103 protein-coding genes, 2 tRNA genes, 2 rRNA genes, 1 other RNA gene and 2 pseudogenes (2 of these 110 cut by a window edge) are annotated in these 115,343 nt (G+C 55.5%); 60 read left to right on the top strand and 50 right to left on the bottom strand.

Annotated elements, in window-relative coordinates; all coding sequences use genetic code 11:
* The 4 genes from RMR16_RS13535 to RMR16_RS13550 all read left to right on the top strand — a co-directional run.
* A 23S ribosomal RNA gene (locus RMR16_RS13535) occupies positions 1 to 2,029 on the top strand (it extends 865 nt beyond the left edge of the window).
* A 259-nt stretch (positions 2,030 to 2,288) separates the two neighbouring features.
* Positions 2,289 to 2,403, top strand: a 5S ribosomal RNA gene (gene rrf, locus RMR16_RS13540).
* 305 nt (positions 2,404 to 2,708) lie between these two features.
* Positions 2,709 to 2,785 (top strand) — tRNA-Met (locus tag RMR16_RS13545).
* 73 nt (positions 2,786 to 2,858) lie between these two features.
* Complete coding sequence (locus RMR16_RS13550) at positions 2,859 to 3,302, top strand: hypothetical protein (RefSeq protein ID WP_320200373.1); 444 nt, start codon at positions 2,859 to 2,861, stop codon at positions 3,300 to 3,302.
* 29 nt (positions 3,303 to 3,331) lie between these two features.
* Here the strand turns inward: RMR16_RS13550 and RMR16_RS13555 are convergent, their stop codons facing one another.
* Positions 3,332 to 4,252 (bottom strand): hypothetical protein, encoded by a 921-nt coding sequence (locus RMR16_RS13555; RefSeq protein ID WP_320200372.1) that lies wholly within the window; start codon positions 4,250 to 4,252, stop codon positions 3,332 to 3,334.
* A gap of 621 nt (positions 4,253 to 4,873) precedes the next feature.
* The gene (locus tag RMR16_RS13560; RefSeq protein ID WP_320200371.1) at positions 4,874 to 5,209 is read right to left on the bottom strand and encodes a hypothetical protein; all 336 of its coding nucleotides are present in this window, start codon (positions 5,207 to 5,209) and stop codon (positions 4,874 to 4,876) included.
* An 849-nt stretch (positions 5,210 to 6,058) separates the two neighbouring features.
* Here RMR16_RS13560 and RMR16_RS13565 point away from each other — a divergent pair.
* From RMR16_RS13565 to RMR16_RS13655, 19 genes are all read left to right on the top strand, one after another.
* The gene (locus RMR16_RS13565; RefSeq protein WP_320200370.1) at positions 6,059 to 7,171 is read left to right on the top strand and encodes a hypothetical protein; all 1,113 of its coding nucleotides are present in this window, start codon (positions 6,059 to 6,061) and stop codon (positions 7,169 to 7,171) included.
* 350 nt (positions 7,172 to 7,521) lie between these two features.
* A complete protein-coding gene (locus tag RMR16_RS13570; protein ID WP_320200369.1) occupies positions 7,522 to 8,664 on the top strand; it encodes a hypothetical protein in 1,143 nt (380 codons plus the stop codon).
* Between the two features lie 141 nt (positions 8,665 to 8,805).
* Complete coding sequence (locus tag RMR16_RS13575) at positions 8,806 to 9,309, top strand: hypothetical protein (protein WP_320200368.1); 504 nt, start codon at positions 8,806 to 8,808, stop codon at positions 9,307 to 9,309.
* The gene (locus RMR16_RS13580; protein ID WP_320200367.1) at positions 9,302 to 10,690 is read left to right on the top strand and encodes a hypothetical protein; all 1,389 of its coding nucleotides are present in this window, start codon (positions 9,302 to 9,304) and stop codon (positions 10,688 to 10,690) included. The genes RMR16_RS13575 and RMR16_RS13580 overlap by 8 nt, the downstream gene beginning before the upstream one ends.
* A 16-nt stretch (positions 10,691 to 10,706) precedes the next feature.
* A complete protein-coding gene (locus tag RMR16_RS13585) occupies positions 10,707 to 11,237 on the top strand; it encodes an ATP-binding protein (RefSeq protein ID WP_320200366.1) in 531 nt (176 codons plus the stop codon).
* Positions 11,238 to 11,242: 5 nt separating this feature from the next.
* Positions 11,243 to 11,965, top strand: a complete 723-nt coding sequence (locus RMR16_RS13590) for an ATP-dependent Zn protease (RefSeq protein WP_320200365.1) — start codon at positions 11,243 to 11,245, stop codon at positions 11,963 to 11,965.
* Between the two features lie 179 nt (positions 11,966 to 12,144).
* Positions 12,145 to 14,109, top strand: coding sequence for an acyltransferase family protein (locus RMR16_RS13595; protein ID WP_320200364.1), 1,965 nt, complete (start codon positions 12,145 to 12,147; stop codon positions 14,107 to 14,109).
* A 234-nt stretch (positions 14,110 to 14,343) separates the two neighbouring features.
* The gene (locus RMR16_RS13600; protein ID WP_320200363.1) at positions 14,344 to 15,561 is read left to right on the top strand and encodes a hypothetical protein; all 1,218 of its coding nucleotides are present in this window, start codon (positions 14,344 to 14,346) and stop codon (positions 15,559 to 15,561) included.
* 42 nt (positions 15,562 to 15,603) lie between these two features.
* Positions 15,604 to 16,602 (top strand): UDP-N-acetylglucosamine 4,6-dehydratase (inverting), encoded by a 999-nt coding sequence (gene pseB / locus RMR16_RS13605; protein WP_320200362.1) that lies wholly within the window; start codon positions 15,604 to 15,606, stop codon positions 16,600 to 16,602.
* 2 nt (positions 16,603 to 16,604) lie between these two features.
* The gene (gene pseC, locus RMR16_RS13610; protein ID WP_320200361.1) at positions 16,605 to 17,765 is read left to right on the top strand and encodes a UDP-4-amino-4,6-dideoxy-N-acetyl-beta-L-altrosamine transaminase; all 1,161 of its coding nucleotides are present in this window, start codon (positions 16,605 to 16,607) and stop codon (positions 17,763 to 17,765) included.
* On the top strand, positions 17,762 to 18,469 hold the full coding sequence (pseF, locus tag RMR16_RS13615) for a pseudaminic acid cytidylyltransferase (protein ID WP_320200360.1): 708 nt from the start codon (positions 17,762 to 17,764) through the stop codon (positions 18,467 to 18,469). Before pseC ends, pseF begins: the two co-directional genes overlap by 4 nt.
* 4 nt (positions 18,470 to 18,473) lie before the next feature.
* Positions 18,474 to 19,109, top strand: a complete 636-nt coding sequence (locus tag RMR16_RS13620) for a pseudaminic acid biosynthesis-associated methylase (protein WP_320200359.1) — start codon at positions 18,474 to 18,476, stop codon at positions 19,107 to 19,109.
* Between the two features lie 8 nt (positions 19,110 to 19,117).
* Positions 19,118 to 20,269, top strand: coding sequence for an N-acetyl sugar amidotransferase (locus RMR16_RS13625; protein ID WP_320200358.1), 1,152 nt, complete (start codon positions 19,118 to 19,120; stop codon positions 20,267 to 20,269).
* Entirely contained in the window at positions 20,266 to 20,907 is a 642-nt protein-coding gene (gene hisH, locus RMR16_RS13630) for an imidazole glycerol phosphate synthase subunit HisH (RefSeq protein WP_320200357.1), read from the top strand. The genes RMR16_RS13625 and hisH overlap by 4 nt, the downstream gene beginning before the upstream one ends.
* Entirely contained in the window at positions 20,901 to 21,689 is a 789-nt protein-coding gene (gene hisF / locus RMR16_RS13635; protein ID WP_320200356.1) for an imidazole glycerol phosphate synthase subunit HisF, read from the top strand. The genes hisH and hisF overlap by 7 nt, the downstream gene beginning before the upstream one ends.
* A complete protein-coding gene (pseG, locus tag RMR16_RS13640; RefSeq protein ID WP_320200355.1) occupies positions 21,686 to 22,780 on the top strand; it encodes a UDP-2,4-diacetamido-2,4,6-trideoxy-beta-L-altropyranose hydrolase in 1,095 nt (364 codons plus the stop codon). The genes hisF and pseG overlap by 4 nt, the downstream gene beginning before the upstream one ends.
* A gap of 1 nt (position 22,781) precedes the next feature.
* Positions 22,782 to 23,312 carry a UDP-4-amino-4,6-dideoxy-N-acetyl-beta-L-altrosamine N-acetyltransferase gene (pseH, locus tag RMR16_RS13645; RefSeq protein WP_320200354.1) on the top strand — a complete coding sequence of 177 codons (531 nt, stop codon included), beginning with the start codon at positions 22,782 to 22,784 and terminating at the stop codon, positions 23,310 to 23,312.
* On the top strand, positions 23,309 to 24,379 hold the full coding sequence (pseI, locus tag RMR16_RS13650; protein WP_320200353.1) for a pseudaminic acid synthase: 1,071 nt from the start codon (positions 23,309 to 23,311) through the stop codon (positions 24,377 to 24,379). Before pseH ends, pseI begins: the two co-directional genes overlap by 4 nt.
* A 131-nt stretch (positions 24,380 to 24,510) precedes the next feature.
* Complete coding sequence (locus tag RMR16_RS13655) at positions 24,511 to 25,578, top strand: glycosyltransferase family 2 protein (RefSeq protein WP_320200352.1); 1,068 nt, start codon at positions 24,511 to 24,513, stop codon at positions 25,576 to 25,578.
* Between the two features lie 187 nt (positions 25,579 to 25,765).
* Here the strand turns inward: RMR16_RS13655 and RMR16_RS13660 are convergent, their stop codons facing one another.
* Genes RMR16_RS13660 through RMR16_RS13675 form a run of 4 tightly spaced genes read right to left on the bottom strand, consistent with a single transcriptional unit; the run spans position 25,766 to position 28,252 of the window.
* A complete protein-coding gene (locus RMR16_RS13660) occupies positions 25,766 to 27,007 on the bottom strand; it encodes a recombinase family protein (RefSeq protein WP_432354665.1) in 1,242 nt (413 codons plus the stop codon).
* Positions 27,008 to 27,031: 24 nt separating this feature from the next.
* Entirely contained in the window at positions 27,032 to 27,523 is a 492-nt protein-coding gene (locus tag RMR16_RS13665; RefSeq protein ID WP_320200351.1) for a recombinase family protein, read from the bottom strand.
* Positions 27,524 to 27,540: 17 nt separating this feature from the next.
* Positions 27,541 to 27,921, bottom strand: a complete 381-nt coding sequence (locus RMR16_RS13670; RefSeq protein ID WP_320200350.1) for a helix-turn-helix domain-containing protein — start codon at positions 27,919 to 27,921, stop codon at positions 27,541 to 27,543.
* The gene (locus RMR16_RS13675; protein ID WP_320200349.1) at positions 27,911 to 28,252 is read right to left on the bottom strand and encodes a type II toxin-antitoxin system HigB family toxin; all 342 of its coding nucleotides are present in this window, start codon (positions 28,250 to 28,252) and stop codon (positions 27,911 to 27,913) included. The genes RMR16_RS13670 and RMR16_RS13675 overlap by 11 nt, the downstream gene beginning before the upstream one ends.
* A gap of 274 nt (positions 28,253 to 28,526) precedes the next feature.
* Here RMR16_RS13675 and RMR16_RS13680 point away from each other — a divergent pair, with 274 nt between their 5' ends.
* Positions 28,527 to 29,060, top strand: coding sequence for a hypothetical protein (locus tag RMR16_RS13680; protein ID WP_320200348.1), 534 nt, complete (start codon positions 28,527 to 28,529; stop codon positions 29,058 to 29,060).
* Between the two features lie 36 nt (positions 29,061 to 29,096).
* Here RMR16_RS13680 and RMR16_RS13685 read toward each other — a convergent pair whose 3' ends face one another.
* Positions 29,097 to 30,620, bottom strand: a complete 1,524-nt coding sequence (locus RMR16_RS13685; RefSeq protein ID WP_320200347.1) for an MFS transporter — start codon at positions 30,618 to 30,620, stop codon at positions 29,097 to 29,099.
* A 99-nt stretch (positions 30,621 to 30,719) separates the two neighbouring features.
* Between RMR16_RS13685 and RMR16_RS13690 the strand changes: the two genes are divergently transcribed.
* On the top strand, positions 30,720 to 31,586 hold the full coding sequence (locus RMR16_RS13690; protein WP_320200346.1) for a LysR family transcriptional regulator: 867 nt from the start codon (positions 30,720 to 30,722) through the stop codon (positions 31,584 to 31,586).
* Between the two features lie 56 nt (positions 31,587 to 31,642).
* Here RMR16_RS13690 and RMR16_RS13695 read toward each other — a convergent pair whose 3' ends face one another.
* A complete protein-coding gene (locus RMR16_RS13695; RefSeq protein WP_320200345.1) occupies positions 31,643 to 32,548 on the bottom strand; it encodes a LysR family transcriptional regulator in 906 nt (301 codons plus the stop codon).
* 188 nt (positions 32,549 to 32,736) lie between these two features.
* On the opposite strand from RMR16_RS13695, the pseudogene RMR16_RS13700 reads away from it, so the two are divergent.
* Positions 32,737 to 33,717, top strand: a pseudogene (locus RMR16_RS13700) (aldo/keto reductase).
* Between the two features lie 577 nt (positions 33,718 to 34,294).
* On the opposite strand, the pseudogene RMR16_RS13705 reads toward RMR16_RS13700, so the two are convergent.
* The 5 genes and pseudogenes from RMR16_RS13705 to RMR16_RS13725 form a co-directional block, all read right to left on the bottom strand.
* Positions 34,295 to 34,534 (bottom strand): annotated as a pseudogene (locus RMR16_RS13705) (HRDC domain-containing protein); the annotation flags it as partial.
* Positions 34,535 to 34,880: 346 nt separating this feature from the next.
* On the bottom strand, positions 34,881 to 36,848 hold the full coding sequence (locus tag RMR16_RS13710) for a glycosyltransferase family 2 protein (RefSeq protein WP_320200344.1): 1,968 nt from the start codon (positions 36,846 to 36,848) through the stop codon (positions 34,881 to 34,883).
* Positions 36,817 to 38,037: a hypothetical protein gene (locus RMR16_RS13715; protein ID WP_320200343.1), complete on the bottom strand. Its 1,221-nt coding sequence runs from the start codon at positions 38,035 to 38,037 to the stop codon at positions 36,817 to 36,819. Before RMR16_RS13715 ends, RMR16_RS13710 begins: the two co-directional genes overlap by 32 nt.
* Before the next feature lie 292 nt (positions 38,038 to 38,329).
* Positions 38,330 to 39,823 (bottom strand): HlyD family efflux transporter periplasmic adaptor subunit, encoded by a 1,494-nt coding sequence (locus RMR16_RS13720; RefSeq protein ID WP_320200342.1) that lies wholly within the window; start codon positions 39,821 to 39,823, stop codon positions 38,330 to 38,332.
* A gap of 372 nt (positions 39,824 to 40,195) precedes the next feature.
* Positions 40,196 to 41,437, bottom strand: a complete 1,242-nt coding sequence (locus tag RMR16_RS13725) for an ROK family transcriptional regulator (protein ID WP_320200341.1) — start codon at positions 41,435 to 41,437, stop codon at positions 40,196 to 40,198.
* Between the two features lie 272 nt (positions 41,438 to 41,709).
* Here RMR16_RS13725 and RMR16_RS13730 point away from each other — a divergent pair, with 272 nt between their 5' ends.
* The 7 genes from RMR16_RS13730 (at position 41,710) to RMR16_RS13760 (ending at position 47,987) form a co-directional block, all read left to right on the top strand.
* Complete coding sequence (locus tag RMR16_RS13730) at positions 41,710 to 42,732, top strand: sugar ABC transporter substrate-binding protein (protein WP_320200340.1); 1,023 nt, start codon at positions 41,710 to 41,712, stop codon at positions 42,730 to 42,732.
* A 140-nt stretch (positions 42,733 to 42,872) separates the two neighbouring features.
* Positions 42,873 to 43,937 carry an ABC transporter permease gene (locus RMR16_RS13735; RefSeq protein ID WP_320200339.1) on the top strand — a complete coding sequence of 355 codons (1,065 nt, stop codon included), beginning with the start codon at positions 42,873 to 42,875 and terminating at the stop codon, positions 43,935 to 43,937.
* Positions 43,938 to 43,948: 11 nt separating this feature from the next.
* Positions 43,949 to 44,731, top strand: a complete 783-nt coding sequence (locus RMR16_RS13740; protein ID WP_320200338.1) for an ATP-binding cassette domain-containing protein — start codon at positions 43,949 to 43,951, stop codon at positions 44,729 to 44,731.
* Entirely contained in the window at positions 44,728 to 45,357 is a 630-nt protein-coding gene (locus RMR16_RS13745; RefSeq protein ID WP_320200337.1) for a nucleoside triphosphate hydrolase, read from the top strand. The genes RMR16_RS13740 and RMR16_RS13745 overlap by 4 nt, the downstream gene beginning before the upstream one ends.
* A gap of 144 nt (positions 45,358 to 45,501) precedes the next feature.
* A complete protein-coding gene (gene recF / locus RMR16_RS13750; RefSeq protein WP_320200336.1) occupies positions 45,502 to 46,626 on the top strand; it encodes a DNA replication/repair protein RecF in 1,125 nt (374 codons plus the stop codon).
* Between the two features lie 129 nt (positions 46,627 to 46,755).
* Entirely contained in the window at positions 46,756 to 47,511 is a 756-nt protein-coding gene (moeB, locus tag RMR16_RS13755) for a molybdopterin-synthase adenylyltransferase MoeB (RefSeq protein ID WP_320200335.1), read from the top strand.
* A gap of 2 nt (positions 47,512 to 47,513) precedes the next feature.
* A complete protein-coding gene (locus tag RMR16_RS13760; protein WP_320200334.1) occupies positions 47,514 to 47,987 on the top strand; it encodes a GNAT family N-acetyltransferase in 474 nt (157 codons plus the stop codon).
* A 7-nt stretch (positions 47,988 to 47,994) separates the two neighbouring features.
* On the opposite strand, the gene RMR16_RS13765 is transcribed toward RMR16_RS13760, so the two are convergent.
* Entirely contained in the window at positions 47,995 to 48,999 is a 1,005-nt protein-coding gene (locus tag RMR16_RS13765; protein ID WP_320200333.1) for a 2-hydroxyacid dehydrogenase, read from the bottom strand.
* 187 nt (positions 49,000 to 49,186) lie between these two features.
* On the opposite strand from RMR16_RS13765, the gene RMR16_RS13770 reads away from it, so the two are divergent.
* Positions 49,187 to 49,723: an SH3 domain-containing protein gene (locus RMR16_RS13770; protein WP_320200332.1), complete on the top strand. Its 537-nt coding sequence runs from the start codon at positions 49,187 to 49,189 to the stop codon at positions 49,721 to 49,723.
* Here the strand turns inward: RMR16_RS13770 and RMR16_RS13775 are convergent.
* Entirely contained in the window at positions 49,716 to 50,708 is a 993-nt protein-coding gene (locus RMR16_RS13775; RefSeq protein WP_320200331.1) for an adenosine kinase, read from the bottom strand. The two genes, RMR16_RS13770 and RMR16_RS13775, sit on opposite strands and share 8 nt — an antisense overlap.
* A 343-nt stretch (positions 50,709 to 51,051) precedes the next feature.
* Between RMR16_RS13775 and RMR16_RS13780 the strand changes: the two genes are divergently transcribed.
* Complete coding sequence (locus tag RMR16_RS13780) at positions 51,052 to 51,996, top strand: AEC family transporter (protein ID WP_320200330.1); 945 nt, start codon at positions 51,052 to 51,054, stop codon at positions 51,994 to 51,996.
* Here RMR16_RS13780 and RMR16_RS13785 read toward each other — a convergent pair whose 3' ends face one another.
* The 9 genes from RMR16_RS13785 to rimP all read right to left on the bottom strand — a co-directional run bounded on the left by RMR16_RS13785 (position 51,997) and on the right by rimP (position 63,306).
* Entirely contained in the window at positions 51,997 to 53,016 is a 1,020-nt protein-coding gene (locus tag RMR16_RS13785) for a class I SAM-dependent methyltransferase (RefSeq protein WP_320200329.1), read from the bottom strand. It abuts the gene before it with no gap.
* A 161-nt stretch (positions 53,017 to 53,177) separates the two neighbouring features.
* On the bottom strand, positions 53,178 to 55,319 hold the full coding sequence (gene pnp / locus RMR16_RS13790; RefSeq protein ID WP_320200328.1) for a polyribonucleotide nucleotidyltransferase: 2,142 nt from the start codon (positions 55,317 to 55,319) through the stop codon (positions 53,178 to 53,180).
* A gap of 311 nt (positions 55,320 to 55,630) precedes the next feature.
* A complete protein-coding gene (rpsO, locus tag RMR16_RS13795) occupies positions 55,631 to 55,900 on the bottom strand; it encodes a 30S ribosomal protein S15 (RefSeq protein ID WP_320200327.1) in 270 nt (89 codons plus the stop codon).
* A gap of 163 nt (positions 55,901 to 56,063) precedes the next feature.
* The gene (truB, locus tag RMR16_RS13800; RefSeq protein ID WP_320200326.1) at positions 56,064 to 57,011 is read right to left on the bottom strand and encodes a tRNA pseudouridine(55) synthase TruB; all 948 of its coding nucleotides are present in this window, start codon (positions 57,009 to 57,011) and stop codon (positions 56,064 to 56,066) included.
* A gap of 3 nt (positions 57,012 to 57,014) precedes the next feature.
* On the bottom strand, positions 57,015 to 57,431 hold the full coding sequence (gene rbfA, locus RMR16_RS13805; protein WP_320200325.1) for a 30S ribosome-binding factor RbfA: 417 nt from the start codon (positions 57,429 to 57,431) through the stop codon (positions 57,015 to 57,017).
* A gap of 72 nt (positions 57,432 to 57,503) precedes the next feature.
* A complete protein-coding gene (gene infB, locus RMR16_RS13810; RefSeq protein ID WP_320200324.1) occupies positions 57,504 to 60,251 on the bottom strand; it encodes a translation initiation factor IF-2 in 2,748 nt (915 codons plus the stop codon).
* Positions 60,252 to 60,353: 102 nt separating this feature from the next.
* The gene (locus tag RMR16_RS13815) at positions 60,354 to 61,046 is read right to left on the bottom strand and encodes an RNA-binding protein (RefSeq protein ID WP_320200323.1); all 693 of its coding nucleotides are present in this window, start codon (positions 61,044 to 61,046) and stop codon (positions 60,354 to 60,356) included.
* Positions 61,043 to 62,656, bottom strand: a complete 1,614-nt coding sequence (gene nusA / locus RMR16_RS13820; RefSeq protein ID WP_320200322.1) for a transcription termination factor NusA — start codon at positions 62,654 to 62,656, stop codon at positions 61,043 to 61,045. Before nusA ends, RMR16_RS13815 begins: the two co-directional genes overlap by 4 nt.
* 62 nt (positions 62,657 to 62,718) lie before the next feature.
* Positions 62,719 to 63,306: a ribosome maturation factor RimP gene (gene rimP / locus RMR16_RS13825; RefSeq protein WP_320200321.1), complete on the bottom strand. Its 588-nt coding sequence runs from the start codon at positions 63,304 to 63,306 to the stop codon at positions 62,719 to 62,721.
* A gap of 283 nt (positions 63,307 to 63,589) precedes the next feature.
* On the opposite strand from rimP, the gene RMR16_RS13830 reads away from it, so the two are divergent.
* The gene (locus RMR16_RS13830) at positions 63,590 to 65,218 is read left to right on the top strand and encodes an MFS transporter (protein ID WP_320200320.1); all 1,629 of its coding nucleotides are present in this window, start codon (positions 63,590 to 63,592) and stop codon (positions 65,216 to 65,218) included.
* A 43-nt stretch (positions 65,219 to 65,261) separates the two neighbouring features.
* On the opposite strand, the gene RMR16_RS13835 is transcribed toward RMR16_RS13830, so the two are convergent.
* The 4 genes from RMR16_RS13835 to RMR16_RS13850 form a co-directional block, all read right to left on the bottom strand.
* A complete protein-coding gene (locus tag RMR16_RS13835; protein WP_320200319.1) occupies positions 65,262 to 66,518 on the bottom strand; it encodes an ABC transporter permease in 1,257 nt (418 codons plus the stop codon).
* A 1-nt stretch (position 66,519) separates the two neighbouring features.
* Complete coding sequence (locus RMR16_RS13840; protein ID WP_320200318.1) at positions 66,520 to 67,200, bottom strand: ABC transporter ATP-binding protein; 681 nt, start codon at positions 67,198 to 67,200, stop codon at positions 66,520 to 66,522.
* Between the two features lie 2 nt (positions 67,201 to 67,202).
* Entirely contained in the window at positions 67,203 to 67,667 is a 465-nt protein-coding gene (locus RMR16_RS13845) for a hypothetical protein (RefSeq protein WP_320200317.1), read from the bottom strand.
* Positions 67,668 to 67,760: 93 nt separating this feature from the next.
* Positions 67,761 to 69,518 (bottom strand): alkaline phosphatase, encoded by a 1,758-nt coding sequence (locus RMR16_RS13850; protein WP_320200316.1) that lies wholly within the window; start codon positions 69,516 to 69,518, stop codon positions 67,761 to 67,763.
* A 354-nt stretch (positions 69,519 to 69,872) separates the two neighbouring features.
* On the opposite strand from RMR16_RS13850, the gene dnaK reads away from it, so the two are divergent.
* Together dnaK and dnaJ are read left to right on the top strand one after the other, a co-directional pair.
* The gene (dnaK, locus tag RMR16_RS13855) at positions 69,873 to 71,777 is read left to right on the top strand and encodes a molecular chaperone DnaK (RefSeq protein WP_320200315.1); all 1,905 of its coding nucleotides are present in this window, start codon (positions 69,873 to 69,875) and stop codon (positions 71,775 to 71,777) included.
* 86 nt (positions 71,778 to 71,863) lie between these two features.
* Positions 71,864 to 72,997, top strand: a complete 1,134-nt coding sequence (gene dnaJ / locus RMR16_RS13860) for a molecular chaperone DnaJ (RefSeq protein ID WP_320200314.1) — start codon at positions 71,864 to 71,866, stop codon at positions 72,995 to 72,997.
* A gap of 86 nt (positions 72,998 to 73,083) precedes the next feature.
* Here the strand turns inward: dnaJ and RMR16_RS13865 are convergent, their stop codons facing one another.
* From RMR16_RS13865 to polA, 11 genes are all read right to left on the bottom strand, one after another.
* Positions 73,084 to 73,638: a DUF924 family protein gene (locus RMR16_RS13865; protein ID WP_320200313.1), complete on the bottom strand. Its 555-nt coding sequence runs from the start codon at positions 73,636 to 73,638 to the stop codon at positions 73,084 to 73,086.
* Between the two features lie 9 nt (positions 73,639 to 73,647).
* Positions 73,648 to 73,860: a SlyX family protein gene (locus RMR16_RS13870; protein WP_320200312.1), complete on the bottom strand. Its 213-nt coding sequence runs from the start codon at positions 73,858 to 73,860 to the stop codon at positions 73,648 to 73,650.
* 109 nt (positions 73,861 to 73,969) lie between these two features.
* A complete protein-coding gene (locus tag RMR16_RS13875) occupies positions 73,970 to 75,475 on the bottom strand; it encodes a tripartite tricarboxylate transporter permease (protein ID WP_320200311.1) in 1,506 nt (501 codons plus the stop codon).
* A gap of 8 nt (positions 75,476 to 75,483) precedes the next feature.
* A complete protein-coding gene (locus RMR16_RS13880) occupies positions 75,484 to 75,945 on the bottom strand; it encodes a tripartite tricarboxylate transporter TctB family protein (RefSeq protein WP_320200310.1) in 462 nt (153 codons plus the stop codon).
* 163 nt (positions 75,946 to 76,108) lie between these two features.
* Positions 76,109 to 77,092, bottom strand: coding sequence for a tripartite tricarboxylate transporter substrate-binding protein (locus RMR16_RS13885; RefSeq protein ID WP_320200309.1), 984 nt, complete (start codon positions 77,090 to 77,092; stop codon positions 76,109 to 76,111).
* Between the two features lie 273 nt (positions 77,093 to 77,365).
* Positions 77,366 to 77,737, bottom strand: coding sequence for a tudor domain-containing protein (locus RMR16_RS13890; protein ID WP_320200308.1), 372 nt, complete (start codon positions 77,735 to 77,737; stop codon positions 77,366 to 77,368).
* Positions 77,738 to 77,936: 199 nt separating this feature from the next.
* The gene (locus RMR16_RS13895; protein WP_320200307.1) at positions 77,937 to 79,301 is read right to left on the bottom strand and encodes a sigma-54-dependent transcriptional regulator; all 1,365 of its coding nucleotides are present in this window, start codon (positions 79,299 to 79,301) and stop codon (positions 77,937 to 77,939) included.
* Positions 79,298 to 81,121: a sensor histidine kinase gene (locus RMR16_RS13900; protein ID WP_320200306.1), complete on the bottom strand. Its 1,824-nt coding sequence runs from the start codon at positions 81,119 to 81,121 to the stop codon at positions 79,298 to 79,300. Before RMR16_RS13900 ends, RMR16_RS13895 begins: the two co-directional genes overlap by 4 nt.
* Before the next feature lie 152 nt (positions 81,122 to 81,273).
* Positions 81,274 to 81,459, bottom strand: a complete 186-nt coding sequence (gene rpmF, locus RMR16_RS13905; RefSeq protein ID WP_003507205.1) for a 50S ribosomal protein L32 — start codon at positions 81,457 to 81,459, stop codon at positions 81,274 to 81,276.
* 193 nt (positions 81,460 to 81,652) lie between these two features.
* Positions 81,653 to 82,375 (bottom strand): DUF1868 domain-containing protein, encoded by a 723-nt coding sequence (locus RMR16_RS13910; RefSeq protein ID WP_320200305.1) that lies wholly within the window; start codon positions 82,373 to 82,375, stop codon positions 81,653 to 81,655.
* 73 nt (positions 82,376 to 82,448) lie between these two features.
* Entirely contained in the window at positions 82,449 to 85,439 is a 2,991-nt protein-coding gene (gene polA, locus RMR16_RS13915) for a DNA polymerase I (RefSeq protein WP_320200386.1), read from the bottom strand.
* 136 nt (positions 85,440 to 85,575) lie between these two features.
* On the opposite strand from polA, the gene RMR16_RS13920 reads away from it, so the two are divergent.
* The 3 genes from RMR16_RS13920 to RMR16_RS13930 all read left to right on the top strand — a co-directional run bounded on the left by RMR16_RS13920 (position 85,576) and on the right by RMR16_RS13930 (position 88,241).
* Positions 85,576 to 85,911: a hypothetical protein gene (locus tag RMR16_RS13920; RefSeq protein ID WP_320200304.1), complete on the top strand. Its 336-nt coding sequence runs from the start codon at positions 85,576 to 85,578 to the stop codon at positions 85,909 to 85,911.
* A 329-nt stretch (positions 85,912 to 86,240) separates the two neighbouring features.
* Positions 86,241 to 86,675, top strand: a complete 435-nt coding sequence (locus RMR16_RS13925; protein ID WP_320200303.1) for a MarR family winged helix-turn-helix transcriptional regulator — start codon at positions 86,241 to 86,243, stop codon at positions 86,673 to 86,675.
* A 174-nt stretch (positions 86,676 to 86,849) separates the two neighbouring features.
* Positions 86,850 to 88,241 (top strand): dipeptidase, encoded by a 1,392-nt coding sequence (locus RMR16_RS13930; RefSeq protein WP_320200302.1) that lies wholly within the window; start codon positions 86,850 to 86,852, stop codon positions 88,239 to 88,241.
* 485 nt (positions 88,242 to 88,726) lie between these two features.
* Here RMR16_RS13930 and RMR16_RS13935 read toward each other — a convergent pair whose 3' ends face one another.
* Positions 88,727 to 88,936, bottom strand: coding sequence for a cold-shock protein (locus RMR16_RS13935; RefSeq protein ID WP_103585394.1), 210 nt, complete (start codon positions 88,934 to 88,936; stop codon positions 88,727 to 88,729).
* A 524-nt stretch (positions 88,937 to 89,460) separates the two neighbouring features.
* Between RMR16_RS13935 and RMR16_RS13940 the strand changes: the two genes are divergently transcribed.
* Both RMR16_RS13940 and RMR16_RS13945 read left to right on the top strand, forming a co-directional pair.
* Positions 89,461 to 89,919 carry a YbaK/EbsC family protein gene (locus RMR16_RS13940; protein WP_320200301.1) on the top strand — a complete coding sequence of 153 codons (459 nt, stop codon included), beginning with the start codon at positions 89,461 to 89,463 and terminating at the stop codon, positions 89,917 to 89,919.
* 125 nt (positions 89,920 to 90,044) lie between these two features.
* Positions 90,045 to 92,363 (top strand): transglycosylase domain-containing protein, encoded by a 2,319-nt coding sequence (locus RMR16_RS13945; protein WP_320200300.1) that lies wholly within the window; start codon positions 90,045 to 90,047, stop codon positions 92,361 to 92,363.
* A 322-nt stretch (positions 92,364 to 92,685) separates the two neighbouring features.
* Here RMR16_RS13945 and RMR16_RS13950 read toward each other — a convergent pair whose 3' ends face one another.
* On the bottom strand, positions 92,686 to 93,258 hold the full coding sequence (locus RMR16_RS13950) for a c-type cytochrome (RefSeq protein ID WP_320200299.1): 573 nt from the start codon (positions 93,256 to 93,258) through the stop codon (positions 92,686 to 92,688).
* 149 nt (positions 93,259 to 93,407) lie between these two features.
* Here RMR16_RS13950 and RMR16_RS13955 point away from each other — a divergent pair, with 149 nt between their 5' ends.
* The gene (locus RMR16_RS13955) at positions 93,408 to 94,157 is read left to right on the top strand and encodes a 3-deoxy-manno-octulosonate cytidylyltransferase (protein ID WP_320200298.1); all 750 of its coding nucleotides are present in this window, start codon (positions 93,408 to 93,410) and stop codon (positions 94,155 to 94,157) included.
* Positions 94,158 to 94,188: 31 nt separating this feature from the next.
* Positions 94,189 to 95,049: a prephenate dehydratase gene (locus tag RMR16_RS13960; protein ID WP_320200297.1), complete on the top strand. Its 861-nt coding sequence runs from the start codon at positions 94,189 to 94,191 to the stop codon at positions 95,047 to 95,049.
* A gap of 132 nt (positions 95,050 to 95,181) precedes the next feature.
* On the opposite strand, the gene nudC is transcribed toward RMR16_RS13960, so the two are convergent.
* Together nudC and RMR16_RS13970 are read right to left on the bottom strand one after the other, a co-directional pair.
* Positions 95,182 to 96,150 (bottom strand): NAD(+) diphosphatase, encoded by a 969-nt coding sequence (gene nudC / locus RMR16_RS13965; RefSeq protein WP_320200296.1) that lies wholly within the window; start codon positions 96,148 to 96,150, stop codon positions 95,182 to 95,184.
* Positions 96,150 to 96,554 carry an HIT family protein gene (locus tag RMR16_RS13970; RefSeq protein ID WP_320200295.1) on the bottom strand — a complete coding sequence of 135 codons (405 nt, stop codon included), beginning with the start codon at positions 96,552 to 96,554 and terminating at the stop codon, positions 96,150 to 96,152. The genes nudC and RMR16_RS13970 overlap by 1 nt, the downstream gene beginning before the upstream one ends.
* 89 nt (positions 96,555 to 96,643) lie before the next feature.
* Between RMR16_RS13970 and ffs the strand changes: the two genes are divergently transcribed.
* The 3 genes from ffs to RMR16_RS13985 all read left to right on the top strand — a co-directional run bounded on the left by ffs (position 96,644) and on the right by RMR16_RS13985 (position 99,151).
* An RNA gene (gene ffs / locus RMR16_RS13975) (signal recognition particle sRNA small type) lies at positions 96,644 to 96,740 on the top strand.
* Between the two features lie 137 nt (positions 96,741 to 96,877).
* Positions 96,878 to 98,749: a DNA polymerase III subunit gamma/tau gene (locus RMR16_RS13980; protein WP_320200294.1), complete on the top strand. Its 1,872-nt coding sequence runs from the start codon at positions 96,878 to 96,880 to the stop codon at positions 98,747 to 98,749.
* Between the two features lie 78 nt (positions 98,750 to 98,827).
* Entirely contained in the window at positions 98,828 to 99,151 is a 324-nt protein-coding gene (locus RMR16_RS13985) for a YbaB/EbfC family nucleoid-associated protein (protein WP_320200293.1), read from the top strand.
* On the opposite strand, the gene RMR16_RS13990 is transcribed toward RMR16_RS13985, so the two are convergent.
* Entirely contained in the window at positions 99,148 to 99,762 is a 615-nt protein-coding gene (locus RMR16_RS13990) for an MOSC domain-containing protein (RefSeq protein ID WP_320200292.1), read from the bottom strand. The two genes, RMR16_RS13985 and RMR16_RS13990, sit on opposite strands and share 4 nt — an antisense overlap.
* A gap of 57 nt (positions 99,763 to 99,819) precedes the next feature.
* Here RMR16_RS13990 and recR point away from each other — a divergent pair, with 57 nt between their 5' ends.
* Positions 99,820 to 100,425 (top strand): recombination mediator RecR, encoded by a 606-nt coding sequence (gene recR, locus RMR16_RS13995; RefSeq protein ID WP_320200291.1) that lies wholly within the window; start codon positions 99,820 to 99,822, stop codon positions 100,423 to 100,425.
* A gap of 31 nt (positions 100,426 to 100,456) precedes the next feature.
* Complete coding sequence (locus RMR16_RS14000; protein WP_320200290.1) at positions 100,457 to 101,722, top strand: lytic murein transglycosylase; 1,266 nt, start codon at positions 100,457 to 100,459, stop codon at positions 101,720 to 101,722.
* Positions 101,723 to 101,897: 175 nt separating this feature from the next.
* Here RMR16_RS14000 and RMR16_RS14005 read toward each other — a convergent pair.
* Positions 101,898 to 101,987, bottom strand: a tRNA-Ser gene (locus tag RMR16_RS14005).
* Between the two features lie 216 nt (positions 101,988 to 102,203).
* On the opposite strand from RMR16_RS14005, the gene RMR16_RS14010 reads away from it, so the two are divergent.
* The 10 genes from RMR16_RS14010 (at position 102,204) to deoA (ending at position 111,539) form a co-directional block, all read left to right on the top strand.
* Positions 102,204 to 102,521 (top strand): hypothetical protein, encoded by a 318-nt coding sequence (locus tag RMR16_RS14010; protein ID WP_320200289.1) that lies wholly within the window; start codon positions 102,204 to 102,206, stop codon positions 102,519 to 102,521.
* Between the two features lie 69 nt (positions 102,522 to 102,590).
* The gene (gene msrA / locus RMR16_RS14015) at positions 102,591 to 103,241 is read left to right on the top strand and encodes a peptide-methionine (S)-S-oxide reductase MsrA (protein ID WP_320200288.1); all 651 of its coding nucleotides are present in this window, start codon (positions 102,591 to 102,593) and stop codon (positions 103,239 to 103,241) included.
* A gap of 313 nt (positions 103,242 to 103,554) precedes the next feature.
* Positions 103,555 to 104,547: a BMP family lipoprotein gene (locus RMR16_RS14020; protein ID WP_320200287.1), complete on the top strand. Its 993-nt coding sequence runs from the start codon at positions 103,555 to 103,557 to the stop codon at positions 104,545 to 104,547.
* Positions 104,548 to 104,629: 82 nt separating this feature from the next.
* Complete coding sequence (locus RMR16_RS14025) at positions 104,630 to 106,135, top strand: ABC transporter ATP-binding protein (RefSeq protein ID WP_413786011.1); 1,506 nt, start codon at positions 104,630 to 104,632, stop codon at positions 106,133 to 106,135.
* Positions 106,136 to 106,154: 19 nt separating this feature from the next.
* On the top strand, positions 106,155 to 107,258 hold the full coding sequence (locus tag RMR16_RS14030; protein WP_320200285.1) for an ABC transporter permease: 1,104 nt from the start codon (positions 106,155 to 106,157) through the stop codon (positions 107,256 to 107,258).
* Between the two features lie 5 nt (positions 107,259 to 107,263).
* Positions 107,264 to 108,235: an ABC transporter permease gene (locus tag RMR16_RS14035; RefSeq protein WP_320200284.1), complete on the top strand. Its 972-nt coding sequence runs from the start codon at positions 107,264 to 107,266 to the stop codon at positions 108,233 to 108,235.
* A gap of 3 nt (positions 108,236 to 108,238) precedes the next feature.
* Complete coding sequence (locus tag RMR16_RS14040; protein ID WP_320200283.1) at positions 108,239 to 108,643, top strand: cytidine deaminase; 405 nt, start codon at positions 108,239 to 108,241, stop codon at positions 108,641 to 108,643.
* A complete protein-coding gene (locus tag RMR16_RS14045; RefSeq protein WP_320200282.1) occupies positions 108,643 to 109,443 on the top strand; it encodes a purine-nucleoside phosphorylase in 801 nt (266 codons plus the stop codon). The genes RMR16_RS14040 and RMR16_RS14045 overlap by 1 nt, the downstream gene beginning before the upstream one ends.
* A 2-nt stretch (positions 109,444 to 109,445) precedes the next feature.
* Positions 109,446 to 110,219 (top strand): deoxyribose-phosphate aldolase, encoded by a 774-nt coding sequence (deoC, locus tag RMR16_RS14050; RefSeq protein ID WP_320200281.1) that lies wholly within the window; start codon positions 109,446 to 109,448, stop codon positions 110,217 to 110,219.
* Between the two features lie 6 nt (positions 110,220 to 110,225).
* Entirely contained in the window at positions 110,226 to 111,539 is a 1,314-nt protein-coding gene (deoA, locus tag RMR16_RS14055; protein ID WP_320200280.1) for a thymidine phosphorylase, read from the top strand.
* A 3-nt stretch (positions 111,540 to 111,542) separates the two neighbouring features.
* Here the strand turns inward: deoA and RMR16_RS14060 are convergent, their stop codons facing one another.
* The 5 genes from RMR16_RS14060 to RMR16_RS14080 form a co-directional block, all read right to left on the bottom strand.
* Positions 111,543 to 112,076: a retropepsin-like aspartic protease family protein gene (locus RMR16_RS14060; protein WP_320200279.1), complete on the bottom strand. Its 534-nt coding sequence runs from the start codon at positions 112,074 to 112,076 to the stop codon at positions 111,543 to 111,545.
* A gap of 163 nt (positions 112,077 to 112,239) precedes the next feature.
* The gene (gene upp / locus RMR16_RS14065; RefSeq protein WP_320200278.1) at positions 112,240 to 112,869 is read right to left on the bottom strand and encodes a uracil phosphoribosyltransferase; all 630 of its coding nucleotides are present in this window, start codon (positions 112,867 to 112,869) and stop codon (positions 112,240 to 112,242) included.
* Between the two features lie 79 nt (positions 112,870 to 112,948).
* A complete protein-coding gene (locus RMR16_RS14070; protein ID WP_320200277.1) occupies positions 112,949 to 113,950 on the bottom strand; it encodes an adenosine deaminase in 1,002 nt (333 codons plus the stop codon).
* Positions 113,947 to 115,167 (bottom strand): phosphopentomutase, encoded by a 1,221-nt coding sequence (locus RMR16_RS14075; protein ID WP_320200276.1) that lies wholly within the window; start codon positions 115,165 to 115,167, stop codon positions 113,947 to 113,949. The genes RMR16_RS14070 and RMR16_RS14075 overlap by 4 nt, the downstream gene beginning before the upstream one ends.
* 83 nt (positions 115,168 to 115,250) lie before the next feature.
* Positions 115,251 to 115,343: the 3' portion of an SURF1 family protein gene (locus RMR16_RS14080; RefSeq protein WP_320200275.1), read on the bottom strand. It continues 657 nt past the right edge of the window; only the last 93 of its 750 coding nucleotides appear in the window; its start codon lies beyond the right edge, outside the window; the stop codon is at positions 115,251 to 115,253.

The raw sequence follows: 115,343 nt of genomic DNA on the forward strand, positions 1-115,343 counted from the left end.
TCTGTTGCAATAGATTGGGATGACTTGTGGCTAGGGGTGAAAGGCCAATCAAACTCGGAAATAGCTGGTTCTCCGCGAAAACTATTTAGGTAGTGCGTCGATCGAATACCCTCGGGGGTAGAGCACTGGATGGGCTATGGGGACTCACCGTCTTACTGATCCTAACCAAACTCCGAATACCGAGGAGTACTAATCGGCAGACACACGGCGGGTGCTAACGTCCGTCGTGAAGAGGGCAACAACCCTGACCTCCAGCTAAGGTCCCCAAGTCATGGCTAAGTGGGAAAGGATGTGAGGATCCCAAAACAACCAGGATGTTGGCTTAGAAGCAGCCATCATTTAAAGAAAGCGTAACAGCTCACTGGTCTAAATAAGGGTCTTTGCGCCGAAAATGTAACGGGGCTAAAGCCATGCACCGAAGCTGAGGATAGTACAGTTATAGTGACTGTGCTGTGGTAGCGGAGCGTTCCGTAAGTCTGTGAAGGGGGACCCGTGAGGGCCCCTGGAGATATCGGAAGTGCGAATGTTGACATGAGTAACGATAAAGGGAGTGAGAGACTCCCTCGCCGAAAGACCAAGGGTTCCTGCTTAAAGTTAATCTGAGCAGGGTTAGCCGGCCCCTAAGACGAGGCGGACACGCGTAGTCGATGGGAACCACGTTAATATTCGTGGGCCTGGTGGTAGTGACGGATCTCGTGTGTTGTACATTCTTATTGGATTGAATGTGCGGCGAAGAGGTTCCAGGAAATAGCTCCACCGTATAGACCGTACCCGAAACCGACACAGGTGGTCAGGTAGAGTATACCAAGGCGCTTGAGAGAACTATGTTGAAGGAACTCGGCAAATTGCACGCGTAACTTCGGAAGAAGCGTGACCCTGTCGTACGCAAGTATGTCAGGGTGGCACAGACCAGGGGGTAGCGACTGTTTATCAAAAACACAGGGCTCTGCGAAGTAGCAATACGACGTATAGGGTCTGACGCCTGCCCGGTGCTGGAAGGTTAAAGGGAGGGGTGCAAGCTCTGAACTGAAGCCCCAGTAAACGGCGGCCGTAACTATAACGGTCCTAAGGTAGCGAAATTCCTTGTCGGGTAAGTTCCGACCTGCACGAATGGCGTAACGACTTCCCCGCTGTCTCCAACATAGACTCAGTGAAATTGAATTCCCCGTGAAGATGCGGGGTTCCTGCGGTCAGACGGAAAGACCCCGTGCACCTTTACTATAGCTTTACACTGGCATTCGCCAAGGCATGTGTAGGATAGGTGGTAGGCTTTGAAGCAGGGACGCCAGTTCTTGTGGAGCCATCCTTGAAATACCACCCTTATCTTCGTGGATGTCTAACCGCGGTCCGTTATCCGGATCCGGGACAGTGTATGGTGGGTAGTTTGACTGGGGCGGTCGCCTCCGAAAGAGTAACGGAGGCGCGCGATGGTTAGCTCAGACCGGTCGGAAATCGGTCGTCGAGTGCAATGGCATAAGCTAGCCTGACTGCGAGACTGACAAGTCGAGCAGAGACGAAAGTCGGTCATAGTGATCCGGTGGTCCCGTGTGGAAGGGCCATCGCTCAACGGATAAAAGGTACGCCGGGGATAACAGGCTGATGACCCCCAAGAGTCCATATCGACGGGGTTGTTTGGCACCTCGATGTCGACTCATCGCATCCTGGGGCTGGAGCAGGTCCCAAGGGTATGGCTGTTCGCCATTTAAAGCGGTACGTGAGTTGGGTTCAGAACGTCGTGAGACAGTTCGGTCCCTATCTGCCGTGGGTGTAGGAATATTGACAGGATCTGTCCCTAGTACGAGAGGACCGGGATGGACGTATCTCTGGTGGATCTGTTGTCCTGCCAAGGGCATAGCAGAGTAGCTATATACGGAATGGATAACCGCTGAAGGCATCTAAGCGGGAAACCAACCTGAAAACGAGTGTTCCCTATCAGAGCCGTGGAAGACGACCACGTTGATAGGACGGGTGTGGAAGCATGGCAACATGTGAAGCTTACCGTTACTAATAGCTCGATCGACTTCTTCGTTCCCATTGATTATGTTCATCTTCATCGAAGATGAAGATGAGACTTCTGTCCTCACGCGCCAAAGGCGCTGCGGACGGCGCGCCAAACGATTGGCGACGGACTATCGTCCTGTAGGACGCCCCGCTCACACTGCAGCAAGGGTGAAATACGGATAGGTCAAGTGAGACGTGTATTAAGACAAAAAAGAACCTCGTGTTCTCCAGCTTCTCGAAACAACAGTTTCCATGCCAAAACATGGACATATGTTGCGTTTTGCCGACCTGGTGGTTATTGCGGGGCGGCTGCACCCGTTCCCATTCCGAACACGGCCGTGAAACGCCCCAGCGCCAATGGTACTCCGTCTTAAGACGCGGGAGAGTAGGTCGCTGCCAGGTCTGCAAAACGCAACGTAAAACAACAAAAACATCTTCTCATCACATACCTCGGCCCAGCCGATACCAAGGGCCGCTATCAAGCGGCCTTTTGCTTTTGAAATGAAATGCAGTGCGTCCTTACTCGAGACAAATCGCTTCGCAATTTGCTCGGCAACAGGCATAAATCCTAAAGGATTTACGCAAACGGTATTTTGCCGTCGGCAAAAACCGGAAAAGACGACATTTTGCTAACGCAAAAGTCGGTAGAGGCGCAAACAAAAAGTGTTTGCTCTGGCGCGACAAGTTCTTCGAACTTGCGCTGGTAACGCGGGGTGGAGCAGCCCGGTAGCTCGTCAGGCTCATAACCTGAAGGCCGCAGGTTCAAATCCTGCCCCCGCAACCACTGAAACTTGTAAATTCGACCATTCCAGATATTTACGTTCAAGCTCCTCACCATACTGGTCGAGGAGCTTTTTGTGTTTGGCCTCCGTGTCGATCTCGCCAGACCCGATTCGCGCCATGAAATCGTTGCCTGCTGCGGCAAGGAACTGTTGCTCCATCAGATCGAGAACCTCCATGGATGCCATGATGGTGGCTGCATCGGAATAGGTCGCAGCCAGCTTCCAGCCTTGGCGCTCGACAAAGGACTTGCCGAGTTCGATCTGGGTCTCGATCGAGACCTCGTGCTGGCGGTCGGTGGAGTAGCGGGCATAAAACAGAACGTTCTTCGTCATGTGTTGAATTCCATCTTCAATATTGTGATTGTGGAGACTGGCCGATGTGGTCGGCCAGTCTGGTGCGGTCTGCTCGACCGTGAGGCGACGAATTGGGCACATGGTAGCCTGGCACGGGCTGCTTGGGACAGGGCGAGCCGCCAAGCCATCATGGCTCGGCGGCAGAGCAAAAGGTCGCGGCAATAATTGCCGCGACGACACCTGCTTGCTCGGAGCTATTCGCCCATCGCTTTGCGGTAGCTCGCGGCTTCGTCCGTGTCGCCACGAAGACGATGATCGGAATGTGGCCTCAAAATAGAGTCCTCGACACTGTCGCGGCTACCCAGCCAGTACCAGCCACTCCCGTCGTGACGAATGATGAAGACTTCGCTCGGCGTGATCTTGACGCGGACCGCTCCTGTCTCAGCCTTGATCGCCTCACGAAAAAGCTGATCCAGTTTGCCCCTTGGACTAGCCTTGCGCACCGGCTTTCTTGAAGCGATCGGCGAGGGTGCAATGCGAGTCGTCACGACGAAGACACGGTGCACTTTCTTGCGGCGGCCTTCTGCATCGTCGATATCAACAACGATGCCGCGGCTGGAGACGTCGCAGAAAACGCCACCGCTTACTGCGACGTAATAATTGCTGATCGAAAGCACGCAGGGATGATCGCGCTCTTTGCCGGTGCGAGCCTTCAAATAGGCCGCGAGCGTTGGCTGATCACGCAGCCAGCGCCACTCTCCGGTATACCCGAGCAGGTACAATGCCTTCTCGATCTCGCTATAAAGCACCCACTTGATCTGCGGAGTGTAGGAGAGATCAGGCCAGGATGCGCCAAAACGCACCTGACGAATGGCATCATTCACCTGGGATAGGGGTACGCCAGCAATCGAGGCGATGACATCTGGTCCGGAATACAAGCGGGACTTCGTGTCGTTGACAGCGTCGTGGAGATAGCGCTTCTTGACCAATCCTGCAGCAATTGCGGTATTCGTCGCCGCCGGTTTTACCGTGGCGATTGCGCTCTGAGCGGACTGCGAGTTGCTGAGGCGTGCAGCACTCGCCTTGTCCACGGGGAACACCAGAATGTTCTGGCGATCGTCTTTAGAACGGGCGAGCTTGCAGGTCTCTTCCTGCGAGGGAGGGGTATGCGACATGGTGGCTCCTTTCATGAGCAGATCTTCGTCGTCGTCGACGGAGATCTGCCCGAAGGGCACGATCGCGCATGCGGCCGGTGGAGATCCGAACAAAGGCGGCGCTGCACTCAATGTCACCTAACGGTAGGAGCACGAACTCAGCATGATGGTAATGGGTCATGGGCGCCTCCTTTCCGTTCGGGACTGGCCTGGGTTGAACACTTGCTGTTGCTTCCAAAGCATGTTCTACGACGCTCTGCAAGTGACTGTAATTGTTGACATTGATCACTCGTTTCGCGCTAACTCAGAGCAATTCCCAAAATGAGACACGGCTTCGCGTTGAGAACTTACGGATTGACGCCCATCGGCCACGAGAGGTAACGGGTTATCAACCATTAAGTTAAAGCGTCGCTGTGCTCTTAATGCAACAGAATCGACTTGAGGTGGAATACCGTATCTCGAAGGTGCGTCTCAGGTGAAAACCGACCAGCGTAAAATCCTCTGGAAATCCGATTCAGAATCGAACGGCGTTTTAAGAAGTAATGGGGGGAGATGCCGTAAAATGGGCAAACGCCGTTAGGCGTGGATTGCCATCGAATGATGGATGGCGGGGGGCGCAATCAGGAAAGGCAGGGATCCGCTTCACGTGTCCCGATCGGCATCGTCAGAATAGAGCAGGTGAACCTTGCGACGAAACGGCTGGCCGCCTTTGCTGTATTTGTGGACGAGTTCGTCGAGCACGACCTCGCTCTCGCGGGTGTCGAAACCCTGCTCGGCTAGCATGGAGACGATCCGGTCCTGAAACTCCTCCAGCACCTGAGACATCCCCTTGGCCGACATGTTGGAAATCATCCAGTAAAGCGCGACGCGCGCGATGTCGTCACGGCCTGGTCTCTTTGCCTTGCGATCCGCGTCACGCAACATCTGCTGCCGCTTGCGCTGTTCACTGTTACGCGCTTCCTCTGGCTTTCTTGGCATGATGTCTCTCTCCCCGACCGACATGCCACGCATGTCAGATGTCAGCATGACCTGCAACGCCGTTTGCGCTGGAATCGCAAATCCCGGTTTATGAATCGTTTTTACAGAGTTGTGAATCATCGATACGCAATTTGAGACGAGTTGCAGGCAAGTTGAAGCAAGTCGAGATGAGGTGTTGGAAGCAAACGCCGTTTGCAGAATCGCAGATTCATCCTACTGAATCAGAAATCCAGAACTGAGAATCGAATGAGCGCAATTTGCCTCGACGTGCGGGCAACCTGGATCGATGGATCGCGATCTGATCAGACTTGCGAGCTAGTGATGGAAATCACGCCGCATCGATGTTGTCTGCGGCGGGGCCACTGTTCAGCATTGCTCGGACCAAAGCCGTAAGATGACCTTCCAAGCGTTCGTCGCGAGTGGTCGTTTGCGTTTCTGGTACAAGATTGGGTGCTCCGAGGAGGTGTATTGGGGTGCCTCAAAAGAGAAGAGTACGTTACTTCAACGAGGCTGGCGGCTTCCGGACTATACGTAGGAGCGGCCTAAAATGCGCCGATGTTCGAATTTTTGAGGATTGCGCGCCAAATTTATGCTGGGTTTACGCAGGTTATGATAGATTAGAATCCTGAAATTATTTGAAATTGCAGCAAGGAAATAATTATATTGACTTAGATCGAAATATTACAAAAATAATTACTATGTCACTAACGTCATAATGATTGATTAAATTAATTATATACGTTGATGAGGAAATGCCTGCGTTTTGTTGTTTCCAATTTCTGCAGTAAAATATGTGTATCCGGTCATTTAGACTGATCGGATGCCCGCAGCAACAACTGGAGACATAAAATGACCTCAACTCAGGAAATCAAGACTGCCGCCGCTTCTTCTGCCGCTTTTTATGCGGATATGGACATCCCGACCGCCGTATATACAAAGCTGGAGGACACCGCGTCCCGCATCCATGAGCTTGGCCGCCGCACGACGGAACAGACCTTCGAACTTGGCGATCACCTGGCGCAAGTGGCCGCGATCCTGCCTGAGGGTACGTTCAACAGGTGGGTCGATATCCGCTGTAACCTGAAAGCCCGCAGCGCCCGCAATTACATGGCGGTGTTCCGCAACCTCGGGTTCTGCCGTGATGAACTGGTTGATCTTTCGGTTGGATCGACCGTGCTGTTCCACCTGTCATCAGCGACTGAGGATCGGATCGTCGAGGCGATCGCTTTCGCAAATGAGGCCGGCCGTCTAAAGGTTGCCGATGTGAAGACGATCATGGCCAGTACCAACGAGGACGAAGACGACGGGAAACGGAATGATCAGTTCTCGGTCGGCGGCTTGACCGGGCTGAAGGCTCTGATCGCGCTCAAGAGCCGCGAGGGTCTGAAAGTGTTCATCGACGATATCGTGGCAATCTGCCGGGCAATCGAAGAGGCCCTGTCGCAGAAACGCGTCATCAAAGAGGCGCTTGCCAAGGAGGTTCAGGACCTTTCCCGTGTTGCCCGGCTCGAACTGACGAACCTGGCGCTGTTTGTCGAGACGGAAACTGAGTTGCGTTGCAACGCACGCGCAATGACGTTCCCGAAGTCGAGCGAATGGGCGCGGGTCCATGACATCCTCTATAAACTGGGAGGTGTTGAGCAGTGGCCGAAGTCGGGCGGTATGCGGGACTGGTTGCAGCTTGAAGTCCTGCCGGTCTTGCTCTGGGTGGTCTCGAAGGAACGCAAACCAAAGTGGCCGCTGGAAAGACCAACGGCTGCAGTTGCGAGCGAACGGGCGGAGATCTCTTATCTTAGCGAGGGCGCTCCGGATGGGGTGGACGAGGGTGCCGAACCGACGGCGATCCTTGCGCAGATCAATATCGTGCCGCCACTCGCCCACGAGGTCGAACACGACCCAAGCGACGAGATCGATGTCAACCTATCAGAAGAAGTGGAACTGCCAACTGCCGTAATGGCATGAACTCCACCGGATGGCGGCTTGCGCCTTCCAGTCAACATTCGAGAGGGCCGCTTGTCGGCCCTTTCTTTTTGCCCGCATCTAGCGGCTGAATTGAGTTGGCGCGGCGACCGCGAAAATCCTCAAAGGCGGATTTGCAGATCGACGTGGCGAAGGCGCGATCGTCAATCGTGAGCCTGCTGTTAACCTTGTACCGGCTTTGTTCTTTTTTGTTGTTTTGGGACCTTGAACCCGAGCGCCGGTCCTGCCAGGTTTAAGGGCGTTCCAGATGACTGGGACAAAACGGCCCAAGCCGATGCTGCAAACATCGACAAGGGCCTGACCCTCATGCCTTCGCGAAAAGGAATCGGGCTATGACCACGTTTACATCCATCCCCTCGACCGGGGAAGTTCTTCGTTCGACCTCCCACATGAACGCCAACGGCAGCGTGCCTTCTCTGGCTCCGTCCACCGGGTCACGTCATCGCCCCCACGGCTACGGCCGGGACACGATCTCTACCATGCACGCCGTTCCCGAACCTGCCGCACTGCGCCGTCATCCGCACCTGGTTCGCTTTGCCGATGTCGCTGATGATCTCGATCTGCTGATTGATCGCGCCATCGCCGCAATCGCCGATGGCGAGCCTGTCGAGGACGAGATCCTTGGCCACTACGTTCACATCGCCTCGCTCGTTCGCGCCGTATCGTTCCGGGAGGGCAAGCTTCTGGAACAGGCCGTCGAGCGCCTGGCCAAGACCAATTCCAACATCACCGTTCTGACCCAGTCCCTGAAATTGCCTCTGGTAAAAGCCGCCATGGAAGCTGTGTCTGGAAACGACTGGTCGTCACTCGACGGCATCAAGCTTGATTGCGAGGCACCAGCCAAGGGAAGCTACACGCCGGACCTGATCATCGTGAACCGCATCCGGCACACCGCCTACATTCTTGACCTGAAGCGCTCGCTGGCCTCTTACGGCGACACCAGCCGTCTCGAAGAGTTGAAGATGAAGATGATGGCTTCCGCAATGGTTCTGCCCGACTGGCTCTACAAGCATCACAAGCGTCTGATGGTCGACACGGTTGAAGTGGCTATCGTTGATGGTGCCAGCCGCCCGAGCAACCATGCCAATGGGGTATGGGCTTTGTCAGAGATCGACGACCTGCTTGAAATCGACGGTGTCGCGGCCTGCATGGCACAGTTGCGTCTGCGTTTTGGTCGCAAAGTCCAGCAGCTTCTTGAGGCAGAGGCACGCAAGGCGATTGGTATCCGCGACCAGCCCGTGTCCCTCGTGCCAACCGGGATGGCCTCTTCGTATCCGGCCATCCGTTCTCGCATCGATCTCAGCGGTTCGAGTAGGTCCCATAGTGTGGTCTCGCAGGACGAGGATCGCGGTTCTGACGATGTTGGCCCCGATTCCATCGACCGGCTCAATTGCGGCCAGGATGATGATCACGAAGACGGATCGAAACCGACCTACATCCGGGTTGGCTTTGCTCGCCGTCCTGTGGCGCACTGATCCCCTGACATCGTCCGCCGCTTCCTGACGCTTGTCTTCGAGCAGCGGGCAAGGGCTGCCACGGCCTGGAGCCGTGAGTTCCTACCATTCCTTTATCTGTCACTGGCGCCGGACCGATTGCTGTCTGGCCAAGGAGCCGTCATGTCTTCCGACACTCATTCGGATGTGCCCGCGCGTGTGCGCTGCGAGCCAATCTCGTCCTCTCTCTCCTCGACCCTTAGTCGCCGTTACACCGTTGGTGCCATCCTCAATTCTTTCGAATCCGGTCGTGTCCAGATGCTTGCCGATGATCCGGCTCTGCTCATCGGACTGGCACTGTGCCATGTGAGACAGCAGGGCGGGATGGTTGGTACCCTTCCGGATACGATCATGAGCCGATTGCAGGAACATGCCGCGCACGGTGATCCGACCTGCTGCCTGGTGATGGACTGGCTCGTGCGACGCAACGGCGATGTTGCCGACCCGTACGCGCCGGATGCCACCCACACGCATTCTAGCGAGGTCCGGCTTGGCCGCCGCCTCATCAAGGAGCGTCGACAGGCAGGGCCGGGTAGCCTGCAACGCCGCAAGCCGTCGAGAGACGGGTCATTGGATACCGAAGCGGCAATTATTGCCGCACTGAGGGAGGGTGAATCCGATGAATAAGCTGTCACGTCTGTTCGTTCGTCGCCTTGAACGCATTGCCCGGCGTGAGGCTCGCCGCAATGCGCATATCAATGGATTGCTGGACGTAAAGATCGTTGAGATCGGCGGGCATGTGCTGCGTCGTTACGTACCGGCCTTTGATACCACGCGTTTCTCCGGTAATCCGGAAAGAGACCTTGCATGGCTGCGCCGGAATTTTGGCGGCTATCTCATGCCGCCTCCGCCCGCGTCCGACATTGTCGTCACCGAAACCAAGCCGCTGGCATCGATCCTGCCGTTTCTGCTACCACCAAAGCAGGCGGCCAGCTACCAGCCAGCGTTGGATATGGATCATGCACGCCGTGCCTATGCGGTCGGTCTCGTCGGACGTGCTGGCAGGCCACCGCTGGTCAGTAATATCGTTGCAGCCCTCGTCCTGTCACGTGCAATCGAAAACAGTCGCATGCCGTTTTCCAGGATTGCGCGTGCTGCCGTCATGACGGCCCCGGTCGTATCTCTGCAAGCACCTATCGCAGGCTTCGAACAGGCGATGCGGCGGCTGATCGAGACACAGGGCTTTATTCCCGGCGGTGCGCTTAACGGCATTGATGGCGAATATGTCTTCGATGACGGTGTTTTTGACGGAAGCGCGCAATCGTCCCGGATCTATGTTCAGTTCATGGGGCAGAGCGTCCATCGCCTGACGGCATCCGCATTGCAGCGGCGCCTGGTCAATGCGTTGACGCGAGATTATCCGGTCGTGGCGATTGCCGAACGTGCCGACCAAATCCCGTCCGACATCAACATTGCCGCCGACATCGATCTTACCTCCGGCTGGCTCGACTACCCCTTCATCAGCGCCATGATCGAAACGGTGCATGGTGCCAGTGGGCTTGAGGCACTGCAGCAGTGGGTGAAGGCATACGACGCGCATTATCTGACGATCGATGATGTCGTGCTCGCCTTCCGGCCGGGACGCAGCGCAGGTGAGGTGATTGCTGTCTTGGCCTCGCTGACAGAACGCAATCGCATTGCTGCCCGGGACGGCGATGACGACGATGATGAGACGTCTTCAGGGCATGAAAAGAAGGCGTCGAAGTCGAAGGACTCCACCGGTTCGGACAAGGCCAATGAAAACGGTGGCAAGTGGAAGCGTGACAAGCCGTCGGGTGCTGAGGTTATCCAGCCGCAGCCACGGGAGTCAGGCGAAGGCGATCGACCGGCGCTCGCTGTTGAGACGCCGTCCGGATACGGCAAGGCCAGTACCTGGGCATTGGATCTCAAGGCGGATCTGGTTGACTATCTGGCAGGCACGCTTGCGTGGTCTGATATGAGTGTAAAGTTGCTGCTGTCAGGGCCGCCCGGCACCGGCAAAACGACCTTTGCAAAAGGCGCTGTGTAATTCCCTGCAGGTCCCGTTGGTCGTCACGTCCGTTTCCACATGGCTGCAGGGCGGGCATCTCAATGATGTCATCGACAAGATGGCAAAGACCTTTGCCGAGGCCCGTGCATTAGCGCCGTCCATCCTGTTCATTGATGAGATCGACGGCATCGGCAAACGTCAACCAGCCGAACGGGAGTATGCTGGCTACTGGAATGCGGTCGTCAACAAGGCGTTGGAATTGCTGGATGGTGCTGTGAAAAGCGAGGGTCTGATCATCGTCGGTGCGACGAACCGGCCTGAACAGATCGACGATGCCATCAAGCGGTCTGGGCGGCTGGAAACGCACATTGAAATCCCGCGGCCTGACATTGCCACGCTTGCGGACATCTTTGCCCATCACCTCGGCAGCGATATGGAGGGTCTGACCGTCACGTCCAAAAATGACCCCGCCAACGTCGAAGCTCGACCAGATCGGAGTGTCGACGCCAACCACGTCGAGGGCGCGCGGGAAGATAGCCGGGACCGCGACGATGCAGATCCAAACCTGCCAACCGAGGGAGTTTGACCAATATGGAAACCAACACCAACAGCGCCAGCAATCCCATCCTGAAACGTCTGGCAACACGTGCCATGGGGCTGACGGGCGCTGACATCGAGCGCATCGTTCGCCAGGCACGCCTCAAAGCCCGACGTGAAAAGCGGGCTCTGCGGTTCGAGGATCTGGAGGCTGGTATCCGGATGGATCGCCCCGCCGTCCCATACGATTTACGCTGGCGTTTTGCCGTTCACGAGGCGGGCCACGCTATCGTTCATCATATTCTAAAGCTTGGACCGATCCATGGTATCAACATCGATACGGCAAACGGCGGTTACAGCCAGCTTGGCTTCACAGCTTCCGGCAGCGATACGCTCGGATATCTCGAGGATATGCTGGCCATGCTGATGGCTGGTCGGGCCGCCGAGCAGATCGTCGTCGGCAGGGTGTCGTCAGGGTCGGGCGGCAGTGATGACAGCGACTTTGCCCGCGCCACCAAGCTCGCTGTTGCCATGGAGCGGACGTTGGGTTTTGCCGCAGTTCATCCGCTTTTGTATCGCCACGACAAGGACCAGGGATGCGTTCTCGACGGGAATCCGGATCTTTCTGCGCGGGTTTATGCGCGGTTGGAGACGGCGCTGGCCAGGGCACAGGAAATCCTGCGGCAGAACAGTAGTGACCTCGATGCGCTTATTGGAGAGTTGTTCAAGATGCAATCGATCAGTGAGGAGGATGTAAGCAGAATTATCACGAAATAAGTAATTATGAATTTCCGATCTTGGCGTAGTAAAGGAGAATATACAATCCATACGATGTCAAAAAAGTTTACGAAGCAGCAATCTCCGTATAATGAGAAGCCCAGTTGTACGGTCGAACGTTGATTGACAGATTGAGTTCCCACGTAGCCGTCAAACTTGATAATATCCAGAGGTTGTAGATGGAATACAGGCGCGAGATTGACGGCTTACGTGCGCTTGCCGTTGTACCTGTCGTGCTGTTTCACGCGCACTTTACCTTTCTACCCGGAGGATTTGCCGGAGTAGACGTTTTCTTTGTAATCAGCGGCTTCTTAATTACCTCCATATTTTGTCGAGACCCGCGTTGGCCTAGCGTAGATCTAATATCTTTCTATGAACGGCGAATGCGGAGAGTGGCTCCAGCGCTATTGTTTATTATTGCTGCCATATTGCCGATCGCATGGCTTTGGATGCTTCCTCAAGAGTTGAATAATTTCGGAAAAAGCATCTACTCGGTTATCCTTTTTTTCTCAAACTTCCTGTTCTGGCAAGAGACTGGCTATTTTTCGCCCGCCAATGAGCTTAAACCACTACTTCATACTTGGTCATTAGCCTTAGAAGAACAATTTTATATTATATTCCCAATTTTGCTGTTGCTCACTCGTAGGTGGAAGAGGCCAAATCAGATTGGTTCCCTAATTTTTTTGAGTGTTCTAAGCCTTTTGTTGACGCAGATAGTGCCGCTATACGATCCTGTAGCCAATTTTTATCTCCTGCCTACACGTTTTTGGGAAATAGGCGCAGGATGCACGCTTGCACTTTTGCAACTTGATAGAAAACCATCCTGGCAATGCTTTGGCGGCCTTGCAGCAATATTAGGGCTCTGTTTAATAATTGGCTCCTACGTCTTCGTGACAGAGTCAGATTGGTACCCAGGCTGGCGAACCGTGCCAGTGGTTTTAGGAACATTGTTAATTTTGGCGTTCGCTGGCCCTCAGAACCTTGTGGGGCGTTTTCTCGGCATTCGTCCATTGGTATTCATGGGACTGATAAGCTACAGCTTTTACCTCTGGCACCAGCCGCTTTTTGCGTTATGGGGGCTGAGAGATTTTGACGGCATAACCAAGTCAGAATATGCGGCATTGATTGCGCTCGCATTCCTTTTGTCGATTGCAACCTATAGATTTATTGAGCGTCCGTTTCGCGATCGGCGATTCCTTACAACACGGTTTGCGATACCAATGCTTTTTGTTGTGGCCCTGTTTCTCGGCGCCATCGGTGGGGTCGGAGATTACACCAATGGTTTTGCCGCCATGAGACCTGATGTTGTCGCGGCCAATGCACGTGCACAGGGTCTTGGAAGTGGGTGCGAAGATCGTCTTATCGGAGAATGCACAACAGCGCCAAATCCCGAGATAGCTGTCTGGGGAGATTCGTTCGCTCGTCACCTTATCAATGGGATAATGGGGTCACATGATGGCGTCCGATTGGTTCAACTGACCAAAAGCAAGTGCGCGCCGTTTTTGGGAATGTCATGGGATCCTTCAGGCGAGTCGCAGTCGTGGGCGTCAGGCTGTCTGAAGCACAATGCAGAGATTATGTCTTACATCGCCAACAAACCATCTATTAGATTCGTAGTGATTTCCTCTCCTTTCATAAACTCCATCATTGCTCCACATGTCCTCAAGAGCGACGGAACGCGCGTGTCTGGCGGATATGATTTGATCCTACAGGAACTTACGAGGACTTTGGATCAGATCGCCTCAAATGGCGCCCAACCAGTCATTTTTGCACCTCCACCCAGAGATGGCAATGATCACGGCATCTGTGTCGCACGAACCGTCGCGATCGGTATCGCTGCCACTCCATGCAATATATGGTTGCATGACACTCTTGAATATGACCGACTGGTAACTCGGCTAATGCATGACATATCTGAGCTTTATCCTGTCGTGAGTTTACGTTCTTTTCTATGTGGTGGATCTTTCTGCTCTGTTGTGGATGCTGGTGTGCCCCTCTACGAAAATGATGGGCATTTATCTGAAAACGGTTCATTGCATCTTGGGAAGACCCTCAAATTCTACGATGCGATTAGCGTGGCAGGCACAACTGGTTGTTCCGAGGAAGCTGGTGACAGGCCGCATGGTATCTGCGAACTCAGGTAAAGTGGCGCAACGAAATCCTCTGCCTCCGCAGACCGTATTAAATCAGATTTTACTAATCTAAAGTCGTAGGACTAAATGATTTCGCTAATGGCACACTTTTAAAATTCTTCATTAATGCACGGGTTGAACGTACGGCTCGTTATTACGGCGCCGTATCGTTCGACTAAGCGAGTTGACTTCAATCCCAACAGAGCTTTTAACATCGGCGTAATTTGTCAAACCTCGCGAGCAACTATGGACTTTTCTAATTATCTGCCATTCGATCATGAATTCAAAAAAAAATTCGATTGGTTATATGACGAATACCCATACGCACTGATGCTTTTTGAGAAACAGCTCAGGAATGCAGAGGGAGGATACGAAGATCTCGCGAAGCAAAATGCACGTGGTGCCAGCAGACTAAGTCTCCGCAGAATGTTGCAAGTTTCATATGCTTTGTGGCGGATGCCGGTAAGCAACTCGCCGCAATACTACCTCAGCCTGGAACGCTTCGATTGTCTTCAAAGTGGACTGAAAGAGACAGCACACTTGTTGGGGTTGCAACTGCTGACAGACAACAAAAACCTCAACAAAGTTGCTACATTCGGTACCGCTTATCCAAGATTCATGCGGATCGTTCGCAAGCACGGTTTTATACATGCACTTGAAGACCGAAAACTCCTAGCAAAGCTTGAGCAACAATCACGAAAGAACTTTGAGAAGGTAAAATCATTTCTCATCAAGGCAAATGTGAGGTTGTTCATAGCCGATGGCGACACACTTCCTCACGCTAGATTCTACTGTCGCGCTGCTCGCGAGATTGGTGCGCCTTACATAGTTTTTTCTCATGGATACGTTCAAGATCGACAGTTGTTGAGCATCGCCCCGATCTACGCTGACTATCACATTACATGGACCGAACAGCAACGTAATGACCTAGCTTCTGCTATCGATTCCAGCGACGCTCGAAAGGTACTTTTTTTTGGATATCCGAAAGCTTATTTTCCATCTGAACCAGTCGAAAACCTTGCTCTGATCGCCTGGAACAGTCTTGTTGATTCCGACAGAGATGCCGAAATGTCCGCTATCACTTCGTTGGTAAAACGAGCTCGATCAGAAGGCTATGATATTCGCCTTCGCCTTCACCCTAAAGACAAAAAGGACAAATCACTGATGCGTCAGTGTCAGCAGCTTGATCTGCAAATATCCAAAAATGCATTGAATGTCGACATTCGCGATGCAGAACTCGTTTTGGGCTCGTATTCGAGTGTTATGATCGAAGCGGCAATGAGTGGCAAGAAAGTCTTACAGCTTGCCGAATGTTCAGAATATACGTTTGAAAACGTACCGCTCTTGCAAGCGAATGAAAGCATTCGTCAGGCTCTTAAACATACCGCGCAACATGCCCGGCCGCAGCTCTTCGACCACAAGAAATTCGAACAGTTCCTTCGAAGTGTTTTGACTTATCCTTGACCCCGTGTATACCACCGTGAATTCTGAAATTCAGGTCGTCTCATGCTTCAAGATTCAACAATACTCGTGACTGGTGGTACAGGCTCGTTTGGAAATAGCTTTGTTCCTATGACGCTTGCGAGGTATAATCCTCGTAAAATCATCATTTTTTCGCGAGACGAGATGAAGCAATGGGAGATGGCGAAGAAATTCGGCGGCGACGATAGGGTAAGGTTCTTTATCGGCGATGTAAGAGATAAAGATCGTCTCTATCGCGCGCTTGATGGTGTAGATTTTGTCGTACACGCTGCGGCTACAAAGATTGTGCCGACAGCAGAATACAACCCATTTGAATGCGTTAAAACAAATATTAATGGTGCAATGAATCTGATCGATGCTTGCATCGACAAAGGTGTAAAACGCGTTGTCGCGCTGTCAACGGACAAAGCAAGCAGTCCGATCAACCTGTATGGTGCGACAAAGTTAGCCTCCGATAAATTATTTGTCGCTGGTAATTCATACAGCGGGAGCCATGCGACCCGGTTCTCTGTCGTACGTTACGGAAACGTCATGGGCTCACGTGGCTCCGTCATCCCGTTCTTTCTCTCAATCAGGTCAAAGGGCGTCTTGCCAATTACAGACGATCGTATGACCCGTTTCATGATTTCGCTTGAAGAGGGCGTCAACCTCGTCTGGCATGCGTTCGAGGACATGGAGGGCGGCGAAATCTATATTAAGAAGATTCCGTCGATGAAGGTAACGGATCTTGCTCGAGTCCTCGCCCCTGAAGCCAGGCAAGACTTCATTGGCATTCGGCCAGGCGAGAAGCTTCACGAGCAGATGATAAGTGCTGAAGATTCCTACTACACATACGAATATGCCGACCACTTCAAGATCCTCCCGGCAATCTATGATTGGGCAGAGTCTGCGGAACGCATCAAGCAAGGTAAAAAGGTCGAGCCAGGGTTCGTCTATTCCAGCGACACCAATAGTGAGTGGATGACGGACGCAGATATGGCGAGGTGGCTTGAGGCGAATGAGGAAAAGATAGGGAGCTTCTGATTTTGATCCCCTATGGACGGCAAGACATCACAGAGGCCGATGTCAACGCGGTGATCGATGTTCTTCGCTCTGATTTCCTAACGCAGGGACCAATCGTTCCTCGCTTCGAAACAGTGGTATCCGGACATGTTGGCGCGAACTATGGCGTTGCTGTCAACAGTGCAACATCGGCACTGCACATCGCCTGCCTAGCGCTTGGTGTAGGGCCGGGAGATTGGGTCTGGACCAGCCCCATAACTTTCGTCGCGTCCTCCAACAGTGCACTATATTGCGGAGCAAAAGTCGATTTCGTAGATGTCGATCCAAGAACCTACAATCTCTGTGCCGATGCGCTTGAGGCAAAGCTGCGTATAGCTGAATCCGATGGACGGCTGCCAAAGGTCGTGATCGCAGTTCATTTATGTGGTCAGGCGTGCGACATGCGTTCCATCCACGCGCTGGCGCATAAGTATGGCTTCAAGATCATTGAGGATGCCTCACATGCTGTGGGTGCAAAATATCTCGGCGAATATGTTGGAAGCAGCAACTATAGCGACATCACGGTCTTCAGCTTTCACCCTGTCAAAATCGTAACGACAGCAGAAGGCGGTATGGCGGTAACCAATGACGCATCTCTCGCTGAAAGGATGAGCCTCTTTCGCAGTCACGGTGTCACGCGCGATCCGGACCTTATGACGAAAGAGACCGAAGGTGCTTGGTACTACCAGCAGATTGAGCTGGGCTACAATTACAGGATGACAGAAATTCAAGCCGCGCTAGGTATCAGCCAGATGACTCGCCTTGACGAGTATGTATCGGTGCGTCAAGCGCTAGCCAAGCGATATGACGATCTTCTGGATGAGCTACCTTTGATCCTACCTTGGCAGCACCCTGATACCTATTCAGCCTATCATATTTATCCGGTGCGCCTCAAGCTGGACCAGATTGCTCGCGGCCGACGACAAGTTTTCGACTTGTTGCGCGAGGCCGGTATCGGTGTCAATGTGCACTACATACCGGTTCACCTTCAGCCCTATTATATTCGAATGGGGTTCAAACCTGGCGACTTCCCGGAGGCAGAAAAATACTATGCCGAGGGGATTACTCTGCCTCTCTACCCTACGATGGGAACGCAGGGCCAGGATCAGGTGATCCAAAGCGTAACGCAGGCACTTAACCGATGAGGCTGGCTGTCATACCAGCGCGCGGCGGAAGCAAGCGCATTCCGCGAAAGAACATCAAGCCTTTCGCCGGAAAACCCATGATCGCATGGTCGATCGAGGGTGCACTCAAAAGTGGCTGCTTCGACAGGATCATCGTCTCGACCGATGACGCGGAAATTGCCGATTTTGCGCGTAGCGCGGGCGCGGAAACGCCCTTCATCAGACCCTCTTCTCTTTCAGATGATCATACCGGAACCGTTCCCGTCGTTGCTCATGCAATCGAATGGGCGATGGAAAGCGGTGTGTGCGTCGAGGAAATCTGCTGCATCTATGCCACCGCGCCGTTTATACAACCGAGCGATATCAGACAGGCGCTGGATCGTCTCTTAACGCACAGCAGCGACTACGTTTTTCCCGTCGTGAGCTACCCTGCTCCAGTGCAACGCGCGATAAAGATCGACTCTGATGGCAGAGCTGCGATGTTCAATCCGAAACTGTATGGTACGCGCTCGCAGGATCTCGAGGAGGCCTATTATGACGCAGGGCAATTCTATTGGGGTACCAGAGAGGCGTGGCTGAAGAGCCAGCCGATATTCTCTTCCGGGGCGATGCCGCTTGTGGTACCTCGTTATCGCGTTCAGGATATCGATACCGAAGAAGATTGGCGTTACGCGGAAATCATGTTCGACCTTTTAAGCAGTCTCGCACCACAGGATACGGAATAAGACCATGGCTCAGGACGCCAACGAAAAATATAAGACCGAGCAGGAAACGTTCTGGGCAGGAGAATTTGGCTCAGACTACATCGCCCGCAATCAAGGTGAAAAGCTCCTCGCCTCTAACCTCAACTTCTTTTCCAAGGCGCTCGCCTCAGCGCGCGGTGTCAAAAGCTGCATAGAGTTCGGCGCAAATATCGGGATGAACCTGAAGGCCCTGCGTCTCCTTAATCCAGATATCGACCTCCACGCCATCGAGATTAACAAGGACGCCGCAGCCGAGCTTCGGAGTTTTCTACCTGAGGACCAAGTACACCATACGTCGATCTTGGATTTTATGCCGCAGAAGGTGAGTGACCTTGCACTGATTAAAGGTGTTTTGATTCACCTCAACCCGGACATGCTGCCAGATGTCTATGATAAACTAGCGGCATCCACCAGCCGATACCTGCTGATTGCTGAATATTACAACCCATCTCCGGTTTCGATTCCTTATCGCGGCCATAGTGACAGGCTGTTCAAACGCGACTTTGCGGGCGAAATCATGGAGCGCAGACCGGAGTTCAGGTTGGTCGATTACGGCTTTGCCTATCGGCGAGACCCTAATTTCCCGCAAGACGATATTACTTGGTTCCTAATGGAAAAGTGAGGAATTACATGCTGACCTATTGCAAACGCTGTGTGATGCCTGACACCAAGCCAGACCTGCATCTGGACGCGGATGGCATATGCAATGCCTGCCGCAGCTACGAACGGCGCACAGAAGTAGACTGGGATACGCGCTATCAGGATTTGTTGAAGGTTCTTGAACGATACCGCCGCAACGATGCCAGTAACTGGGATTGCATCGTTCCTGTAAGTGGGGGCAAGGACAGCACTTATCAGGTTATCCGCATAAAGCAGCTCGGCCTTAATCCGCTTTGCGTGACATCTAGCACCTGCGATTTGAGCGAAATCGGGCGAAAAAATATCGAGAATCTCAAGCATCTTGGAGTCGACTGCGTTGAAGTGTCGCCTAATCCTCTGGTACGCGCGAAACTTAACCGTATCGGCCTTACGCAGGTCGGGGATATCTCTTGGCCGGAACATGTAGGCATTTTCACGATTCCTGTTCGCGCAGCCGTTCAGTATAATGTTCCGCTCATCATCTGGGGCGAAAACTCGCAGAACGAGTATGGCGGCCCCGCAGCCGACTCGGAAAACAATGTTCTGAGCCGCCGCTGGCTTGAGGAGTTCGGGGGCCTGCTGGGCCTGCGCGTGTCCGATATCCCAGGTATGGAAGACATCGAGGCTCGTCACCTCATAAACTATAGCTATCCGAGCGATGACGAACTCGCTCGTGTTGGAGTGACCGGCTTGTTCCTTGGTCATTACCTGCCATGGGATGGTTTGTCCAACGCGCTTATCGCTCAGGCAAACGGCTTCACAAGCTATCACAAAACGGTGGAGGGCTCCATGGTTAACTACGAGAATCTCGACAATCACCAAACCGGAATTCATGACTACTTCAAATACCTGAAATTTGGATTCGGCCGAGCGACCGACCTAGCCTGCCTCCATATCCGGCGCCATCGTCTGACGCGTCAGGACGGGATAGAAACGGTAAAACGCCTTGATGGCCAATTCCCTTGGGAATATCTCGGTAAGTCTCTCGAAGAAATTCTAGAGCCCCTCGCAATGACCACTGACGAATTCATAAAGGTTTGTGACAAGTTCACCAATCGCAAAATTTTTAAGCGTGATTCAAGTGGTGCGCTTCTCAAGGATCGATTAGGCAATCTGGTGAAACTGAATTATGACAACCCATGAACGTAGGCATCATAGACTATGGCGTAGGTAATCTGGGTTCTGTGATGCGGGCGCTTGAAGAGTTGCGTGTCACACCGAACCTGATCACTTCGCCTTCGGAGATAGATCACAACGACTGCCTCATTCTGCCTGGCGTGGGCAACTTCTCGGAATGCATGAAACGCTTGAGCGACGGTGGCTGGCCTGACGCGATTAAGGATAGTGTAGCCTATGGAAGGCCGCTTCTTGGTATCTGCCTTGGAATGCAGCTGCTTGCAAGTAGTGGCACTGAAGGCCCAATAGATGAGCCGTTGAGGAACACGCCGGGACTAGATCTTATCAAGGGCAGTGTTCAGCGGCTTGACAGACTTGGATGCAATTTCCGTGTTCCTCACATGGGTTGGAATTCGATTATCCATCACGGCGCGGCAAGTCCGCTTTTTGCATCCATCCCTGATGGTACGGATTTTTATTTCGTCCACAGCTATGCTTTCGTCACTGATAGCGACCAACACCTGCTCGCGACGACATCTTATGGAGTAGCGATGACCGCTGCCGTTGGAGAAGGGTGCGTCTGGGGCACACAGTTCCATCCGGAAAAGAGTTCCCGTGCTGGCCATCGCGTTCTAAAAAACTTCTTGGAGATCGTCGCGTGCTAAAGGTCAGGGTCATTCCAACGCTCCTGTGGAAGCAATTTGGACTTGTTAAAGGCATAGGTTTTGACAGCTGGCGCCGCGTCGGACCCGTGTTGCCTGCGATCAAGGTATATAATCAGCGTGAGGTGGACGAGTTAATTCTTGTCGACATCGCGGCGCAGCAGAGCGATGAAGCACCCGACTTCGAGTCAATAGAAGAATTTGGACAGGACTGTTTCGTCCCGTTCACTGTCGGCGGCGGCATTACGCGCATCGACTATGTCCAGCGGCTTCTGCGCGCTGGAGCCGACAAAGTTAGCATCAATACCGCTGCCTATACAACGCCCGAGCTCATTACCGAAATAGCGACACACCACGGTTCACAGTGCGTGGTCGCGAGTATCGACGTCCGCGCCGTTGGTAGTAAGTCTTGGAAATGTTTCAGTCATGCAGGTCATCAAGACACCGGACGAGATGCCGTTGAGTGGGCGCGCGAGCTCGAAGATCGGGGTGTGGGTGAAATCTTGATCACCTCGATCGAACGGGACGGTACTATGAGCGGCTATGACCTTGATCTCATTGAGGCAATTGTTCAGACGGTAAATGTTCCCGTAATCGCCTCTGGCGGCGCAGGAAATTATCAGCACATGGTTGATGCCGTGACGAAAGGAGGCGCTTCTGCTGTTGCTGCGGCAAGCATATTCCATTTCACAGAACAGACGCCTGCTGGTGCCAAGTCTGCCCTTGCTGCAGCTGGAGTACCAGTGCGCCAATCCCTCCACGCCCTGAACGGGCAAGCAGGATGAAGGTAGCAATCCGCGCTGATGCCTCTCTTGACATTGGAACCGGCCATATTATGCGGTGCCTTACGCTTGCCGATCACCTGACATCCGCTGGTGCCGAGGTCAGGTTTCTCTGTCGGGTAATGGAGGGAAACCTAATCGATTTTATCCAAAGACGTAACTATCTGGTGGAAACTCTGCCATCGCTTGCCACACGCCCGCCCGTTGACAACACTGCTGATCGTCCCGCCCATCACAGTTGGCTCGGAAAGAGCATGGAGGCTGACGCCAGCGACACCATTCACGCATTGGGAGCCGCTTCTCCTGACTGGTTGATCGTTGATCACTATGCGATTAACAATCGTTGGGAGACCAAACTACGTCCGCATTGCAAAAACATCATGGTGATCGACGACCTCGCAGATCGATCGCATAACTGTGACATCCTGCTAGATCAGAGCCTCGGGCGGATGACGGAAGACTATAGCAATTTGGTTCCTGTTGGTTGCCGGATTGCAGCGGGTGCAGGCTATGCGCTTCTGCGTAGTGAATTTGCCTCGCTCCGCGATGAAAGCCTTGTCCGCCGCAGAAGCAGCGAAGTTAAAAACATCTTGATCACGATGGGGGGGATAGACAAGGATAATGTGACCAGCCGGGTCATGGATGCCTTGCGACACTGCAAGCTGAGTAGTGATACCAGGATATCTGTCGTAATGGGCGGTCAATCACCTTGGCTTTCTCTCGTACGTGAAAAAGCAACCACTCTTGATTGGCCAACTGAAGTGATCGTCGATACACAGGACATGGCACGCTTGATGAGTGAAAGCGACGTTGCGATCGGCGCTGCGGGCTCTACATCGTGGGAAAGGTGTTGTCTGGGGCTGCCGTCGATCATAATGGTGCTGGCTGAAAACCAGGCGCTCATCGCACGCAGCCTTGATGAGATCGGCGCTGCCCTGATGGTGTCCGACATGACTGTCTTGAATCGATTGCTTCCGTCAGCACTGGATCCGTTAATCGAAAGAGAGTTCCTGCGCTCTGCTATGAGTGAAGCTGCCGCTGCGATTGTTGATGGCTACGGCGCCTCCCGAGTCCTGGATTTCTTGGAGCTATAAGATGTCCATTATGTCTACTGGCTTTGTTCGCAAAATGGTTCCAGAAGATCTTGAGCGTGTGCTAAGCTGGCGAAATAGCGAGCATGTTCGCCAGTTCATGTATACGAAGCACGAAATAAGTCTTGAAGAGCACCGAGCATGGTTCGAGCGCAAAAACCTTGATAGAAACTGGACTCTTCTGATTTTCGAGGACGCAAGCGGGCCATGTGGTTACGTCAGCTTCCGTAACAGTGATACTACGAGCACCGCCGAATGGGGCTTCTATATAGCACCTTACGCAGTAAAAGGCACAGGGAGCCGTCTCGGTATCGCGGCACTCACTCACGCATTTGAGGCGCTTAATTTCGCAACGGTTAGAGGAGAAGCACTTGCAAGCAACGAAAACTCTATCCGGTTTCACGAAAAGATGGGTTTTAGACGGCAAGACGTGTTAAGCGGCGGGCGTTTCGTTGGCGGTAATTATCATGACATCGTATGTTTTGGCATAACAGCTCCCGAATGGCAGGCAGCAAAAGTGAGACTCGCGAAATGAATTCTGAAGCCTTCATAAACATTGCCGGTCGGCGCATTGCGCATAATACGCCTCCATATGTGATCGCCGAACTCTCCGCGAACCACAATGGCAACCTGCAGACTGCTCTAAACATAGTCGAGCAAGCAAAGATTGCCGGTGCGGATGCTATCAAGCTGCAGACATATACCGCCGACACAATAACTCTGAAGTCGGAAGCTGAGGAATTCCAGATTCGTGGTGGTTTGTGGGATGGGAAAAGTCTTTATCAACTCTATGAAGAAGCGCATATGCCATGGGATTGGCACAAGCCGCTTTTCGAGCGTGCACATGAACTTGACATCACGATTTTCAGTTCGCCTTTTGACAATACAGCAGTCGATCTTCTCGAAGATTTAAATGCGCCTGCCTACAAAATCGCTTCTTTCGAAGCGGTGGATCTCGCCTTGATCAAATACGCAGCCGGTACCGGAAAACCCATGATCATATCGACCGGCATGGCCGATGGTGAGGAGATAGAGGAGGCAATCGCCGCTGCCAAAGATGGTGGGTGCAAGCAGATTGCTATCCTGCATTGCGTCAGCGGTTACCCTGCTCCATCTAAGGACTACAATCTTGCTACCATCACGGACAAGATTCGCCGGTATGGACTGGTTACCGGACTTTCCGACCACACACTAAACAATACAACCGCAATTGCGAGCGTGGCGCTTGGCGCCCGAATTATCGAAAAACATTTTACACTCGACCGGAATGGCGGTGGGCCAGATGATAGTTTTTCGCTGGAACCGAAGGACATGAAGGACCTCTGCGACAGTGCTAGGACTGCGTGGGAGGCGATAGGGAGTGTCGATTACGGCCGTAAGTCAAGCGAGCAAGATAATGTAAAGTTCAGGCGGTCGCTTTATTTTGTGAAAAACATGAGAGCGGGTGAGGTCGTGACTGCGACTGCTATCCGCAGCGTGCGCCCGGGCTTCGGTATGGCTCCAAAGTTTTTGGACGATATCTTAGGCTCTGTTTTGCTCAAAGATGCCGAAGAAATGACGCCTGTAACTAGCGCTCACATATGGTCGACAAAAGGCCGATGAATTGTTCGAGGATTTCGACGGCGAATAGTAATGTGCACGCCAAGAAACCATGTAATATTGATAGTATGACGACTTTTTCTAAAGTACTTCAGACTAGGCATGTAAAATCTTAAAATCGTCTGGAACATTCAATGAAGTACCCATTTCCGCTTGATTTCACTTTTCCAAAACGTGGACTTTTGAACAAAGCATTGACCTTATGGGAAGATATTCGCATAGGGCGCCGAGAGCGAAAAGATAGACGGGAAGTCGACCTAAAGCCGCTCAAAACGGAGAGGCTCCTCAGTAAGGATGATCTCCCTCTTGTCTTTATTGCGAGAAACGAGCTGGCGATTTTGCCGGCATTTCTAAATCACTATCGCTTCCTCGGCGTGACAAGGTTCATCTGTGTCGATGATCAATCCACCGACGGGACGACAGAGTACCTGACAGGAGAATCTGACGTCGACGTTTGGACGTCGAGCGTTAGATTCGCAGATGCCCGTCGAGGGCGACTATGGCGTGAGCAGCTGTTTAATATTTACGGAGTTGATCGTTGGTACATCAACGTGGATGCCGATGAACTACTCGTTTACGACAGGTGTGCAGCTCATGATTTAAAGGATCTTACCAGGCTACTAGAGCGATCCGGGATTTCTCGGATGCCTGCACCAATGATCGACTGCTATTGCGATGATGCAGCAAAGCAAGAGGAAACTGACGATCGTTTGAGGCCTTGGAAAACGGCAAAATTTTTTGATACTGACGGCTACGAGGTGAGTTTGAACAAACGCGGAATCAGTGTTTTAGGTGGACCGAGGGCCCGCGCCTTTGGCGACTGTCCTCAACTCATGAAGTACCCTGTGATATATTGGGACGTTAGTTGTCGTTTCGGAAGTAGTATTCATAGTCCTCTTCCCTTTAGTCGAAATTTTTCTTCTGTCTGGGGTGTTCTTTTACACTTTAAGTTTTACATCAACTACCGCGATAAAATTCAGGAGGCAGCGTCCGGCAAGCAACACTACAACGCCTCGAAGCACTACGAGGTAATGGCTGAGCTCATCGAAAAGACCGGCCAACTGAATCTTTTGTATGATCGGTCGGCTGAGTTTCTAGCTCCTGGTCAGCTCGTTGATTTGGGATTCATGCCCAACATCGTGTACGATGTTGAGGAGACGAGTATGAGGTCCGTCAGGCTTTGGAACAATCTTCCTCAATAAAAACGGAGAAGTTTTTCGGTGCACGCTGTGTCAAATGAATGGCTAAATGACTTGCCGCTTGGCACCTAAACGGTTTTTCTCATGACTCCTTCAAAGGACCGCCGCGAAATTCGCAGAGGGACAATGTACGGCGCAGTCATCGGTTCGATAACTCTAAAGTAGCATAATTTTACAAGTTTCCATGCCATCAGGCCCCCGCAACCAAATAATTCCACAATAAACGACCAACAAAAAAGCCCCTCCTGGGGCTTTTGGCGTTCGTGGCCTTCAATCGACGTAACTCTTCCCATAAGCTCTTCCAAGGCCGCCACTCATTGGGCAGCGCCAGCCTCCTCTTGCCATATCCAACAGCACCTTGGCGCTCTATCCAGCTCAGGATCGTCCCAAATTCTCCGTACAAGAGCGCGTCAATCTCGCCTCGTTGCGGGCCCGGACGTAGCACGATCTTCTCAATTAAGGTTCGTAGAACCTCCGCCGCCTCGTTCCGCTCCTCGGGGCAATTGAGCGCTTCCGCCAGTCGGGCGACCTTGCCGGAATAGATTGCCGAGGCTCTCGGCAATAAGTCTGGGACATCCTCCGGCACATCGGAAACGAGGCTAATCAGTTCGGCCTTGCGCGCCTCCAGCTTCTCCATTCTGTCCTTTAGCTTCTGAGGTGGCACGCCTGCAAGAATAGCATCGACTGCTTTGCCCAACTCCCTGTCGGTTTTCTCGAGTTCCGCGTTCCACGCGTCGCGGCCGGATCTGCGCTCGCGATTAAGCCGATTGATTTCTGTTGCATAGGCATGCATCGCCTCGGCTGCGATCTCCGGTGCCATCATCCGGTTCTTGAGACCAGCGAGCACACGCCGCTCCAACTCTTCGCGCGGTATCGTCCGGGTATTGGTGCAGGTACCGTTGCTGATATGGTTCGAGCATGCAAAGCGATCGGCCCCACGCAGGGAGTAGGGGCCACCGCAGCTACCGCAAAAGATCAAACCCGACAGCAATGACTTAGGCCGCCGTACTCCGTTTAAGCGGTTGCCTTGATGATGCGCTCGAACTGCTTCCGTAACATTCGCATATGTGTTGGAAAGGATAGATTGGCGCTGCTTTACCGCCTGCCACAGAACGTCATCGATAATACGCTGATCTGGCACCTCCGTGACGACCCACTCGGATTCCGGGTTCATCCGCGAGACACGTTTGCCGGTAGATGGGTCTTTGATATAGCGCTGACGGTTCCAGATCAGCCGACCGATATAAAGCTCGTTGTTGATCAGCCCGGTTCCACGCTTCACATGACTGCGGATAGTCGTGTCGTTCCAGAGCTTGCCTTCAGGGCCAACGATCCCCTCACTATTCAACGCGCTGGCGATGGCACGCGGCCCGGTTCCAGCTGCAAAATCGCGAAAAATGCGCCGGATAATTGCGGCTTCGCGCGTATCGATCTCACGGTCACCGCGAACTGGGTCTCAGCTGCCATCCAGCTTCTTTATGACCTTGTATCCATAGCAAAGACCACCGCCCGATTTGCCGCTCTCGACACGGCCGCGTAAGCCGCGATGCGTCTTGGCAGCGAGGTCCTTGAGGAAGAGCGCGTTCATCGTGCCCTTGAGCCCGATATGCAGTTCGGAGATCTCGCCCTCGGCCAGCGTCACGATCGGTACACCGGCGAATTTCAGATGCTTGAACAGAGTGGCAATGTCGGCTTGGTCACGGCTGATACGGTCCAGAGCCTCTGCGAGCACGATGTCGAATTGCCCGGTCTGCGCGTCTTGAAGGAGCATCTGAATGCCAGGCCGCAGGATCGTGCTCGAACCGGAGATGCCTGCATCCTTGTAGGTGGCGACGATCTGCCACTGTTCACGCTTTGCCTCTTCGCGGCAAATGCGAAGCTGATCCTCGATCGAGGCGTCACGCTGGTTGTCGGAAGAATAGCGGGCATAGAGGGCAACACGGGTCATCGGACAGTTCCTTCCGCTCAGGCCGCCTTTTCGTGAAGAGAAGGGCGGATGAGGACATCTGCAGAGATGCCAAGTTTTGCATGGAGATTACGGATCATCTCAATCGACAGGCCACGCTTGCGGTTGAGAATCTCCGAGGTACGATTGCGTGTCCCAAAGATCGGTTCCAGATCCTTGCGGGTCAGGCCCTGCTGCTCCATCCGAAACTTGATCGCCTCGATCGGATCGGGAGGGTCCATCGGATGGTGCTTTGCCTCATAGACTTCAAGAAGCGTTGCCAGAACATCAAGCCGGTCGCTTTCTGGCGTGCCGGTCTTGGCGCCCCACAGACGTTCAACTTCGCTAAGCGCTGCGTCGTAATCTGCTTCTGTGCGAATAGGCTTAAGGTCAGTTACCATGCTTCACCTCCGTGACGTCGATCCTATCATACGCCCTGTGAGTGCCAATCCATTTTATCCAGACGATGCTTTTCTCAAAGTCGACTGCCACCACCAGACGGTAGTCATTCCCCTTGATATTAAAGACGATCTGTTCAGCACTGACGATGCTCGCTGTGGCGTAAAGCTTCTTTATATCTGCGGAACTTGCCCAGATCGCCTTGCCGACTTCATCGAACCAGGCGTCTAACGCCGCCTTCACAGCCGGTTGATCCTTTTGGCCCGCTAGGCTGTCGACAAATTCTCGCAAAGTACGGCGAGCAATAATCCTCATAAAGATACCTTTTATCACGATCCCTTTATGGGATCAACGGCGACATGAAAATATCCCGAGAGAGAGAAAATCTCCATCGGGATAATCAGAATGACAGATATTCAACTATCACCATAGTTTCTATTTGGAAGGCGTCACAGGCCCCTTGCGTTCGCGTGCGAGCTTGCGATCGCAGTCTTCGCGAGCCATCTGCCTCCCGATCAGTTGGGCTAGATGCACAACGGCATCGTTTGTAACAGCCAACCGGTCGACCTCCGATCTCCCTTTGTCGGAGGGAGGGTACATTGCGATCATGATCCTGCCCCGCTTTGTCGGAGTGCTTGTTATTCTGCGCCCGGCGGCCGATGGCTTTTCCCTTGTCGCGCTTCTTGCCGCCATCTACTATGCCCTCGCGGCAGTCATAACCCGAAGCAAATGCGCTTGCGAAAATCCCCTGAGCGTCGCCATGTGGCTGAACTTGTGCCTCGTTGTCACGGGCGCATTCGGTATCGTGGGTGCCACTTTTTTGTCGAGTGCCGAAAATCCGGCATTTCCATTCCTGCAAAGCCTATGGGTGGTGATGAGCGGCTGGACGATGGCCATCATCGTGCTGCTGGGGATATTGCTGGTCGCTGAAAGCATCTGGGTCGCAAAAGCCTATCAGATCGCGCCGGCGGCGATCATCGGCACGTTCGACTACAGCTATCTAGTATTCGCGGTATTCTTGGGTTTCGTGTTTTTCTCGGATGTGCCCGATATGCTGACAGTGCTGGGGATCGGTTTGATCCTGGCGGCTGGTTGGCTGGTCGTGCGGGGCGGTTCAAAAAGCGAGGTTCGATCTTCGTAGGTATTTCACAGCCCGGAAAACCTTGGACGAACCTGATCACGATTGATCTCTCGGCTCTCGGGTTACTGCGTCGTCGGTTTCAGGATCGCCGCCGAGTGCACCCGGACGAGCTTCAAACAGTGACTGCCGAGGACACCCTCGAACGTCCGCAGACTTATCTTGCCTATTACAGCAGCATTCTGCAGGCCGATGCAGACACCGTTCTCGCGTTAGACAGAAGAACGAGAGCGCAGCGCCGAAAAGCAGCAGAGCCACAGCGACGATGAGCGAGAGATGCATGCCGTGCATGAACGCGGCGGGCGCCGTGTCTCGTACGAAATAGCCGCACATCGCCACACCGAGCATGCCGCCCACTTGCCGTGCCGTGTTGAGAACACCCGACGCGATACCGGCCCGGGATGGATGGACCGAGGACAGTGTCACGTTTGTGATCGTCGGCACGATCAGCGCGATGCCGCCCGCCGCCATCAACATCGGTACGACGAGTTGCCAATAGGAACCGCTGACACTGACCGGCAGAAGCAGAAGATATCCGGTCGCAGCCAGAAGAAGGCCGAACACCATCAGAGGGCGCGCGCCAACGTAACTGATCAACCGGCTTGCGATGATATTCGCGACCATCAGAACAACGGTCATCGGCAGGAAGGCCATGCCGGTTTCCTGCGGTGACAGATGTTGCTCCGACTGGAAGAATAGGCTGAATACGAAGATGAGGCCATAATAGGCGAAGTTGACGATGACGCCAGTGACCGAGGCGATCGAGAAATTCGGACTGAAGAACAATGACAGCGGCAGCATCGGTGCACGGCTGCGCGTCTCGATCAGGAGGAAGCCGATTGCGGAAACGACGGTTAGGAGAAGAACGACGAGAACCTGTGGATGGGTCCAGCCGAGATGTGCCGCGTCTGTCAGCGCCGTTGCCAGCGATGCCAGCGCAACGATGGCGGTTGCCTGTCCAGGCAGATCAAGCGAGCGGCCCTCGTTCCTGGGACTCGTCGCGGAATAGCGCAGGATCAGCATCAGGCCGATCAGTCCGATCGGAATGTTGATCAGAAAAACGCTGCGCCAGCCCAAATGCGTCACCAGAAAGCCACCGACGACTGGGCCGGCCGCCAGCGCGATGCCGCCCGCCGCTCCCCACCATCCGACCGCGCGGTTGCGCTGCTCCTTGTCGGGAAAAGCTTGGGCGAGCAGCGACAACGAGTTCGGAACCAGCAGTGCGGCGCCGACGCCTTGCGCGAGCCGCGCTGCCACCAGCGTCGCCAACGTCGGAGCAAGCCCGCAGCCAAGCGATGCCAGCGTAAATAGGGTGAAGCCGGTGATGAAGACGGCGCGTGCGCCAAAGCGATCGCCCAACGCTCCGGCCATAAGCAGCAGGGCCGCGAAGATAAGCGTATAAGCGTTGACCACCCATTGGAGACCGGCGATGTCGGTGGAGAAGCTGGTGCGCAAGGCATCGAGTGCGACGTTGACGACACTGACGTCGATGAGAACGACCACGAAGCTAAGCGCCGCGGCGGCAAGTGTAATGCGTGGGTGTAGTGGGGAAGAGGCAGACATCGAGACAACCTTATGACGATAATTTGCCTCGAAACTACGCTAATGATATCTATGCGGTTATTCGGTATTTACGCTAGTGAACCTTGAGAAATTGCACAGATGGCCGATTGGGAGAACCTTCGTTATTTCCTGGCAGTCGGGCGTAGCGGCACACTTTCCGGTGCAGCGCGTGCCTTGAAAGTTGACCACGCCACGGTGAGCCGACGGCTGGCGACGCTCGAAGCCGAACTCGATGTGGCGCTGGTCGACCGCCTGCCACGATCCTGTCGCTTGACGTCGATTGGCAGCCAAGTCTTCGATCAAGCCGTCCGGATGGAAAGTGCAGCGGACGGTGTTGCCCGGATCGCCCGGGCCGCGCATAAGCCGCTTGTGGGCAAGGTCACGCTTAGCGCTCCGCCGGTGCTGGCGGCGCATCTGCTGGCGCAGCATCTCGCGCACTTCCGGGCCCACTATTCGGAGATCCGTCTTTCTCTCGCTGCGCAGGCGCAGCAGGTTTCGCTCAGCCGCAGGGAGGCCGATGTTGCTCTCCGGCTGGTGCGCCCCGAGGAGACCGGCAGTTTCGCGCGAAAACTCGGGGTCATGCCATTCGGTCTCTACGCGCGCCGCGACTATCTGCACCGTAACCAGCCTGATCGATGGCAGTTTATCGCGTTCGATGAAAGCTTTGTAGATATGCCGCAGCAGAAATGGCTGCTCGGCATTGCCGGCGCACGGCCGATCGCATGCGAGTTGAACGACATCAGCGGGCATCTCATTGCCGCACGTGCAGGCGCTGGCGTCGCCGGGCTGCCCTGCTTCTTGGGAGACGCCGACCCGGACCTCATACGGATCGGAGAGTATGTTCCATCCTTCTCCCGGGACATCTGGCTTGTCGTCCACCGCGATTTGCGCAAGACGCCATCCGTCCGCGCCGTGATGGATTTCGTGACCGCGCTCATCACTGAGCATGACGGCTTCGCTGCTTAACTTCAGCGCACTCGCCGAAACGCAGTGGTTGATTGGCGCGCATTCAAATCGGGCGCTTAAAAGTGGTACGGTCGCGCTGTTCCCAGAAAATCGATAAAGGCGCGTAGCGGCCGGATCATTTGCCTCCGGCTTGGATAATAGAGGTAGAAACCCGGAAACGGCGGCGACCAGTCAGCGAGCAGATGTACCAGCCGTCCTGCCGCGACATGTTCGTCTACCTGGTGCTCGAACAGATAGGCGATGCCGGCGCCGTCGAGTGCGGCGCGCAGCCCAAGCTCTGGCTCGTCTGTCACGAGCGGGCCTTCGACGGCGATGTCGAGCTTTTGCGCGCCGCGCTCGAACTCCCAGCGGTAGAGGCCGCCGCTGGTCGGCCAGCGGTAATTGAGGCAGCGATGGCCGCGCAGATCGCTTGGCGTTTCCGGCGTTCCTGCGCGAGCGATATAGGCGGGAGCGGCGACGACCATCATCCGCACGTCGCCGCCCACGCGGACGGCGATCATGTCCTTGTCGAGCCTTTCGCCAAGACGCACGCCGGCATCGAAGCCGCCCGTGACGATATCGACCAATCGCTCGTCCAGTGTGATGTCGAGGACGATATCTGGATAGGCCATAGCGAAGGGGCCGATCATCGGCGCCAGATGGTGCATCGCGGCGACGCGCGTGGCGTTAATCCGCAAACGCCCTGCCGGCGCGTTGCGCTGGTCGGTCACTTCTGCAACGGCGGCATCCAGATCGGCGATCGCTGGTATCATCCGCGCCAGCAATCGTGCGCCTGCCTCACTCAGCCCGACGCTACGGGTGGTCCGGTTGAGGAGGCGGACACCCAGCCGCTCTTCCAGATTGCGGATGGTCTGGCTGAGCGCGGAAGCGGACATGCCCAGTTGGGCTGCCGCACTTCGGAAACTTCCGTGTTCTGCAACGCTTGCAAAGGCGCGAAGCTCGGCGAAATCGCTGCCTCTCATGGTCTGATTATGCCTCGTTTTCCAAACAGCATATGTAGATTATAGAGCATTCTGTTCTTTATCGGAAGCGGGCATCATCCGGGCAAAGCAAGCTGGAGATGACGCCCATGCCCCAAATCCTCACCCTCGACACCTATCGCCTGCTCGGCCGATCCGGCCTGCGGGTCTCGCCGCTGGCGCTCGGCACCATGACTTTTGGCACGGACTGGGGATGGGGCGCGGACGAGAGTGAAGCGCGCAGCATCTTCGACACCTACGTCGATCATGGCGGCAATTTCGTCGACACAGCCAACTGCTACACGGACGGCGTGGCGGAGCGGTTTCTCGGTGCCTTCGCGCAAGGTCGCCGCGACCGGCTGGTAATCGCCACCAAATACACCGTGCCGACGCGAAAGGACGACGCCAATTCCGGCGGCAACCATCGCAAGAGCCTCGTCCGCTCGGTCGAAGAAAGCTTGACCCGGCTGAAAACCGATTACATTGATCTGCTCTACCTCCACGCCTGGGATTTTACGACACCCGTCGAGGAGGTGCTGCGGGCGATGGACGATCTCGTTCGCGCCGGCAAGCTGCTCTATGTCGGCATCTCGGATACGCCGGCCTGACAGGTCTCGCGCATGCAGGCGATCGCCGATCTGCGCGGTTGGTCGCCACTGATCGCGCTTCAGATCGAATACAGCCTGATTGAGCGCACGGTGGAGCGCGATCTGATCCCCATGGCGAAAGAAATGGACCTTGGTGTCATCCCGTGGTCGCCACTGGCGAGCGGCGTACTCTCAGGCAAATACACGCGCGATGACTTGAACCTCGGCGCGTCCGGCGACAGCGGTACCCGCCGCGACTTTGCGATTGCCAACGGCGTGTTGACCGAGGGCAATCTCGCCATTGCCGATGTCGTGCGCGAGGTCGCCACCGAGATCAATAAAACCCCGTCGCAGGTGGCGCTGGCCTGGACTTTGCTGGAACCGGGGGTGACGGCACCGATCGTCGGCGCCCGCACGGTGGCGCAGTTTGAGGACAATCTCGGCGCTCTGGACGTGGTGCTGAGCGAGGGCCAGCGCGCACGCCTGAATGCTGTCAGCGCCGTCGATCTTGGCTTTCCGCATGAATTTTTGGCGCGGGCAACCACACGTAAGGTGATGTTCGGCGACTTGATCCTTGCTAGGTAGGGCCGATAAAAGCAGCCATTCTGACCGCTGTGAGATACGGCGATCGGCGGCATTTACGTAGCCACCGCGCCATAAGGGATAATAGGCGGGGCTTTGGGCCGGGAAGGTTCGAACTGGATCACGTCGAGAGCCTAAGCCGTTGGCCTAGGGATAGGCGGTTCTACCAATCGTAGGAATCGCTGGTTGCGAGCCCCCCTCAACCATTGTTTAATTATCTTCTCAGACGGCTACCTGGATTGAATGTCGATATCGGTGGCTGTGAGCCCCCGCAACCAAACAATTCCACAATAAACGACCAACAAAAAAGCCCCTCCTGGGGCTTTTGGCGTTCGTGGCCTTCAATCGACGTAACTCTTCCCATAAGATCTTCCAAGGCCGCCACTCATTGGGCAGCGCCAGCCTCCTCTTGCCACATGCAAACGTCAAGACCCCAGCAAGAGCCAAAGAGCAAAACGATCATCAGGGCAGAGACAGCGGCAACAGCACCGATACGGGTGACCAGCGAAGACGTCTATAAGGCTCTCCCACTGAAGTCGGCCGCACCAACCCAGTCCTGCCCTTACCTTACCGTGGTTGGTCAATTATTCGATAGAGACTCAGCAATCACCTCAAGGAATGCAGGGCCGTAGCGATCCAGTTTGGCTTCGCCCACGCCAGGCACTCTTGCCATCTCCGCGCGGGAGGTTGGTTTTGCGGTGGCGAGTTCGATCAAGGTTTTGTCGTGGAAAATCACGTAGGGTGGGAGGTTCTGGGTGCGGGCTATTTCCATGCGCCGTTCGCATAACGCCTGAAACAACGTTGCGTCGCTGTCTGGCAGAGCGCCCAATGCCTGGCGGCGGTTTTCCGGGCGACGCTTGCGCCGCTGACAATCGGCGAAGTAACACGAGCCTCCCGTAGTACCGAAGCTTGTTGGTCGGGAAAATAAATCGGGTGGTCTATCAATCGGTGACGGTCGGGGGATGGCGTCTGAACATTGGGTGTCGATTGATCACAAGCCAAACGCTTTCATGACGTATCAATCGGCGCGGAATGTTGGCTCTGACGCGCATTCGATGACTTTGAGAGGTCTAAAGCATGTTTCGTGAAAAAGGGTTCACGCAACATGCTTTAGTTTCGAGTCACTGATGGTCCAGTCCCTACGATTTACGCCAAGGGCATGGCAGTCAAAAACTCTGGCGAGCGAATGCGCGCCGCAATAGTGACTGTATGGATGTGGTGAGCTTACCCATATGGGCAATATGGCCGGGTGATTTTCTAAAGAGAGTTCGCAATATCCAGCGTTTTTGTTCGATGTCGGGATTGATAGCGTAGTCTCCGGATCCGGTTGCCATAAGCCGCAACCATCCGAGACCGGGAAGCAAAACCTCATCAAAAACAACTGGAACCGACATGGTGGTTGAAAGCTCCATCTTTTCTGTCGAAAGAGCACTAATGCAAACGGGCATGGTGTCGCCATCACATCTTGCCGTTGTCGTGACGGATGTTGTGATGAGTTCCTCCTGCCCGAAACGCGGAAGCTCGACGCATACAATCAGACTGATAAAAGAAATAACCATAGCCACGGCCGACCAGATCAGGTTCAGGATATCAGCGGGTGAGAGTTCGGTCGGTGTATCCGCACCAAATACCACTGACAGTATCGATGTTGCGGACAGAATGGAAATTGCACCGAAAAATATGGCTGTCGGTCTATGCACGCGAATTCGTGATCGATCGCCGCCCTTTTCTGTGACCTTGAATGGCTTTCCGAAGGGCGCGCGCGCAGCCTGTATCAACGTCACTGTGACGGGCAAAGCAGTCAGTGCGTGGGTTACTTCTGTGAATATCGGCAAAGTGCGCCCCTCTGATATCCATGCCGAATAGATCCAGAAGATGAAAAGTGATGAAATTCCGTATTTCATAAAAATGAGTTCATCGGCCTGAAGTGCGGGAATATCGAAAAACCAGTAGATGGAAGGTGCCAGCAACAGGCAGAGAATGAACGGCTTGCTGAGCCAGTTCAGCAGACCGTGCAGGTAGTGCAAGCGCTGGCGTAACGAAAAACGCCCCTTCCAAAGCGGCCCGGTTTTCAGAAGTCCAATCTGAATCGTACCAAGGCACCAGCGTGTACGCTGCGTGATATATTCGGGAATACCTTCCGCAGAAAGGCCAACGCTGAGTTTCTCGTTGAGCCAGCGGGTGACATATCCTTTTTCCAGCAACCTGTATGTCAGCAACATATCTTCGGACAAGGCATCATGCGGGAACCCGCCTAGCTCATTCACATATTGGCGGCGCACGACGAAACTCGTGCCCACACAAAAAGCACAATCGACGGCGTCTTTGGCAGGTTGGAACGTATCGAAAAAGACACGCTGGTCATCCACGAAGCTTCGGCTGATGCCCAGATTGTGTTGCATGGGATCGGAGTTGAAATAAAATTGCGGAGTCTGGACCAGACCGATTTTCGGATCCCGGAACATCCCTGCCACGCGCATGAGGAAATCTTCCTGTGGAGCGAAGTCCGCATCCAGAACCATGATCAGGTCTGATGGGCTGTTCGAAGCATTCGTTGCCCTTAGGGCATTGTCGAGATTGCCGGCCTTTGCGTGTTTATTATCCGGCCTGGTCAAATATTCCACGCCAACTGCCTGGCAATGAGCGCGCACCTCCTGGCGGCGTGTGTCATCACAAACAATCACATTGAAATTCGGATAGTCCATTGCCTTGGCACAAAACATCGATTTTTCGAGAATGTGAAGTGGTTCGTTGTACGTGCAGATAAAAACGGTGACGGAAGGGAATCGATTGTCTTTGACCATCGCCTCTCTCGCACTGTCAGCCTCGACGCTGCGGTCAGTTTTTCTCAAAAGGATGACAATCGACGCAAGCGCGTAGACAACGGAGATGGTTTCGAAAGTGAAATATATATATTGCCAGATCGACTCGAAGGTCGGCTCAATCGGCGACAACGTATCCACTGCGCGCCACACCAGATAGAGGGCCAGTGAAATAAAGACCACGGCGCTGAACAAAAACCTTTCGACAATATTGGCCGGATCGGAGAGCTTCGAAAAAGCGAGAAATCCAAGCGCTACGCCTATATTGAAAAGGAGAACCTCAGGAACATTGTTTTCTATCCCGAACAGCATGATGTCCTCTTTGATCCGTAAAAGGGTTGAAGTTCGTAAGCGCAAGAACAGTCCAGGCTGTTGCCCCCAGATGCGGCCAGCGATAATAATTGAAGTCGCCTCCGCTGCCGTCAGCCCCCACTGTCAGCTTGGTGGAGATATGCGGCTTGTCGGTCGCCAGAATAAATCCCGTCGATGCGTCCTTATTGACGAGCGCGGTGTTCAGAAGAGTTTGCGCGCGCTCACCATCATCGAATATCTTGAACACCAGAGCGGCTTGCGCAGTGCCCTCCATCCAGACCCCATCACGATCGTCATTGAAGTCAAATCCGCCATCAATGGCATTTGTGGAATCGATGATTGCCCGAATATTGCTCCATCGTGTCGGAAGCGCATCCGCTTCAAACGCCAGAAACGGCCACAATTGCGCATCGAGATAGACGCCCGCATTGCTGTTTGGCTTGTCGTCAGGTGTCGTGCCGATCAGATAACCCTTCCCATCCCTATACATTGAACCGACAAAAACGCTGCTGCTGCAATACAACCTCGGCCATTGTGGGTTACTGTCCAGCTTGGTGAGCCATTTGGCGACAGCAGCCGTATCGATATTATGCTCAGTGGATTTCCAGGGGATACGCTGGGCATTCGGCTCAAACCCGGAAAAACCGCCCGTGATACCTGTTGCCGTATCAAATTGTGATATCCAAAGTCCCAACGACCGGGCAGACGCCAAATAGCGTTCTTCATTGGTAACGTCATAAATTTGCAGAAGGGCGAGCGCGGCCCACGCTACGTTGCCGACAGCAGTGCTTGCCTGATATTCATCCTCTTGCCAGCTATTGCTGCTCTTGTTCCACCAGCCGGGAAGTTTCGGTGGCGTAGACATTTCGCCAGCCAGATAGGCATTTCTCAAGCGGCCATCCTTGTAAAAACGGTCGGAATTTTGCGCAACGACCAGCGCATCGCCTATACGTTTGGCAGCGCCAACATCTCCGCATGCAAGAAAGGCCATACTTGCCAAAGCATTGTCGTAAACGAAAGCGACATTCTTCAATGCAAAAGACGCATCAGAGTCTGAGGCAGCGGGATAGCTTGGTATCAAGCCCCCCGCGGCGACCTGATATTTCGTCATGGACTCGCAAAGCTTTTTGGCAGCCTTCGCGGCTTGACTATCAGCGTAGGCTGGCAATTCTGTAGCTATACAGGTCATGAACGACGCCAGTACGAACAACCATTTCATTGGTCCGTTCTTTCGAGATTCGTGTTTCTAACAACATAGAGAAACGTGCGATAACCTCCCCAATGCCGAATTGGATCACTACTCATCGAACGATGATTTACCTGCCTCTCATCGCCACACCGCGCGTATTCCGTAACAATAAGTCAAGCGGAACGCCGGCCCGTGCACATGGCAAACTGCTCGAATTTTTTATGTAAATTGGCGTGGCAGTTGGGGGACCAATCGCTTGCCTCTTGAGGCAAGCGATTGGTTTTTTTCAAACTCAACCGTCTTGAGATTTTGTCGGTGGTTTGATCCGTGGCGGCATGCTCTCGAGTTCACGAGCCTCCGCGCGGAACAGAGACGAAACGGCAATATAGCCTTGGCTTGCCGTTTCCTGGGCGTATTCTCCTGCCAAAGATGCAGCATCCTTTGTACGCATCAGCGCACTCACTGCAATTTCCGTAGCGGTTTTCTGCCACACCGGAAAACTCTCAGCGACGTATTGGCCCGTTGCGTAAAGTTTATTTGCTCCCTGGGCAAAAGTAGCTTCCGCCTGAGCAGCCCATTGCCTGTCCAGAGAAACGGTAACCCAGCTTCCCACCGAGCAAAATTTCGCCATGTCCTGACTGTTTTTGCGAATGGCATCATCTGGCGTTACATAAGCGTAGAGTTCGCGGCGCTCCGTGGGCGGGAAAGGCACTGCGAAATCGAGATCGACACGCTCGGTTGTTCTTGGCACGAGTTTGCTGACAACCGCGTTGAATGGTGTTGGCTCATTGCCAATAGAAACCTGAACCTTGGATCCTACAGACAATGATTGCGCTTCCCGTTCGGAGAAGATGGCGACGACAAAAGCATTCTGACAGTTGATCGCTTCTGCAACGGTGTCACCCGGGTTTATCTGTTTTCCCACATGCGCAACCGTTCGGTATAATCGAGCCGAAGGGTCTGAAAAAATCTCCGCCTTATTTAAGCGCGCTACTCGGGCTTCTTCAGCGGAAAGAAGTGTAGAAAGCTCCGTCTGGCGCGTTACTAGGGATGCAAGCTGCAATTCTATCTGCGAATAGTCGGACTTTCTCGTCCTGATCTCGCGTTCGATACTTGCGAGGGACTCGTTTTCGGTGCCGACATAAATGCCGTCATTGAGATTGTTGAGAATCTCTTTCAAACGCATACCATTGATCGCCGCCGCTTGTTTCGAGGTTTCTTCTTCCTCGAGCCGGTTTTCCACCTCAGCCCGGCTTCCTGCAACCGCCCCCTTGTCCAGAAGCCTTAATTGACGGTTGAGGTCGATCTTTCTGCTTTCCGCTTTCAAACTCGCGGTCCGTATCGAGATATCCGCACTTTGAAGTGCGTTTTCGGAAAGAACGATTGCGGCTCGTCTTTGCCGTTCCAAATCGGATTGCAGGTCGACGATACGCTTGAAATAGTCCGCAAGAATAGATCTCTTAAGATCGACTTCATTGCGTAACGATGCCATTTGCATTTGCAAACCGATCAATGTTGATCGATCAACTCGATCATTTTCGATCGTTGCAGCAAATGGAACCGTACTGTCTGAACTGATGCTAGAATATTTCGTTACAATCCCACCAATGGGGGATGTAATTGCTGTAACCGGTGAGTTTATGACCGCCCTGCTTGATGAATATGTAAAGAGAGGCGGAGCTACAGAAGACATAAATACGGCGGAAACGACTCCGAGAACGCCGTATGATCCAATTTTAACAGAAGATAGTACTGCTTTGTCGCGATTATTTTCCTGCGGAACCATAACATGTATCCTTTTTAGATTACATTTATTGGCTCCTCCCACGTCTTTTTCTTAATGATTGCTTAACTATTATTTATTGTCAATAAGAGTTAAATGTCAGATTTTTTATCTTTTTATAATTGCAATAATTATTTATCACTAATTATAAATTGTAATATATCGCCCCATTGCCGACTTTAAATCCGGAAATAAGTTGTTCTTTTGTGACGATACCAATTTCCGGTAGGTTGTCAGGACTCCGTGAACTGTCCGTTTTTTCGGCGGATCGAAAGTCCATTTGCCGATATCGGCAGTCGTTTCAATCGATCAGATTGTTACAAACGGCGATCGTTTGATGTCCATTCACATGGTGGTACGGAAAAAAACTTTCGGTCAACCCGGCCCTGCTGTCTCCTTAAAAAGCACATTTTGATCCAAAAGATATCTTGAGAAAAGCGGCAGGCTAGCCCCGCCGATGGCGCGGGCTTGACTGCCGACTGCGCCTTCCACGATTTCCGGGACGACGACGCCTTGAAGGTCGTGGAGGTCGAGTGCTTTGCGGGTTGCCATGGTTATTCGAGTGCGCACCCAGGCAGGGAAGCCACCATCGATGATGACCGAGGCGAAGTCGATGATGGAGGCTGCGGCGACGACCGCCTGCGCGAGTGCTGCTGCTGTGTTTTGTATCCAGCGCTCCAGCGGTTCGCCGAAATCGAACCATTCATCCGGTGAGAACCAGAGCGGTTTGGGGTCGATATTGCTTTCACGCAACATGTCTTCCAGAACGAAAATTGACGCGATCTTGAGGAGCTGGACCGTGGAGCCGTCCCGTCCCTGAACGGGTAAGGGGCCGATTGCCCCTGCCGCGCCGGTGCGCCCGGAAAATAGCGCAGAGTTCAGCACGACGCCGCCGCCGATGAACGAGCCGATGAAAACATAGAGAAAATCCGGATAGTTTTGTCCTGCACCGAAAACGAGTTCTGCGCCGCAGGCGCTGGTGGCATCGTTCTGGAGGAAGACCGGATAATTGACTTTTGCCGCGATCGCTGCCCGCAAATCGACGCCGCGCCAGCGGTCCATTTCTTTTTGTGGTGCGCCCACTTCTCGCGCCCAGCTCCAAAGCTCGAAAGGCGCTGCCACACCGATACCTGCGATTCGTGGCCGCTGGTGTTCGGGCAGCTGTGATTCGAGTTCTGCTATGCCGTCGATGACGAAAGGCAATATCCATTCGGGCATGGGGTAGGGGTAGGTGTTGCGTAGCTTCAGCCTGATCCGGCCAACAAAATCCATCAGCACGAGATCGACACTGCGCCGTCCGATTTTTACGCCGAACGAAAAAACCGCGTCGGGATTGAGCCGCATGGGCGTGGAGGGCTGCCCCACCTTGCCACGCAAAGGTTCACCACGAATAAGCAGGCCATCGCTCTCCAGCGAGCGCATGATGACGGATACAGTCTGCGCTGAAAGGCCGCTTCGGCGGGCAATTTCTGCTTTCGACAGGCCACTGTGACGCCGTACGAGAGACAGCACAAGGCGCTCATTGTAAGCACGGACGCGAACCTGGTTGGCCCCGCCTCCACTCAAATCCGGTATGGTCGCTAGCGCGTGCTGCAACGGCTCCGCTGAGCGTGTCATTTGTATTATCCTCCCCGGCCAGCTCCGTCATATGCAGCCTGGCCCCGTCTGCCACAAGGGCTTTTTTGAAGAAAACGGCTACCTCCCACCGTGTTCCTGCGCCTGTTGCAGAAGCGTCAGGATGCCACATCGAATTAATAATTCAATTGGATTTATTTATTGACAGAGGGGTCGCTTTGATGTTTCCATCTGCGCCGGTGGCACCCGATCTTGGAGGAGAGGGGCCGCAGGGTCGCTTCGAGGAAGCACCTCGTCATCATTGGGAGGACTACATGAAAAGCACCGTTTCCGTGTTTCTTGGCGCGCTTGCGCTTGGCGTTTCTTTTGCATCCGTGGCTTCTGCCGCCAATACGTCGGTATGCCTCATCACTAAAACTGATACGAACCCCTTCTTCGTCAAGATGAAGGAAGGTGCCACGGCCAAGGCCAAGGAACTGGGTGTGACGCTGAAGTCTTACGCAGGTAAGGTGGATGGCGATTCCGAGAGCCAGGTTGCCGCCATCGAATCCTGCATTGCAGACGGCGCGAAGGGTATTCTGATCACCGCATCGGACACCAAGGGCATCGTTCCAACCGTCAAGAAAGCACGCGATGCGGGGGTTCTGGTAATTGCGCTGGATACGCCTCTCGACCCGATTGCATCTGCTGACGCGACATTCGCAACTGATAACCTGCTTGCTGGCAAGTTGATTGGCCAGTGGGCGAAGGGTACGCTGGGCGATAAGGTCAAGGACGCCAAGGTCGGTTTCCTTGATTTGACGCCTGACCAGCCAACGGTTGACGTTTTGCGCGACCAAGGCTTCATGATCGGTTTCGGCATCGATCCAAAAGATCCAAACAAGATTGGCGATGAAGTCGATCCGCGTATCGTTGGGCACGATGTGACGAACGGTAATGAAGAAGGTGGCCGCAAGGCGATGGAAAACCTTCTCCAGAAAGACCCAAGCATCAACGTCATTCACACCATCAATGAACCGGCAGCCGTGGGTGCTTATCAGGCGCTGAAGGCTGTTGGCATGGAAAAGAACGTCCTGATCGTATCCGTCGATGGCGGTTGCCCGGGTGTGAAATCCGTGCAGGAAGGCGTGATCGGCGCGACCTCGCAGCAATATCCTTTGATGATGGCAGCGCTTGGCGTGGAAGCGATCAAGAAGTTTGCTGACACCGGCGAAAAGCCAAAGCCAACGGAAGGCAAGTCCTTCTTCGATACTGGCGTGTCGCTTGTAACCGACAAGCCGGTTTCGGGCACACCATCCATCAGCGTCAAAGAAGGCTTGGCAAAGTGCTGGGGTTAATCCCGGTTTTTAATTGATCAGAACTGGCCGGAACGATGTCCCGGCCAGTATTACTCATAAAAATTTGATATATTATTATCCGGCTAAAGATCGGGCAGCATTGGTACTATTTGCCATAGCTGGCGGGCGGAGGAGATAACATGAGCGGAATACAGGAATTCGAGCAGGTGCTCGACGGCAGCGACAAGAATGTCGCGTCGTTCGATAACCAGAAGATTTCAATCTTGAAGCGTGGGCAGCATTTTCTGCATTCCACACCTGCGGCTGTGCCGTTGATCGTACTGATATTGTCTGTAGCCATATTCGGCCTTACTATCGGCGGGCGCTTCTTTTCCTCCTACACGCTGACGCTGATTTTACAGCAGATTGCTGTGGTCGGTATTCTCGGTTCAGCGCAGACGCTGATCATTCTCACTGCGGGTATCGATCTTTCGATTGGCGTGGTCATGGTGATTTCATCTGTCGTCATGGGTAATGTGGCCGTGACCTATGGCCTGCCAACCGGCATCGCGATTCTCGCGGGCTTCGTGGTTGGCGGACTTTGCGGACTGTTCAACGGCTTTCTGGTTGCCGTCGTCAAGCTGCCGCCTTTCATTGTGACGCTGGGTTCCTGGAACATCGTCATGGCGACGAATTTCATCTATTCCGCCAATGAGACGATCCGCGATACGGATGTGGCGCAAAACGCACCCCTGCTGCATTTGTTTGCCACCAACTTCCGCATCGGTTCGGCTATTCTGACGCTTGGCGTTGTTGCCATGGTCGTTCTTGTCGGCATTCTTTGGTATGTGCTGAACCATACGGCATGGGGAAGGCATGTTTATGCGGTGGGCGATGATCCCGAAGCGGCAAAGCTCTCCGGCATTCAGACGCGCAAGGTTCTCCTGAGTGTTTATACGGTTGCTGGCCTGATTGCGGCATTTGCGGCATGGGTCGCCATCGGTCGTAACGGTTCCATTTCCCCTTCCGCTGCGGTGACGGACTATAATCTACAAGCCATTACGGCGACGGTTATTGGCGGCATCTCGCTGTTTGGCGGTCGCGGCTCCATTCTCGGCACGCTGTTCGGCGCAATGCTGGTGGGTGTCGTTTCGATGGGCCTGAACATGCTGGGTGCAGACCCACAATGGAAAGTCATGTTGACAGGCTGGCTGATCATCGCCGCCGTCGCGATTGATCAGTGGATCAGAAAGGCAGGCGTCTGATGGCAACGGACATGAACAGACAACCAATTCTCTCTGCCCATGGCATCGTAAAACGTTATGGCCGCGTGACTGCTCTGGATAATGCGGATTTCGATTTGTATCCGGGTGAAATTCTGGCGGTTATTGGCGATAACGGTGCTGGCAAATCGTCGCTGATCAAGGCGCTGTCCGGAGCAATCCGTCCCGATGAGGGCGAGATCAGGCTGGAGGGCAAGGTGGTGAATTTCAAGACACCGCTTGAAGCACGCGATGCCGGCATTGAGACCGTGTATCAAAACCTTGCATTGTCACCCGCTCTGTCGATCACCGACAACATGTTCCTTGGCCGTGAACTCAGGAAGCCTGGTTTTCTGGGGACGGTTCTGCGCAAGCTCGACCATTCGGCCATGGACAAGTTCGCGCGCTCCAAGCTGTCTGAACTGGGATTGATGACCATTCAGAACATCAACCAATCGGTTGAAACACTGTCTGGCGGTCAGAGGCAGGGTGTTGCTGTTGCGAGAGCGGCAGCCTTTGGGTCCAAGGTTGTTATTCTTGATGAGCCGACGGCAGCGCTTGGCGTCAAGGAAAGCAGGCGTGTGCTGGAGCTTATTCTGGATGTACGCTCCCGTGGTCTTCCTATCGTGCTCATTTCGCACAATATGCCGCATGTGTTTGAAGTCGCGGATCGCATCCACATTCACAGGCTTGGAAAGCGTCTGTGCGTCATCAATCCGAAGGAATACACCATGTCGGATGCCGTCGCCTTCATGACGGGCGCCAAGGAGCCTCCCAAGGAGACACTCGCTGCATGACGATAACACTCGGCGCGCTGACAGACACGATCTTGCAGCGCGCAGCCGAACGTTCCCGTTTTATTGTCGCCATTGCTGGTCCCCCGGGGGCCGGCAAATCTACGTTGTCCGATGCGCTTCGCGATGCGTTGATTGAGCGCGGCGAGACGGCCGAAATCCTTCCGATGGATGGGTTTCACATGGACAATGGCATCTTGCAGCAGCGCGGATTGCTGGCGCGCAAGGGCGCACCTGAAACCTTCGACGTGCGTGGCTTTCTCGATATCGTCACGGCGGTCCGCAAAGCCGATCAGGAGGTTCTGGTGCCGGTGTTCGACCGTTCGCGAGAACTGGCCATCGCTTCGGCGCGCGCTATCGTGCCCGAAACGCGGTTTATTCTCGCGGAAGGCAATTATCTGCTGCTGAACGAGGCGCCTTGGACACGGCTGGAAACCAGTTTCGATTTTTCCGTTTTTGTTGGTCCGACTGTTGAGGTTCTGGAGCAACGACTGCGTGACCGCTGGATCGGGTACGGGCTTGATGAGGCCGGGATTAGCGCCAAACTTTATGAGAACGACTTGCCAAACGGCAAGCGTGTGGTGGAGAACTTGCGGGACGCGGATATCAAGATTGATATTTGGGAATAATCGCCATCTACCTCCACCCTCATTCCTGTGACAAGTACATGAATAAGGAAGGTAACGGCGGATAATCGTCACTTTTTCTGAAAATCCATTCCGGTTTTTCACCTCATGCTGTAGGTCGTAAGCCATGACGATTCTGGATGCGGCATGACGGCCAAGGTTTTCCTCTCACGACTGAAACTGACCGAGTTTCGCAACTACGCGGAAGCCTCGCTACGTTTCGATGAGCGGCATGTGGTGCTGACGGGCGATAATGGTTCTGGTAAAACCAATCTGCTGGAAGCAATATCGTTTTTGTCGCCCGGTCGTGGTTTACGGCGCACCACTTTGTCTGAGGTCACGCGGGTGGGGGCGGAAAACGCTGGTTTTTCTATTTTCGCAGACGTCACCGGCATGGATGGCGAGGTGGCTATAGGCACCGGCCTTGAGGGCGAAGGCGAGACGCTGTCGCGCCGCTTGCGGCTGAACGGCACGCCGGTTAAATCTGTCGACGAGTTGACGGACCATTTGCGGGTTCTGTGGCTGACGCCCGCCATGGACGGTCTTTTTACCGGCTCCTCGTCGGATCGCCGCCGGTTTTTGGATCGGCTGGTGCTGTCGCTCGACCCCACCCATGGACGAAGAGCCAGCGATTTCGAAAAGGCCATGCGTGGGCGCAATCGTCTTTTGTCGGATGGGCGTTTTGATCCGGTCTGGCTGGAAGGCATTGAAAAACAAATGGCTGAACTGGGCATTTCCATGGCCGTTGCGCGCCATGAAATGCTGGGCTTGCTGAAAGCGCTCATCGATAGCCGCAGCAACGACGCCAATTTCCCGACGGCTTCACTGACCCTTTCAGGCTTTATGGATGGCGAGTTTCATCGTCCCGCTGTTGATCTGGAAGATGAATACTTGGCTGTTTTGAAGGATAATCGCTACCGCGATGCTGCCGCTGGCCGCACGCTGGAGGGGCCGCATCGTGCCGACCTGTTCGTGCGCCATGCAGAAAAGAACATGGATGCGGGCCGTTGTTCCACGGGCGAACAAAAGGCATTGCTGGTTGGTCTTGTGCTGGCCCATGCGCAGCTCACCGCCAATATGACCGGCCATGCGCCGGTGCTGTTGCTGGATGAAATCGCCGCGCATCTGGATGAAGGCCGTCGCGCCGCTTTGTTCGACATCATCCACGCGCTTGGCGGCCAGAGCTTCATGACCGGCACGGATGCTTCGATGTTCTCCGGTTTGGGAGACAGGGCGCAGTTTTTCAATGTTTCCCATGGCAGCATCGGGTGATAGTGCTTAAATCTTCGAAATAGAGCATTTCCGGAAAAAATGCGAAGCGGTTTTGCTAAAACAAATAGATAGAGCGTTTGTGCGTTTCGGAGAAAGGCGGAAATGCTCTAGATCATCGGAGATGCGACTTTGGACCCTTTGAGTTCCGAGGAAATCGAACGTTACAAACGCCATATCCTGCTACCGGAAATCGGCGGCGTGGGGCAGCAGCGTTTGAAAGCCGCCAAGGTGCTGGTTATCGGCGCGGGCGGCTTGGGCGCGCCGGTGCTGTATTATCTTGCGGCTGCGGGCGTCGGCACGCTGGGCATTATCGATGATGATGTGGTTTCGCTGTCCAATCTCCAGCGGCAGGTCATTCACGATACCGGCACCATCGGCGAACAGAAAACCGAGAGCGCCCGCCGCTCCATCGCGCGGCTGAACCCACATGTGCGGACCATGCATTTCGAGGAACGTTTTTCGCTTGTCTGGGCGCATGATTATCTGAAATCATTTGATCTGGTCATCGATGGCTCCGACAATTTCGACACGCGTTATGCGGCGGCCGATGCGGCGGAAACGGCCCAGGTACCTTTGGTAACGGGTGCGGTGGGTCGTTTTGATGGTTCCGTCACAGTTTTGAAGCCTTACGAGACTGGCTCGGACGGAAATTTATTACCCGGCTACCGGGACTTATTCCCTGCTCCGCCGCCGCCGGGCGTTGTGCCGTCCTGCGCGGAAACTGGTATCGTTGGTGCGCTGACCGGGGTGATCGGCACCATCATGGCGATGGAAGTCATCAAGCTGATCACGCAGACAGGTGAGCCACTGATCGGACGGCTGTTGCTCTATGATGCACTCGCATCCCGTTTCGACACCGTTCGCTATAAGCGGCGTCAGGGGTAATCATGATCGAGATTGCGAGAATCGACAAAGGCTTCAAGCGTTTTGATGAATTGCTTGCGCTGATCCTGTCGTCATTTGCCTATATGGACGGTGTTATCGACCCGCCATCCTCCGCGCACCGGCTGACGGTGGAAAATCTGGGGCAGAAGACGCAGGACGAAATTGCGTTCGTGGCTTTGGATGGTGGCAACCTGTTGGGCTGCATTTTCTGCAAGCCGGAAGCAGCAAGTCTTTATGTCGGCAAACTCGCCGTGTCGCCCGCTGCGCAAGGCAAGGGCGTCGGGCATTCCTTGTTGAAAAAAGCGGAAGAGATTGCCCATGGTCTGGGGCTTCCTGCGTTGCGGCTGGAAACGCGAATCGAGCTTGTCGGCAATCATCAACGCTTTTCGGCTTGGGGTTTCGCCAAAACAGCGGAAAACGCACACGCCGGATATACGCGCACGACCTCTATCGAAATGACCAAGCCTCTGGCCTGAAAAGACCTTAGCTACGTCCCGGCAACACCCGGTTCGGCGGGCGATGGCCGTCGAAAAAGGCGCGGATGTTGATGATGACCTTATCGCCCATGTCGATACGGCCTTCGATCGTCGCTGAGCTCATATGTGGTAGAAGCACCACCTTGCCCTCTTTGGCGAGCTTGATCAGCTTGGGGTTCACCACAGGCTCGTTTTCAAACACGTCCAGACCCGCACCTGCGATTTTACCATTCTGCAAGCAACGGATCAGCGCCGCTTCATCAATGATATCGCCGCGCGCCGTGTTGACGATGTAGCTCGTGGGCTGCATCAGCGCCAAGTGGCGGGCGGAAATCAGGTGGTAGGTGGCGGGAGTAGACGGGCAGTTGACCGAGACGATGTCCACACGCGCCAGCATCTGGTCGAGACTATCCCAATAGGTCGCTTCAAGCTCGGCTTCCGTGGCCGGATTGACCCGCTTGCGGTTGTGATAATGGATAGACAAACCAAACGCCTTGGCGCGGCGGGCAACAGCCGTGCCGATGCGGCCCATGCCGACAATGCCGATGCGCTTGCCCGACAGGCGGCGTCCCAGCATCCATGTGGGCGACCATCCGCGCCATTCCTCTGAACCATTGGCGAGCACGCGGGTGCCTTCTACCAACCGGCGTGGAACGGCCAGAACCAGCGCCATGGTCATGTCGGCACTGTCTTCGGTCAAGACGTTAGGCGTGTTGGTCACCGTTATGCCTTTGCGGGCCGCTGCATCCACATCGATATGGTCGATGCCGTTGGAAAATCCGGCAATCAATTTTAGCTGCGGGCCTGCCTGCTCAATCATCGAAGCGGTGATTCGGTCCGTCACGGTCGGCACCAGAACGTCCACTTTTTGCATGGCGGCAATCAATTCTGATGCGGTGCGCGGCGCATCTTCAATGTTCAATTCTGCGTCGAACAACTCGCGCATGCGGGTTTCGACCAGATCCGGCAATTTGCGTGTCAAATAGACGGTTGGTCTCTTCTTATTCGTCATTGTCAGCAGGCACCTTGTTCAGAGGTCGTTAACCAGAAAGAGCGATAATTTCCTTCTATCCAAGGGCGTTTCTACCAGACCCATCGCCGAAGACAAACGAAACTCGCATGTCGCTGTCGTGGGCCTTGAGAAATGATATGTCCGATTATTATTCTCTATTGCTAAAAAGCAAGGAAACGGAACCGGCATGCGTAGCATTGTTTCGATTGTCTGCATTGCATTGTCGCTGGGTTTTCTCGACGCCGCAAGCGCCCCGGTCATGGCACAGGGTGCCGCCAAGGGCGCGAGCGGCCTGCCGCTGCCCCGCTTCGTCAGCCTCAAGTCACGGCGCGTCAACATGCGCATCGGGCCGAGCACCGATTACGCGGTCTCGTGGATGTATATGAAGTCCGGAATGCCAGTTGAGATCATTCAGGAATATGAAAACTGGCGGCGCATTCGCGATGCGGATGGCACCGAAGGCTGGGTCAACCAGGCGCTTCTGTCCGGTGAAAGAACCGCCGTTGCCGCACCATGGATGCGCGGCAAAGGCAAGGATGTCTACGTTAACCTGCGCCGCGACGCGCAGTCGAGCGCTGCCGTTCTCGCCAAGCTGGAGCCTGGTGTCCAGATCAGGATTGGTGAATGCAATGGCGACTGGTGCAAGGCCCAAGCCGATCAGGTGACCGGCTGGGTATCTCAAGGTGAAATCTGGGGTGCTTACCCCGGCGAGGCTTTTAAATAAGCCCGTGCTTTGCAGCAAGCGACTTCAGTGATGACATGGGGCGCGGGCCGATCTGTTGGATAACCGCTGCTGCTGCAAGGCAGCCGAGCTTGCCGCTATCTTCCAGCGAACGGCCCTGCGTGTAACCGTAGAGGAAACCTGACGCAAAGAGATCACCAGCGCCGGTCGTGTCCACCACGTCGTGAACCGGATAGGCATCGACCTTCACGCGCTCATCACCACGCACGATGATTGCGCCTTCTTCGCTCATGGTCACGGCTGCAATCTTGCAGTCTGCCGCGATCTTGGTCAGCGCCAGCTCGAAATCGTCCGTTTCGTACAGCGAAAGCGCTTCCTGCTTGTTGGCGAAAACGATATCGACCGTGCCTGTTCGCATCAGGTCCAGAAACTCGTCGCGGTAACGACCGACGCAGAAACTGTCGGACAACGTCATGGAGACTTCGCGACCATTTTCATGGGCGATACGAGCGCAGTCGCGGATCGCATCCTTGGCGCGTGGCGGATCCCACAAATAACCTTCGAAGTAAGTGACTTGTGATTGCGCGACGACCTCAGGCTCCACATCTTCCGGGCCAAGATCAACGCAGGCACCGAGATAGGTGTTCATCGAGCGTTCGCCGTCTTCGGTGACGAAAATCATTGAACGAGCGGTTGGCGGGAAGGTACCTTCCGGCTTGGTTTCAAAGTGAACGCCCTGAGCGCGAATATCGTGCTGGAAGATTTCGCCGAGCTGGTCTTGCGCCACCTTGCCGAAGTAAGCTGCGCGTCCGCCGAAATTAGCAATGCCCGCTGCCGTGTTGCCCGCACTGCCGCCGGATGCTTCCAAGGCTGGACCCATCAGCGAGTAGAGCAGTTCTGCACGCTCCGCATCGATCAGGTTCATCGCGCCTTTGGTGATCGCGTTATCGTTGAGAAACGTGTCATCGCAACGGGAGATGATGTCCACAATGGCGTTGCCAACGGTCAGTACGTCGAATTTTGTCATGAGCCTCTTGTCCGAACCGCATCGACGGATGCGTTATCCGGGATTTGGTCTTAAAGATTTCTGGCAACATGAAAAGCCAAAACCTCGGACATAGTGCGTTGCATGGCAAAATTTCACCTGTCATGCGCGTGTCATAAGGCAAGGTTATAAAATCCGCATCGCTTTCGCCACGGATGTACTGGCGCAGCGAGCGGGATGAAGGCGGGGGTGACCCCGCTTTTTTCTTTTGTGCTTTTCGCCACAACCGCAGGATTTGCAGGTCCAGAACCAAATTCGTTTGTTCGCCCGAACTATATGCGTTAGACCGAAAGCACTCCTGCAAGGCCCGCGAAAGTCTCCCCTAATGTATGCTGTCGCCGTTAATGTCGCGCCGATCTTCCTTCTTATCCTGATTGGCTGGCTCACTGTTAAGGCCAAGCTTTTCAAAGCCGAAGCGGGCGATGTGTTGAGCGACTTCGTATTCAAGATCGCCGTGCCGACCTTGATTTTCCGCACGCTGATCGCAGCCGATTTCCATGGCGCATCGCCGTTTAAGCTCTGGCTGACTTATTTTACCGGTGTGGCTATTGCGTGGGCGGCGGGTCAATTGGTGACGCGGCATGTCTTCAAGCAGGATTTGCGGGTTGGCGTTATCGCAGGCATTTCGTCTGCCTTTGCCAACAACATCTTCATCGGTCTGCCGCTTGTCGGTCGTTCCGTCGGCAGTGACGGTATCGTGGCGATTTCCATTCTGCTGGTGGTGCATCTGCCAATCATGATGATTACCGGCACGATATTGATGGAGAATGCGGCGCACAAAGTCACGGGTGGAGAAAAGCGCAGTGCGCTTGCCGTGTTGAAGCAGGTTGGCCGCAATCTGATAACGAACCCGCTGGTGATCGCCCTCATTTTCGGGCTTGCCTTCAACATGTCCAGCTTGCCAATGCCAGTGGTGCTGACAACGGTGATCGATCAGATTGCGAGCATGGCGGGTCCGGCTGCGCTGATTTCGCTGGGCATGGCGCTGACCAAATATCCCATTCGTGGCAATCTGCGCATCGCCGTGACCATGACGGCGTTTAAACTGATACTCATGCCCGCCTGCGTCTGGCTGACGGCACATGCCCTGGGGCTCAGCCCGGCATGGACCGCCGCACTGGTTCTTACATCCTGCGTGCCGACTGGCATCAATTCTTGGCTGTTGGCCAACCGTTTCGGCATAGGCCACAGCATTGCAGCCTCCACGATCAGCATATCCACTTTGTTTGGCGTGCTGACCGTGTCGTTCTGGGCATGGCTGTTAAGTTGACTATTTCTGCGCGCTCAAAACCTTGAAGCGTGAATTGCGGCAGAGTTCTTCGCTCTTGCGGAAATCGCTTGAGAGAATCGTTTCATAGGGCAGGCCGCGATTGGCGACCATCAGCAACTTGCCGCCGCTGCGCAACGCCGTTGCAGCCGTCTTGATCATCGCCTGACCGAGCGCCGGTTCCGTCGCCTGCCCATTGGAGTGGAAAGGCGGGTTCATAATGATGAGGTCGTATTTTTCTTTCGGTGGCTCGGCGGCCAGATCCTGCCAGAAGAAACGCGCCGTCAGTCGCGGGCAGTTTTCCAGCATATTGGTCTTGGCATATTCCAGCGCATTCCAATCCGCTTCGAACAGATCGATACGTGCAGTGCGCGCGGATTTTGCAGCCAGCATGACCGAGAGATACCCCCAGCCCGCGCCGAAATCAGCGGCATTACCATCAAAATCTGTCGGCAGACGCGACACCAGAAGTTCAGAACCACCATCGATACGGTCGTGCGAGAACATACCGGGCAGGGCGGTGAAGCGACCGTCAATGGTAACAGCGCCCTGTGTGAGCTTGGCAACGGCAGCCGAAACATCCTCCGGCTTTCTGAACCAAAGAGCAACGCCGTGATATTTCGGTGTGGAGTCGGCGGCGATGCCGAGCTTGCCCAGCGTGTTGCGCAGGGTGACGATGCCGTCTTCCTTGGAGCCAGCAGCAACAATCAGGCCGCCAGCCTTGACGCGCTTCAGCGCTTCGGCCAGACGGTTTTCGTTTTCACCGCGGTGCTTGCCGCACAAGATAAGCGCTGCGTCGTAATCCTCGCCGGACAGGTCCGGTGTTACTTCGGTGCCCTGCGCCAGCAAGGCCCGGTAAAGCGGGCGGAAGCTCTGTACGCCGACGATATGTGCCTCAAAATCTTCCAGCCTCGGCGCACCAGCCTCCGCGCCGAGAAACAATACACGTTCTCCCTGCTTCGGTGCCTCCAACATCTGGGCAGCGAAAGGGTGAAACAGGGTTTTGACGGCGTCACGGCTCATGGGGGCGGTCCTTAAGGCATGTTGCGCAAAAGTGTAGAGCGGTTTTGCGATAACAACATGCGTGTAACAAAAGAGCTAAGCGCCATGCGCTTTAGCGGGTCAAATAGAAAAAAGGCGCGGGTAAAAATCCCGCGCCTCAATATCGGTTAGCTCAAACCGCCTTACTCGGCAGCTTCGCCTTCGTTCTTCTTCTCGGCAACGACTTCCTTGCCGGTTGTCTGGTCGACAACCTTCATGGACAGGCGAACCTTGCCGCGTTCATCGAAGCCCATCAGCTTGACCCAAACCTTGTCGCCTTCCTTGACGACGTCGGAGGTCTTGGCAACGCGGTCGGACGCTAGCTGCGAGATGTGAACGAGGCCGTCACGTGCGCCAAAGAAGTTGACGAATGCGCCGAAGTCAGCGGTCTTCACAACCGTACCTTCGTAGATCAGACCAACTTCAGGCTCTGCAACGATGGAGTGAATCCATTTGCGGGCCGCTTCGATTTCCTTGCCGGAAGAAGAGGCGATCTTAACGGTGCCATCGTCTTCGATGTTGATCTTGGCGCCAGTCTTTTCAACGATTTCGCGGATGACCTTGCCACCGGAACCGATGACTTCACGAATCTTGTCGACCGGAATGTTCATCACTTCGATGCGTGGTGCGAACTCGCCGAGCTGCGAACGACCTTCGGTGATGGCGTTGGCCATTTCGCCGAGAATGTGCGTACGACCGCCCTTTGCCTGCTCAAGAGCGACCTTCATGATCTCTTCGGTGATACCGGCGATCTTGATGTCCATCTGAAGCGAGGTGATGCCGTCTGCTGTACCGGCAACCTTGAAGTCCATGTCGCCGAGGTGATCTTCATCACCAAGGATGTCGGACAGAACGGCAAAGCGTTCGCCTTCGAGGATCAGGCCCATGGCAATACCGGCCACTGGCTTGGCAAGCGGTACGCCTGCGTCCATCAGTGCGAGCGATGTGCCGCAAACGGTTGCCATCGAAGACGAGCCGTTGGACTCGGTGATTTCGGAAACAACGCGAAGCGTGTACGGGAACTGCTCAACGGTTGGCAGCATTGGGCGAATGGCGCGCCATGCCAGCTTGCCGTGACCGATTTCGCGGCGGCCCGGGGAGCCCATGCGGCCTGTTTCACCAACCGAGTAGGGAGGGAAGTTGTAGTGCAGCAGGAAGCGTTCTTTGTACATGCCTGTGAGGCTGTCCACGTACTGCTCGTCTTCGCCGGTGCCGAGTGTGGCAACAACGATGGCCTGAGTTTCGCCGCGTGTGAACAGGGCAGAACCGTGTGTGCGTGGCAGAAGGCCGACTTCCGAAACGATCGGACGGACGGTGGACAGGTCACGACCGTCGATGCGGCTCTTGGTGTCCAGAATGTTCCAGCGAACGATCTTCGCCTGGAGGTGCTTGAAGACGGCGCCGATCACTTCGTTCGTGTACTTAGGTTCGGCACCTTCTGGGAAGAAGTGAGCCTTGACCTTGGCCTTGGCAACATCAACGGCTGCATAACGGGCAGCTTTTTCAGTGATCTTGTAAGCAGCGCGCAGTTCGGTTTCGGCAACGCCGAGCATTTCTGCTTCGAGAGCGGAGAAATCTTCCGGTTCGAATTCGCGTGGTTCCTTGGCAGCAACTTCAGCCAGCTTGATGATGGCGTCGATTACTGGCTGGAAGCCGCGATGACCGAACATCACAGCGCCGAGCATGATCTCTTCGTTGAGTTCCTTGGCTTCGGATTCAACCATCAGGACGGCGTCCTGCGTACCGGCAACAACGAGGTCGAGAACCGATTCGTCCATCTCGTCGAGATGCGGGTTCAGAACGTATTCGCCGTTGATGTAGCCAACGCGCGCGCCGCCGACTGGGCCCATGAAAGGAACACCGGACAGGGTCAGTGCGGCAGAAGCGGCAACCATCGACAATACGTCTGGATCATTTTCCAGATCGTGCTGGATAACGGTGACGACAACCTGTGTGTCGTTCTTATAGCCTTCAGGAAACAGCGGGCGGATTGGACGGTCGATCAGGCGGGAAACCAGAGTTTCCTTCTCGGAAGGACGGCCTTCGCGCTTGAAATAGCCACCGGGGATTTTGCCCGCAGCATAGGTCTTTTCCTGGTAGTTGACGGTCAGCGGAAAGAAGTCCTGACCTGGCTTTGGAGACTTGGCGGAAACGACGGTCGCAAGAACGACAGTCTCGCCGTAGGTCGCAATAACCGCACCATCGGCCTGACGGGCAACTTTGCCTGTCTCAAGTCTTAAAGGGCGGCCTGCCCATTCGATTTCGACGGAATGTTGATTGAACATATCTTGTCCTCAAATGTAGCCGCGGTTCTCACATCGAAGGAAAACACGCGGGCTCAACACGTCACGGGCAAGACAGCGGGAGGCTTTTCAAACACATTTCAGGTGAAATGCGGCAACGCGGGTAGCGCTGCAAAAGCATCTGGCAATCCTGCCCCATGACAGGTCATCGGTTTATTTCAGACGGCACCGGCCCATCCGGCCCATCTTTCATTTCGCGGCGTCTTCAAAGACTGCCGATATCAGCGTTCCAGCCAAAAGCCGGATGAAAAAACCGGCGGGATTTTCTTGTCGAAACCCGCCGGTGAAGTTTTTTAGCGGCGTACGCCAAGGCTGGTGATCAGCTTTGTGTAGCGTGCCTCATCCTTCTTCTTGACATAGTCAAGAAGCGAACGGCGGCTGGAAACCATGGTCAGAAGGCCACGACGAGAGTGGTTGTCCTTCTTGTGGCCCTTGAAGTGTTCGGTCAGATTGTTGATCCGCTCGGTCAGAATGGCAACCTGGACTTCCGGCGAACCGGTATCGCCTTCAACGATTGCGTATTCCTTGATGAGGGCGGCTTTGCGCTCTGCAGTAATCGACATCGTGCGATCCTTTCTATTTTAAGGAAAAATGGGACGCCAAGCGCCGGGATGTCGTCCAGCACTGGCCATTCAATAGCGCAGGCAATGCCCTAGCTGGCGCTGCCTATAAACCAATTGGCCTATAAAAGAAAGAGGCGATTACCACCGCCTCTTTTCGCATGATTTAGCCGAAAACCCGCTTCGGGCGGAATTCGCCTTCACCGATTTCGCCAATGGCAATCAATTTGCCGCGCGCCGTGGCGTAAGCTTCGCTTTCCTGCGTCGGCGCATCGCGTCCGCGCAGCAGGATTGCATTGCCCATTTTCAGGCGCTGTGCCTGGTCATCATTGATGGCGAGGTGCGGCAGGGATGACAGGGCTTCCGACGTGTCGATCAGATAGGCATCCAAAGCTGCCAGTCTCTCGTCCCGGTCTTCGATGGCTTCGAATTCAACCAGCTTTTCGAGCGGCACCATGGCACCTTCCGAAAAGGGAGCGACCATGGAACGGCGGAGCTGCGAAATAAAGCCGTAGCAGCCGAGATCCTGACCCAGATCGCGGGCCAGCGCCCGGACATAGGTGCCCTTGCCACACTCGACTTCGAAATGCGCTGTATTCGCATCCGGGCAGGCCAGCAGCGTGATGCGGTGGATCTCCACCTCACGCGCTGGAATTTCAACGACTTCGCCGCTGCGGGCGAGATCGTAAGCGCGTTCACCGGCAATCTTGATGGCCGAAAACTGCGGGGGAATCTGCTGAATGGTGCCGGTGTAGTTTGGCAGAAGATCACGGATAGCCTGTTCGTCCGGACGGTCGGTGGAGGTGTTGAGAACCTCACCTTCCATATCGTCGGTCGTCCGCTCTTCGCCCCAGGTGACGGTGAATTCATAGACCTTGCGGCCATCCATCACGTAGGGCACAGTTTTGGTCGCATCGCCAAGCGCAATCGGCAACATGCCGGATGCTAGAGGATCAAGCGTACCAGCGTGACCGGCCTTCTGAGCGTTGAACAGCCATTTTATCTTGGATACGGCCTCTGTGGAGCCGAAATCGAAGGGCTTGTCGAGAATGAGCCAGCCGGAAATCGGGCGACCCTTCGGTTTACGATGTTGCTGCTTGCGTGGTTTGGACATGCTTCAATTCTGTTCGTCGTCTTTTTCATTGGAAGATGCGAGATCGCGCTGCACTTCGGGTGAGCGAAGGAGGGCGTCGATCTTCTTGTAATTGTCAAAGCTCGTGTCGTCGCGGAAACGCAGCTCCGGCACGTACTTCAACTGCCGCAAGTTCGGGCCGAGACGGCCGCGAAGAAATTTGGCGTGACGGTTCAGTGCCGTAATCGTGTCGGTGTGGTCGGCAACGCCAATCGGCGTCACATAGGCGGTGGCGATCTTGAGATCGGTGGACATGCGAACTTCCGAAATGGAAATCACCGTCTTTTCAATCAGATCGTCCTGGACTTCTCCACGCTGTAGAATCTGGGTGATTGCAGCGCGCACCTGCTCACCAACGCGCAGCATGCGTTGCGAGGGCGCGGATGATGTTGCTTTTGCCATTTTATCTTTGCCTCAAACGGAACGAGCGCTGGTAAGCCAGCGCTCGCCTCAAGTCTGCAATAGAGACGCTTCTTAGAGCGTTCTCGTGATGTGCTCTACGCGGAAGCACTCGATCGTATCGCCTGCGCGGATATCTTCGTAGTTTTCGAACGCCATACCACACTCCTGACCGACCGGCACTTCGCCGACTTCGTCCTTGAAGCGCTTGAGCGTCTTGAGCTTGCCTTCGTGGATAACGACGTTGTCGCGCACCAGACGAACACCTGCACCACGTTCCACCTTGCCTTCGACGACACGGCAACCGGCGACCTTGCCGACTTTCGTGATGTTGAAGACTTCCAGAATTTCGGCGTTGCCGAGGAACGTCTCGCGACGCTCTGGAGACAGAAGGCCAGACATCGCTGCTTTCACGTCATCAACCAGATCGTAGATGATGTTGTAGTAGCGAATTTCGATACCGGCGCGTTCGGATGCTGTACGTGCCTGAGCGTTGGCGCGTACGTTGAAACCGATGATCGCAGCGTTGGACGCCTCGGCAAGCGAGATATCCGATTCCGTGATTGCACCTGCGCCCGAGTGTATGATGCGTGCACGAACTTCGTCTGTTCCAAGCTTGTCCAGCGATGCGATGATCGCTTCGACAGAACCCTGCACGTCACCCTTGATGAGCAGCGGGAAGTCCTTGCGGCCAGTGGCCTGCAACTGCGTCATCATCTGTTCCAGCGAACCGCGCTGGCCAGTTTGACGGGCAACAGCCTTGTCGCGGGTCAGACGCTGACGGTACTCGGAGATTTCACGAGCACGGCTTTCGTTTTCGACGACCGCGAAGCGATCACCGGCAGATGGTGTACCGGAAAGACCGAGAACCTCGACCGGCGTGGCCGGACCAGCTTCCTTGACATGCTCACCCTTGTCGTTGACGAGTGCGCGCACACGGCCCCACTGGTCGCCTGCAACGATGATCTGGCCCGGACGCAACACGCCCTTCTGAACCAGAATGGTTGCCACGGAACCACGACCACGATCGAGCTGGGCTTCGATAACCGTACCTTCCGCAGTGCGGTTGAGGTTTGCCTTCAGATCGAGAATTTCGGCCTGAAGCAGAACGGCTTCCAGAAGCTTGTCGAGGTTGAGCTTGTTCTTGGCGGATACTTCCACGTCCAGAACTTCACCACCCAGAGATTCCACGAAGACTTCGTGCTGAAGAAGCTGCTGACGCACCTTATCAGCGTTCGCCTCGTGCTTGTCGATCTTGTTGATCGCCACGATGATCGGCACATTGGCCGCCTTGGCGTGGTTGATCGATTCAATCGTCTGCGGCATCACGCTGTCATCAGCTGCAACCACCAGAATGGCGATGTCGGTTGCCTGTGCACCACGAGCACGCATGGCCGTAAAGGCGGCGTGGCCGGGAGTGTCGATGAAGGTGATCTTGTGACCGTTCTTCTCAACCTGATAAGCGCCGATATGCTGGGTGATGCCACCGGCTTCACCGGATACAACACTGGTCTGACGGATAGCGTCGAGCAACGATGTCTTACCATGGTCAACGTGACCCATGATGGTAACGACTGGAGGACGCGAAACCAGTTCGCCGCCATCGTCGTCGGACAGGTTGAAGATGCCTTCTTCAATGTCGGATTCGGAGACGCGCTTAACGGTATGGCCGAATTCGCCAGCGATCAGTTCAGCCAGATCGGCGTCGATGACGTCGCCCGGCTTCATCATCTGGCCTTCCTTCATCAGATACTTAATCACATCGACGGCCCGTTCGGACATACGCTGCGACAGTTCCTGAATGGTGATGGTCTCAGGCAGAATAACTTCGCGCATGACCTTTTCGCGCACTTCCTGCATCTGGCCACGACGGAATTTCTCCTGACGGCGGCGCATGGCAGAAAGCGAACGGCCACGGGCCTGGTTGCCATCTTCTTCCAGATTGGACGTCACGGTCAGCTTGCCACGACGACGCTCTTCTTCCGTCTTCAGACGGGCAGCAGGCTTGGCAGGGGCAGGGGCTGTGATCTTGCCGCGAACCGGTACACCGCCGCGACGGGCACCGCGATCATCACTCTCTTCTTCACCACCGGGGCGACGGCCGCGTGGGCCTGCGCTATCGATGGGTGCTGGAGCAGCAGGTGCGGTGCGTGTTGTCTGTGGACGCGCATCCGTGCGACCTGTGTTGACAGGCGCTATGGTTGCAGCGGGAGCAGCAACAGGTGCTTCAACGACCGGTGCCGGAGCGGGTGCATTTTTCGCAGCAAGAGCTTCTTCGGCAGCACGACGTGCAGCCTCTTCCTTCTCGGCTACGGCGCGTGCTTCGTCTTCGATCTTGCGGCGGGCTTCATCTTCGGCGCGCTGCTTGGCTTCGATGATGTCGCGAGCCTGAGCTTCTGCGAGCGCTCTGCGGCGTGCATCCATTTCACCAGCAGACAGGTCGTGCAAGACGTTGCCGCGTGGGCGGTCCGGCTGACGCTGAGGCTGCGAAGACTGTGCAGGGCGATCGCGGTCGCGATCACGATTACCGGACTGGTAAGGGCGCTGCGACTGTGGCTGCTGCGGACGCTGCTGTGCTGCCGGTGCGGCAGCCGGTGCTGCTGGGCGGGCTGGCTGCGGTGCGGCGGCCGTCACCGTTGGCGTAATGGGTTTCTCGTCTTCTGGACGCAATGGGCGGCGTTTGCGTGTCTCTACGACAACCGCGTTGGTGCGACCACGACCCATATCCTGACGCACAGTTCCCTGAGACGCTCCACTCGGCTTCAGAGTGAGGGTCTTCTTGGGTTGTGCGTTGATTGTCTTGTCGTCGTTGTTATCGGTCATTCCGTTCCCGTTCCTTCGGACGAGAGCCGGATGACATTCATCAGGCCCTGTCTTTAAATAGCTGCATCCGAACGCGGCGGCGGATAGTGTCCGATGACCGCGTCATTGTTCCGTCCGGGCAGCGTCTAATTCCGCCTGAGGTTTATCGCCATTGCGATACCGCTCGAGCATCTTTGCGCGCTTCACTACACCTTCACCCGCCTGTCCTGCAAGCGCGCAGGCATGGATAAAAGCATTCTGGCCCATCAGTTCGTCCAATTCCTGCTCACTGAACAGGTGAAAGGACGGTATTTCAGTCTCGGCGCCTGAGCCGAGGGTCCAGGCTTTGCGGGCCTGGTTTATCTTTCGAACACCGTCTGGCGCCGCATCCGTGGCGTGGAACACCGCTAGCGAGTTCCCGGAACGAACGGCCGCATCGACCTTCGTTGCCCCGGAGATGAACTGGCCTGCTTTGCGCGCCATGTTCATCATCCCAGCCAGTTGCTGCGCCATCAGCCGGTCCATCATATCCAGAAGGTCCGGTCCGGCTTTCACATCCGTCTTCAAGGCGCGCGCGAAAAGTTTCTTCGCAATGGCCTTTTCGATCAGGGCGCGCTCGGCTGTTACCCAGCAACCGCGCCCTGGCAATTGGCGTTTCAGGTCCGGAACAACGCTGTTGTCCGGGCCTGCGACGAAGCGGATCAGCTCATCTGGCGATCCGCTCTGTCGTGTCACAATGCACATACGTCCATTGACGTTGCCTTCGTCCTCGCCGTCTTCGGCCAAGTCTTCCGGCTCATGCGCCTGCGAAATCATTCCTGAACAGCGGTATCCGCCTCCTCAGTCGTTGCTTCTGCTTCCTGCTGTGCAGCGAGATCTTCTGCCGTGATCCAGCCAGCCAGAAGGCGGGCCTGAACGATCATGTTTTCAGCTTCAACGCGCGAGATATCGAGCTTGGAGAACAGACCTTCGAACTTCTTCGTCTCGCCGTCCTTGCGTTCGCTCCAGCCGATCAGATCGTCGGCGGCGCAACCTGCAAAGTCCTCAATGGTTTTGACGCCATCTTCGCCCAGCGCAACCAACATCTGTGTGGTCAGGCCTTCGATCTGGCGAAGCTCGTCGGTCACGCCGAGTTCCTTGCGCTTGGCGTCCATCTCGGCTTCCTTGCGCTCGAGATGTTCGCGGGCGCGGGTCTGGATTTCAACAGCGGTGTCTTCATCGAAACCGTCGATAGAGGCAATTTCGCTGAGCTCCACATAGGCCAGTTCCTCGACCTGCGCGAAACCTTCCGAAGCCAGAACCTGACCAACCATTTCGTCCACATCCAGCGCTTCCATGAAGATGCCGGTGCGTTCGTTGAATTCCTTCTGGCGGCGCTCGGACTCTTCCTGCTCCGTCATGATGTCGATGTCCCAGCCGGTCAACTGCGATGCGAGACGAACGTTCTGACCGCGACGACCGATGGCGAGCGACAGCTGCTCATCAGGAACCACGACTTCGATGCGTTCTGCTTCTTCGTCGAGAACGACCTTGGATACTTCAGCAGGCTGAAGCGCGTTGACGATGAAGGAAGCCGTATCCTGGCTCCAGGGAATGATGTCGATCTTTTCACCCTGAAGCTCTGCGACAACGGCCTGAACGCGCGAACCGCGCATACCGACGCAGGCGCCGACCGGATCGATCGACGAGTCATTGGAGATCACGGCGATCTTGGCGCGGGAACCCGGATCACGGGCAACCGACTTGATCTGGATGATGCCGTCGTAGATTTCCGGCACTTCCATGGTGAAAAGCTTGACCATGAACTGTGGGTGCGTACGCGACAGGAAAATCTGCGGGCCGCGCTGTTCGCGGCGCACGTCATAAACGAAGGCACGAACGCGGTCGCCGTAACGCAGGTTTTCGCGGGGAATCATCTCGTCACGACGGATGATGCCTTCGCCACGGCCGAGATCGACGATCACGTTGCCATATTCGACGCGCTTGACGGTGCCGTTGATGATTTCGCCGATGCGATCCTTGAACTCGTCATACTGACGGTCACGTTCTGCTTCGCGAACCTTCTGGACGATAACCTGTTTGGCAGACTGGGCGGCGATGCGGCCAAAATCCATCGGTGGCAAAGGATCGGCAATGTAATCGCCAATCTTTGCATCGACGTTGCGGTCGCGTGCCAGTTCCAGCGGGATCTGCGTGCCGTAATCCTCGGCCTTTTCGACAACTTCCAGAAGACGCTGAAGGCGAATTTCGCCGGTCTTGGAGTTGATGTCGGCGCGAATGTTGGTTTCCGAACCGTAACGCGAACGGGCGGCTTTCTGAATAGCATCGGCCATTGCAGCAAGAACGATTTCGCGGTCGATGACCTTTTCGCGCGCAACAGCATCGGCGATCTGTAGAAGCTCAAGCCGGTTAGCACTTACTGCCATTTTTATGTCTCCGTAATTCGCATGATTGCGGGATATGCCCAACTCAAGGGCTTACGTTGAAATTAGTCTTCGTCAGCTTCTTCGTTCTGGTTGGCAGCAGCTGCGGCCTTGGCCTGCTTGTCCGCCTTCAGTGCGTCACGAATAAGATCGTCGGTCAAAACCAGCTTGGCGTCCGAAAGCGTGTTGAACGGGATCGTCACCACAGGCTCTTCGCCATAAGCAATCTGATCACGCTCCAACTGGAAACCGTCTGCATCCATGCCGGCAATCTTGCCGCGAAAACGCTTGCGGTTATCCACCAGGATCGATGTCTCGATCTTGACGATGTGGCCCTGCCAGCGGGCAAAATCTGTTTTACGCACCATCGGACGGTCGATGCCGGGCGACGATACTTCCAAATGATACGCTTTCTCGACGGGATCTTCCACATCAAGAACCGGTGAAATGGCCAGCGAGATCGCTTCACAATCCTGAACGGTCATTGTGCCGTCTTCGCGTTCGGCCATGACCTGTAGGGTCGAACCGTTCTGGCTCGAGAGCCTGACGCGGACGAGCAAAAAGCCCATACCGGTTATAACCGGCTCGATGATCTCTGCGATCCGCTGGTCTACACCCGTTTCGGTTATCAGTCTTGGTTCGGCTTCTGCCATTCTGGCCTTCCGGTCTTTCATCTTCACCAGACTTTATAATCCGGTTTTTGGGGCGCCTAACGAAAAAGAGCGGAGCCTTGCGGCCCCACTCTTCATCGGACGATCAAGAATTTGAACGGTCCTATAGACCCTTATGTCCGATATTGCAAGGATAAGGCGGGTGAGCTGCGAAATTGGCTTTCGTCACAATTTTACCGTGACGGGGCTTGAAAGAGTGGCATCCACTCAATCGACGTCTATAGTGTCGATTGGATGATCAGCAATTGCATCAGTTGGACTGCCTGTGCCCGATAGAAAATCTCCCCTCGCGCCGCTGCGCCACCAAACGTACCGAACAATCTGGTTTGCAAGTATCGCATCGAATTTTGGCGGTCTTATTCAAGCGGTGGGTGCAGCATGGATGATGACGGCACTTTCGTCATCCGAAAATATGATCGCACTGGTGCAGGCATCGACATCTTTGCCCATCATGCTGTTTTCCCTCGTTTCCGGTGCGCTGGCCGACAGTCTTGACCGCCGCCGGATCATGATCGTAGCGCAGCTTCTCATGCTGACCGCTTCGGTCTGTCTGACGGTCTTTGCGTGGTTCGACCTGCTAACCCCTTGGCTGCTTTTGTTCTTTACCTTCATGATCGGCTGCGGCACGGCGCTTGCCAATCCGTCCTGGCAGGCATCGGTGGGAGAGATGGTGCCGCGTGAAGATCTACCCGCAGCCGTGACGCTCAACAGTGTCGGCTTCAACATTACCCGCAGCGTCGGCCCTGCCATCGGCGGTGTGATCGTGGCGTTGGCGGGTGCTGCGGCGGCTTTTCTGGTCAACGCACTCAGCTACTTCACGCTGATCTACGCGCTGGTGAAATGGCAGCCGCCAAAAAACACATCCACACTGCCGCGTGAACAGCTTTTCGCCGCCATTTCCGCCGGTATGCGTTATGTCGCCATGTCACCGAATATCGGCAAGGTTCTGGTGCGCGGTTTTCTGTTTGGCCTTTCTGCCAGTGCCATTCTTGCCCTTATGCCGCTTGTTGCGCGTGATCTGGTGCAGGGTGGCCCGCTGACCTATGGCATCATGCTTGGCGCGTTCGGCGTCGGTGCGATTGGTGGCGCGCTGATCAGTGCACGTTTGCGTGAAACATTGAGCAGCGAATGGATCGTACGCGTCGCATTCCTTGGTTTTGCCTTCAGCGCGGCTGTGACGGCCATCAGCACCAGCGCTATTCTCACTGCACTTGTTCTGACGGTTTCCGGCGCAAGCTGGGTGCTGGCGTTGTCGCTGTTCAACACCATCGTTCAGTTGTCCACGCCGCGCTGGGTGGTGGGTCGGGCGCTGTCGCTTTACCAGACATTGACCTTCGGCGGCATTGCCATGGGCAGTTGGCTTTGGGGTTCGCTGGCCGAAAATTATGGCCTGTCCTATTCGCTGCTCTGCTCGTGCGTGTTGATGCTGCTGGGTGTTCTGGTGGGCTTCAAGTTGACCATGCCTGCCTTCGCATCACTCAACCTTGATCCGCTCAATCGGTTCGTCGAGCCCAACCTGCGCCTTGATGTCAAACCCCGTAGCGGCCCGATTGCCATTCTGATCGATTACGAAATCGATGATTCCGATCTGCCGGAGTTTATGGCGATCATGGTGGAGCGGCGGCGCATTCGACTGCGCGACGGCGCACAGAACTGGACGCTGATGCGCGATCTGGAAAACCCGGATGTCTGGACGGAAATCTATCATGTTCCGACGTGGGTGGAATATGTGCGCCACAACCACCGGCGCACCCATGCGGATGCGGAAAGCTGGGACAGCATTCTGGCGCTGCATCGCGGAGCCACACGCCCCCGCGTTCACCGTATGATTGAACGCCAGGCGATCCCTCCGCAGGATGATATTTTCCACAAGGCCCATATAGATCCGCATTGATGCCAAACGAGGCCAGTCCGGTGTTGCGCGATTCGGTGATTGCTTATCCGCGCAGCGCCTCGGCGGGTGATTGGCGGTAGGCGAGCCATGCGGGCAAAATCGCAAGACCGGCAGCCACGGCAAGCAGCAACGCAGCTTGCGTTAAATCGGCTTTGGCAAATTCAACCGGCATGACGACGCCGCTTTTTGCGACGAGCATTGCGGTGATGATTTTTGCCGCTGCAAATCCGATTGCAAAACCAAGCGCGATACCCGTGGCAAACAGCGCGAATAACTCCGTCCAGACAATCAACGAAATGGACGAGCGCGGAGCGCCGAATGCGCGCAAAGCGCCAATCTGTTTTCGCCTTTGCACAATGTGGGTCAGCGTTACGAGAATAAGGGATGCCGCGACCAGCCCCTGAGCGCCGATGGCGACAACAGACAGAACCTCACGCGCATCTCCCAACGTGGCATAGAGCTTGGTCAGGACTTCTCCCGGAAACACAGCAAGGGTATTTCCCTGACGGTATTGTTGGCGCAGCTTGTAGGCATCCGCAATGGTTTTCGGTTTCACCAGAATGGCGGGGACGCCCGGCGTCTCAGACGTAAATGTCTCATTCAGTGCCGCCTCATCACCCTCAACATGATCATGGGCATGGCCTTCATGATGTTCACCATCCGCTTCATGGGCGTGATCCTCTGCACCTTCGTAATGATCCATGCCGTGAATGTGCCAGACGGAACTGATCGGCACCAGAATGGCACGATCCCACGGTGTGCCCGTGGGCTTTAGCCGGCCTTGAACGTGATAAACGATCTCGGTGTGGGTATGGCCACCCTCTTCCGCAGTGCCGTGCATAGGCTTGATCTTTGCCCCGACACGCAAGTCGACGGCAGAGCCGATGACGGCGCCCTCTCCATCGGCAAAACCTTGGCCCTCCAGAAAGCCACCGGATGTATTGTCGATCAGAGAGGTGGTTGTTCCGACAATTGGGTAGCCAGCAAACGAATCCCCAAAGCCGACAGGGCCTGCCCACGCGACGCGGGGGTCGCTCGTCAGAGACGCCAATGTGTCGCCGCTGACGAGCGGTAGGGGTGCCGCTTGCAGGAAGACTGACGACAGGACGAGTTGCGTTTCGCTGCCCGCTGCACCGACGACGAGATCGAACTTATCGGCAGCGCGGGCCGTGCCCAGTCGAAGCGCCCGTTCCTGCAATGTCACAGTAACGCCAAGGGCCGTTGCAAAGGCAACCAACAGCACGACAACCAGCGATCCGGCCCAAAGGCGTTGCAGATCGGATAAAATAAAACGTATCATATCAGAGGTTCCCGGCGGTGTCGGTCAGGATACGGCCATTGGAGAGTTCAATACGGCGCTCGAGACGTTGCGCCAGAAGCCTGTCGTGCGTGATGACGATTAGTGTCGTGCCCTCTGCTTGCGCAAGATCGACCAGCAGTCGACCGATGGCCTCTCCATTGTCTGGATCAAGGCTTGCGGTGGGCTCATCGGCGACGATGACACCGGGCTTTCTCAGCAATGCGCGAGCAATCGCCACACGCTGCATCTCGCCGCGTGACATAGTATCGATTTTCTGATCCGGTCGACCCAAGCCAGTTTTTTCAAGCAGAGATGCCGCACGCTTTGCATATACGTTGGACATGGCGCGGCTCAGACGAACCGGCAGCAGGACGTTTTCAATGGCGGAGAGGCCCGGCAGCAGATGAAACTCCTGCATGACCAGCCCGACATTCTCGCCGCGCCAGCGATCTCGTCGGGTTTCGGTTAACCCGGAAATCTCTTGATCGCTCCAAGTCACATGCCCCTGACGGACACGTTCTAGACCGGTGATGATATTGACGAAGGTGCTTTTGCCTGAGCCGGATGCGCCGGTAATCGCCATGGTTTCCCCGGCGGAAACCTTCAACTCATTGATCCGCAAGACAGGCGTTGCCAGGCCGGCAAAAGAAACGGTCAGATCGGATATAGTCAAAGACAGCATGTTCAAGACACCGAATATTGTGCATCTCTGATACGCACGAGACTAACAAAACCTGTCTCCGGGTCTGTCCATGAGCCGTGTTCGAGAGTTCCCGTTACATCGATCGTGGTGCTTGGCTGCACGAAGGTCTGTTTTTCGGAGAGATATACGACGACGATATTGTCCGGCCAGTCGGAATCCGACGAACAAAACGGGCAGAGCGCCATTGGGATTTCCGTCAGCACGAAAAAGGAAGCTTCAGCCTTCAAGGGTGGAGCCATGAAGCCTTTCATACGGATTTCCTTGCCAGCCAGCGCCTTCAGTTTTTCGGAAAACTCCAGCCCCAGAACGCCGATCTTGCCGTACATTTCATCAAAGGTCAGCGGCGATGGAGCGGCAGATGCCCGGTCCGCGCCTAGCGTGAATGCCGACAGGGCGGCCAGTTTCAAAGACTGTCTGCGTGAAAGCAGAAATGGAGGGTGCACCATGACGATCTCCGATTTCGATCTATCCGCGTTAATCTAAACGAAGACGATCCGGCCCACATCATGCGAGCCGGATCGTTTGTTGTTCAAGCGCTATTATTGCGTCTGCTTTGTACTCAGTGCAAAGGCATCGGCCAGCACGCGGTAAACGTCGCTCTGTTCCATATAGCCCTTGAAGCCTTCCGAGCCGGGGCCGGTGGACTGTAGAACGATATCGTCAACAGCGTGAACGCCGCTATCGCCATCCTTGGGAATGTTGCCCTGCACGAAAACCGCACCGGGAACGTTCTTATAGGCTTCGTTGGCGATATATTCCTTCTTCTCGTTCTGGATTGCCGGAACGAAAGGACCATCCAGCTTTGGACGGAATGTTTCGTAATGGTCTGGACCATTATTGGAATTGAGGAACAGGCGGCGGCTGACGTCGACCCGGTCAGGATAACCATCGCCATCCTTGTCTTCATAGTTCGGGAAGCCGGCTTCGGCATAGGTGCCGACCTTGGAGCGCATTTCATCACCGGGCTTTTCGTCATCGACTGTGCCGATGATGGAAACGCCATGCGTGTGGTCGCCGGTGACGACGATCAGCGTGTCCGGGTTCTTCGCAGCGAACTCGCGTGCAACGCCGATGGCCTTATCGAATTCGATGGTTTCGACAACGGCGCGATCCCAGTCCAGCGGGTGAGACATCTTGTCGATATTGGCCGCTTCGACCATCAGGAAGAAGCCGTCCTGATTTTTCGACAGTTCGCCCAGGGCAGCCTTGGTCATATCGACCAGACCGGGCTGATTTGGAAACTTGTCGACTGTGCCTTTCTTGAGAAAGTTGCGGTCGAGAAGCGTGTCCATATTGCCGGTGTGGAACAGGCCGAGAAGCTTTCCGGTGTTTGAACCTTCTGCCTTTTCAAGCTCGCTCTTGTCGGTGGCGAGAGTGTAGCCAGCGTCCTTGAACAGCTTGATGTAGTCCTTGTCGTCCTTGCGCTTGGAACCGGGTGTGTCTTTGCCAAGGAAATAGGCCGAACCACCGCCCAGAACGACGTCTGGCTTGACATCCAGCAGCATGCCCGTGATTTCGGCCTTGTCGCCGCGCTTGCGGGTATGGGAGACAACGGCGGCAGGTGTGGCGTCCTGCAACTCCGATGTGGTGACGATGCCGATGGACTTTTTCGTCTGGCGACGCAGGGCTTCTGCCAGCGTTTCGACCTTAGGGTCGTCAAGGCTTGCAGGCGTGCGGTCGCCATAAACGCCAAGAGCGTTAACGGCTGTCTTGTGGCCGGTCATGTAAGCAGACATGGTGTTGGCGCTATCGGTCGCGACGGCTTCCGTGGAAGACGTGCCGATGAAGGCCATGCGGTCCATTTCGTCCATGTTCAGGCGGCCGTTCGCCTTGCCTTCGGTCATACCCTTGGACATGATGCGGGCAGCGGTGCGGTGAGCAACCGAGAGACCATCACCCAAAAGGAAGATGACGTTCTTGGCCTTTGGCGCTTCGCCCGTGCCATAAACTGTCCATGTGACCTTTTTGGTTTCAGAACCAGCAGAAACCTCAACCTGATAATCGCCAGCCTTGGCAATTGTCAGACCGCGCAATAGGACTGCGGAACCGAGGACCTTGTCCTCTTTGCCCTTTTCTTCAGAAACGAATGTGACGTCGGCACCGAAAACGGTTTTGTAATCCTCGCCATTGACGGTGATCTTGAGGTCTTCAGGCTTTACGACGTTTTTGAACTCGACCTTGAAATCAAACGGCGAGCCGTTAAGAATGGTCGCGCGATCAAGAGGATAGACGGTTGCGGCCTGTGCGGCGCCGGCCAGAACCGTGGTGGCAATGAATGCGGCGAGAAGTTTGCGCATGATAACCTCTATAGAGTGATGTTTTATGAAAAGGCTTCCCGCCTATAGGCATCGCGCATGACAGAGACATGACGGTTGGCGCGAATCTTTCGAAGCCGCGCAACCCGGTTGTTTCACATTCTTGCAGCATCCAAGGCGGTTGTGACCCCTTATGTGTTTTGTTCAGAGCTGCATTTCTTGATTTTTGCTGCGGTGGACGCATCTATCTGCCTTGCAGCGGGAAAAATCGCTCCTTATATACGCCCCAGAACAGCGTTGAAGAATGCTGCACAAACATGAAGACCATCCAAGTCAAGGAGTCGTCAGTGGAATGCCTCACGGGGTTCCGACAACTCGCTTCAAGGAGAGAAGAGAATGGCAAAAGTAATCGGCATCGACCTTGGCACGACCAATTCCTGCGTCGCAGTGATGGACGGCAAGGACATTAGAGTTATTGAAAACGCAGAAGGTGCGCGCACGACCCCTTCCATGGTCGCATTCAGCGATGATGGCGAGCGTCTGGTCGGTCAGCCTGCAAAGCGTCAGGCCGTCACCAACCCAACCAACACATTGTTTGCCGTCAAGCGCCTTATCGGTCGCCGTTACGAAGACCCGACTGTCGAAAAGGACAAGGGCCTCGTTCCGTTCGAGATCGTCAAGGGCGACAATGGCGATGCATGGGTACAGGCGCAGGGCAAGGGTTATTCCCCATCGCAAATCTCTGCGATGATCCTTCAGAAGATGAAGGAAACCGCTGAATCCTACCTCGGCGAAAAGGTTGAGAAGGCCGTCATCACGGTTCCTGCCTACTTCAACGATGCCCAGCGTCAGGCCACCAAGGATGCTGGCCGCATCGCTGGTCTGGAAGTTCTGCGCATCATCAACGAGCCAACGGCTGCGGCCTTGGCTTATGGCCTCGACAAGAAGGAAGGCAAGACGATTGCCGTGTACGACTTGGGCGGCGGTACCTTCGATATTTCCGTTCTGGAAATCGGCGATGGCGTTTTCGAAGTGAAGTCTACCAATGGTGATACATTCCTTGGCGGTGAAGACTTCGATATGCGTCTGGTCGAGTACCTGGCCGGTGAATTCAAGAAGGATCAGGGCATCGACCTGAAGGGCGACAAGCTAGCTTTGCAGCGCCTCAAGGAAGCTGCCGAAAAGGCAAAGATCGAACTGTCGTCTTCGCAGCAGACCGAAATCAACCTGCCATTCATCACGGCAGATGCCACCGGTCCTAAGCACCTGACACTGAAGCTGACCCGCGCCAAGTTCGAAAGCCTGGTTGACGATCTCGTTCAGCGTACCGTTGCACCGTGCAAGGCAGCGCTCAAGGATGCTGGTCTGACCGCGGCTGAAATCGAAGAAGTCGTTCTCGTCGGCGGCATGAGCCGCATGCCGAAGGTTCAGGAAATCGTCAAGCAACTGTTCGGCAAAGAGCCGCATAAGGGTGTGAACCCGGATGAAGTTGTTGCCATGGGTGCTGCCATTCAGGCTGGCGTTCTTCAGGGCGACGTCAAGGACGTTCTGCTTCTCGACGTGACGCCTTTGTCGCTCGGCATCGAAACACTGGGTGGCGTCTTCACACGTCTGATCGACCGTAACACGACGATCCCAACTAAGAAGAGCCAGACCTTCTCGACCGCTGAAGACAGCCAGTCTGCTGTGACTATCCGCGTTTCGCAGGGTGAGCGCGAAATGGCTGCCGATAACAAGTCGCTTGGCCAGTTCGACCTCGTTGGCCTGCCACCAGCACCACGCGGCGTTCCGCAGATCGAAGTCACATTCGATATCGACGCCAACGGCATCGTGCAGGTTTCCGCCAAGGACAAGGGAACAGGCAAGGAACAGCAGATCCGCATTCAGGCATCTGGTGGTCTTTCCGACGCCGACATCGACAAGATGGTGAAGGACGCCGAGGCCAATGCCGAAGCCGACAAGAAGCGTCGCGCCGGTGTAGAAGCCAAGAACCAGGCCGAAAGCCTCATCCACTCCACCGAGAAGTCGGTGAAGGAGTATGGTGACAAGGTTTCCGAAACGGACCGCAAGTCCATCGAAGATGCCATTGCAGCGCTGAAAACCTCTGTTGAAGCGTCTGAACCCGATGCGGATGACATTCAGGCCAAGACCCAGACCCTCATGGAAGTGTCCATGAAGCTGGGTCAGGCCATCTACGAAGCCCAGCAGGCTGAAGGCGGCGAAGGTGCTGCTCCAGGCGGCAAGGACGATATCGTTGATGCGGACTATGAAGAAATCAAGGATGACAAGAAGTCCGCATAAGTGCGGCGCTTGAACTCCAATTGATGCTTGACTGAAATCCGGCTGCCTCGTGCAGCCGGAAATCCATTTCCGGGGCTTGTTATTTAATGGCGAAAGCAGACTTTTACGAAACCCTTGGCGTTGGCAAAACTGCCGACGAAAAAGAGCTGAAAAGCGCCTTCCGCAAACTCGCGATGAAGTATCATCCGGACAAGAATCCCGGTGATGCAGAATCTGAAAAGAAGTTCAAGGAAATCAACGAAGCCTACGAAACGTTGAAAGACGCGCAGAAACGTGCGGCCTATGACCGTTTCGGTCACGCAGCCTTCGAACAAGGCGGCATGGGCAACGCGGGCGGCGGCTTTGGCGGCGGCGCGAGCGGTGGTTTCTCCGATATTTTCGAAGATATTTTTGGCGAAATGATGGGTGGTGGACGTGCGCGTCGCTCCAGCGGCGGACGCGAGCGCGGTGCCGACCTTCGCTACAACATGGAAATTTCGCTGGAAGAGGCGTTCAGCGGCAAGACGGCGCAAATCCGTGTGCCAACCTCCATCACCTGCGATGTCTGCACCGGTTCCGGCGCAAAGCCCGGCACGCAGCCGAAAACCTGTGGAACCTGTCAGGGTTCGGGCCGTGTTCGCGCAGCGCAGGGTTTCTTCTCGGTAGAACGCACCTGCCCGACCTGTCACGGTCGCGGCCAGACGATCACCGATCCCTGCACCAAGTGTAATGGTCAGGGCCGGGTGACGGAAGAGCGTTCGCTCTCGGTCAATATCCCAGCCGGTATCGAAGATGGCACACGTATTCGTCTGCAAGGCGAAGGCGAAGCTGGTATGCGGGGCGGTCCTTCGGGCGACCTCTACATCTTCCTCTCCGTGCGGCCACATGAGTTTTTCCAACGCGACGGTGCCGATCTCTACTGCGCTGTGCCGATCTCCATGACCACGGCAGCACTTGGCGGCACATTCGATGTGACGACGCTGGACGGAACGAAATCCCGTGTGACGGTGCCGGAAGGCACGCAGGCTGGCAAGCAGTTTCGTCTGAAAGCCAAGGGAATGCCGGTTTTGCGTTCTGCACAGACGGGTGATCTCTACATCCAGATTCAGATCGAAACGCCGCAGAAGCTGACAAAACGGCAGCGCGAATTGCTGCAAGAGTTCGAGCAGCTTTCCTCGAAGGAAAACAATCCGGAATCCACCGGCTTCTTTGCCCGGATGAAAGAGTTTTTCGACGGCTGATCTTGGTTTACGCACAAAACAAAGGCCGCAGTTTCGATCAAAACTGCGGCCTTTGTTTTTTGAAGAGATTTTCCGTTTCTGGTTATTTATCCAGCAAACCCGCCTTCTTCCAGAAACTCACGTTCCTGTGGCGTCGTGGTACGCAGCAGAATATCGTTGCGATGCGGGAAACGACCGAAGCGCTTGATGATGTCCAGATGCTCTATGGCAAAGGGCAGATAACGTTCGCCCAGCGGTTCACAAAGCTTGCAGCACAGTTCCTGATCTTCCAGTTCTTCCGAATGCATGTAGGGAAGATAGAAGAAAACTCGAAGCTCTGGATCAATTGTCAGATCATGACCGCGCCGGATGGCTTCTTCCGCATAGTGACGCGCAAGCGGGTCTGTTGCGTACATATGCGCCGTTCCGCGAAAGCAGTTTCTCGGGAACTGATCCAGCAACAGCAGCAGTGAAAGACTATCTTCCGCCGTGTCGAGCCACTCTTCAAGCTCACGTCTTGCCGCGGAAAAATGCGCCTCGCGAAAGCGGTCATGAAAGGTCGCATCGAAATGTGCATCTTTTTCGAACCACTTTTCCGGCCCGGCCTGTTTCCAGAACGTTAAAACATCGGCAGCGGATACGAAGAGCAGGGCAACACTCATCGCAGTTCCTCAATAATGGGGCGGCTTGGTGATGGCGGGTGCCTCAAGCGATTGCTCTTCGAGGTTCAAAAATCGGTCTGTGAGCCGGTCCAGCTTCGCGCGGGTCTGCTCCACCACTTTCCACTGCTCGGTCAGTTGGTCGGAAAGCTCTTCGATGGTCTTTGCCTGATGCGCCACTGTTTCTTCCAGAGCGATGATGCGGGCTTCGCTATTGTCTGACACGGGCACCTCCTTGTTTTGTGCTCCTGCTTTGGCAGCTTTGCGCCCGGCAAACAAGACAAAGGCCGGACATGATGCCCAGCCTCTGGAATTTTCGCCTATAATTCAAATATCAATCTTCTTCCTGGAAGACCTCCTCGCGCTTTTTCTTGACGCTTGGCAGGAAGACGACAACCAGAACCAGCAGCGCGATGATGAGCAATGTGGCGCTGATTGGTCGCGTGAAGAAGGTTGTCGCATCACCGCGCGACAGGATCATCGCACGGCGCAAATTTTCTTCCAGCAGAGGACCAAGGACGAAACCGAGCAGAAGAGGTGCCGGTTCGCAGCGCAGCTTGACGAGCGCATATCCGATGAGCCCGAAGAAGGCGACGGCATAGAGATCGTAGACGTTGGAGTTCACGCTGTAGACCCCGATGGCGCAGAAGGCCATAATGATGGGGAACAGCACGTAGTAGGGAATGGTCAGCAGCTTTACCCACAACCCGATCAGCGGCAGGTTGAGAATGACCAGCATCAGATTGCCGATCCACATCGAAGCGATGATGCCCCAGAACAGTGCTGGCTGTTCCGTCGCAACATTCGGACCCGGAACGATACCCTGAATAATCATCGCGCCTATCATCAGCGCCATGACCGGATTGGCCGGAATGCCGAGTGTGAGTAGCGGAATGAACGAGGTCTGCGCACCGGCATTGTTGGCCGATTCTGGACCCGCGACACCGGCAATCGCGCCGTGGCCGAACTCTTCCGGGTTTTTCGAAACACGCTTTTCGACAGTGTAGGATGCGAACGCCGCAAGAATGGCACCACCACCCGGCAGAATGCCCAGTGCCGAGCCGATAGCCGTGCCGCGCAACACGGGGCCAACCATCTTCTTGAAGTCTTCCTTGCTGGGAAGAAGGCCGCTGACCTTGGCCATCAGGACCGAGCGGGTCTTTTCGTTTTCAAGATTACGCAGAATTTCGGCAATACCGAAGACACCGACGGCAACGGCCACGAAGTTCAAACCATCCGCATATTCGCGAATGCCCAGCGTGAAGCGTGGTGTGCCGCTATAGATATCCGTGCCGACCAGCCCAAGCAGCAGGCCGAGAACAACCATGGCCAAAGCTTTGATAATTGAGCCGTGCGCAAGGGCGATCGACGACACGAGGCCGACCACCATCAACGAGAAATATTCGGCAGCACCAAATTGCAGCGCGATTGCTGTCAGCGGAGGCGCAAAGATCGCGACGAGGAAGGTCGAGACTGTGCCAGCAAAGAAAGAGCCGATGGCAGCAACGGAGAGCGCAACGCCGGCCTTGCCCTTGCGCGCCATCTGGTAACCATCGATGGCCGTTACGGCGGATGAGGATTCACCCGGCATGTTGATTAGAATGGCCGTGGTGGAACCACCATATTGCGCGCCGTAATAAATGCCCGCGAGCATGATGAGCGACGATACCGGCTCCAGCTGGAAGGTGATCGGCAACAGCATGGCAATCGTTGCCGTGGCACCAATGCCCGGCAACACGCCAATCAATGTGCCGAGCAGGACGCCGATCAGGCAAAAGAAAAGGTTGTCGATGGACGTGGCCGTAGAAAAACCAAGGGCGAGATTATTGAACAGTTCCATCATGCACCTCAGAAATTGAGCCAGGGGCCGAAGCGCTGGAAGGGAAGGCCAAGACCGTAATCGAACACGGCAACGGAAAATATGGTGATGCCGATGGACAGAATAACGGCCATAAGCGGTTTCATCTTATGCGATGCAAAGGATGCGATCAGTGCGCTTATAAACAGTGCCGGAACGAAGCCGAGGCCGCGCACTGTCATGCCGAAAAAGATCGGTGCGGGCAGAATGAGAAAAATACCGCGCCAGGCGATCGCGCCCAGCGGTTCGCCTTGGACGTTGCCTGCACGCAGAAAGATCAACGTCCCAAGTCCAACGAGCACAATGGACAACACCAACGGGAAATAACCTGGTCCCATGCGAAACGCGGTTCCCAGTTCCAAACCGTAGGATTGCCAAGCGAAGAACACGCCGAGCGCGATGAAAAAGGCGCCACAGATTGCCTCTGTGGCATCGAAAGAAAGTGATTTCATGTCTCAGTCCCCCGCTGACGAATTGGCCCGGTTTCCGGGTGGGTTTTCGAAAGCACTATGCGCTGATCTTGAAGAGTAAAAAGCTGGTTGCTGTCATGATGAGCCAACATCCAAAAAACCGGCGGTACTGAACGTTCCGCCGGTTAAGTGTCTGGCAGCAGGCTTAGTCGGCGTACTGGCCAGCGGATTCGATCACTGGCTTCCAGCGGGCGATTTCGCTTTCGAGCTTGGCTTTCAAAGCCGCAGGCGTACCGTCTGTGACAGGCGACGGCGTTGCGCCGAGTTCAGCAAAACGGGCGGCGACACTTGGGTCTTTCAGGGCGACCTGAAGTGCCTTGGACAAGCGCTCGTTAATATCCGAAGCTGTACCCTTCGGTGTGTAAATGCCGTGCCAGATGGCGATTTCGAAGTTCGGCAGGCCAGCCTCGGCGGCGGTTGGAACGTTCGGCAGAACGTCGAGACGCTTCGGTGTCGTGACCGCATAGGCTTTGACCGTGCCGCCCTGAATCTGCTTTGTCGTGTTGGTCGTCTGGTCGCACATGATATCCACCTGACCGCCGAGAAGATCGGTCATTGCCGGACCCGTGCCCTTATACGGAACGGTGACGAGCGGGGTCTGGATGGCACTCATGAACAACATGCCACACAGATGCGAAGCCGCACCAATGCCGGCATTGGCGACCGTTACCTTATCCTTGTTGGTCTTGGCGTAGTCGATCAGACCTTTGAGATCGGTTGTCTCAAGGTTCTTGCGCGACAGGATCGTCATGGGCACTTCGGTGACAAGGCCGACATAGTCGAATGCATTGACTGTGTCATAGGCCAGCTTGCGATATAGCGTGGCGCTTGTTGCCATGCTGATGTGGTGCAAAAGAACCGTATAGCCATCCGCATCGGCAGCGGCCACGCGGCCTGCGCCCAGAGTGCCACCGGCACCGCCAATGTTTTCGACGATGATTTGCTGGCCGAGGTCTTTCGACATGGATTCGGCAACCAGACGCGCAACCGTATCCGTTGGACCACCGGCAGCAAACGGAACGACCATGGTGATATTGCGCTGCGGGTAGGTCTGCGCAGATGCGGACAGTGCAAACATCGATACAGCAGCAGCAGCCACGGCACCTGTGACGGTCTTGAGAATTTTCATCTTTTCCTCCCGATGAATTATGGCCTCATCGACCGCTTCGCTCCTCTGCGACCAGCCGTGGGTGAGGTCATTTGCAATTGGCATCGGGCGTTGCGCAATGCTTCGCGATGTCGCTTAAGAAGAAAAGCGGCGCTCCTTGCCTGCAATGGGTGGATTTCGAAACATTTAGGACTATCGATGGGTGAAAATCCACCCATTGCAATTCTCATCTCAATGGAAAACCCGTCGCTGAAAGGCGACGGGCTGCATCACACGTGTGTATGGACGTAGACATTACTTCGTGCGGCAACGACCGGTCTTTGTCGTTTCTTTGTCGCCATCGTCATAGGCGATGCCGATTTTCTCACCTGCCAGCGAAGCGATCTTGCCAGAATACCAGTTTCCCGCACCCTTGTAGTTACATTCAACCTTCGTGCCGATCATCCAGTCGTAGGGCCGGACAGCGTTGATTGAAACCGTTTCCTTGTCGCCATCGTCGTAGCGAATGGTGATCTTGCCACCAGCAACTTTGTCGATAACGCCCGGAAACCAGTAACCAGCGCCCTTGTAGTTTCCAAGAACCCAGTCACCTGTTGTCTGCGCGCTAGCAGAAACGGCGCCCAATACAATCATGCCGGTAGCAATCAAAATAGAACCAAACTTCATCAAAACCCGTCTCCCACAACCAGACCTGAATTGGACTGAATAGAGATAGAAATATACAAGGCGAATGAATAGTCGATGAACTGATTTGACTATCTGAAAGAATTTATTGGATGGCTCGTAGAGCAGTTAAGAAAAAACGATAAAACCCATCTAGGGATATTTATTTAAACGTCGACAACAGAAAAATAGTCTCCGATCTCTATGGAAGAGCTTTTAAATCGTCGTCGCCAAACTCATGTTTCGTCAGCGCGTATTTTTGCATTTTTTCGTAAAGCGTCTTGCGGGATATCCCGAGTGTTTCATAAACGGCCTTCAGGTTGCCTTTGTGCAGTGCAATCGCTCTTGCCAGAACGGATTTCTCAAACTCCGCGACTTTGGCCGAGAGGCTTGCGGAATTCTGGGCAGAAGATTGCGGGCCATCGGAAGGGTTTCCATCCAGTCCGAGCACCAGCCGGTCCGCCGCATTTCTCAGTTCCCGCACATTGCCGGGCCACTCCTGCATCTCCAGCGTAGAGACAATATCCGAGGGCACGTCGAGATCGTCTCTGCCGTAACGTGCCGCAGCTTCACGCACCAATTGGAGGAAGAGAAGTGGAATGTCGGCGCGGCGTTGGGCCAGCGAAGGCACGTGCACGGTGGCGACATTCAGCCGGTAGAGCAAATCCTGCCGAAAACGCCCCGCCAGCGCCTCTTGCGCCAAATCAGCCTTGCTGGTCGCGATAAAGCGTACATCAAGCTCCACGGTCTCGTTGGAGCCAAGGCGGGTGATCGTACGCTCCTGCAACACCCGCAGCAGTTTGCCCTGCATGTCGAACGGCATGGAGCCGATTTCGTCCAAAAGAATAGTGCCGCCACGCGCATGTTCGAATTTGCCATAACGCGGTCGCAGCGCACCGGGAAAGGCGCCCGCCTCGTGACCGAACAATTCGCTTTCGATCAAATGTTGCGGCAAGGCCGCGCAGTTGATGGCGACGAAGGGCCGGTCCGCGCGGGCGCTGACATCATGCAGCGCACGGGCGACCACTTCCTTGCCTGCCCCCGTGTCGCCGATAATCAGCGTATCGGCATCCGCAGCACCAATGGCGCGGATACGATAGCGCAAATCAACCATCACCTGCGTGCGTCCCGGCAGGCGGGTTTCCAGATCGTCCCGCTTGCCTGCCACGGCGCGCAGGCGGCGGTTTTCCAGAACGAGGGAGCGGCGGTCTATGGCGCGTTTGATGATGCCCGCGAGATACTGGATGTTGAAAGGCTTTTCGATAAAATCGTAGGCACCGTTGCGCATGGCGCTGACGGCAAGCTGTACGTCGCCATGGCCGGTGACAAGAATGACCGGGATTTCCGCATCCAGCTCCCGCACCTTTTGCAGAAGCGTCATGCCGTCCATGCCGGGCATACGGATATCGCTGACGATAACGCCATCGAAGCTGTAGCCGATCAATTCAAAAACGTGGTCGGCATTTTCGACGGTGATGACCTCCATACCGGCAAGCTCCAGCGCCTGCGCGGTGGAAAGCCGCAAATCCTCTTCATCATCGATCAGCAAAACACGCGATACATTCATTCGGCAGCAATCTCCATCGGCGCTTCCGCGTCCAGTTCTATATCGAAACGTGCGCCACCCTCGTCCAAATTCGTCACGCTCAGGCGTCCGCCGAAATCCTTGACGATGTTGTAGGAGATGGAAAGGCCAAGGCCCAGCCCTTTGCCCACGCCCTTGGTGGAGAAGAACGGGTCGAAAATACGCTCCATGATGGCGGGCGGCACGCCGGGGCCCCGGTCACGGATGGACAGGATGACTTTGCCATCCTCCTGCCATGCGGTGAGATCGATACGGCGATCCTCAAGCCCTTCCACAGCATCGGCAGCGTTGGAAATGATGTTGACCAGCACCTGCTGAAGCCGCACCGGGCCAGCCTTCACATTGAGCGGTACCGGCCCGAAATCGACATGCAATTTCGCATCTGCCGCCTTCAGACGGGCGTTGACGATTTCTAACGTGTCACTCACCACGGCATCCAGTGGTACGGGGCCAATTTTCTCGTTGGGCTTGCGGGCGAAATTTCGCAAATGTTTGCCGATGGCGGCCATGCGGTCGATCAGCGCCGAAATTCGCTTGAGATTGTTGGACGCTTCATCAAGCCTGCCACGATCTATCAGCAAGGACGCGCTTTCCGCATAGTTTTTGGCGGCAGAAAGCGGCTGGTTGAATTCGTGCGACAGCGCCGCTGACATTTGCCCAAGGGCTGCCAACTTGCCTGCCTGGATCAGATCTTTTTGAGTTTTTCGCAGTCGCTTTTCGGTTTGCCTCCGCTCGGCAATCTCGTGCTTGATATCGCGGTTGACGCGGGCAAGATCGGCTGTGCGTTCCTCGACCCGGCGTTCCAGTTCTGCTTGTGCTTCGGCCTGATGGATCAACCGGTCGCGCAATCTCTTGCGCCGTTGCAACATGGCGGCCACGAGTGCGCCAGCAAGGCAAAGGCACAGCACGATGGCAATCATGGTCGTCTTGACCTGCGTGCGGATAGAGCCGGTATCCATCAACACATTGACGGTCCATCCCGCTTCCGGCATCGGCTGGGAGAGGAAAAGATACTCGCGGTCCTGTTCTCCCTCGCGGATGGTCATCAGTTCGTGGGCACCGAATGCGCTGCGCGTCATGGGAAGTTGTGTGAGATTGGCGTTGGCGTAACGGCGGGAGCCTTCGGTGCGGGCAATGCGATCGGATGTCAGCGGCTGGATGGCCGAATAAAGCCATTCTGGCGTCCCCGTCATGAAGATGATGCCTTCGGGATCGTTGACGAAAATCCGGTTTTCGCCGTTGCCGAACGAGGCTTCGATGCCTTCGATATCGACCTTGAAAACGATGACGCCCTTGATCTCTTGATTGAAGAGGATAGGCGAGGCGAAATAATATCCGCGCTTGTGGGAGGTCGTGCCGAGCGCAAAAAACCTTGATTGCAGGCCTTTGGCGGCATCCTGAAAATAGGGGCGATAGCTGAAATTCTGGCCGACGAAGCTGGCCGGGCCGTCATAATTGCTGGCAGCAATCGTCTCGCCATCCAGCGTCATGATGTAGATGTCGGAGGATTTCAGGAGGTCGTTGATTGACTTCAGATAGATATTGGCCCGCTGCCGCAGTATCTGATCTTCCGGGTGGGCGACAAGTTCTTCGATATCATCATGATCGGCCATCAATGCGGGCAGGGGTTCATACCGGTTCAAATGACCGCCAAGCGCCGATACAGCCAGCCGCAAAGTGGTGCCGCCTTGGGCCACGACCTCATCGAAATAGCTTTCGGCAACGAGTTCGCTTCCTCTGGTCAGGGCAACACCGGCCAGACCAAGGCAAACAAGCACGACACCAACCCAGCGATATTTCACTGACCTGAACCCTCCACATGGCGGACCTACACGAAGTCCGTTCTCCCTCGACCAACTTTAAGGGGAGGGATCAGAATTTCCAAGCTTGGATATGAAAACAAAAAAGCCGACCCAAAGGCCGGCTTTTTATAACTTACAGAATACGCAAAAAATTATGCGCTTTCTTTCGGTGTCAGAACCTGACGGCCACGGTACATGCCTGTCTTCAGGTCGATGTGGTGTGGACGGCGAAGTTCGCCGGAGTTCTTGTCTTCAACGTAGGTTGCGGACTTGAGGCCATCAGCCGAACGACGCATGCCGCGCTTGGATGGGCTTGTTTTTCTCTTAGGTACTGCCATTTGTGTAACTCCACTGATGCGGCGAAACACGGGAACCAGCCAGGACCAAGGCTAAATATCACATGTTTCTATATCTGAATTTTGGCGCGCTTATACATGCCTCCCAAGGCTTTGACCAGCCCCGGCGCAGATTTTTTCAATAATGTCCGAATCGCGAAGAACGGTTTTGCGCCAAAGCTTTTGACACTGAGTATCAGATTGGATCGAAAACGATCAATTCCTCAAAATGCTTCATATCGCTGAATTCACAGAATGCTGGCGGGCGCATCTCAATAATGGGAGCGGCAGACCGCAGCTCGTCAAGGCATCGGTCCAGGGCCCTTTGCCAAAGCGGCAGGCAGGCGGGGTCGAACCAGCGGATGATATAAGCGAAGGTAATGTGAAACTCGTAGGTTTCATGATCGGGGTGGCGATATCCGAAAGCCTCCGCAAAGGCGTTGCGCCATTCGGCAACGATCCGGTCATCTTCCGCTGTCACACCCTTCATGACGAGGCCGTTTGGCGTGACGCCCGTGACCTCCATCGAAAATGAAGGAAGCTTCGGGAAGTTTTGCAGCCTTTCCCGATAAAATGTTGTCATCTGATCGATGGATGCATCCTGCGGCATTTCTTTTGGCCAGTAGGGCCATGTGCGACGGCGTTCTATGATGCCCTGAAACACCGTCATATGCAGGCTGGAGACGGGGGTGAACGCCAGATGAGCGCTGGCCTCCGGCATGTCCAAAAGCTGCTGACGGGCTTTAATGATCGCAGACTGTGTCGTCGAACCTTCTACCAAGTGGCAGACAACGGTGTTGCCTAGCTCGTGCAGAAACTCCCCATCCGCATTCAAGCGCGTTCCAAGATGGCGTGGAGGCGCGTTTTTGCCGACGCTTGAAAAGAGTGAAAGTCGCTGTGAAACGAACGGTGTGTGCATGGGGTGAGGCTCCGGAAAATAATGAGCCTTCACCTACGCCGTGCAAGCGACACTTCGATGACGAAACAAGGCGTCAGTGCGCCTCGTCCCAATTGGCGGCGGCGCGGGCATCCACTTTCAGCGGCACTTTCATGTCGATGGCGGGCATGGCCGCATTTTCCATGATGGACACCACGACCGGCAGCGTCTTTTCGATCTCTGCCTCCTCGACTTCGAAGATCAATTCGTCATGCACCTGCAACAGCATGCGTGCCGAAAGCTTAGCCTGTTCCAGCGCCGGTTCGATGCGGATCATGGCGCGGCGAATGACATCGGCGGCAGAACCCTGAATGGGCGCGTTGATTGCGGCGCGCTCATTAAAGGCCCGGACCGATGGATTGGATGACTTGATCTCCGGGTAATGTACACGCCGACCGAAAATCGTTTCGACGTAACCGTTTTCACGCGCAAACGCCTTGGTGCTTTCCATGTAGTCGCGAATGCCGGGAAAGCGCTCGAAATATTTCTTGATGTAGTCGCCGGCTTCCGAACGTCCGATGCTGAGCTGGTTGGCAAGGCCGAAGGCGGAAATGCCGTAGATAATGCCGAAGTTGATGGCCTTGGCGCGGCGGCGCACCTCAGAGGTCATGCCTTCAACGGGAACGCCGAACATCTCGGATGCCGTCATGGCGTGAATATCGATGCCGTTTTCGAAGGCGTTTCTCAATTGCGGAATATCGGCCACATGCGCCAAAACACGAAGTTCGATCTGGCTGTAATCGGCAGACAAAAGCTTGTGGCCGGGGGTGGAGATGAAGGCCGTGCGGATTTTGCGGCCTTCTGCTGTACGCACCGGAATGTTCTGCAAATTCGGTTCCGATGACGATAGACGGCCTGTGGTCGTCGATGCCATGGAGTAGGAGGTGTGAACCCGCTTCGTTTCCGGGTGAACGTAGCCGGGCAGCGCGTCGGTATAGGTGGATTTGAGTTTGGTCAGCTGTCGCCAATCCACGATCTTGCGCGGCAGTTCAGCGCCTTCCGCTGCAAGGTCTTCCAGCACCTGCGCCGAGGTAGACCATTGGCCGGTTTTAGTTTTGGAGCCGCCAGGCAGACCCATTCTGCCGAACAGAATATCGCCAAGCTGTTTGGGTGAGCCAACGTTGAATTTTTCGCCTGCCAGCTCGTAAATCTCGTCTTCGAAGGCCGCGGCCTTCTGCGCAAGTTCACCGGACAGGCGAGACAGGATTTGCCGGTCGACGGTAATACCGCGTTCTTCCATGCGCGCCAGAACCGGCACAAGCGGACGTTCCAAACGTTCATAAACGGTTGTCAAACGGTCAGCCACGAGGCGCGGTTTTAGCACCATCCACAGGCGCAATGTGACGTCTGCGTCTTCAGCGGCATAGGCCGTTGCCTTGTCGATATCGACGAAATCAAACGTCACGCCGGATTTGCCGGAGCCTGCCACATCCTTGTAAGCAATCGGCGTGTGGCCCAGCCAGCGCTCGGACAAAGCATCCATGCCGTGCAAGCCCTTGCCCGCTTCCAGCACGTAAGACATCAGCATCGTGTCGTCAAAGCTCTGCGTAACGATGCCGAGGCGTTTCATCAGCAGATAATCATATTTCAGGTTTTGCGCGACCTTGAGGATTGACGGGTCTTCCAGCAGCACCTTCAATCGGTCCAGCGCATCACTTGACGCAATCTGGTCGGGTGCAAGCTTGATGCCATCGCTGAACAGATCGCCACCGGAGCCGGTCTTGTGGGCTATAGGCACGTATGCGGCGCGAATATCCGTGCCGCTGGCATCCTTACTGTTATCGGCAACCGCCAGCGAAAAACCGACCAGTTCCGCCTGCATAGGATCGAGCGATGTGGTTTCCGTATCGAACGCGACGACACCTGTTTCGCGCGCCAGCGCGATCCAGCGATCCAGCTCTTCCACCGTGCGGATGGTTTCATAGGCGGTGATATCGATCTTGGCGGCAGAGAAGATCGTGGCGCGAGAAGAGGAAAGCTCGTCTGGGGTGCTGCCATCAACATTGGCAGCTTTCGCCGAAATCTTGGCTGGCGCACCATCATCAGAGGAAGCATCTTTATCGCCAACAGGCTCTGCCACGCCATCCAGATCAGGCCCATGCGCCTCGTTGCCACGTTCCACCGGAACATGGGCGGCATCGATGACCGCAGCATCTGCGCCTGTTGCTTCGGCCACCCGCCGCGTCAGCGTGGTGAATTCCATCGCCTTCAGGAAGGCGATCAGCTTGGGGCCGTCCTGCGGCTCCAGCGTCAGCGCATCCAGCGCAAGCTCCAGCGGCACATCGGTGCGAAGCGCCACTAGCTGCCGTGAAAGGCGCGCCAGTTCGGCGTTTGCAATGATGTTTTCGCGCCGCTTTTGCTGTTTGATTTCGCCAGCGCGTTCCAGCAACGTATCGAGATCGCCATATTCTTCCAGCAATTGCGCAGCCGTCTTCGGGCCGATGCCCGGAATGCCGGGTACGTTATCGGTCGAATCGCCAGTCATGGCTTGCAGGTCGATCATCTTTTCAGGGCCAACGCCCCATTTTTCAATGACGTCTGGAACCCCGATCTGCTTGTCCTTCATCGCGTCGTACATATGCACATTGGCGGTGACCAGCTGCATCAAATCCTTATCGGACGAGATGATCGTCACATCCGCGCCAATCGCCTCGGCCTGACGGGCGTAAGTCGCGATAATATCATCCGCCTCAAAGCCTTCGGTTTCGATGCAGGGCAGGTTGAAGGCGCGTGTGGCGTGGCGGATCAGGCCAAATTGCGGCACCAGATCTTCCGGTGGTGCAGAGCGGTTGGCCTTGTAAAGATCGTAAAGCTCATTGCGGAAGGTCTTCGAAGAATAATCGAAAATCACCGCAAAATGTGTTGGCGTCACGCCCACATCCGTGTTGCGCGCATCCTTCAACAGCTTCCACAACATGTTGCAGAAACCGGACACCGCATTAACGGGTAGCCCATCTGATTTGCGGTTGAGCGCAGGAATGGCATGGAACGCCCGGAAAATGAACCCGGAGCCGTCTACGAGGAAGAGGTGATCGCCTTTTTTCATGGGAAGCATGGATAGCGCGCCACGGCGCAAAGGTCTATCGTTGCAATGAAATGCCCTACAACATTCTTTGATGACGTCGGGAGGTCAAATGAACAGTAGATCGATGGCGGTGGCTTATGTGGAGTCTGCCATACTCATGCTGATCACGGGCATAGCGTCGTGGTTCTTTGGCGATACGAGCGCGGTGATTTTTCAGAAAATCTTGGTCGCGCCGATTTTCCTTCTCGCCTCAAAGGGTCTTCGAACCTATTTTCCAGGACATCTCGATGATACCCGCGGCCTGGCAACCCAAGCGGAGTTTGAGGTTCTGAACGCCGCTTTGCTTGCTGCATTCATCACCATTGTCGTAACGACAGGTGAAGCCAGCTTAGAGCGGGTATTGCTGGATTTTGTCGGCGTGACGGTGGTGATATCGGCGGCGAATATATTGATTTTCTGGTATAGGCAGAAGACGCGCCGCCAAGTGGATTAAACCTCACCATAACGTTACAAATTTGTAATCCTGCCTTCCCTTGAAAAGCCGTATTTGCAGCCTCATTTCTTAGAGGACGGCGACTGATCACGCCGTGTCTGATTGCAGGCTCGTCCCCCGCCGCATCAGACCGGACAAAGGCCTATCCCCCTCTCCGGGCCTTTGTCCTTCAATACAACCGCCATGGCCGTCCCCTCCCGGCCATGGCGGTTTTTTTATGCTTCATTTAACTGTGCGCGCCACATGCTTCGCGAAAGCCTGAATATCTATATAGCATAATATGCAAATCGTGGCGTATCACGCCACCGCGCCGTCAGGACTTGAATGAGATGCGTTTTTCGCGGAACGATTCAGCGACCTATCTTGCCGCACAACTGGCAAAGAGTTTTTCAAAAGCGCTGTACAAGCGCGCGGCAGCACTCGGCTTTTCGCCGGGGCAATTCCCGATATTGCTGGAACTTTGGCATGAGGAGGGGCTTACGCAACGGCAATTGCTGGATCGTGTGGATGTGGAACAGGCAACGCTTGCCAACACCCTGTCCCGCATGGAGCGCGATGGCCTGATTGAACGCAAGCCGCACCCTAGAGACAGGCGCGCCCAGATCATCGAATTGACGGAGCGTGGCCGCGAACTGGAATTGCAGGCGATTGCCGCCTCAAAAGCCACGGATGATGCCATGCTGGCCGGTTTGCTGAAATTCGAGCGACAATTGCTGCTGGAATATATGGGTCGTGCTATCGAATTATCCAAAACAGAGAAATGATTTTTCCGGCTCGAAACCGAGTCCCCTTTGCTCTATTCTCCGCCGATCTTAGAGCATTACAGTGCATTCTCATGGACGCACTGTAATGCTCTAACCTCTGAATCTACGCATCGTGCTTTCCGAAAATCCTAGCCGGATTTTCGGGCCGATGCTCTGGCATGACAGGATCGCGTAATGACCGACATTTCCCCCGTTCTTTCCACGGTAGACGATAATCTCGATGCCAGCCTTGAAAGGCTGTTCGAACTCGTCCGCATCAAATCCATCTCCACGGACCCGGCCTATAAGGCGGAATGCCGCAAGGCCGCAGACTGGCTGACGCGTGACCTAACCGGCCTCGGCTTTACGGCCTCGGTGCGCGATACGGCTGGCCACCCGATGGTCGTTGCGCACCACGATGGCGCAACCCCCGATGCGCCGCATGTGCTGTTTTACGGCCACTATGATGTGCAGCCCGTCGATCCCATCGAATTGTGGGAAAACGATCCTTTCGATCCTTCTATCAAGGACATTGGCGAAGGTAGGCAGGTTATTACCGGCCGTGGCACGGCAGATGATAAGGGTCAGTTGATGACCTTCGTTGAGGCATGCCGTGCTTACAAGCAGGTGCATGGATCGCTGCCGTTGCGGATCACCATTCTGTTCGAGGGTGAAGAAGAGTCCGGCTCACCATCGCTCAAGCCTTTCCTCGACGCCAATGCGGATGAGTTGAAGGCCGATTACGCGCTGGTGTGCGACACCGGCATGTGGGACCGTGAAACACCCGCGATTGCCGCCGCACTGCGCGGCCTCGTCGGAGAAGAAGTCGTCATCACTGCGGCTGACCGCGATCTTCATTCCGGTCTGTTCGGTGGTGCTGCTGCCAACCCCATCCATATCCTCACCAACATTCTCGCCGGTCTGCATGACGAAACAGGTCGCGTGACGCTGAACGGTTTCTATAACGGCGTGGAAGAAACGCCTTCCAACATCAAGGCGTCTTGGGACAACCTCGGTCGCTCCGCAGAATCGTTTCTAGGCGAAGTTGGCCTTTCGATTCCCGCTGGCGAAAAAGGTCGCTCGGTTCTGGAGCTGACCTGGGCGCGGCCAACGGCGGAAGTCAACGGCATCATCGGCGGTTATACCGGAGAAGGCTTCAAGACGGTGATTGCCGCAAAGGCATCCGCAAAAATCTCCTTCCGTCTCGTCGGCAACCAAGATCCTGCTGCAATCCGCGAAAGCTTCCGCGCTTACATCACCTCGAAAATCCCGGCCGATTGCTCTGTGGAGTTTCATGAGCATGGCGGCTCGCCAGCCATCCAGCTGTCCTACGATTCCCCTGCGTTGACGAAAGCCAAGAGCGCATTGTCGGACGAATGGGCAAAGCCCGCCGTCGTCATTGGCATGGGCGGCTCCATCCCCATCGTTGGTGATTTCCAAAAAATGCTGGATATGGATTCGCTGATGATCGGTTTTGGACTGACAGACGACCGCATCCATTCGCCGAATGAGAAGTACGACCTGCAATCCTTCCACAAGGGCATTCGTTCCTGGGTGCGGATTTTGTCGGCTCTGGCGGTTAAGTAACAGCACCAAGATAACAAAAACGCCGCTGGATATGTTCAGCGGCGTTTTTGTTTACCCAATGGGCTAAAAATCAAAAAGGCCGGGCAAGCCCGACCTTTCCTACCGTTTTTGCGTCAGTGCCAGTACATCCGTGGTCAAAGTGCATAAAACGGTTTGGTGTCTCAGCACGGCGCCAACAAAAGTTGCTGTCGCTCGCGTCTTCCAGCACATGATTGCTCTGCTTTGGTTAATCTTTGGTTAACACACAAGAAGCAACCAAGTGGTTCAAATCACCTTGCGGGGAGATCGCTGAAACACTCATGAACCCTATATCGGTGCGGATAACGGCATTTACAAGACCGTGGGTTTATTTTTTAGGGATGGCAAATAAGAGCGGCATCAAGCAAACGTCTAAATTCATAAAAGAACCGTCAATAAAAAAGGCCGGAAAAACCGGCCTTTCTCAATCAAATCAGGCCGGCCAAATCGCCAACCGAGAACGCCACTTAGGCAGCAATGATGCTGTCAGCAGACATTTTGCCAGAACGGCGGTCCTGAACGAGTTCATAGGTGATCTTCTGACCATCCTTGAGGCCGTTCAAGCCAGCGCGCTCAACAGCGGAGATGTGCACGAATACGTCCTGTGCGCCATCATCAGGCTGAATGAAGCCGTAGCCCTTGGTTGCGTTGAACCATTTTACTGTACCAGTCGCCATAACGATGTTCCTTCCGTTGGCAAATTACGTTTGCACTGAAAATCAGCGCGGTGTTCTCGAATTTGAAGGAAAGATCGTCGTTTACGTCTAAAAGACGCTGAAGCTCTGGTCGTCAAACAAATATCGATGCGGAACACCTAAGATGACAGAGCCGATAAGTCAAGTTTCTTTCGCGCGCGAAAACAAAAAGCGACGCTGAATTCGTTCAATCTTCCGCTCCAAAACGTGGCTTTGCGCTATGATTTTCAGCGCTGGAATATGGGCCGTTGCCGGAAGGCTAAAATGCAAAAACCCGGCGCGGGAGGAGGTGCGCCGGGTTCTTGAAACTGACTGACAACTGGGAGGAGGAGTGTTGTCAGTCCAATCGGGCGACGCTGGGAGGAGGAGTGCGCCGCTTCGATGGTTTGAAAATACAACAATTACCCAGAATAAAAAGACAAGAGATTGCAGCGCAGCATTGCATTATATGCATAGCTTACACCAGAATACTTGCTCCCTGCGGCGACAACGCCTAAAGATTGCGCATGAGCATCGATTCAGTCCGAGAATTTTTCGCTAAAAACGCTCCAGAGGTCACGGTTTTGGTGACAGAAGGCAGTTCTGCCACCGTCGCGCTTGCGGCTGAGGCGCACAATGTCGACCCTGATCAGATTGCCAAGACGATCTGTCTCAAGGCTGGTGACACCATACTTCTAGTCGTCACCGCAGGTACGAAGCGGCTGGACAACCGAAAATTCCGAGACCGCTTCAGTGCCAAACCGCGCATGCTGGGCGCGGAGGATGTTGTGGAGGCGACGAGCCACCCCGTCGGCGGCGTTTGTCCTTTTGGTCTGCCATCCGCATTGCCGATCTATTGCGATATTTCGCTGAAAAACTATGCCGAGGTTGTTCCTGCTGCCGGTGCCACCAATGCGGCGGTGCGTATTACGCCAGACCACATGGCTGCGCTGACGGGTGCGGAATGGGTGGACGTCTGCCAGTGACGGCATCGTGATGTTTTTGACCCCTTAACTCCACCTTAAATCGCCGCATTTAAGCTGCATCGGCATGAAACGACGATCACGAGGCCGTCGATAACGCCGCCAAATCATGGAGCGATTTCCCGCAGATGGCAGGTAATGGCAAGTCACGCCAGCGAGTAGAACCTTCTTTCGGGGATTTTCACGAATCCGGTGATGACCTGCGCCTTGATGAAAGCGACCGGATCAATGGCACCAAGGGCGGGGCCAAAAAGCCTAGAGCCTCTGATCCTTTGAGACCGCAAAAACGTGAACGGTCCAGAAATGCCAAATCGAAACGTGCGCCTCCTCGTTCCAGCGGCGGCATTACGGGCTTTATCCGCTCCTGTGTTTATTGGGGCATCGTGCTTGGCATATGGGGCGGCATCGGCGTTGCTGGCGTTGTGCTTTATTATGGTTCGCGCATGCCCAGCGCCAGCACATGGTCGATACCGGAGCGCCCACCCAATCTGAAAATCGTGGCCGTTGACGGCACCGTGCTCGCCAATCGCGGCACGACAGGTGGCGAAGCGCTGGCGCTGGAAGATATGTCGCCCTATCTGCCGCAAGCGGTTATGGCGATCGAAGACCGGCGCTTTTATTCGCATTTTGGCGTCGACCCGCTCGGTCTTGCCCGCGCCATCGTCACCAACATTGTCAGCGGACGCACCGTGCAAGGTGGCTCGACACTGACACAGCAGCTGGCCAAGAACCTGTTCCTGTCTCAAGACCGCACAATCGAGCGCAAAATTCAGGAAGTGCTGCTCGCTTTCTGGCTGGAACAAAAATACACCAAAGACCAGATTATGGCGATGTATCTGAACCGCGTCTATTTCGGTTCGAACGCTTACGGCGTGGAAGCGGCCTCGCGCCGCTACTTCAACAAATCGGCCCGTGACGTCAATCTGGGTGAAGCGGCCATGTTGGCCGGGTTGCTCAAGGCGCCTTCACGCCTGTCGCCAGCACGCGATCCTCAGGCAGCGGAAGAGCGGGCGCAGGTTGTTCTTCACTCCATGCAGGATGTTGGCTTCATCACCGAAAGCGAAATCACCACCGCCATGTCTCAGCCGCCGACCAAGGCAAAGCGCTTCTGGTCCGGTGCCGAACATTATGCCGCAGACATGGTGCTTGACGAGGTCCGCATGTTGGTGGGCGATGTGAAGCAGGATTTGGTGGTGGATACAACCATCGATCTCGACCTGGAAAAAGAAGCCGAAAAAGCGCTATCGGGCCTGCTGAAAGGCGAGGGCAAAAAGCTTGGCGCTTCGCAGGCCGCACTCGCCTCCATCGATGGAACAGGCGCCATCCGCGCTATCGTCGGTGGTGCGGATTACTCGGAGAGCCAGTTCAACCGTGCAGCCAAAGCAAAACGCCAGCCGGGTTCTGCCTTCAAGCCTTTTGTGTATATTGCAGCATTGGAAAGCGGTTTGACGCCGAATACCGTGCGCAACGACGCTCCGGTTAAAATCGGCAAATGGATGCCGGAAAATTACGACCAGAAATACCGTGGCGAAGTGACGCTTGCGACAGCGCTGGCCAATTCGCTCAACACCATCGCCGCGCAATTGGTAATGGAAGTCGGGCCGGATCGCGTGGCGCAAGTGGCGCATCGCATGGGCATCGAATCGGATTTGCAGGCCAATGCATCGATTGCGCTCGGCACCTCGGAAGTCTCTCTGCTGGAATTGACGGCATCCTATGCGCCGATGATGAATGGCGGCTTCAAGGCCACGCCTCATATCGTAAAGCGAATCACGGACCCGGATGGAAAGGTTCTTTACGAGAACAAATACGATAACCCGCCGCGGGTGCTGAGCGAAGGCATCGCTGCGACCATGAACGCCATGTTGGCTGGTGTCATCAATGAAGGCACGGGCAAGGCGGCGAAGCTGAAGGGCTGGCAGGCGGCAGGAAAATCCGGCACCACCCAGTCGTTCCGGGATGCTTTGTTCGTCGGCTACACAAATAGTCTGACAACCGGTGTCTGGTTCGGCAATGACGATGGCACATCGATGAAAAAGGTCACCGGTGGTGGCCTTCCAGCGAAAGCCTGGAAAGAATTCATGACAGCCGCGCATTCCGGCCTCTCGCCGTCGCCACTGTTCGGTTTAGGCGGCTATGGCGCACCGGAGATCGGCCAGCCGATGGCAAACGCGCCCGCTGCCCCGCCGCAGAGCATTGGCGATATCATCTCGAACGCTTTGGGCAGCCGTGCCGCCCCGATGCCGCAGGACTACCCGGCAGCACCGATAAATCGAGATCAAACTGCGTCGACGGGTGCATATCCACCTAATGACATCCCAACTCAGCAGTATCCGCAACCCCAAAATGGTGGTCCGGTTCCACCCGCAGATATCGGCGGAGGTGCGCCACAAAGGCAGGGTGCGCCGAAGCAGACCACCTTGTTTGATATTTTGATGGGGAATTGAGGCGGCGCAAGATTTTGATGCGCTACGATTCTAGAGCATTTCCAGAAAAAGTGCGAAGCGGTTTTGCGTCCGGATAATGCGTTAAAACAAATAGATAGAGCGTTTTCGCGTTTCTCAGAAAGGCGGATGCGCTCTATCTGCAAAAATTGGATCGAAACCTCTCCTCCGTCATCCTCGGGCTCGTCCCGAGGATCGAATCACGTCCCCAAAACTGTGACGTAGCAGATGCTCGAGACAAGCCCGAGCATGACGATGGTGGGTGTGGGCGATTTTCTCCACAAACAAAAAAGCCCGGTCTAAACCGGACTTTTTTAAAATTTCATCAGTTAATCGGCACAGGTGCCGCATTCGGGTCTGGCAACGGTGCCGGATTGGCCGACAGTGTGCGCAGATACGCGATCAGGTCGGCACGCTCGGTTTCTTTTTTGATACCTGCAAAGCCCATCGCAGTGCCTGCAACGTGCTTCTTGGGCGCTTCGATGAAGTAGCTGAGGTGGTCGTAGTCCCACTTCTCGGCTCCGCCTTTCGAGAAATCCTTCATGCCAGCCGAATAGCTGAAGCCTGCGTGGCTGGCGATGGGGCGGTTGACGACGTCGAAGAGATTGGGGCCGACTTTATTGGGGCCGCCGCTCTCCCCGGTGTGACAGCTGGCACATTTCTTAAAGACAGTTTCGCCCTTGGCGGCATCGGCACTGGCCAGAAGCTTGGCGATTGGTGTTGCAACGGCAGCGGCTTCGCCTGTCCCCTCGGCAGACGCAGTCTCTGCAACAATGGCGAAGCCTTCCTTTTCCGGCGCTGGTGCGTGGAAAATACCTTCCGACGCTATCGATACCGACATAAGGACGAACACCGTGCCCAAAAGGGCACCGACCGCCATGTTAATACGTGAATTCATTGATCTGCGCTCCCTCACAACCGTTCTCAACAAACGGACATCTTGAAATTGCTCGAAAGCTATGGCTTTTGCACAGCCTGCGCAACTTGAATATGCTCCCCGCACCGTGACCTATTGCCACTTTTCAGGCGGGATTTGAAGGGTGTTGAATGAATAATCGGTATTTCGAAAAGGCTGTCGTGCTTATTCCGGCACGAATGGCGTCTACACGTCTCCCCGGTAAGCCGCTTGCAGACATTGCTGGCTACCCGATGATTGTGCAAGTTGCAATGCGCGCACGGGAAGCCGGTGCTGAACGTATCGTCGTTGCGGTCGATGATGAACGGGTTTTCGAGGCGGTCAAAAATGCCGGCTTTGATGTGACCATGACGCGTCAGGATCACCAGTCCGGTTCCGACCGCATCTATGAAGCGCTGCAAAAAGCCGACCCTTATGGCAACGCCGAATATATCATCAACGTGCAGGGCGATCTGCCGACCATCGAGCCGGAAACGATTCGTGCTTCGCTCCGCCCGATGGACAATGCCGCCGTCGATATCGCCACGCTGACGGTCGAGATCACCGACGAGGAAGAAAAGACCAACCCAAGCGTGGTCAAAATCGTCGGCAGTCCGATATCTGACACAAGACTTCGGGCGCTTTATTTCACCCGCGCCACAGCCCCTTATGGCCAAGGCCCGCTTTATCATCACATCGGACTATATACCTATCGCCGCGCGGCACTGGAAAAATTCGTAACGCTCAAGCCCTCCGTGCTGGAACAGCGCGAAAGTCTGGAGCAGTTGCGCGCACTGGAAGCAGGTATGCGGATCGATGCAGAGATCGTGAATTCGGTGCCGCTCGGTGTCGATACGCAGGCGCAGCTTGACCGCGCGCGTGAACTCCTCGCACACAAATAGAATTAACTGGCAGAATTGATTGGCGATACTCATGAGCAGCAGCAATAAAATTGCCTTTCAGGGCGACTACGGCGCAAACTCCGACATGGCCTGCCGCGACGTGTTCCCGGATATGGAGCCGCTGCCGTGCCCGACATTCGAGGATGCTTTCAACGCACTCGAAAACGGTGAATCCTATCTGGCGATGATCCCGATTGAAAATACGCTGGCGGGACGCGTGGCGGACATTCATCACTTGCTGCCCGAATCGCGCCTGCACATCATCGGCGAATATTTCATGCCGATCCGTTTTCAACTGATGGTGCTGCCGGGCGTGGTGAAAGACGAGATCAAAACCGTCCACAGCCACATCCACGCGCTTGGCCAATGCCGCAAGATCATCCGCTCCAACGGCTGGAAGCCGGTTGTTGCCGGCGATACGGCGGGCGCTGCAAAACTGGTGTCGGAACTGGGAGACCGCAGCATGGCAGCTCTTGCGCCACGCCTTGCGTCGGAGCTTTACGGTCTGGAAATTCTCGCGGAAAACGTAGAGGATTCGGAAAACAACGTCACCCGTTTCGTCGTGCTGTCTCGCGATGAGGCCTGGGTGAAACGGACGTCCCCGGAAGAGGTGATCGTCACCACCTTCGTTTTCAACGTCCGCAACATTCCCGCCGCACTCTACAAGGCCATGGGCGGTTTCGCGACCAATGGTATCAACATGACGAAGTTGGAAAGCTACCAGCTTGGCGGCAAGTTCGTGGCCACCCAGTTTTACGCGGATATTGAGGGCCACCCGGATGACGAATCGGTGCGGCACGCGCTGGATGAGTTGCGGTTCTTCTCCGAGAAGGTTCGCATTCTGGGCGTTTATAAGGGACACGCCATGCGCGGACGGTTGAACAACAGCTGATATCTTTCCGCCATGCCGGGCTTGACCCGGTATCCAGCGGCGTCGCATCTGCGGCGCAAAGACTCTTCTGCGATCAAGGACTTGATTGCGCTGGACCCCGGATCAGGTCCGGGGTGACAGAGTGTGTGTGGGTTACTCCGTTTTATCCCACTCAATCCAGTCCCGCATCAATCGATGCGCAATGGCACCGCGTGGCGGTGGTGTGCGGCCGTCCGCGGTGGTCATTTCCAGAAGGGCTGCCACCTCATCTCGAGTAAACCAGCGGCAATCCTCCAGCTCTACCTCATCGCGGGTGATGTCTGAGGATAGAGCCTCGGCGTAACAACCGATCATCAGCGTGTGCGGCATCGGCCATGGTTGCGATGCGTGGTAACGCACGCGGCCCACGGCGATCTGCGATTCCTCGTGGGTTTCACGGCGCACGGCATTTTCGATGGTTTCGCCCGGCTCCACGAAACCGGCAAGGCAGGAATACATGCCCGGCGCAAAATGCGCACCGCGGCCCAGCAGGCACAATTCCCGCTCGATATCGATGGTCAGCATGATGACGACCGGATCAGTGCGCGGAAAAATCGTGTGGCCGCAGCTTGCGCAGATGCGTTTGTAACCGCCGATCCTGAGTTCCATCGTGCCGCCGCAACGACCACAAAAACGGTTGTCGAAATTCCAATTAAGAAGACTCACGGCCTGGGCGACTTCGCCGAGCAGTTCCTCACCAATCAGTTGATCGCGGTACAGCGTGCGGGCGTCCACCGACTTATAATGGCCAGCAAGCGCGTCTTCTGTCACGCCAACCGGCACAGCCACACGGGGCTCACCATTGTCCTTATAACCGAGCAGAATGGCCTTTTCGAAATCCGGGTTGAGTTCAGCCAGTTCATAGGCCGAAAACAAGGGGTCCAGAACCTGATCATCATGCTTCAGCACCAGCTTGCTGCCCGTAAATGCCAGCAGATGCGTGCCTTCCAGCTTCAGCGCATCTGCCACACATTCTTCCGTGCGCTTTTCGGCCATACGGTCGAGAGCGTTTTGCGCGAAGGCGGTCAGTGTGCTGGGTTCAGGGTGAGGAGAATTGGTGTCGAAAATGCTTTTAGAGTTCATCAGAGCGCGCCGGCCATTTTTTTCATGAAATCATGTCTGTCTTTATCCGCATAAGGAACCGGCGTGCCTTGCCCCCAAATGGGACCTGGCCAACACGCATCGCCTTCATTGCGGGCAATGATGTGAACATGGAGCTGTCGGACGATATTGCCAAGGGCGCCGACGTTTATTTTTGTCGCACCCGTCAGTCCTTTGAGTGCCGATGCCACCTCATTCGTCTCGAATGTCAGCATGGCCTGATCAAGAGGTGTTAGGTCGAACAGTTCACTCATGCCGTTTCTTTGCGGCACCAGAACCAGCCAAGGCCAGCGGTTGTCGTTTTGAAGGCGCAGTTGGCACAGGCCCAGCTTGGTAATCAGCACGCTGTCGCGGGCCAGTCTCTCGTCAAGCCGGAATGTGTCCAAGGCGTCCTCCCAATTTGTTTTGGCTGTGATAGCAGTTTTTTGAAGGCTTGGCTTGCATTTGCTTTTATTATTGCCGATATGTGCGTCCGGGAGGTTGGTGGTGGACGAGCCACTCGCCAACCGGGTCAGGTCCGGAAGGAAGCAGCCCTAACGAGCCAGGCACGGGTCGCCGTGCCAGCCTCCCACCTTTTTCTTTGCAAGACGTGCTCAGGTTTCGCCGGGCCACTCGGCCTGAAACGGGCATCATCTAAAGCATGTCTCGCAAAAGTGTACAGCGGTTTTGCGACCAAGACATGCGATGTGCTCCAATGACTGGCGAGGCGATGAGCGAAACCGGAACCAATATGCCCCAGACCAAAGAGCAGGGTACAGGTTACCGCGTTCTGGCGCGAAAATATCGCCCGAAAGACTTTTCCGATCTGATGGTTGGCCAGGAGCCGATGGTTCGCACGCTGACCAATGCGTTCGAAAGCGGCCGTATTGCGCAAGCCTATATGCTGACTGGCGTTCGCGGCGTGGGAAAAACCACGACTGCGCGTATTCTGGCCCGTGCGCTGAATTACAAAACCGACGAAATCGACAAGCCGACCATCGATCTGCGCATTCCTGGCGAACATTGCCAAGCCATCATGGAAGGCCGCCATGTCGATGTGATCGAAATGGACGCCGCCTCGCATACGGGAATCGATGACATTCGTGAGATCATCGAACAGGTGCGTTACCGTCCGGTGTCGGCGCGCTACAAAGTTTACATCATCGACGAAGTGCATATGCTTTCCACGCAGGCGTTCAACGGCCTGCTGAAAACGCTGGAAGAGCCGCCGGAGCATGTGAAGTTCATTTTCGCGACGACGGAAATCCGCAAGGTGCCGATTACGGTCCTGTCGCGCTGCCAGCGTTTCGATCTGCGCCGCATCAGCGCTGCCGATCTCGTCGGCCTGTTCACCGCCATTGCCGCCAAAGAGGGCCTGGAAGCGGAGCCGCAAGCGTTGGCGATGATCGCTCGTGCAGCCGAAGGCTCTGCCCGCGACGGCCTGTCCTTGATGGATCAGGCCATTGCCCATGGTGGCGGGCGTGTGGAAGCCGATGCCGTGCGCGGCATGCTTGGCCTTGCCGACCGCGCGCGCATCGTTGATCTCTTCCACCATGTGGTGAAGGGTGATGTGGCCGAAGCGCTTTCCGAATTTACCGCGCAATATGAAGCGGGTGCCAACCCTGTCGTTGTGCTCAACGACCTTGCAGATTTCACCCACCTCGTCACCCGCATGAAATATGTGCCGGATGCGGCAGAAGACCCGTCGCTTTCTGAAGTCGAGCGCGTGCGTGGTGCGGAATTTGCCGATACGATTGCGGTGTCCACCCTGTCACGCATCTGGCAAATGCTGCTGAAGGGCATCCCTGAGACCGAAAATGCATCTCGCCCCGCAGGCGCTGCCGAAATGGTGCTGATCCGGCTGTCTCACGCCGCCAATCTGCCCTCGCCGGAAGACGCAGCACGTCGCTTATTGGAGCTTTCCAACGGTGAAGGCGGCGGCGCTTCGAACGGTGGCGGCAATGGCGGCGGAAACGGTGGGGGGGGTGCGCGTGCCTACGGCTCCACGCAGGCCGTTGCGTCGGTTCAGCTTTCGCCACAACGACAAACATCACTGCAACCCAACACAATGCTGCGCGCTGTGCCAGACAGCCGCCCGCAGGACATGCAGGTGGCAGCGCCAAAGCAGGAAGAACGGCCGGAACCGAAAGTGCCGGTCAACTCGCTTCAGGACATTGCTGACCTCTGCACAAAAAATCGCGATCCCGTTCTCAAAGCCAAAGTGCGTGGTTTCGTGCGGCTGGTGCGGCTGGAACCGGGCAAGCTCGATATGCGCCTTGCCGATGGCGCCCCTGGCTCACTTCCCGGCGAACTGGGTGTACGGCTGAAAGAATGGACTGGCATCCATTGGATTGTCAGCATCAGCAAGGATCAAGGCCAGCCAACGCTGGTGGAGGCCGAAGGCAACGCACGTGATGCGCGCCTTCTGGATGCGCGGCAAGACCCGGATGTTGCCGCCATTCTGGCGCAATTTCCCGGCGCGAAAATTACCGACGTGCGTATTCGCGCCCCATTGGTGGATGATGTCGAGGAGATTGCAACGCCATCCGTTGCCGAATCCAGCGAAGGCGACATTCTTCCCGGCGACGACATCGAGTTCTAGAGCATCGCACCGAAAAGTGTGCAGCGGTTTTCGGATAATCCGATGCGTAAACAAACGATATAAGACAGGAGTTTCGATATGCGTGACATCATGGGCATGATGGGCAAGGTCAAGGAAATGCAGGCCAAGATGGAGAAGATGCAGGAAGAAATTGCTGCACTTGAAGTCGAAGGCACATCTGGCGGCGGTCTCGTGGCCGTCAAGATGAGTGGCAAGGGCTCTTTGCTCGGCGTGAAAATCGATCCGTCGCTTCTCAAGGAAGACGAGATAGAAATCCTCGAAGATTTGCTGGTGGCTGCCCACAACGATGCCAAACAGCGCGCCGAAGCCGTGACCGCCGAAAAGACCCGCGACCTGACTGCTGGCCTGCCTATTCCGCCCGGCATGAAGCTGCCGTTCTAATATCGGTTAAGCTCATCTCTCAGCTTGTAATGAATCGGGGCAGCGAGAAATCGCTGCCTTGTTTCTTCGTTCAGCCGTTTGCCGAATGTCGCCATGGTCTCGGCCACGGTCACCTTGGCACCTTCAAAAGCCTGATAAGACACAGCTTCGCCCGCTGTGACAACACCTCCCAAAACAACGCGGCAATAGATTCCCGGCCGTGCCGCTGCGGTATAGCGTTTTGCAAATGTCCGGTCGTCCATGCGCGACGTGAATGTGGCGCAGGGAATCCGGGCTGAGGTCGCCTCCAGAACCACCTCATCGATGGTAAAACGGTCTCCAATGTGAACATCTCGATTGTCGAGACCCGCCATCACTAGATTTTCCCCGAATGTGCCGGGCGCGATGGGCTTGCCAAGCTGCTCACTCCACCAGTTCAGCGTGTCCAGTCCTTCAATGTAGATAGCCTGATCCACACCGCCATGATGTTTACGATTGCAGATAGCGTCGCCAACAATGCCTTGCGCATCGATCAGGACATGGCCAGTCACCGGCATTTTGAAAATGCCGGTCTTGTAGCTTTTGCCGGGCAGTTTTTCCGCCCGGCCCGTGCAGATGGCGTGAAGTTTCATGGCGTGGAATTCCTTCAAGCGATTCCGTTTTGTCTTCATATGGGCTAAAAGCAGCAAATGGCAAAACGAGTCACCGGCCCCGAAATCGAAAAACTCATCCAGCTTCTGGCAAAAGTGCCGGGACTTGGACCCCGTTCCGCACGGCGTGCTGCTCTTCACCTCATCAAGAAGAAGGAGCAGCTTCTCGGACCGCTGGGCAACGCCATGGGCGAGGCCTACGATAAGGTGAAAATCTGCTCCTGCTGCGGCAATGTCGATACCATTGATCCTTGCACGGTCTGCACGGATGATCGCCGCGACCAATCGATCATCATCGTCGTTGAAGATGTATCCGATCTCTGGGCGCTGGAGCGCACGGGCGCGATGAACACCGCTTATCACGTTCTCGGTGGCACGCTTTCGCCACTGGATGGCGTCGGGCCTGAAGACCTGAACATCAAGGGCCTGATCGAGCGTGTCAGTGTCGGCGGCATCCGCGAACTCATCATCGCTGTCAACGCGACCGTAGAGGGGCAGGCAACCGCCCACTACATCACAGATCGCCTGACCGATCTCGGCGTGAAAATCACCCGGTTGGCGCATGGCGTGCCTGTCGGTGGCGAGCTTGATTATCTCGATGAAGGTACGCTGACGGCAGCGCTGCGCGCCCGCACTGTTATCTGAGCTAGCATCAGAGTTTCGAAGAGGAAAACCCATGCGTCTACGTTCGACCGCTCCGGTCATCGCCGCAATCATATCCGCTTTTTCAGCAAGCACCGCACTTGCCCAAACCGTTCCCGCGGGCGCTGTCGCCGCAAAATACAATGCCGAATTCAATGCATGGCTGAAAAAGGAAATCTGGCCGGAAGCCCGCAAAGCAGGCGTTTCACAAGCTACTCTTGACGCCACTCTGACCGGCCTTTCCATCAACTGGAAGCTTCCCGACGTCATCGTTCCCGGCCAGAAGCCACCAACGGAGCAGGCACAAAGCCAGGCGGAATTTTCCTCGCCCGGTGCATATTTCTCCGAACAGCGCTTGCAAGGGTTGGCCGCGACTGGCCGCTCTCTCGCCACCACCCATGCGGCGGCGTTGAAGCGCATCGAAGCGACCTATGGTGTTCCCGGCAATATCGTCGTTGCTATCTGGGGGCGGGAATCCGGCTTCGGTCGCGCCAAGCTGCCGAATTCGGTCATCGACGTGCTGGCCACCAAAGCCTATGCCTCCACGCGCAAGGACATGTTCCGTGTCGAGCTGGTTGATGCACTGAAAATCGTCGAAAGTGGCGATATCCCAGCATCGAAAATGATGGGCTCATGGGCAGGCGCACTCGGCCAACCGCAATTCATGCCGTCCAGCTATCTGAAATACGCCGTCGATTTTGATGGGGACGGTCATCGCGATATCTGGAATTCCGTACCGGACGCATTGGCGTCGATAGCAAACTATCTTTCCAAGCGCGGCTGGCAGAGAAACCGCGATTGGGGCTTTGAAGTTTCCATACCAGACGATGTATCCTGCGCACAGGAGGGCCCAGACCTCGCCCGCCCCGTCGCAAACTGGGCCAAGCTCGGCATCACCCGTATCTCCGGTAAAGCCTTTCCCGCCAACGACATGACAGCCGATGGCATGATGCTGGTTCCCGCTGGACGCCACGGCCCGGAATTTGTGGTGACACCCAATTTCTACGTCATCAAGGAATACAACAACTCCGACCTCTATGCTCTTTTCATCGGCAATCTGGCAGACCGCATCGCCTTCGGCGCGGGCCCATTTCAGGCCGAATGGGGCAATGTAGGTTCCATGCTGCGCTCAGACGTGCTGGCCATGCAAAAGGCCTTGGTCGCCAAGGGTTATGATGTCGGCAAGGCAGACGGCTTGGCGGGTTTCAAGACACGACGGTCGCTGGGTGACTGGCAAGCCAAAAACGGACTAAAGCCGACATGCTTCCCGGATGCGTCTTTGAAGGCGAAGCTTAGATAAATATTGATGAATGCGCCCCGTTGGCCTTGAATGCGATCACGCCCGTTCGGGATTGCATTCGACCTGGTTCAATTTTGAAATCACATCTTCGATTCGGCTATGCGCGTTGAAATGACAGTGCATCTTGCTCCAGGCACCGTTTTTTATGTCATAAAACTGTTTGATTGATTCTGAATGGCGGACAGGGTGGGATTCGAACCCACGGTACGCTTTCACGCACACACGCGTTCCAGGCGTGCGCCTTAAACCACTCGGCCACCTGTCCGTCTAAACATCTGCATTTTGTGACAACTGCAAATCACTGGAACGGCGCGATATATACCGATGAATTCGGCAGGATCAACCCGAAATCTGACAGTTTTTTTAATTGTCGTGCGATTCCTTGTATATGCCGAGATTGCAAAGGCTGTTTATGGCCTTTATCCAGAGATTATAGGGCTTTTAACATGCGTCGTAGCGGCCATCGGGTGAGGACTTTTTTGTGAAAACGTTTTTCAGGCTGCTGAGTTTTATGTTTTTGGCCGCTGCTGTGGGTGTTGGAGTGCTGGATTCGATTCGCTCAGTGTCGACCTATTCGGTCGATATGGTGAGCGCCCGCGATGCGTGGGTGCAATTTTTTCCTCTATCTCTAGCCATGGCAGAAAGCGCCATCGCGCACTATATTCATCCAGAAGCGTGGCGATTGGTCGAGATCGGCCTTTCCGTGGTTCCGGCCTTTGCGGTTCTTCTTGGTCTCTCACTCCTGTTCTGGATGGCGGGATATAGAAGGCCGAGAGCTTTGGGCCGTTTTTCCGCCTGATGCGACCATCACCACGCAGATCATGCAGAAACCAGATGGCGGCTTATGAGTGGCCGCAAGGAGAATGTTATGTTCGGATTTGATACGATTTCCAAAAAAACCACCATGCCCACGGCAGAAACGGCATATCCGGGTCGTGAACAGGCATTGACCATTCCAGAACATCACTACGTCAACGGCAATGTCATCAAAGGACCTTATCCTGAAGGTCTGGAGACGATCTATCTCGGCATGGGATGTTTTTGGGGTGCGGAACGGCTTTTGTGGAAAACACCGGGTGTCTGGGTGACGGCGGTCGGTTATTCCGGCGGCATCACGCTCAACCCGACCTATCAGGAAACCACCACCGGGCTCACGGGCCATGCCGAAGTGGTGAAGGTGGTTTACGATCCGTCTAAAGTGTCACTCGCCGCACTGCTCAAGATATTCTTCGAGGAGCATGATCCAACACAGGGCATGCGCCAGGGCAACGATGTGGGCACGACCTATCGCTCGGTGATCTACACCACGAATGACCAGCAACTGACAGAGGCAAAAGCGGCGCGCGACACGTTTCAACAGGCGTTGAAGGCTGCTGGTCATACGCAGGCCATCACCACGGAAATCGAACCTCTGGATATCTTCTATTATGCGGAAGATTATCATCAGCAGTATCTCGCGAAAAATCCCGGTGGTTACTGCGGCCTGCGCGGAACGGGCGTAAGCTGCGATATCGGCTGAATCGCTCGTCGGGAGACTGGACAGCGTTTGGCTGTGCATATGGTTTAGCTTCAATATGTTAGGGCGCTTTCACGCATCAAAAACGATGCAGGGCGCTCTATTTTTTTGCAAATTATTCGTCGTTGAGACTAAAAAACCGGCAGTTAACAGTTTTTCCACTGGGTCAAAAAAACCGGATGAATTTTTCTTGCAGCCGTGCAAGGATGATCCCCACGCACAGTCAAAAAGGCTGGCAGTTCCGCAGACATTCCCGATTTTCGGGTTTGCGGGAGGACCCTTTAAAAAAACCAAACTGTAACAACAGGGCTGCACAATGAAAAAATCCCTTCTGACGCTTTTCGCACTTGCTGCGATGTCGGCTTCCGCTTTGGCTGCGGACATCAAGCCTGCGCTTGTCTACGGCACGGGCGGCAAATTCGACAAGTCGTTCAACGAAGCCGCTGCCACGGGCGCAGAAAAGTTCAAGGCTGAAACTGGCATTGATTTCCGCGATTTCGAGCCGACCAGCGATACACAGGGCGAGCAGGCGATTCGTAACTTCGCCAGCCGTGGCTTCAACCCTGTTGTTGCCGTGTCCTTTGCCTGGACTTCGGCCATGGAGAAGGTTGCGGCCGAGTTTCCCGACACGAAGTTCGTGATCGTCGACTCCGTCGTTGAACTGCCGAACGTGCGTTCGGTTGTTTACAAGGAAGAAGAAGGTTCTTACCTCGTCGGTCTTTTGGCTGGCATGGCATCCAAAACCGGCAAGGTTGGCTTCATCGGCGGCATGGACATTCCGTTGATCCGCAAGTTCGCCTGCGGTTACGCACAGGGTGCCAAGGCTGCCAACGACAAGATCGAAGTGTTCCAGAACATGACCGGCACAACCGGTGCTGCATGGAACGACCCGGTTCGCGGTGGTGAACTGACGAAGAACCAGCTCGATCAGGGTGCAGATGTCGTTTACGCAGCAGCAGGCGCAACCGGTCTCGGCGTTCTCCAGACTGCTGCCGACAACAAAAAGCTCTCCATCGGTGTGGATTCCAACCAGAACCACCTGCACCCCGGTTCCGTTCTGACCTCCATGGTCAAGCGCGTCGATCTGGCTGTTTACAACGCCTATACTGATGTCAAGAACGACAAGTTCACGGGCGGCATTGTTGCGCTTGGTGTCAAGGAAGACGGCGTTGCTTACTCGCTGGACGCTGACAACAAGGCTCTCATCACCCCGGAGATGATTGCCGCAGTGGATAAGGCGAAGGCCGATATCATCGCTGGCACGGTCAAGGTTCACGACTATATGTCGGACAAGTCCTGCCCAAAGTGATGTAGGTTTTTGGAAAAGGGCGCATCGCGTAATCGCGTTGCGCCCTTTTTATATCCAGTGATCGGAGACGTTTGGGTTGACCATGGAACCTGCCATCGAGCTTGTGGGAATCGATAAGAAATTCGGTACCGTACACGCCAACAAGAATATCAATCTTACCGTGACCAAGGGGACGATCCACGGGATCATCGGGGAAAACGGAGCTGGAAAATCGACTCTGATGTCGATCCTTTACGGCTTTTACCACGCCGATTCCGGTGAAATCCGAGTCAATGGCAAGCCCGTCAATATTCGTGACAGTCAGGCTGCCATCGATACCGGCATCGGCATGGTGCATCAGCACTTCATGCTGGTGGAAAATTTCTCCGTGCTGGAAAACATCATGCTCGGTGCCGAAGGTGGCGTTTTGCTGGCGAAAGGCACGGCTGCGACCCGCAAAGAGCTGAAAAGGCTGGAAGATGCGTATGGCCTTGAGGTTAATCCCGATGCGATCATCGAGGATTTGCCGGTTGGCCTGCAACAACGTGTCGAAATCTTAAAGGCGATGTATCGCGGCGCGGAAATCCTCATCCTCGATGAGCCGACCGGCGTTTTGACGCCCGCCGAAGCCGATCACCTGTTCAAGATTCTCGGCGTTCTTCGCGATCAGGGCAAAACCGTCATCCTCATCACCCACAAGCTGCGCGAGATCATGGCGATCACCGATGAGGTGTCTGTCATGCGCCGCGGCGAAATGGTGGCGACCCGCAAGACCTCTGAAACGACGGTGGAAGAACTGGCCGAGCTCATGGTTGGCCGCCGCGTGCTTCTGCGCGTCGAAAAGGGCGAATCCAACCCCGGCGATGTGCTGTTTTCCGTGCGCAACCTCACCGTCAAGGATAGCCGTGGCGTGACCATGGTGGACGATGTGTCGTTTGATGTGCGGGCTGGCGAGATCGTCGGCATTGCCGGGGTTGCCGGTAACGGCCAGTCGGAACTGCTGGAAGCGATTGCCGGCATTCGCAAACCCTATTCGGGCGAAATCCTGATGGGCGGCAAGGTGGTCGATAAGGTCGATCCCGCCATTCTGCGTCAGCTTGGCCTCGCGCATATCCCCGAAGATCGCCACCATATGGGTCTGGTCCTGAAATTCGAGGAATATGAAAACTCCATTCTCGGCTATCACCGCGATGAACGCTATGGCAAAGGCCCGTTTCTCAATCCCGAGGCCATTCGCAAGGATGCAGCAGAGAAGATCGAGAAATACGATATTCGCCCGCCGAACGCCCGGTTGAAAACCGCCAACTTCTCCGGCGGCAATCAGCAGAAGATCGTCGTTGCGCGTGAAATCGAGCGCGATCCGAAGATGCTGATCATCGGCCAGCCGACGCGCGGTGTGGATATCGGTGCGATCGAATTCATCCACCGCCGCATCATTGAGATGCGGGATGCGGGCAAGGCCATACTGCTGGTGTCAGTGGAACTGGATGAAATCCGTTCCTTGTCGGATCGCATTCTGGTCATGTTCGCAGGCCGGGTGGTTGGTGAAAAAACGGCGGAAGCCGAAGAACAAACGCTGGGCCTGATGATGGCCGGCATCGCCGCATAAGGCAAAGGCTTTAAAGCTCATGAGTACAGCTTCCGTTCCTCTACCCAACTGGATCAGCTACGGCCTTCTGCCGTTGCTGAACATCGCCACCGCTTTTTTCATCTCCGGTCTTGTGGTCTGGGGCATTGGAGAAGACCCCTTCGCTGCGCTGAGACTTCTGGTGGAAGGTGCGCTTGGTCGTGGTGATGCCATTGGTTTCACGCTGTTTTACACCACCAGCTTCATTTTCACCGGCCTCTCCGTAGCCGTCGCTTTCCATGCCGGCCTGTTCAACATCGGCTCGGAAGGCCAAGCCTATATTGGCGGTCTCGGTGCCGCATTGGTGGCGCTGGCACTGGATCGTTACGTGCCTTGGTATGTCACCATGCCGTTTGCCGTCTTGGGCGCAGCCCTCTTTGGCGCAGCGTGGGCATTCATTCCCGGCTGGCTACAGGCAAAGCGCGGCAGCCATGTGGTCATCACCACCATCATGTTTAATTTCATCGCAGCCGCACTGATGGTGTACCTGCTGGTGAATGTTCTGATCGTGCCTGGCAAGATGGCACCGGAAACGCGCACCTTCTTGCCGGGTGGACAGTTGCCGAAGCTGGATTGGTTGATGGCGATGTTCGGCCTGAAACTCGGCCCCGCACCCTTCAACGTATCCTTCATCATCGCGCTTGTTGCTGCCTTTCTGGTGTGGGTGCTCATCTGGCGCACCAAGTTGGGTTATGAGATGCGCACGCTCGGCATCAGCCCCTCTGCGGCTGTCTATGCGGGCATTCCTTATTCGCGCACGGTTATCATAGCCATGCTGATTTCCGGCGGTCTGGCGGGCATGATGGCGCTGAACCCGGTCATGGGCGCATCGGCGCGCTTGCAGGTGGAGTTCGTCGGCGGTGCCGGTTTCGTCGGCATTGCCGTATCGCTGATGGGACGAAGCCACCCGCTGGGCATCGTCTTTGCCGCACTTCTGTTCGGCATTCTCTATCAAGGCGGTGCCGATCTTTCGTTTGAAATGCCTAACATCACCCGTGAGATGATCGTCGTCATTCAGGGTCTGGTGATCCTGTTTGCAGGCGCACTCGAATATATGTACCGGCCTGCTCTGGTGCGCATCTACCAGCAATTCGTGAAGAGGTAAGAACCATGGACACCTTCGATATGCTGGTCAGCATTCTCGGTTCGACCGTTCGCTTGACGATCCCGCTGCTGTTCACCGCTCTTGCCGGGTTGTTTTCAGAACGCGCTGGCGTGTTCGATATCGGCCTTGAGGGCAAGATGCTGGCTGCGGCCTTCGCATCCGCCTGCGTGGCCTATCTCACCGCAGATCCATGGGCGGGTCTGGCCGCAGGCATCGGCGTTTCGATCTTCTTTTCGCTGGTCCACGGCTTTGCCGTCATCACCAATCGCGGCAACCAGATTGTCTCAGGCGTGGCACTGAATTTCGTGGCCGCTGGTCTCACCGTGGTTTTAGGGCAGGCATGGTTCGGGCAGGGTGGTCGCACGCCGCAAATCCCCACCGGTGGCCGCTTCACGCCCATCATTCTGCCGGGTGTGGATATGATCCGCGACGTTCCGTTCATTGGCCCGCTTTATGCCAACGTCATTTCCGGCAACAACATCCTCACCTATCTCGCCTTCCTTGCTGTGCCGATTTCATGGTGGGTGCTGTACCGTACCCGCTTCGGCCTTCGCTTGCGTGCCGTGGGTGAAAATCCGGGCGCGGTGGATACGGCGGGTATTTCGGTCGTATGGATGCGCTTCCGCGCCGTGATCGTTGCCGGTTTCCTCTGCGGGTTCGCCGGTGCCTATCTCGCCGTTGCGCAGTCGGCAGCCTTCATTGCCAACATGTCGGCGGGTAAGGGTTACATCGCGCTGGCCGCGCTGATTTTTGCCAAATGGAAGCCGGTGCCGGTCATGTTCGCCTGCCTGCTGTTCGGTTTTCTGGATGCGGTGGCCAACTTCATGCAGGGCAAAGCCATTCCCGGCATTGGTGAAGTGCCGGTGCAAATCTTCCAGGCGCTGCCCTATATTCTCACCTGCATTTTACTGGCCGGTTTCATCGGCGTTGCCAAGCCGCCGAAGGCCGGTGGCGTTGCTTACTCGAAGGAGCGTTAGTCCATGTCCCAAGATACAAGCGCTCAGGTGCTTTTCGAGGCCGCTCGCGAGGCCATGAGCTTCGCCCATGCGCCCTATTCCAAATTCCCGGTGGGTGCTGCCATCCGCGCTGAAGACGGCAAGATTTATAAGGGCGCGAATATCGAGAACCTGTCCTTCCCACAGGGCTGGTGCGCGGAGCCTTCCGCCATCAGCGCCATGATCATGGGCGGAGCGAAGAAGATCACGGAAATCGCCGTCATCGCAGAAAAGCTGGCGCTCTGCCCGCCTTGCGGCGGTTGCCGCCAGAAGATTGCCGAGTTCGCCTCTGCCGATACCAAGATTTACCTGTGCGACGAAGTCGGCGTCCAAAAGGTCATGACCATGGACGAACTGCTGCCTTTCAGCTTTAAAACCGAGCTGCCGTGATGGATCACGCTATCATCGATGTTCTGGTTGACCGGCTGAACGGGCTGATGCCCCGCACCGCCATCGTGCTCGGCTCCGGCCTCGGTTCGCTGGTGGAAGAGGTCACAGACGCCATCCGCATTCCCTACGCGGACATTCCGGGTTTTCCGGAAAGTGCTGTCTCCGGCCACGCGGGCGAATTCGTCGCCGGTTATCTCGGCGGTCAACCCGTGATCATGCTGGCTGGACGTGTCCATTATTATGAAAAGGGTGATGCGAATGCCATGCGCCCGGCCATCGAAGCCTTGGCGGGCATCGGTGTGCAGTCGCTGATCCTCACCAATTCGGCGGGCTCGGTACGGCAGGATATGCCACCCGGCTCAGTCATGCAGATCACCGATCACATCAATTATTCTGGTATGAACCCGCTGATCGGCGAGGAAAGCGACAGCCGCTTCGTGGGCATGACCAGCGCCTATGATGCTGATCTTACGCTTGCCATGCGCAACGCCGCCATCCGAGCAACCGTGCCGCTCTTCGGTGGCGTCTATATGTGGTTTTCCGGCCCAAGCTTTGAAACGCCGGCAGAAATCCGCATGGCTCGCACGCTCGGCGCAGATGCCGTGGGCATGTCCACGGTGCCAGAAGTCATCCTCGCGCGCTTTTTCGGGATGCGTGTTGCCGCCGCTTCGGTTATTACCAACTACGGCGCAGGCATGACCGGCGCAGAGTTGAGCCATGAAGAAACCAAAGACATGGCACCCATTGGCGGCAGACGTCTCGCCGCTATTTTAACGGAAATGATCTCAGGAGGAAACTGAGTATGGAACTTCAGCGCCCGCGTGAAGCCGCCTCTCTGGCATTGTCCTTGCTGGACCTCACCAATCTCAAAGAAGACTGCACGCCAGAGCAGATTGCTGCTCTGTGCCAGAAAGCCCATACGCAATATGGCAACACCGCCGCCATCTGCATCTGGCCGCGCTTTGTGGCGCAAGCCCGCGCCGCCTTCGGCGACAACCACACCATTCGCATCGCGACGGTGGTGAACTTTCCGTCTGGTGATCTGGATATGGCAACCGTGGTGGCTGAAACAGAACGCGCCATCCGTGATGGTGCCGATGAAATCGATCTGGTCATTCCCTACAAGAAATTCATCGCAGGCGATGAAACTGCCGTGGCTGAAATGGTTGCTGCCGTGCGCAAGGCTTCCATCGCCCCTGTTCTTCTCAAGGTCATCCTCGAAACCGGCGAGCTGAAAGACAAGACACTCATTCGCCGCGCCTCCGAAATCGCCATTGCCGAGGGTGCGGATTTCATCAAAACCTCCACCGGCAAAGTCACCGTCAACGCCACGCTTGAGGCCGCCGACATCATGTTGCAGGCCATCCGTGATAGCAAAAAGAAGGTCGGCTTCAAGCCTGCTGGCGGCATCGGTACGGTGGCAGATGCCACGCTCTACCTTCGCTTGGCCGAAACCATCATGCAGCCCAACTGGGCCATGCCTTCGACCTTCCGCTTTGGCGCATCCGGAGTCCTGGATGATATCTTGAACGTGCTGGCCGGTGGTGAGCCCGCCAAGGCATCCAGCGGATATTGAGCTGCCATGATCCCGCAGGAAATCATCCGCCGCAAACGTGACGGCGAAACGCTGAACGCGGGTGACATCGCGGCCTTCATCGCTGCGCTGTCCAAGGGCACCATCTCCGAGGGCCAGGCCGCAGCCTTCGCCATGGCAGTGTTCTTTCGCGGCATGAGCCGGGATGAAACCGTGGCGTTGACGCTGGCCATGCGCGACAGCGGCGATGTCCTCTCCTGGGCCGATATCGGCAAGCCAATCGCCGACAAACACTCCACCGGCGGCGTGGGCGACAATGTCTCGCTCATGCTTGCTCCCATCGTCGCTGCCTGCGGTCTGGCCGTGCCGATGATTTCAGGCCGGGGCCTTGGCCACACTGGTGGCACGCTGGACAAGCTGGAAGCCATCCCCGGCTATAACGTCATGCCGGATGAAGCCGTGTTTCGCCGCACAGTCAGCCAAGTCGGTTGCGCCATCATCGGCCAGACAGGGGATCTCGCCCCTGCCGATAAGCGCCTATACGCCATCCGCGACGTGACGGCCACGGTGGATTCCGTCCCGCTTATTACCGCCTCCATCCTGTCGAAGAAGCTTGCCGCAGGGCTGGAAACGCTCGTTCTGGACGTGAAATTCGGCAGCGGTGCCTTCATGCAAAGCGCCGATGAAGCCGAACAACTCGCCCGCTCCCTCGTCGAAGTCGCCAACGGCGCAGGGGTCAAAACCTCGGCTTTGATTACCGATATGAACGAACCACTGGCCGACACCGCTGGCAATGCGCTCGAAATCACCCATTGCCTTGATTTCCTTTCCGGCAAAAAAGCCGGAACCCGCATCGAAAAATTGGTTCTCGCCTTCACCGCCGAAATGCTGGTTCAAGCGGGTGCTACTTCCAGCCTCGCAGATGGCGAGGTCATGGCACGCAAAGCGCTCACATCCGGCGTCGCAATGGAACGTTTCGCCCAAATGATATCAGCCCTCGGCGGACCTTCAGACCTCATCGAAAAACCCAACGACTATCTGAAGCCCGCACCCCACATCGTCCCAGTTCCAGCACCCGAAACCGGCTGGCTCTCCACTTGCCAAACCCGCGATCTCGGGATGGTCGTCGTAGAGCTCGGCGGTGGTCGCCGCCACCCCAGTGACGTTATCGATCATCGCGTCGGAATTTCGCATATTCTGCCATTGGGAACGAAAGTGGAAAAAGGTCAGCCTCTTGCCATGGTTCATGCGGCAACGAAAGAGGACGCGGCAAAGGCCATCCAAGACGTGTCAAAAACCTACAGCATTGCTCAGGAAGCACCCGGCGAGAAGCCGATTATCGTTTCACGTATCAATCCGTGATGCTTATCGCGTCAAAATAAGTTTGCCGTTTTCTGATTTGAAGGATTTCAGCTGTTTCAGAAAACTCATGCCGATCAGAACGGTGTTGAGCCGTCCTTCTTTCGACACGGTTGCCTGCACATCGCGCGCAACGATGTTTCCCAGCTCGACCCTGTCCAGCATAATGACGGCGACCGACGTGACGCCGTTCGCGGTTGATGTCTGGTATTTGTAGTCACTCTCTTTAATGACATAACCAAGCCGCTTTGCGGTCCTCTCATCAAACGCAACCAGCGAGGCGCCCGTGTCGATAAGCCCCTCGATCTGTTTGCCATTGATTTTGAGTTTTGCCGCGTAGTGACCCCGTTCATCGGCGGTCAGCGTCACCGTCCCTGCGCTCGGTGCAGATGGCGCTGTGTTTTGCTTGGCTACCGGTAACGCAGCGCCTTTTGCTTCCTGCTCGCCTTGGATGCCGACGTAACCTTCAAGGAACTTGGGCGCGGAGACGGCGAGAATAATGATGCCGCCAGCGGCGAAAAGAAATCCCCGTGACATCATGTTCGCTCATTTCCTCCCATCACCAAGCAGCACACGCTTTATGGCGTATGATGTGAGCAGGATGCGTGAATAAGTTGCTAACACATGGCAAAAAGCCGCCGCTCCGATGGGGAGCAGCGGCTTGAAGACGAGAGTTGGTTAATCGACTTTGTCGATTTTTAGATCATTTTGTCCCATACATGCGGTCGCCCGCATCGCCGAGGCCTGGAACGATGTAGCCTTGTTCGTTCAAATGGCTGTCGATGGAGGCGGTAAAGATCGGCACATCCGGGTGAGCTTCACGGAAGTTCTTGATGCCTTCCGGTGCGGCCAGCAGGCAGAGGAAGCGGATGTTCTTTGCGCCGCGCTCTTTCAATTTCTCGATGGCGGCAATGGAAGAGTTGCCGGTTGCCAGCATCGGATCGACCACGATGATGAGGCGGGCGTCGAGGCTTTCCGGGGCCTTGAAATAATATTCGACCGCCTCGAGCGTATCGTGATCGCGGTAGACGCCGATATGTGAGACGCGGGCGGAAGGAACGAGTTCCAGCATACCTTCCAGCAGGCCGTTACCGGCGCGCAGGATGGACGCGAAAACCAGTTTCTTGCCTTCCAGAACAGGCGCTTCGATGGTCTGCATCGGTGTTTCGATGGTTTCCATCTTCATTTCGAGATCGCGGGTGACCTCGTAACACAGCAGCGTCGAAATTTCGCGCAGCAGCCGGCGGAAGCCAGCCGTGGAGGTTTCCTTCTTGCGCATGATGGTGAGTTTGTGCCGCACGAGCGGATGATCGATAACTGTGACGCCGTCCATGAAAACTGGCCTTCCCTCTACTATGTTATGGTTCTGTATTTCACCGAATAAGCGGCTTTCGCAAGGCTTAAGCGGCTTTTTATCCGGTCGTCCTCAACTCTGTCACTGCCGCATCGAACTTTGCGAGAAGCGTAACGCGGGTTGCCTCATCCACAAATGCCGCTTCCAGCGACGTGCGGGTCATGGCGTTGATGTCTGCATCGCTGAAACCAAAGGCATGACGTGCAATCTCGTATTCCTGCACAAGCGATGTGGAGAAAAACGGCGGGTCATCGGAGCTGATGCAGACCCGCACGCCCGCATCGCGAAGGCGCTTTAACGGATGGCTTTCGAAATCCGGGTAGACATGCAGTGCGATATTCGAGCCTGGGCAGACCTCAAGCACGGTGCCGAGTTCGGCCAGACGTGCGACGAGTGCATCATCTTCGATGGCACGAACGCCGTGGCCGATGCGCTGTGGTTTGACGAGATCCAGCGCATCCGCAACGCTGAAGGGTCCGCAGACTTCGCCAGCGTGAATGGTGAGGCCAAGACCCGCATCGCGGGCAATATCGAAAGCGCGGGCATAATCCGCGACGCGGCCCATCCGTTCTTCGCCCGCCATGTTAAACCCGGTGATCAGGGGATGGTTGACCCGCGCTGCATATTCGGCAGCGGCGATGACGCTTTCGGGGCCGAAATGGCGCTCGCCTGTGACGATGATGCGGGCTTCGATGCCGGTCTTTTCTTTGGCGGCAGTCATGCCCGCTGCGATCCCGGCAAGATAGGCATCGGCACCAAGGCCAATGCGGTCGCCGTGGTCTGGCGAGATGATCAACTCGCTATAGATGGTGTTTTCGCCAGCCAGTTCGGTGAGGTAGGCTTCCGTCAGAAGCGCGTAATCCTCTTCCGTTTTGAAGACTTGAGCCACGGCGTCGTAACAGCGGATGAATTCAGCGAAATCGCTCCAGATATAAGCACCGTCACGCAGGAAGGTGCTGCTGTCTATGCCGTATTTCCGTGCCTGTTTTTCGACGAGCGCTGGCGGGGCTGCACCCTCCAGATGGCAATGGATTTCTGCTTTGAGAAGATGGGACGTCACATGAAACTCCTGCCGTGCCTTCCGGACGGGATGCTGAGATGGGTAGCGATGCTCTCGCCGATATCGGCGAAGGATGAGCGGATGCCAATGTTGCGTTCACGAATACCGGGGCCAAAGGCCATGATCGGCACACGTTCGCGGGTGTGGTCGGTGCCGCGCCAGGTGGGGTCGCAGCCGTGGTCGGCGGTCAGAATGGCCATATCGCCGGGCTGCATCTTGCGATGAATTTCCGGCAGGCGGGCGTCAAAGGCTTCCAACGCTGCGGCATAGCCTGCCACATCGCGGCGATGGCCGTAGATCATGTCGAAATCCACGAAATTGGTGAAAACCAAATCACCGTTTTCCGCCTCTTCCATGGCCTCCAGCGTCGCATCCATCAACGCTTCGTTGCCGTTGGCCTTGATGACGCGGGTGATACCCTGATGCGCGTAGATATCGCCGATCTTGCCAATGGCAAGAACCTTACGGTTTTGCTCGACCAGACGGTCCAGCAGGGTGGGTTCCGGAGGCAGCACGGAGAAGTCGCGGCGATTACCGGTACGCTCGAAAGTCGCTGCCGTGACGCCAACGAAGGGCCGGGCAATGACGCGCCCGATGTTCAGTGGATCGACAAGTGTGCGGACAGTCTCGCAGAAGGCAATGAGCCGATCCAATCCGAAATGGGTTTCGTGTGCCGCAATCTGAAACACCGAGTCCGATGAGGTGTAGCAAATGGGTTTGCCGGTGCGGATATGCTCCTCACCAAAACGGGCAATGATCTCTGTGCCAGAGGCGTGGCAATTGCCAAGAATACCGGGAACGTCGCCAGCCTCGCAAATGGCCTCAACGAGTTCCGGCGAAAAGGCATCGCCTTCGGTGGGGAAATAACCCCAGTCGAACCGCACCGGAGTACCGGCGATTTCCCAATGACCGGACGGTGTGTCCTTGCCTTTGGAAACTTCATTGGCGCAACCATGAATGCCGTAAATGCGCTCGGGCGGCTCCATGCCTGCGAGTTTCTCACCGCTGGCAAGCTGGGCGATATTCAACAAACCGAGCGCCGACATGTTCGGCAAATGCAATGGCCCGGAACGCAGGCCCGCTCGGTCAGCGGCACCGGCTGCGCAGAATTCGGCAATATGGCTGAGCGTGTTTGATCCCAGATCGCCGTAGTCATCGGCGTCCGGTGCGCCACCCACGCCGAAGGAATCGAGAACAAGAAGAAAAGCGCGTGCCATTCATCACCACAAAAAGCGCGGCTCACACGGCCGCAATCACAAACCATCGATATAAATCACCGATCAACAAAAGGTGAAACGGTTTATTGAGGCGCATTCAGATTGCGCGTCACATACCAGCCAGCGGCCACCATCATGCCAGCCAGAATATACCAGGTGATGGCATAGGACAGGTG

Source organism: Agrobacterium sp. rho-13.3 (assembly GCF_033957765.2).
Classification (GTDB): domain Bacteria; phylum Pseudomonadota; class Alphaproteobacteria; order Rhizobiales; family Rhizobiaceae; genus Agrobacterium.

Coding starts and splice junctions, on each gene's coding strand:
- RMR16_RS13555 (WP_320200372.1), bottom strand. CDS start 4,252: ATGTCGCATACCCCTCCCTCGCAGGAAGAGACCTGCAAGCTCGCCCGT.
- RMR16_RS13560 (WP_320200371.1), bottom strand. CDS start 5,209: ATGCCAAGAAAGCCAGAGGAAGCGCGTAACAGTGAACAGCGCAAGCGG.
- RMR16_RS13565 (WP_320200370.1), top strand. CDS start 6,059: ATGACCTCAACTCAGGAAATCAAGACTGCCGCCGCTTCTTCTGCCGCT.
- RMR16_RS13570 (WP_320200369.1), top strand. CDS start 7,522: ATGACCACGTTTACATCCATCCCCTCGACCGGGGAAGTTCTTCGTTCG.
- RMR16_RS13575 (WP_320200368.1), top strand. CDS start 8,806: ATGTCTTCCGACACTCATTCGGATGTGCCCGCGCGTGTGCGCTGCGAG.
- RMR16_RS13580 (WP_320200367.1), top strand. CDS start 9,302: ATGAATAAGCTGTCACGTCTGTTCGTTCGTCGCCTTGAACGCATTGCC.
- RMR16_RS13590 (WP_320200365.1), top strand. CDS start 11,243: ATGGAAACCAACACCAACAGCGCCAGCAATCCCATCCTGAAACGTCTG.
- RMR16_RS13595 (WP_320200364.1), top strand. CDS start 12,145: ATGGAATACAGGCGCGAGATTGACGGCTTACGTGCGCTTGCCGTTGTA.
- RMR16_RS13600 (WP_320200363.1), top strand. CDS start 14,344: ATGGACTTTTCTAATTATCTGCCATTCGATCATGAATTCAAAAAAAAA.
- pseB (WP_320200362.1), top strand. CDS start 15,604: ATGCTTCAAGATTCAACAATACTCGTGACTGGTGGTACAGGCTCGTTT.
- pseF (WP_320200360.1), top strand. CDS start 17,762: ATGAGGCTGGCTGTCATACCAGCGCGCGGCGGAAGCAAGCGCATTCCG.
- RMR16_RS13620 (WP_320200359.1), top strand. CDS start 18,474: ATGGCTCAGGACGCCAACGAAAAATATAAGACCGAGCAGGAAACGTTC.
- RMR16_RS13625 (WP_320200358.1), top strand. CDS start 19,118: ATGCTGACCTATTGCAAACGCTGTGTGATGCCTGACACCAAGCCAGAC.
- hisH (WP_320200357.1), top strand. CDS start 20,266: ATGAACGTAGGCATCATAGACTATGGCGTAGGTAATCTGGGTTCTGTG.
- pseG (WP_320200355.1), top strand. CDS start 21,686: ATGAAGGTAGCAATCCGCGCTGATGCCTCTCTTGACATTGGAACCGGC.
- pseH (WP_320200354.1), top strand. CDS start 22,782: ATGTCCATTATGTCTACTGGCTTTGTTCGCAAAATGGTTCCAGAAGAT.
- pseI (WP_320200353.1), top strand. CDS start 23,309: ATGAATTCTGAAGCCTTCATAAACATTGCCGGTCGGCGCATTGCGCAT.
- RMR16_RS13655 (WP_320200352.1), top strand. CDS start 24,511: ATGAAGTACCCATTTCCGCTTGATTTCACTTTTCCAAAACGTGGACTT.
- RMR16_RS13665 (WP_320200351.1), bottom strand. CDS start 27,523: ATGACCCGTGTTGCCCTCTATGCCCGCTATTCTTCCGACAACCAGCGT.
- RMR16_RS13670 (WP_320200350.1), bottom strand. CDS start 27,921: ATGGTAACTGACCTTAAGCCTATTCGCACAGAAGCAGATTACGACGCA.
- RMR16_RS13680 (WP_320200348.1), top strand. CDS start 28,527: ATGATCCTGCCCCGCTTTGTCGGAGTGCTTGTTATTCTGCGCCCGGCG.
- RMR16_RS13685 (WP_320200347.1), bottom strand. CDS start 30,620: ATGTCTGCCTCTTCCCCACTACACCCACGCATTACACTTGCCGCCGCG.
- RMR16_RS13690 (WP_320200346.1), top strand. CDS start 30,720: ATGGCCGATTGGGAGAACCTTCGTTATTTCCTGGCAGTCGGGCGTAGC.
- RMR16_RS13695 (WP_320200345.1), bottom strand. CDS start 32,548: ATGAGAGGCAGCGATTTCGCCGAGCTTCGCGCCTTTGCAAGCGTTGCA.
- RMR16_RS13710 (WP_320200344.1), bottom strand. CDS start 36,848: ATGCTGTTCGGGATAGAAAACAATGTTCCTGAGGTTCTCCTTTTCAAT.
- RMR16_RS13715 (WP_320200343.1), bottom strand. CDS start 38,037: ATGACCTGTATAGCTACAGAATTGCCAGCCTACGCTGATAGTCAAGCC.
- RMR16_RS13720 (WP_320200342.1), bottom strand. CDS start 39,823: ATGGTTCCGCAGGAAAATAATCGCGACAAAGCAGTACTATCTTCTGTT.
- RMR16_RS13725 (WP_320200341.1), bottom strand. CDS start 41,437: ATGACACGCTCAGCGGAGCCGTTGCAGCACGCGCTAGCGACCATACCG.
- RMR16_RS13730 (WP_320200340.1), top strand. CDS start 41,710: ATGAAAAGCACCGTTTCCGTGTTTCTTGGCGCGCTTGCGCTTGGCGTT.
- RMR16_RS13735 (WP_320200339.1), top strand. CDS start 42,873: ATGAGCGGAATACAGGAATTCGAGCAGGTGCTCGACGGCAGCGACAAG.
- RMR16_RS13740 (WP_320200338.1), top strand. CDS start 43,949: ATGAACAGACAACCAATTCTCTCTGCCCATGGCATCGTAAAACGTTAT.
- RMR16_RS13745 (WP_320200337.1), top strand. CDS start 44,728: ATGACGATAACACTCGGCGCGCTGACAGACACGATCTTGCAGCGCGCA.
- recF (WP_320200336.1), top strand. CDS start 45,502: ATGACGGCCAAGGTTTTCCTCTCACGACTGAAACTGACCGAGTTTCGC.
- RMR16_RS13760 (WP_320200334.1), top strand. CDS start 47,514: ATGATCGAGATTGCGAGAATCGACAAAGGCTTCAAGCGTTTTGATGAA.
- RMR16_RS13765 (WP_320200333.1), bottom strand. CDS start 48,999: ATGACGAATAAGAAGAGACCAACCGTCTATTTGACACGCAAATTGCCG.
- RMR16_RS13770 (WP_320200332.1), top strand. CDS start 49,187: ATGCGTAGCATTGTTTCGATTGTCTGCATTGCATTGTCGCTGGGTTTT.
- RMR16_RS13775 (WP_320200331.1), bottom strand. CDS start 50,708: ATGACAAAATTCGACGTACTGACCGTTGGCAACGCCATTGTGGACATC.
- RMR16_RS13780 (WP_320200330.1), top strand. CDS start 51,052: ATGTATGCTGTCGCCGTTAATGTCGCGCCGATCTTCCTTCTTATCCTG.
- RMR16_RS13785 (WP_320200329.1), bottom strand. CDS start 53,016: ATGAGCCGTGACGCCGTCAAAACCCTGTTTCACCCTTTCGCTGCCCAG.
- pnp (WP_320200328.1), bottom strand. CDS start 55,319: ATGTTCAATCAACATTCCGTCGAAATCGAATGGGCAGGCCGCCCTTTA.
- rpsO (WP_320200327.1), bottom strand. CDS start 55,900: ATGTCGATTACTGCAGAGCGCAAAGCCGCCCTCATCAAGGAATACGCA.
- truB (WP_320200326.1), bottom strand. CDS start 57,011: ATGTCCAAACCACGCAAGCAGCAACATCGTAAACCGAAGGGTCGCCCG.
- rbfA (WP_320200325.1), bottom strand. CDS start 57,431: ATGGCAAAAGCAACATCATCCGCGCCCTCGCAACGCATGCTGCGCGTT.
- infB (WP_320200324.1), bottom strand. CDS start 60,251: ATGACCGATAACAACGACGACAAGACAATCAACGCACAACCCAAGAAG.
- RMR16_RS13815 (WP_320200323.1), bottom strand. CDS start 61,046: ATGATTTCGCAGGCGCATGAGCCGGAAGACTTGGCCGAAGACGGCGAG.
- nusA (WP_320200322.1), bottom strand. CDS start 62,656: ATGGCAGTAAGTGCTAACCGGCTTGAGCTTCTACAGATCGCCGATGCT.
- rimP (WP_320200321.1), bottom strand. CDS start 63,306: ATGGCAGAAGCCGAACCAAGACTGATAACCGAAACGGGTGTAGACCAG.
- RMR16_RS13835 (WP_320200319.1), bottom strand. CDS start 66,518: ATGATACGTTTTATTTTATCCGATCTGCAACGCCTTTGGGCCGGATCG.
- RMR16_RS13840 (WP_320200318.1), bottom strand. CDS start 67,200: ATGCTGTCTTTGACTATATCCGATCTGACCGTTTCTTTTGCCGGCCTG.
- RMR16_RS13845 (WP_320200317.1), bottom strand. CDS start 67,667: ATGGTGCACCCTCCATTTCTGCTTTCACGCAGACAGTCTTTGAAACTG.
- RMR16_RS13850 (WP_320200316.1), bottom strand. CDS start 69,518: ATGCGCAAACTTCTCGCCGCATTCATTGCCACCACGGTTCTGGCCGGC.
- dnaK (WP_320200315.1), top strand. CDS start 69,873: ATGGCAAAAGTAATCGGCATCGACCTTGGCACGACCAATTCCTGCGTC.
- dnaJ (WP_320200314.1), top strand. CDS start 71,864: ATGGCGAAAGCAGACTTTTACGAAACCCTTGGCGTTGGCAAAACTGCC.
- RMR16_RS13865 (WP_320200313.1), bottom strand. CDS start 73,638: ATGAGTGTTGCCCTGCTCTTCGTATCCGCTGCCGATGTTTTAACGTTC.
- RMR16_RS13875 (WP_320200311.1), bottom strand. CDS start 75,475: ATGGAACTGTTCAATAATCTCGCCCTTGGTTTTTCTACGGCCACGTCC.
- RMR16_RS13880 (WP_320200310.1), bottom strand. CDS start 75,945: ATGAAATCACTTTCTTTCGATGCCACAGAGGCAATCTGTGGCGCCTTT.
- RMR16_RS13885 (WP_320200309.1), bottom strand. CDS start 77,092: ATGAAAATTCTCAAGACCGTCACAGGTGCCGTGGCTGCTGCTGCTGTA.
- RMR16_RS13890 (WP_320200308.1), bottom strand. CDS start 77,737: ATGAAGTTTGGTTCTATTTTGATTGCTACCGGCATGATTGTATTGGGC.
- RMR16_RS13895 (WP_320200307.1), bottom strand. CDS start 79,301: ATGAATGTATCGCGTGTTTTGCTGATCGATGATGAAGAGGATTTGCGG.
- rpmF (WP_003507205.1), bottom strand. CDS start 81,459: ATGGCAGTACCTAAGAGAAAAACAAGCCCATCCAAGCGCGGCATGCGT.
- RMR16_RS13910 (WP_320200305.1), bottom strand. CDS start 82,375: ATGCACACACCGTTCGTTTCACAGCGACTTTCACTCTTTTCAAGCGTC.
- polA (WP_320200386.1), bottom strand. CDS start 85,439: ATGAAAAAAGGCGATCACCTCTTCCTCGTAGACGGCTCCGGGTTCATT.
- RMR16_RS13920 (WP_320200304.1), top strand. CDS start 85,576: ATGCTGATCACGGGCATAGCGTCGTGGTTCTTTGGCGATACGAGCGCG.
- RMR16_RS13925 (WP_320200303.1), top strand. CDS start 86,241: ATGCGTTTTTCGCGGAACGATTCAGCGACCTATCTTGCCGCACAACTG.
- RMR16_RS13930 (WP_320200302.1), top strand. CDS start 86,850: ATGACCGACATTTCCCCCGTTCTTTCCACGGTAGACGATAATCTCGAT.
- RMR16_RS13935 (WP_103585394.1), bottom strand. CDS start 88,936: ATGGCGACTGGTACAGTAAAATGGTTCAACGCAACCAAGGGCTACGGC.
- RMR16_RS13940 (WP_320200301.1), top strand. CDS start 89,461: ATGAGCATCGATTCAGTCCGAGAATTTTTCGCTAAAAACGCTCCAGAG.
- RMR16_RS13945 (WP_320200300.1), top strand. CDS start 90,045: ATGGCAGGTAATGGCAAGTCACGCCAGCGAGTAGAACCTTCTTTCGGG.
- RMR16_RS13950 (WP_320200299.1), bottom strand. CDS start 93,258: ATGAATTCACGTATTAACATGGCGGTCGGTGCCCTTTTGGGCACGGTG.
- RMR16_RS13955 (WP_320200298.1), top strand. CDS start 93,408: ATGAATAATCGGTATTTCGAAAAGGCTGTCGTGCTTATTCCGGCACGA.
- RMR16_RS13960 (WP_320200297.1), top strand. CDS start 94,189: ATGAGCAGCAGCAATAAAATTGCCTTTCAGGGCGACTACGGCGCAAAC.
- nudC (WP_320200296.1), bottom strand. CDS start 96,150: ATGAACTCTAAAAGCATTTTCGACACCAATTCTCCTCACCCTGAACCC.
- RMR16_RS13980 (WP_320200294.1), top strand. CDS start 96,878: ATGAGCGAAACCGGAACCAATATGCCCCAGACCAAAGAGCAGGGTACA.
- RMR16_RS13985 (WP_320200293.1), top strand. CDS start 98,828: ATGCGTGACATCATGGGCATGATGGGCAAGGTCAAGGAAATGCAGGCC.
- RMR16_RS13990 (WP_320200292.1), bottom strand. CDS start 99,762: ATGAAACTTCACGCCATCTGCACGGGCCGGGCGGAAAAACTGCCCGGC.
- recR (WP_320200291.1), top strand. CDS start 99,820: ATGGCAAAACGAGTCACCGGCCCCGAAATCGAAAAACTCATCCAGCTT.
- RMR16_RS14000 (WP_320200290.1), top strand. CDS start 100,457: ATGCGTCTACGTTCGACCGCTCCGGTCATCGCCGCAATCATATCCGCT.
- msrA (WP_320200288.1), top strand. CDS start 102,591: ATGTTCGGATTTGATACGATTTCCAAAAAAACCACCATGCCCACGGCA.
- RMR16_RS14020 (WP_320200287.1), top strand. CDS start 103,555: ATGAAAAAATCCCTTCTGACGCTTTTCGCACTTGCTGCGATGTCGGCT.
- RMR16_RS14025 (WP_413786011.1), top strand. CDS start 104,630: ATGGAACCTGCCATCGAGCTTGTGGGAATCGATAAGAAATTCGGTACC.
- RMR16_RS14030 (WP_320200285.1), top strand. CDS start 106,155: ATGAGTACAGCTTCCGTTCCTCTACCCAACTGGATCAGCTACGGCCTT.
- RMR16_RS14035 (WP_320200284.1), top strand. CDS start 107,264: ATGGACACCTTCGATATGCTGGTCAGCATTCTCGGTTCGACCGTTCGC.
- RMR16_RS14040 (WP_320200283.1), top strand. CDS start 108,239: ATGTCCCAAGATACAAGCGCTCAGGTGCTTTTCGAGGCCGCTCGCGAG.
- RMR16_RS14045 (WP_320200282.1), top strand. CDS start 108,643: ATGGATCACGCTATCATCGATGTTCTGGTTGACCGGCTGAACGGGCTG.
- deoC (WP_320200281.1), top strand. CDS start 109,446: ATGGAACTTCAGCGCCCGCGTGAAGCCGCCTCTCTGGCATTGTCCTTG.
- deoA (WP_320200280.1), top strand. CDS start 110,226: ATGATCCCGCAGGAAATCATCCGCCGCAAACGTGACGGCGAAACGCTG.
- RMR16_RS14060 (WP_320200279.1), bottom strand. CDS start 112,076: ATGATGTCACGGGGATTTCTTTTCGCCGCTGGCGGCATCATTATTCTC.
- upp (WP_320200278.1), bottom strand. CDS start 112,869: ATGGACGGCGTCACAGTTATCGATCATCCGCTCGTGCGGCACAAACTC.
- RMR16_RS14075 (WP_320200276.1), bottom strand. CDS start 115,167: ATGGCACGCGCTTTTCTTCTTGTTCTCGATTCCTTCGGCGTGGGTGGC.